The organism is Streptomyces sp. NPDC088733 (assembly GCF_044751185.1).
In the GTDB taxonomy this organism is placed as follows: domain Bacteria; phylum Actinomycetota; class Actinomycetes; order Streptomycetales; family Streptomycetaceae; genus Actinacidiphila.
The window spans coordinates 1-88,918 of the sequence record NZ_JBIVLH010000032.1 but is presented as its reverse complement, the minus strand read 5'-3'; the positions used below and the strand labels follow the sequence as shown (position 1 = coordinate 88,918).

Annotated in this window: 85 protein-coding genes, 1 tRNA gene and 1 pseudogene; 23 read left to right on the top strand and 64 right to left on the bottom strand. The window is 71.8% G+C overall.

Going from position 1 to position 88,918, the window contains the following annotated elements; translation table 11 throughout:
• Positions 1-355: 355 nt before the first annotated feature.
• A pseudogene (locus ACIP64_RS37240) lies at positions 356-708 on the top strand (site-specific integrase); the annotation flags it as partial.
• Between the two features lie 160 nt (positions 709-868).
• Here ACIP64_RS37240 and ACIP64_RS37235 read toward each other — a convergent pair.
• Positions 869-950: transfer RNA gene (locus ACIP64_RS37235), tRNA-Tyr, on the bottom strand.
• A gap of 187 nt (positions 951-1,137) precedes the next feature.
• Here ACIP64_RS37235 and ACIP64_RS37230 point away from each other — a divergent pair.
• From ACIP64_RS37230 to ACIP64_RS37215, 4 genes are all read left to right on the top strand, one after another.
• Positions 1,138-1,626 (top strand): YajQ family cyclic di-GMP-binding protein, encoded by a 489-nt coding sequence (locus tag ACIP64_RS37230; protein ID WP_401596061.1) that lies wholly within the window; start codon positions 1,138-1,140, stop codon positions 1,624-1,626.
• Positions 1,627-1,878: 252 nt separating this feature from the next.
• The gene (locus ACIP64_RS37225; protein ID WP_401596059.1) at positions 1,879-3,198 is read left to right on the top strand and encodes a radical SAM protein; all 1,320 of its coding nucleotides are present in this window, start codon (positions 1,879-1,881) and stop codon (positions 3,196-3,198) included.
• Between the two features lies 1 nt (position 3,199).
• Positions 3,200-3,652, top strand: coding sequence for a flavodoxin family protein (locus ACIP64_RS37220; RefSeq protein ID WP_401596057.1), 453 nt, complete (start codon positions 3,200-3,202; stop codon positions 3,650-3,652).
• 88 nt (positions 3,653-3,740) lie between these two features.
• Positions 3,741-5,123: an FAD-binding oxidoreductase gene (locus tag ACIP64_RS37215; protein ID WP_401596054.1), complete on the top strand. Its 1,383-nt coding sequence runs from the start codon at positions 3,741-3,743 to the stop codon at positions 5,121-5,123.
• Positions 5,124-5,139: 16 nt separating this feature from the next.
• Here the strand turns inward: ACIP64_RS37215 and ACIP64_RS37210 are convergent, their stop codons facing one another.
• The 12 genes from ACIP64_RS37210 to ACIP64_RS37155 form a co-directional block, all read right to left on the bottom strand.
• Positions 5,140-5,526: a YccF domain-containing protein gene (locus ACIP64_RS37210; RefSeq protein ID WP_401596051.1), complete on the bottom strand. Its 387-nt coding sequence runs from the start codon at positions 5,524-5,526 to the stop codon at positions 5,140-5,142.
• Between the two features lie 57 nt (positions 5,527-5,583).
• The gene (gene htpX / locus ACIP64_RS37205; protein WP_401596078.1) at positions 5,584-6,444 is read right to left on the bottom strand and encodes a zinc metalloprotease HtpX; all 861 of its coding nucleotides are present in this window, start codon (positions 6,442-6,444) and stop codon (positions 5,584-5,586) included.
• 119 nt (positions 6,445-6,563) lie between these two features.
• Entirely contained in the window at positions 6,564-8,063 is a 1,500-nt protein-coding gene (locus tag ACIP64_RS37200; protein ID WP_401596048.1) for an NADH-quinone oxidoreductase subunit N, read from the bottom strand.
• The gene (locus tag ACIP64_RS37195; protein ID WP_401596045.1) at positions 8,063-9,628 is read right to left on the bottom strand and encodes a NuoM family protein; all 1,566 of its coding nucleotides are present in this window, start codon (positions 9,626-9,628) and stop codon (positions 8,063-8,065) included. The genes ACIP64_RS37200 and ACIP64_RS37195 overlap by 1 nt, the downstream gene beginning before the upstream one ends.
• A gap of 3 nt (positions 9,629-9,631) precedes the next feature.
• A complete protein-coding gene (locus ACIP64_RS37190; RefSeq protein ID WP_401596043.1) occupies positions 9,632-11,635 on the bottom strand; it encodes an NADH-quinone oxidoreductase subunit L in 2,004 nt (667 codons plus the stop codon).
• Positions 11,632-12,012 (bottom strand): NADH-quinone oxidoreductase subunit NuoK, encoded by a 381-nt coding sequence (gene nuoK, locus ACIP64_RS37185; protein WP_389254158.1) that lies wholly within the window; start codon positions 12,010-12,012, stop codon positions 11,632-11,634. The genes ACIP64_RS37190 and nuoK (ACIP64_RS37185) overlap by 4 nt, the downstream gene beginning before the upstream one ends.
• Positions 12,012-12,584, bottom strand: a complete 573-nt coding sequence (locus ACIP64_RS37180) for an NADH-quinone oxidoreductase subunit J (RefSeq protein ID WP_401596039.1) — start codon at positions 12,582-12,584, stop codon at positions 12,012-12,014. The genes nuoK (ACIP64_RS37185) and ACIP64_RS37180 overlap by 1 nt, the downstream gene beginning before the upstream one ends.
• Positions 12,581-13,126 (bottom strand): NuoI/complex I 23 kDa subunit family protein, encoded by a 546-nt coding sequence (locus ACIP64_RS37175; RefSeq protein WP_401596037.1) that lies wholly within the window; start codon positions 13,124-13,126, stop codon positions 12,581-12,583. The genes ACIP64_RS37180 and ACIP64_RS37175 overlap by 4 nt, the downstream gene beginning before the upstream one ends.
• Positions 13,126-14,088 carry an NADH-quinone oxidoreductase subunit NuoH gene (gene nuoH, locus ACIP64_RS37170; protein ID WP_401596034.1) on the bottom strand — a complete coding sequence of 321 codons (963 nt, stop codon included), beginning with the start codon at positions 14,086-14,088 and terminating at the stop codon, positions 13,126-13,128. Before nuoH (ACIP64_RS37170) ends, ACIP64_RS37175 begins: the two co-directional genes overlap by 1 nt.
• Positions 14,085-15,143 carry an NADH-quinone oxidoreductase subunit C gene (locus ACIP64_RS37165; protein WP_401596031.1) on the bottom strand — a complete coding sequence of 353 codons (1,059 nt, stop codon included), beginning with the start codon at positions 15,141-15,143 and terminating at the stop codon, positions 14,085-14,087. The genes nuoH (ACIP64_RS37170) and ACIP64_RS37165 overlap by 4 nt, the downstream gene beginning before the upstream one ends.
• Positions 15,140-15,745, bottom strand: coding sequence for an NADH-quinone oxidoreductase subunit B (locus tag ACIP64_RS37160; protein WP_401596029.1), 606 nt, complete (start codon positions 15,743-15,745; stop codon positions 15,140-15,142). Before ACIP64_RS37160 ends, ACIP64_RS37165 begins: the two co-directional genes overlap by 4 nt.
• Positions 15,736-16,104: an NADH-quinone oxidoreductase subunit A gene (locus ACIP64_RS37155; RefSeq protein ID WP_319658426.1), complete on the bottom strand. Its 369-nt coding sequence runs from the start codon at positions 16,102-16,104 to the stop codon at positions 15,736-15,738. The genes ACIP64_RS37160 and ACIP64_RS37155 overlap by 10 nt, the downstream gene beginning before the upstream one ends.
• 200 nt (positions 16,105-16,304) lie before the next feature.
• Between ACIP64_RS37155 and ACIP64_RS37150 the strand changes: the two genes are divergently transcribed.
• The 5 genes from ACIP64_RS37150 to ACIP64_RS37130 all read left to right on the top strand — a co-directional run bounded on the left by ACIP64_RS37150 (position 16,305) and on the right by ACIP64_RS37130 (position 22,950).
• Positions 16,305-17,465, top strand: a complete 1,161-nt coding sequence (locus ACIP64_RS37150) for a sensor histidine kinase (protein ID WP_401596025.1) — start codon at positions 16,305-16,307, stop codon at positions 17,463-17,465.
• Between the two features lie 162 nt (positions 17,466-17,627).
• A complete protein-coding gene (locus tag ACIP64_RS37145; RefSeq protein WP_401596075.1) occupies positions 17,628-18,947 on the top strand; it encodes a sensor histidine kinase in 1,320 nt (439 codons plus the stop codon).
• Between the two features lie 122 nt (positions 18,948-19,069).
• Positions 19,070-19,729, top strand: a complete 660-nt coding sequence (locus tag ACIP64_RS37140; RefSeq protein WP_360902967.1) for a response regulator transcription factor — start codon at positions 19,070-19,072, stop codon at positions 19,727-19,729.
• 208 nt (positions 19,730-19,937) lie between these two features.
• Entirely contained in the window at positions 19,938-21,863 is a 1,926-nt protein-coding gene (locus tag ACIP64_RS37135) for a 2-oxoacid:acceptor oxidoreductase subunit alpha (protein WP_401596022.1), read from the top strand.
• Positions 21,856-22,950, top strand: coding sequence for a 2-oxoacid:ferredoxin oxidoreductase subunit beta (locus tag ACIP64_RS37130; RefSeq protein WP_401596020.1), 1,095 nt, complete (start codon positions 21,856-21,858; stop codon positions 22,948-22,950). The genes ACIP64_RS37135 and ACIP64_RS37130 overlap by 8 nt, the downstream gene beginning before the upstream one ends.
• Before the next feature lie 40 nt (positions 22,951-22,990).
• On the opposite strand, the gene ACIP64_RS37125 is transcribed toward ACIP64_RS37130, so the two are convergent.
• Positions 22,991-23,383 carry a winged helix-turn-helix transcriptional regulator gene (locus ACIP64_RS37125; RefSeq protein WP_401596017.1) on the bottom strand — a complete coding sequence of 131 codons (393 nt, stop codon included), beginning with the start codon at positions 23,381-23,383 and terminating at the stop codon, positions 22,991-22,993.
• A gap of 106 nt (positions 23,384-23,489) precedes the next feature.
• Between ACIP64_RS37125 and ACIP64_RS37120 the strand changes: the two genes are divergently transcribed.
• The 4 genes from ACIP64_RS37120 to ACIP64_RS37105 all read left to right on the top strand — a co-directional run bounded on the left by ACIP64_RS37120 (position 23,490) and on the right by ACIP64_RS37105 (position 26,773).
• Positions 23,490-24,347 carry an SDR family oxidoreductase gene (locus ACIP64_RS37120; RefSeq protein ID WP_401596014.1) on the top strand — a complete coding sequence of 286 codons (858 nt, stop codon included), beginning with the start codon at positions 23,490-23,492 and terminating at the stop codon, positions 24,345-24,347.
• 209 nt (positions 24,348-24,556) lie between these two features.
• Complete coding sequence (gene rarD, locus ACIP64_RS37115; RefSeq protein ID WP_401596011.1) at positions 24,557-25,501, top strand: EamA family transporter RarD; 945 nt, start codon at positions 24,557-24,559, stop codon at positions 25,499-25,501.
• Between the two features lie 126 nt (positions 25,502-25,627).
• On the top strand, positions 25,628-26,077 hold the full coding sequence (locus ACIP64_RS37110; protein ID WP_401596008.1) for a VOC family protein: 450 nt from the start codon (positions 25,628-25,630) through the stop codon (positions 26,075-26,077).
• A gap of 138 nt (positions 26,078-26,215) precedes the next feature.
• Positions 26,216-26,773, top strand: a complete 558-nt coding sequence (locus ACIP64_RS37105; RefSeq protein WP_401596006.1) for a flavodoxin family protein — start codon at positions 26,216-26,218, stop codon at positions 26,771-26,773.
• Positions 26,774-26,794: 21 nt separating this feature from the next.
• On the opposite strand, the gene ACIP64_RS37100 is transcribed toward ACIP64_RS37105, so the two are convergent.
• The 20 genes from ACIP64_RS37100 to ACIP64_RS37005 all read right to left on the bottom strand — a co-directional run bounded on the left by ACIP64_RS37100 (position 26,795) and on the right by ACIP64_RS37005 (position 50,400).
• Positions 26,795-27,667, bottom strand: coding sequence for an ABC transporter permease (locus tag ACIP64_RS37100; protein WP_401596004.1), 873 nt, complete (start codon positions 27,665-27,667; stop codon positions 26,795-26,797).
• Positions 27,654-28,619, bottom strand: a complete 966-nt coding sequence (locus tag ACIP64_RS37095) for an ABC transporter ATP-binding protein (protein ID WP_401596001.1) — start codon at positions 28,617-28,619, stop codon at positions 27,654-27,656. Before ACIP64_RS37095 ends, ACIP64_RS37100 begins: the two co-directional genes overlap by 14 nt.
• A 64-nt stretch (positions 28,620-28,683) precedes the next feature.
• Positions 28,684-29,934, bottom strand: a complete 1,251-nt coding sequence (locus tag ACIP64_RS37090; protein ID WP_401595999.1) for an outer membrane lipoprotein carrier protein LolA — start codon at positions 29,932-29,934, stop codon at positions 28,684-28,686.
• A 248-nt stretch (positions 29,935-30,182) separates the two neighbouring features.
• Positions 30,183-31,169: a polyprenyl synthetase family protein gene (locus ACIP64_RS37085; RefSeq protein ID WP_401596071.1), complete on the bottom strand. Its 987-nt coding sequence runs from the start codon at positions 31,167-31,169 to the stop codon at positions 30,183-30,185.
• 502 nt (positions 31,170-31,671) lie between these two features.
• Positions 31,672-32,880 (bottom strand): NAD(P)-binding domain-containing protein, encoded by a 1,209-nt coding sequence (locus ACIP64_RS37080; protein ID WP_401595997.1) that lies wholly within the window; start codon positions 32,878-32,880, stop codon positions 31,672-31,674.
• A complete protein-coding gene (locus tag ACIP64_RS37075) occupies positions 32,877-34,082 on the bottom strand; it encodes an ATP-grasp domain-containing protein (RefSeq protein WP_401595995.1) in 1,206 nt (401 codons plus the stop codon). The genes ACIP64_RS37080 and ACIP64_RS37075 overlap by 4 nt, the downstream gene beginning before the upstream one ends.
• Before the next feature lie 350 nt (positions 34,083-34,432).
• Positions 34,433-36,085, bottom strand: a complete 1,653-nt coding sequence (gene nuoN, locus ACIP64_RS37070; protein ID WP_401595993.1) for an NADH-quinone oxidoreductase subunit NuoN — start codon at positions 36,083-36,085, stop codon at positions 34,433-34,435.
• On the bottom strand, positions 36,082-37,677 hold the full coding sequence (locus ACIP64_RS37065; protein ID WP_401595991.1) for an NADH-quinone oxidoreductase subunit M: 1,596 nt from the start codon (positions 37,675-37,677) through the stop codon (positions 36,082-36,084). Before ACIP64_RS37065 ends, nuoN begins: the two co-directional genes overlap by 4 nt.
• Before the next feature lie 82 nt (positions 37,678-37,759).
• Positions 37,760-39,658: an NADH-quinone oxidoreductase subunit L gene (nuoL, locus tag ACIP64_RS37060; RefSeq protein WP_401595989.1), complete on the bottom strand. Its 1,899-nt coding sequence runs from the start codon at positions 39,656-39,658 to the stop codon at positions 37,760-37,762.
• 12 nt (positions 39,659-39,670) lie between these two features.
• Positions 39,671-39,970: an NADH-quinone oxidoreductase subunit NuoK gene (gene nuoK, locus ACIP64_RS37055; protein WP_319658407.1), complete on the bottom strand. Its 300-nt coding sequence runs from the start codon at positions 39,968-39,970 to the stop codon at positions 39,671-39,673.
• A complete protein-coding gene (locus ACIP64_RS37050; RefSeq protein WP_401595987.1) occupies positions 39,967-40,773 on the bottom strand; it encodes an NADH-quinone oxidoreductase subunit J in 807 nt (268 codons plus the stop codon). The genes nuoK (ACIP64_RS37055) and ACIP64_RS37050 overlap by 4 nt, the downstream gene beginning before the upstream one ends.
• A complete protein-coding gene (gene nuoI, locus ACIP64_RS37045) occupies positions 40,770-41,408 on the bottom strand; it encodes an NADH-quinone oxidoreductase subunit NuoI (RefSeq protein ID WP_401595984.1) in 639 nt (212 codons plus the stop codon). The genes ACIP64_RS37050 and nuoI overlap by 4 nt, the downstream gene beginning before the upstream one ends.
• Positions 41,401-42,699, bottom strand: a complete 1,299-nt coding sequence (gene nuoH, locus ACIP64_RS37040) for an NADH-quinone oxidoreductase subunit NuoH (RefSeq protein ID WP_401596069.1) — start codon at positions 42,697-42,699, stop codon at positions 41,401-41,403. The genes nuoI and nuoH (ACIP64_RS37040) overlap by 8 nt, the downstream gene beginning before the upstream one ends.
• A 26-nt stretch (positions 42,700-42,725) precedes the next feature.
• Complete coding sequence (locus tag ACIP64_RS37035) at positions 42,726-45,209, bottom strand: NADH-quinone oxidoreductase subunit G (protein ID WP_401595981.1); 2,484 nt, start codon at positions 45,207-45,209, stop codon at positions 42,726-42,728.
• Positions 45,206-46,537 (bottom strand): NADH-quinone oxidoreductase subunit NuoF, encoded by a 1,332-nt coding sequence (gene nuoF, locus ACIP64_RS37030; protein ID WP_360902979.1) that lies wholly within the window; start codon positions 46,535-46,537, stop codon positions 45,206-45,208. The genes ACIP64_RS37035 and nuoF overlap by 4 nt, the downstream gene beginning before the upstream one ends.
• Positions 46,538-46,539: 2 nt before the next feature.
• Positions 46,540-47,367 (bottom strand): NADH-quinone oxidoreductase subunit NuoE, encoded by an 828-nt coding sequence (nuoE, locus tag ACIP64_RS37025; RefSeq protein WP_401596067.1) that lies wholly within the window; start codon positions 47,365-47,367, stop codon positions 46,540-46,542.
• Between the two features lie 26 nt (positions 47,368-47,393).
• On the bottom strand, positions 47,394-48,740 hold the full coding sequence (locus ACIP64_RS37020; RefSeq protein ID WP_360902801.1) for an NADH-quinone oxidoreductase subunit D: 1,347 nt from the start codon (positions 48,738-48,740) through the stop codon (positions 47,394-47,396).
• Positions 48,737-49,474 (bottom strand): NADH-quinone oxidoreductase subunit C, encoded by a 738-nt coding sequence (locus ACIP64_RS37015; RefSeq protein ID WP_401595979.1) that lies wholly within the window; start codon positions 49,472-49,474, stop codon positions 48,737-48,739. The genes ACIP64_RS37020 and ACIP64_RS37015 overlap by 4 nt, the downstream gene beginning before the upstream one ends.
• Entirely contained in the window at positions 49,471-50,025 is a 555-nt protein-coding gene (locus tag ACIP64_RS37010; RefSeq protein WP_319658399.1) for an NADH-quinone oxidoreductase subunit B family protein, read from the bottom strand. Before ACIP64_RS37010 ends, ACIP64_RS37015 begins: the two co-directional genes overlap by 4 nt.
• Positions 50,026-50,040: 15 nt before the next feature.
• Positions 50,041-50,400, bottom strand: coding sequence for an NADH-quinone oxidoreductase subunit A (locus tag ACIP64_RS37005; protein ID WP_360902808.1), 360 nt, complete (start codon positions 50,398-50,400; stop codon positions 50,041-50,043).
• A gap of 555 nt (positions 50,401-50,955) precedes the next feature.
• Here ACIP64_RS37005 and ACIP64_RS37000 point away from each other — a divergent pair.
• Positions 50,956-51,771 (top strand): C40 family peptidase, encoded by an 816-nt coding sequence (locus tag ACIP64_RS37000; RefSeq protein ID WP_401595975.1) that lies wholly within the window; start codon positions 50,956-50,958, stop codon positions 51,769-51,771.
• A 164-nt stretch (positions 51,772-51,935) separates the two neighbouring features.
• Here ACIP64_RS37000 and ACIP64_RS36995 read toward each other — a convergent pair whose 3' ends face one another.
• From ACIP64_RS36995 to ACIP64_RS36950, 10 genes are all read right to left on the bottom strand, one after another.
• Positions 51,936-52,232 carry a hypothetical protein gene (locus ACIP64_RS36995; protein ID WP_401595973.1) on the bottom strand — a complete coding sequence of 99 codons (297 nt, stop codon included), beginning with the start codon at positions 52,230-52,232 and terminating at the stop codon, positions 51,936-51,938.
• A gap of 136 nt (positions 52,233-52,368) precedes the next feature.
• Positions 52,369-52,731, bottom strand: a complete 363-nt coding sequence (locus tag ACIP64_RS36990; protein WP_401595971.1) for a DUF4180 domain-containing protein — start codon at positions 52,729-52,731, stop codon at positions 52,369-52,371.
• A complete protein-coding gene (locus tag ACIP64_RS36985) occupies positions 52,728-53,183 on the bottom strand; it encodes a helix-turn-helix domain-containing protein (protein WP_401595969.1) in 456 nt (151 codons plus the stop codon). Before ACIP64_RS36985 ends, ACIP64_RS36990 begins: the two co-directional genes overlap by 4 nt.
• A gap of 132 nt (positions 53,184-53,315) precedes the next feature.
• Positions 53,316-54,608 carry a geranylgeranyl reductase family protein gene (locus ACIP64_RS36980; RefSeq protein WP_360902823.1) on the bottom strand — a complete coding sequence of 431 codons (1,293 nt, stop codon included), beginning with the start codon at positions 54,606-54,608 and terminating at the stop codon, positions 53,316-53,318.
• Positions 54,609-54,670: 62 nt separating this feature from the next.
• A complete protein-coding gene (locus ACIP64_RS36975) occupies positions 54,671-55,360 on the bottom strand; it encodes a demethylmenaquinone methyltransferase (RefSeq protein WP_401595966.1) in 690 nt (229 codons plus the stop codon).
• A 55-nt stretch (positions 55,361-55,415) separates the two neighbouring features.
• Positions 55,416-56,471, bottom strand: coding sequence for a calcium-binding protein (locus ACIP64_RS36970; RefSeq protein ID WP_401595964.1), 1,056 nt, complete (start codon positions 56,469-56,471; stop codon positions 55,416-55,418).
• A gap of 62 nt (positions 56,472-56,533) precedes the next feature.
• Positions 56,534-56,938, bottom strand: a complete 405-nt coding sequence (locus tag ACIP64_RS36965) for a hypothetical protein (RefSeq protein ID WP_401595962.1) — start codon at positions 56,936-56,938, stop codon at positions 56,534-56,536.
• A gap of 19 nt (positions 56,939-56,957) precedes the next feature.
• Positions 56,958-58,157 carry a cyclic dehypoxanthinyl futalosine synthase gene (mqnC, locus tag ACIP64_RS36960; RefSeq protein WP_401595960.1) on the bottom strand — a complete coding sequence of 400 codons (1,200 nt, stop codon included), beginning with the start codon at positions 58,155-58,157 and terminating at the stop codon, positions 56,958-56,960.
• Between the two features lie 53 nt (positions 58,158-58,210).
• Positions 58,211-59,863, bottom strand: a complete 1,653-nt coding sequence (locus ACIP64_RS36955; RefSeq protein WP_401595958.1) for a protein kinase — start codon at positions 59,861-59,863, stop codon at positions 58,211-58,213.
• Positions 59,864-59,947: 84 nt separating this feature from the next.
• Positions 59,948-60,808: a menaquinone biosynthetic enzyme MqnA/MqnD family protein gene (locus tag ACIP64_RS36950; protein ID WP_401595956.1), complete on the bottom strand. Its 861-nt coding sequence runs from the start codon at positions 60,806-60,808 to the stop codon at positions 59,948-59,950.
• 309 nt (positions 60,809-61,117) lie between these two features.
• Here ACIP64_RS36950 and ACIP64_RS36945 point away from each other — a divergent pair, with 309 nt between their 5' ends.
• On the top strand, positions 61,118-61,321 hold the full coding sequence (locus ACIP64_RS36945; protein WP_018558781.1) for a cold-shock protein: 204 nt from the start codon (positions 61,118-61,120) through the stop codon (positions 61,319-61,321).
• A 185-nt stretch (positions 61,322-61,506) separates the two neighbouring features.
• Here ACIP64_RS36945 and ACIP64_RS36940 read toward each other — a convergent pair whose 3' ends face one another.
• The 5 genes from ACIP64_RS36940 to ACIP64_RS36920 form a co-directional block, all read right to left on the bottom strand.
• On the bottom strand, positions 61,507-61,803 hold the full coding sequence (locus ACIP64_RS36940) for a DUF4229 domain-containing protein (protein WP_401596065.1): 297 nt from the start codon (positions 61,801-61,803) through the stop codon (positions 61,507-61,509).
• A 113-nt stretch (positions 61,804-61,916) separates the two neighbouring features.
• Positions 61,917-62,435, bottom strand: a complete 519-nt coding sequence (locus tag ACIP64_RS36935; protein WP_401595952.1) for a GNAT family N-acetyltransferase — start codon at positions 62,433-62,435, stop codon at positions 61,917-61,919.
• A 124-nt stretch (positions 62,436-62,559) separates the two neighbouring features.
• Positions 62,560-63,723, bottom strand: a complete 1,164-nt coding sequence (gene mqnE, locus ACIP64_RS36930; protein WP_401595950.1) for an aminofutalosine synthase MqnE — start codon at positions 63,721-63,723, stop codon at positions 62,560-62,562.
• A gap of 68 nt (positions 63,724-63,791) precedes the next feature.
• A complete protein-coding gene (locus tag ACIP64_RS36925) occupies positions 63,792-64,247 on the bottom strand; it encodes an Lrp/AsnC family transcriptional regulator (protein WP_360902850.1) in 456 nt (151 codons plus the stop codon).
• Between the two features lie 97 nt (positions 64,248-64,344).
• Complete coding sequence (locus ACIP64_RS36920; RefSeq protein ID WP_401595947.1) at positions 64,345-65,079, bottom strand: UbiX family flavin prenyltransferase; 735 nt, start codon at positions 65,077-65,079, stop codon at positions 64,345-64,347.
• A 103-nt stretch (positions 65,080-65,182) separates the two neighbouring features.
• Here ACIP64_RS36920 and ACIP64_RS36915 point away from each other — a divergent pair, with 103 nt between their 5' ends.
• The 3 genes from ACIP64_RS36915 (at position 65,183) to ACIP64_RS36905 (ending at position 67,740) form a co-directional block, all read left to right on the top strand.
• Positions 65,183-66,256 (top strand): hypothetical protein, encoded by a 1,074-nt coding sequence (locus ACIP64_RS36915; RefSeq protein WP_401595945.1) that lies wholly within the window; start codon positions 65,183-65,185, stop codon positions 66,254-66,256.
• Positions 66,257-66,468: 212 nt separating this feature from the next.
• Positions 66,469-67,005 carry a rhomboid family intramembrane serine protease gene (locus tag ACIP64_RS36910; protein WP_401596063.1) on the top strand — a complete coding sequence of 179 codons (537 nt, stop codon included), beginning with the start codon at positions 66,469-66,471 and terminating at the stop codon, positions 67,003-67,005.
• 45 nt (positions 67,006-67,050) lie between these two features.
• Positions 67,051-67,740, top strand: coding sequence for a DUF4870 domain-containing protein (locus ACIP64_RS36905; RefSeq protein ID WP_401595943.1), 690 nt, complete (start codon positions 67,051-67,053; stop codon positions 67,738-67,740).
• 40 nt (positions 67,741-67,780) lie between these two features.
• Here ACIP64_RS36905 and mqnP read toward each other — a convergent pair whose 3' ends face one another.
• Together mqnP and ACIP64_RS36895 are read right to left on the bottom strand one after the other, a co-directional pair.
• A complete protein-coding gene (mqnP, locus tag ACIP64_RS36900; RefSeq protein WP_401595940.1) occupies positions 67,781-68,704 on the bottom strand; it encodes a menaquinone biosynthesis prenyltransferase MqnP in 924 nt (307 codons plus the stop codon).
• A complete protein-coding gene (locus ACIP64_RS36895) occupies positions 68,701-70,152 on the bottom strand; it encodes a menaquinone biosynthesis decarboxylase (RefSeq protein WP_401595938.1) in 1,452 nt (483 codons plus the stop codon). The genes mqnP and ACIP64_RS36895 overlap by 4 nt, the downstream gene beginning before the upstream one ends.
• Before the next feature lie 88 nt (positions 70,153-70,240).
• Here ACIP64_RS36895 and ACIP64_RS36890 point away from each other — a divergent pair, with 88 nt between their 5' ends.
• From ACIP64_RS36890 to ACIP64_RS36880, 3 genes are read left to right on the top strand one after another with little or no spacing between them, the layout of a single operon-like run.
• Complete coding sequence (locus tag ACIP64_RS36890) at positions 70,241-70,654, top strand: PLD nuclease N-terminal domain-containing protein (RefSeq protein WP_401595935.1); 414 nt, start codon at positions 70,241-70,243, stop codon at positions 70,652-70,654.
• A gap of 22 nt (positions 70,655-70,676) precedes the next feature.
• On the top strand, positions 70,677-71,123 hold the full coding sequence (locus tag ACIP64_RS36885) for a nucleoside deaminase (RefSeq protein WP_401595933.1): 447 nt from the start codon (positions 70,677-70,679) through the stop codon (positions 71,121-71,123).
• Positions 71,120-72,073: an isopenicillin N synthase family dioxygenase gene (locus tag ACIP64_RS36880; RefSeq protein ID WP_401595931.1), complete on the top strand. Its 954-nt coding sequence runs from the start codon at positions 71,120-71,122 to the stop codon at positions 72,071-72,073. Before ACIP64_RS36885 ends, ACIP64_RS36880 begins: the two co-directional genes overlap by 4 nt.
• A 17-nt stretch (positions 72,074-72,090) precedes the next feature.
• Here ACIP64_RS36880 and ccsB read toward each other — a convergent pair whose 3' ends face one another.
• The 8 genes from ccsB to hemL all read right to left on the bottom strand — a co-directional run bounded on the left by ccsB (position 72,091) and on the right by hemL (position 80,563).
• Positions 72,091-73,170, bottom strand: coding sequence for a c-type cytochrome biogenesis protein CcsB (gene ccsB, locus ACIP64_RS36875; protein WP_401595929.1), 1,080 nt, complete (start codon positions 73,168-73,170; stop codon positions 72,091-72,093).
• Positions 73,167-74,963 carry a cytochrome c biogenesis protein ResB gene (locus tag ACIP64_RS36870; protein ID WP_401595926.1) on the bottom strand — a complete coding sequence of 599 codons (1,797 nt, stop codon included), beginning with the start codon at positions 74,961-74,963 and terminating at the stop codon, positions 73,167-73,169. Before ACIP64_RS36870 ends, ccsB begins: the two co-directional genes overlap by 4 nt.
• 3 nt (positions 74,964-74,966) lie before the next feature.
• On the bottom strand, positions 74,967-75,725 hold the full coding sequence (locus ACIP64_RS36865; protein WP_401595923.1) for a cytochrome c biogenesis CcdA family protein: 759 nt from the start codon (positions 75,723-75,725) through the stop codon (positions 74,967-74,969).
• A 1-nt stretch (position 75,726) separates the two neighbouring features.
• On the bottom strand, positions 75,727-76,341 hold the full coding sequence (locus ACIP64_RS36860; protein WP_401595920.1) for a TlpA family protein disulfide reductase: 615 nt from the start codon (positions 76,339-76,341) through the stop codon (positions 75,727-75,729).
• 87 nt (positions 76,342-76,428) lie between these two features.
• Complete coding sequence (locus tag ACIP64_RS36855; RefSeq protein ID WP_401595918.1) at positions 76,429-77,001, bottom strand: type 1 glutamine amidotransferase domain-containing protein; 573 nt, start codon at positions 76,999-77,001, stop codon at positions 76,429-76,431.
• 50 nt (positions 77,002-77,051) lie between these two features.
• The gene (locus tag ACIP64_RS36850; protein ID WP_401595915.1) at positions 77,052-78,374 is read right to left on the bottom strand and encodes a hypothetical protein; all 1,323 of its coding nucleotides are present in this window, start codon (positions 78,372-78,374) and stop codon (positions 77,052-77,054) included.
• A gap of 204 nt (positions 78,375-78,578) precedes the next feature.
• On the bottom strand, positions 78,579-79,253 hold the full coding sequence (locus ACIP64_RS36845; protein ID WP_401595913.1) for a histidine phosphatase family protein: 675 nt from the start codon (positions 79,251-79,253) through the stop codon (positions 78,579-78,581).
• Positions 79,250-80,563, bottom strand: a complete 1,314-nt coding sequence (gene hemL / locus ACIP64_RS36840; protein ID WP_401595910.1) for a glutamate-1-semialdehyde 2,1-aminomutase — start codon at positions 80,561-80,563, stop codon at positions 79,250-79,252. The genes ACIP64_RS36845 and hemL overlap by 4 nt, the downstream gene beginning before the upstream one ends.
• A 106-nt stretch (positions 80,564-80,669) precedes the next feature.
• Between hemL and ACIP64_RS36835 the strand changes: the two genes are divergently transcribed.
• Positions 80,670-81,251, top strand: coding sequence for a hypothetical protein (locus ACIP64_RS36835; RefSeq protein ID WP_401595907.1), 582 nt, complete (start codon positions 80,670-80,672; stop codon positions 81,249-81,251).
• A 65-nt stretch (positions 81,252-81,316) separates the two neighbouring features.
• Here the strand turns inward: ACIP64_RS36835 and ACIP64_RS36830 are convergent, their stop codons facing one another.
• The 5 genes from ACIP64_RS36830 to ACIP64_RS36810 all read right to left on the bottom strand — a co-directional run bounded on the left by ACIP64_RS36830 (position 81,317) and on the right by ACIP64_RS36810 (position 88,139).
• Positions 81,317-81,937: a hypothetical protein gene (locus ACIP64_RS36830; RefSeq protein WP_401595904.1), complete on the bottom strand. Its 621-nt coding sequence runs from the start codon at positions 81,935-81,937 to the stop codon at positions 81,317-81,319.
• Between the two features lie 204 nt (positions 81,938-82,141).
• Positions 82,142-82,300, bottom strand: coding sequence for a hypothetical protein (locus ACIP64_RS36825; protein ID WP_401595901.1), 159 nt, complete (start codon positions 82,298-82,300; stop codon positions 82,142-82,144).
• Positions 82,301-82,576: 276 nt separating this feature from the next.
• Entirely contained in the window at positions 82,577-82,855 is a 279-nt protein-coding gene (locus ACIP64_RS36820; protein WP_401595898.1) for a glutaredoxin domain-containing protein, read from the bottom strand.
• On the bottom strand, positions 82,852-84,216 hold the full coding sequence (locus ACIP64_RS36815; RefSeq protein ID WP_401595895.1) for a M1 family metallopeptidase: 1,365 nt from the start codon (positions 84,214-84,216) through the stop codon (positions 82,852-82,854). Before ACIP64_RS36815 ends, ACIP64_RS36820 begins: the two co-directional genes overlap by 4 nt.
• Entirely contained in the window at positions 84,213-88,139 is a 3,927-nt protein-coding gene (locus tag ACIP64_RS36810) for a Pls/PosA family non-ribosomal peptide synthetase (protein WP_401595892.1), read from the bottom strand. The genes ACIP64_RS36815 and ACIP64_RS36810 overlap by 4 nt, the downstream gene beginning before the upstream one ends.
• Between the last annotated feature and the right edge of the window lie 779 nt (positions 88,140-88,918).

Genomic DNA, 88,918 nt, shown 5'->3' with positions numbered 1-88,918 from the left:
GCACCCCGATCGAGTACGAGCTACTCTCCGCACAAGACACCGTCCCCGCCGCCAGTTAGCCACCGCAGCTGGAACCCAAACTGTGGGGCAGGTCATCTCAACCTGTCACCCGAACCTGCAGCAGGCCCGTTCGGAGCGTCAGTGGTGAAGTTGTGGCGGGCCAAGTCGTCATGGACCGGCGGGCCGGCCTTCTTGGTCCCTCCGCGCTTCTTGCCGAACACGCTCCACCACTGGTTGTCCCGGCAGATCCGCCATGCGGTCCTGTCGGCCATCGTGGCCCCTGAGCTGCGGGCTTCGTCGGCCAGGAAGCGGTAGCCGAACTCGGGATCCCCGAGGTGGGCGTCGAACGAGCCTGGTCGAGATACTGCGCGAGCACCTGGAGACGTACGGCACGACCCCGACGGCCGCCTGTTCCGGGCCGCCCGGGGCGGCTTGGTTCAGGAGAGCGGGTACGGGGAGGTCTGGGCGCGGGCCCGCAAGGCGGCGCTCACGGAAGAACAGCAGACGTCGGCGCCGGCCGCTCGCCCCTACGACTTGCGGCACGCGTGCGTGTCCCTGTGGCTCAACTCCGGGGTGGACCCGATGGAGGTAGCGCGGCGCGCCGGCCACACCGTCGCCGTACTGCTGAAGGTCTACGCGAAGTGTCTCGACGGGGCGACGACGATGGCGAACGCCCGGATCGACAGGGCACTGGAGAAATGGGGGTGATCGGAATCTCCGTCCCACACATGTCCCACAAGAGCTGGTCAGCACGCGGAATCGAGTGAGACAGAACGGGGCATACCCCACATCTGGGGCAGCCTGCCGTTCGCGCACGAAGAAGGCCCGTGGACAGCATTTCTGCTGGTCACGGGCCCTTCATTTCCTGTGGCGGCGCCAGGATTCGAACCTGGGTAGGCTAAGCCGACGGATTTACAGTCCGCTCCCATTGGCCACTCGGGCACACCGCCTGGGAAGTGTCTCCAGGGGCCGTTGTGCGTGGTCCCCGTGGCGACGTCGTAAACAATACCCGATGCCCGGGGGTGCTCCGCCACCCTATTGATCAGCGCCTCCGGCGGGTCGGATGGCTAGGCTTGCGGGAGCGGCCCGGTGGCGGGTCGCGGACCTGACGGATCAGAGCCAAGGAGCCAACAGAAGATGGCCGACTCCAGTTTCGACATCGTCTCGAAGGTCGAGCGGCAGGAGGTCGACAACGCCCTCAACCAGGCCGCGAAGGAGATCTCGCAGCGCTACGACTTCAAGAACGTCGGCGCTTCGATCGGGTGGTCCGGGGACAAGATCGCGATGCAGGCCAACTCGGAGGAGAGGGTCAAGGCGATCCTCGACGTCTTCGAGACCAAGCTGGTCAAGCGCGGGATCTCGCTGAAGGCGCTGGACGCGGGCGAGCCCCAGCTGTCCGGCAAGGAGTACAAGATCTTCGCGTCCATCGAGGAGGGCATCTCCCAGGACAACGCGAAGAAGGTCGCCAAGATCATCCGCGATGAGGGGCCGAAGGGCGTCAAGGCGCAGGTGCAGGGCGACGAGCTGCGGGTGAGCTCGAAGAGCCGGGACGACCTGCAGGAGGTCATCGCGCTGCTCAAGGGCAAGGACCTGGACTTCGCCCTGCAGTTCGTGAACTACCGCTGACCGCGGGCACGCCGAGGTCCCGGCCGGAGGAGGCGGCCGGGACCTTTGTCGTAGGCCGATGGGTCCGCGGGGGCGCCGGGCACGCCGGCGCGGATGGGTTTGAGTGGGTTTCACCACGAACCTGACACCGGGTGAACGGGAGGGGCCCCCATCGGAAACGCCCCGGCATGCGTAGGGTCTTTCGTTGAAGGTCTCCTCGGGCCCACCCCCCATGTGGGACCCGGGCAGTCGTCTCGAGGATGGAGCCGGGCAATGCAGAACCGCACCGCTGTGGTGGAAGACCTGATGGGCCGCTTCCCGCACGTGCCACGCGAAGCGGTCATCAAGGAGGACCTGCTGCGCGGCGGGATCGCGTTCGACGATTCCGCGCTGAGCGGTGGCGACGACGGCGACGTGAAACCGAAGTCGTACTTCATCTTCTCCTTCGACCACCGCACGCTGCCGGAGCTGGGCGCCGCCGCGCTGAACCGCCCGCCCGAGGAGATCGTGCTCACCGGCGGCCCGTACGACCTGCGCCGCACGGTGGTGTCGGTGCGCGTCAACCCGGCGTCGCCGTACCGTGTGCAGGCCGGGGGCCGCGGGGTGCTCGGGCTGTACCTGGACGGGGTGCGCATCGCGGACGTGGGCCTGCCGCCGATGCCGGACTACTACCGGCACACCCTGGAGAACGGGAAGTCGGTGATGGAGGTCGCGCCGACGATCCAGTGGGGCTATCTCGTCTATCTGACGGTGTTCCGCGTCTGCCAGTACTTCGGCGTCAAGCAGGAGTGCCAGTACTGCGACATCAACCACAACTGGCGCCAGCACAAGGCGGCCGGCCGTCCCTACACGGGCGTGAAGCCGGTCGAGGAGGTGCTGGAGGCGCTGGAGATCATCGACAAGTACGACACGGCGAAGACCTCCACGGCGTACACCCTCACCGGTGGCGCGATCACCGGCAAGGTGGCGGGGCGCGACGAGGCCGACTTCTACGGGCACTACGCCAAGGCGATCGAGGAGCGCTTCCCCGGCCGCTGGATCGGCAAGGTCGTCGCCCAGGCGCTGCCCAAGGAGGACGTGCAGCGCTTCAAGGACTACGGCGTGCAGATCTACCACCCCAACTACGAGGTGTGGGACCGGCGGCTGTTCGAGCTGTACTGCCCCGGCAAGGAGCAGCACGTCGGCCGTGACGAGTGGCACCGCCGCATCCTGGACTCCGCCGAGATCTTCGGCCCGCGCAATGTGATCCCGAACTTCGTGGCGGGTGTGGAGATGGCCGAGCCGTTCGGCTTCACCAGTGTCGGCGAGGCGATCGACTCCACCGCCGAGGGGCTGCGCTTCTTCATGTCGCGGGGCATCACGCCGCGCTTCACCACATGGTGCCCCGAGCCGACGACGCCGCTCGGCAAGGCCAACCCGGAGGGTGCGCCGCTGGAGTACCACATCCGGCTGCTGGACGTGTACCGCGCGACGCTGGAGGAGTTCGGGCTGTCCTCGCCGCCCGGGTACGGTCCGGCGGGCCCGGGCAACGCCGTGTTCTCCGTCAGCTCCTTCATGGACAGCATTCCCGCCGCGCCGGCCGTGGTCGGCTGAGGTGGCCACGCTCCTGATCGTCCATCACACGCCCTCGCCGAATCTGCAGGCGATGTTCGAGGCGGTCGTCTCGGGGGCCACGACGGACGAGATCGAGGGCGTGGACGTCGTGCGGCGGCCGGCGCTGTCCGCGACGGCCTCCGACGTGCTGGCGGCGGACGGCTACCTGCTGGGCACGACCGCGAACCTCGGCTACATGTCGGGGGCGCTGAAGCACTTCTTCGACCAGGTCTACTACCCGTGCCTGGACGCCACGCGCGGACGTCCCTTCGGGTACTGGGTGCACGGCGGGAGCGACGTCACGGGCACCGTGCGCGGGATCCGGTCGATCACCACGGGCCTGGGGTGGGAGCAGGCGGCCGCGGAGGTCACGGTCACCGGTGAGCCCTCCAAGGCCGATCTGGAGGCCTGCTGGGAGCTCGGGGCGACGCTGGCGGCAGGGCTGTCCGGCTAGGCCCGCTCGCCCCTCGGGGGCGGCCTGCGGCCCGACGTGCCCCGGCCGTACCCCCGTCCTACCGTGGAGGAGGAGAGAGGGGCACTCCATGGCACCCCGGGTACTCGACGACACGGCACTGGACGCGCTGCGTTCCGGCTTCGGCGGCGAGGTCGTCACTCCGGGCGACCCGGTGTACGACGAGAGCCGCACCGTCTTCAACGCGATGATCGACCGGCGTCCGGCGGTCGTCGCGCTCTGCGAGTCGGCCGAGGACGTGGCGTCGGCGCTCCGCTTCGCCGGGGAGCGCGACCTGGAGGTCGCGGTCCGCGGTGGCGGGCACAGTGTCGCCGGCAACGCCCTGAACGACGGCGGTCTCGTGGTCGACCTGCGCCGGATGCACGCGGTGGTGGTCGATCCCCGGGCGCGTACGGCGCGGGTCGGGGGCGGCGCCCTGATGACCCATCTGGACCGCGCGGCCCAGCCGTACGACCTGGCCACGACCGGCGGCCGGGTGTCGACGACCGGGGTGGGCGGTTTCGCCCTGGGCGGCGGTTCGGGATGGCTGGAGCGCCGGTTCGGGCTCGCCTGCGACAGCCTGGAGGAGGTCGAACTCGTCACCGCCGACGGCACCATGGTGCGCGCCGCACAGGACGAGAACCCCGAGCTGTTCTGGGCTCTGCATGGTGGCGGCGGCAACTTCGGTGTCGCCACCTCCCTGACCTTGCGGCTGCACCAGGTGCCGCGGATGACCGCCGCCCTGCTGCTGTGGCCGTCGGCGACGGGTCCCGAAGTGCTGTGTGCCTACCGGGACTTCATGGAGTCGGCGCCGCCCGAGGTCGGCGGGGCCGTGCTCTATGTGACGGCCCCGCCGGAGGACTTCGTTCCGCCGCACATGGCGGGCACTTTGGTGGCCGCCACCTTGGTGACGTACATCGGCCAGGAGGAACCGGCGCGGGAGCTGATCGCGCCGCTGCTGGCCCTCTCCCCCGAGGGCAGCGCGATCGCCGAGCTTCCGTACGCGGAGTTGCAGTGCCTGCTGGACGCCCCTGCGGGCTACCGCAACTACTGGTCCGCGGAGTACCTCTCCGCGCTGCCCGACGAGGCCGTGGAGCGCTTCTGCGCCCGCTCCCGGGCGATGGTGGTCCCCTCCCCCTCGCAGCAGGCCCTCTTCCCCGGCGGCGGTGCCATGGCGCACGGCCCGGACGACTACCCGCTGCCCTGGCGCCGTGCCGCCTGGGTCGCCCATCCCTTCGGCATGTGGGAGAGTCCCGCGGACGACGGCCGCGGCCGGCAGTGGGCCCACGACGTGCGCGAGGACATGAAGCCGTGGTCCATCGGCGCGGTCTACCTCAACTTCATCGGCGACGAGGGGGAGGGCCGGGTCATCGCCGGGTTCGGCGCGCACAATCTGAGCCGCCTCGCCCGGGTCAAGACCGAGTACGACCCGGGCAACGTCTTCCGGCTCAACCACAACATCGAGCCGGGCTGAGCCCTCCCCCGGGGCGCTACTCCTCGACGGGGACGATCTCGCGGCCGAGCGGCAGCAGGGAGATCGGCACCATCTTGAAGTTGGCGATGCCGAAGGGGATGCCGATGATCGTCAGGCAGAAGCCGACGCCCGCGACGATGTGACCGATGGCGAGCCAGATGCCCGCGAAGATCAGCCAGATGATGTTGCCGAGCGTCGAGGCGACGCCGGCGTCCGGGCGCTGCACCGTGGTGCGGCCGAACGGCCACAGCACGTAGTTGGCGATCCGCAGGGAGGCGATGCCCCACGGGATCGTGATGATGAAGATGAACATCAGCAGGCCCAGCAGGGCGTAGCCGATGGCCATCCACAGCCCCCAGATGATCAGCCACAGGACGTTGAGGATGAGGTTGATCGTCTTCATGCTGTCAGCCTCCCACGGGAGCGCGGGCACGGCCCGCGCGGGTTCGGTGGCCGGCGCTCAGCGGCGGGGGCCGGCCATCTCCTCCAGCCGGGCGATGCGCTCGGCCATCGGGGGGTGGGTCGAGAAGAGCTTGGACGCGTCGCCCGGGCGGAACGGGTTGGCGATCATCAGGTGGCTGGTGGTCTCCAGCCGCGGCTCGGGGCGCAGCGGCAGGCGCTTGGTGCCCGCGTCCAGCTTGCGCAGGGCGGAGGCCAGGGCCAACGGGTCACCGGTGAGGCGGGCGCCGGAGGCGTCGGCCTCGTACTCGCGGGAGCGGCTGACGGCGAGCTGGATCAGGGACGCGGCCAGCGGGCCCAGGATCATCAGGAGCAGCATGCCGAGCAGGCCGGGGCCCTCGTCGTCGTCGGAGCGGCCGATGGGGATCAGCCAGGCGAAGTTGACCAGGAACATCACGACGGAGGCCAGGGCGCCGGCGACCGAGGAGATGAGGATGTCGCGGTTGTAGACGTGGCTGAGCTCGTGGCCGATGACGCCCCGCAGCTCGCGCTCGTCCAGGATGCGCAGGATGCCTTCGGTGCAGCACACGGCGGCATTGCGCGGGTTGCGGCCGGTGGCGAAGGCGTTGGGTGCCTCGGTCGGCGAGATGTAGAGCCGGGGCATCGGCTGCCGTGCGGCGGTGGAGAGCTCGCGGACCATCCGGTAGAGCGCCGGGGCCTCGAACTCGCTCACCGGCCGCGCGCGCATCGCCTTCAGGGCGAGCTTGTCGCTGTTCCAGTAGGCGTACGCATTGGTGCCGAGCGCGATGACCAGCGCGACGATCAGTCCCGTACGCCCGAAGAAACTGCCGATGATCAGGATGAGTGCCGACAGTCCGCCGAGGAGCGCGGCGGTCTTCAGCCCGTTGTGCCGGCGGTGCACGGTCACCCTCCAAGATGTGCAGCAGGAAGACGTTTTCTCCGTTTTCCTAGGAGAACCTCCTGCAAGGGCCAACGCCACCGGGGGGACGTTAGTTCCCTTGTGCGCTTTTCACAGAGCGCTCAGAGCAGCGTGCTCGAAGCGAAGCGCAGGACGAGCTGCGGCGCGCCCGACAGGGCGATGCCGACGACGGCGGTGAGCGCGATGGCGGCCGTCAGGGGCGCGGGCGTACGGGTGCGCTCGGCGGCCGGGGCCTCCGCACGGGTGAAGAGCACGGCCGTCCAGCGCAGGTAGTACACCAGGGCGATGACGACGTTGACGGCCATGACGGCGGCCAGCCAGCCCAGGCCCGCGTCGACCGCGGAGGAGAAGACGGCGACCTTGGCGAAGAGGCCGATGACGCCCGGCGGCAGGCCGGCCAGGCAGAGCAGGAAGAAGGCCATGGCGAGCGCCGCGAACGGCTGGCGGGCGTACAGGCCGCGGTAGTCGGTGAGCCGGTTGCCGGGCGCGGTGCGGCCGACGAGGGCGGCGACGGCGAAGGCGCCCAGGTTCACGGCGCCGTACATCAGCGCGTACGCCAGGGTGATGCCGACCTGGCGCTGCGGGTCGGCGTACGCGGCGGCGGCGATCGGCACCAGGAGGTAGCCCGCCTGGCCGATCGAGGACCAGGCCAGCAGGCGTACCGCGCTGCGCGACTGGCCGGGGCGCTGACGCAGGGCGGCGACATTGCCGACGGTCATGGTGAGCGCGGCCAGCACCGCAATGGCGGGGCCCCACACGTGCGCGTACGGCTCGAAGGCGACGACCGTCACCAGGATGAGGCCGGAGAAGCCGGCCGCCTTGCCGACGACGGAGAGGTAGCCCGCGACGGGCAGCGGGGCGCCGGTGTAGGTGTCGGGCACCCAGAAGTGGAAGGGGGCGACGGCGAGCTTGAAGGCGAAGCCGACGACGGTGAGCGCGGCGCCTGCGGCGGCGAGGGTGTCCAGGCGGGGATCGACCGTGTCCAGGCCCCGGGCGACGGCCGACAGGTGCAGGGTGCCGGTGGCGGCGTAGACGAAGCTGACGCCCAGCAGGGTGACCGCCGTCGCGGCGACGGAGGTGAGGAAGAACTTCAGGGCCGCCTCGCCCGACAGCCGGTCGCCGCGGCGCAGGCCGACCAGGGCGAAGGACGGCAGCGTGGTGACCTCCAGCGCGATGACCAGGGTCGCCAGGTCGCGGGAGGCGGGCAGCAGGGCGGCACCGGCGGCCGAGGACAGCAGCAGGAACCAGAACTCGCCGGCCGGCATCCGCTCCATCAGGTGCACGGAGAGCAGGGCGGCGACCAGTGCCCCGGCCAGCACCAGCAGCTGGATTACCAGCGTGAAGTGGTCGGCGACGTAGGAGCACTCGCGGGGGCTGCCGACGAGGCAGAACGTGGTGCGGTCGCCGTCCAGCAGCGGCAGCAGGCCGAGCCCGGCCAGGACGAGACCTCCGGCGGTGATCCAGGCGAGCGCCTGCTTGCGGCCCTCGGGGAGGAACAGGTCGGTCACGAGGACGGCCAGCGCGGCCGCCGCGACGATCGTGGGCGGCGCGATCGCCGCCCAGTCGACGGACTGGATGACGGAGGTGGCGAGGGGGCTCATCAGCTGCCTCCGAGCAGGGAGCGCACGGCCGGGTCGGTCAGGCCGAGCAGGACGGCGGGCCACAGGCCGGCCAGGACGGTGAGGGCGACCAGCGGGGTCCATGCGGCGAACTCGTAGCCCCGGACGTCGGCGAGGGCCGGCGCGCCGGTGACGGTGTCGCGGTCGCCCATGCAGACGCGGCGCACGACGACCAGGAGGTACGCGGCGGTCAGCAGGGTGCCGAACGCGGCGATCGCGGTGAACGTCAGGTACGCGCCCCGGTCCAGGCCCGCGGCGGGCTTGAAGGAGCCGAACATGGCCAGCATCTCGCCCCAGAAGCCGGCTAGGCCCGGCAGGCCGAGGGAGGCGACGGCGGCGAAGGCCAGAAGGCCGCCCATCCGGGGGGCGCGGCCGTACAGCGCGGCGCCGGTCCGGCCTGCGAGGCCGTCCAGGTCGGTCGTGCCGTAGCGGTCCTTCAGCGCGCCGACCAGGAAGAAGAGCAGGCCCGTGATCAGGCCGTGCGCGATGTTGGCGAAGAGCGCGCCGTTGACGCCGGTCGGGGTCAGCGTGGCGATGCCCAGCAGGACGAAGCCCATGTGGCCGACGGAGCTGTACGCGATCAGGCGCTTGAGGTCGCCGCCGGAGCCGCTGCGGGCCAGCGCCAGGCACGCCAGCGATCCGTAGATGATGCCGACGACGGCGAAGGCGGCCAGGTAGGGCGCGAAGGTCCGCATGCCGTCGGGGGCGACCGGCAGGAGGATGCGCACGAAACCGTAGGTGCCCATCTTCAGCAGGACGCCGGCCAGCAGCACGGAGCCGACGGTGGGGGCCGCGGTGTGCGCGTCGGGGAGCCAGCTGTGCAGGGGCCACATCGGGGCCTTCACGGCGAGGCCGATGCCGATGGCGAGGACGGCGATCAGTTGCGTGGAGTGACTGAGCGGTGACGTGTTGTCAGTGGCGAGTGCCACCATGTCGAATGTGCCGGCCTTCACCCCGATGAGGAGCAGGCCGAGCAGCATGACCACGGAACCGAGCAGCGTGTAGAGGATGAAGCGCAGGGCGGACTTCTCCCGGTTCTCGCCGCCCCAGCGGGCGATGAGGAAGTACATCGGGATCAGGACCGTCTCGAAGGCCAGGAAGAAGAGCACCAGGTCGAGCACGGCGAAGGTCGCCAGCGTGCCCGACTCCAGCAGGAGCAGGAGCGCGACGAACGCCTTCGGGGAGGGGCCCGCGGGCATCTTGAAGTAGCTGTAGAGCGCGCAGAGGAAGGTCAGCAGCGCGGTCAGGACGAGGAGGGGGAGGCTGATGCCGTCCACACCGAGGTGGAGGTGGATGCCGAGCGCCGGGATCCAGTTGATGTCGGTGGTGGCCTGCATCGTCGCCGGCCTGCCGTGGTCGAAGCCGGCGGCCAGGACGACGGTGAGGGCGAGCACGAGACCGGTGACGGTCACACCGTGGCGCAGCACGGCCTGGTCGGGGCTCTTGCCCTTCAGGCCGGGCGGGGGCGGCAGCAGGGCGCCGACGGCGCCGAGCAGCGGCAGGACGACGACGGCCGCGAGGACGTACTGGAGGACGGTGTCGTTCACGGCTCACGCTCCGACGGCGACGAGGACGGCGAGGATCACGGAGCCGGCCAGCAGCACGCTGACATAGGTCTGCACATTGCCCGTCTGGGCGCGGCGCACGGCCGCGCCGAGCAGCCGGGGCAGGCCGCCCGCGCCGCGCACGTACGTCTCCACGACCTCCCGGTCGAGGAAGCGCACCAGGCCCGCCGCGGCCAGCGTCGGGCGGACGAACAGCGCCGAGTAGACGGCGTCGAGGTGGAAGCCGCGCGAGGCGGGGCCGAAGAGCGGGCCGAGCAGCAGGCGTCCGGGGTCGGCGGGGTCGTGCGCGGCGGCGACGTCCCCGTAGACCTGCTCGTGCGTCTGCAGTGCGGCGGCCTCGGTGAGGGCGGGCTCCGCCTCGGCCGCCTCGGCGGTCACGACCGCGCCGAGCGGTGCGCGGCGGCGGGCGGACATCGCCTGCCAGGCGCCATAGGTGGCGATCACTCCGACGAGGGAGAGGCCGACGCCGAGGATCGAGGTCACGAGGGTGGGGGCGAGTTCACGTCCGTCGAACCAGGCGGGCAGGTCGAGGAGGGAGGGCACCAGGGAGACAGCGCCGAAGGCGAGGGTGGGGACCGCCAGCACCCACAGCACGGCGTTCATCACGGCCGGTTCCTTGGCGTGGGCCTCGGGGGCGGCGGGCCCGTGGCCGCGGAAGGCGAGCAGGAAGAGCCGGGTGGCGTAGCCCGCGGTCAGTACGGCGGTGACCAGGGCGGCGACCAGGACCAGCCAGCCGACCGCCGCCGGGACGCCCTCGGCGTGACCGGAGGAGGCGTGCTCGGCGGCGCGCAGCACGGACTCCTTGGAGAAGAAGCCGGAGAAGGGAGGGATCGCGGCCAGGGCCGCCAGGGCGATGCCCATGGTCCACATGGCGTCGGGGGCGCGCTTGGCGACGTCGCCCATGCGGGACATGGCGGCGAGCGAGTTGGTGCCGGCGGCGTGGATGACCACGCCCGCGGCGAGGAAGAGCAGGGCCTTGAAGGCGCCGTGCGACAGGAGGTGGAAGACGGCGGCGCCGCGGTCGCCGACGGCCAGGGCGCCGGCCATGTAGCCGAGCTGGCCGATCGTGGAGTACGCCAGGACGCGCTTGATGTCGTCCTGGGCGAACGCCGCGAGCCCCGAGCCGACCATGGTGACGGCGGCCATCGCCCCGAGTACCGCGAGCACCGCGGCGGACGCCTCGAAGACCGGCAGCAGCCGGGCGACGAGGTAGATGCCGGCGGCGACCATGGTGGCGGCGTGGATCAGCGCGGACACCGGCGTCGGGCCGGCCATGGCGTCCGGCAGCCAGGTGTGCAGCGGGAACTGCGCGGACTTGCCCGCCACACCGGCGAGCAGCAGCAGGCCGATCACGGTCGGGTGGCCGAGTCCGCCGTGGGTCGCCGCGGTGAGGATGCCGTTGATCCGGAACGTCCCGGCGTCGGCGGCCAGCGCGAAGACGCCGATCAGGAAGGGGACGTCGCCGAGCTTGGTGATCAGGAACGCCTTGAGGGAGGCGGCGCGGGCGACCTCGGTCTCCCAGTAGTGGCCGACCAGGAAGTACGAGCAGATGCCCATGATCTCCCAGCCCACCAGCAGCACCATCAGGTCGCCGGTGTAGACGACCAGGAACATGGCGGCGGTGAAGAGGGAGACCAGCGCGGAGTAGGAGGCGTAGCGCGGGTCGTCGCGCAGGTAGGCCGTCGAGTACAGCTGGACGCAGGTCGCGACGAGGCCGACGAGCACGGCGATCAGCACCGAGAAGCCGTCGAGGTGCAGGGCGAGGTCGATGGGGACCGAACCGGTCGGCGTCAGCCGGGTGGCCGCGTCGGTGGCCGCGCCGCTGCCCTGGCGCGTGGCGACGATCACGGCGAGCACGAAGGCGGTCGCCGTCGGCAGGACGGCCAGCGGCCGGACGAAACCGGGCGCGGTACGGCCGAGCAGCAGGGCGCCGGCGGCGCCGAGGAAGGGAAGCAGGGGGACGAGGACGGCGAGGGTCGTCAGGGTCACGCGGCGGCCTCGGCGTTCTTCTCGGGCGTCTCGGGTGCGGCGGTGGACACGCCCCCATCGTCCTCGCCGTCCCCTGCGGCGAGTTCGGTGAGCCGGTCGATGTCCGAGGTGCCCCGGTTGCGGTACACGAGCAGGACGATGGCGAGCCCGATGCCGATCTCGGCGGCGGCGATGACGATCACGAAGAGCGTCAGCGCCTGCCCCGCGTGCAGGGTGTCGCGCAGCCACACGTCGAAGGCGACCAGATTGAGGTTGACCGCGTTCAGCATCAGCTCGACCGACATCAGGACGAGGATCGCGTTGCGCCGGGCGAGGACGCCGTACAGGCCGACGGAGAACAGGAGGACGGCCAGGACCGCGGGATAGGCGAGATGCATCAGCGCTCCCCGGGCTGCTGACGGGACGGCTTGCGGGACAGCACGACGGCGCCGACGAGCGCGGCCAGCAGAAGCACGGACAGCGCCTCGAACGGCAGCACCCAGTGCCGGAAGAGGATCTGGCCGGTGACCTTGGTGGAGCCCTGCACTCCGCGGTCCACGTCGATCCAGGTGGCCCGGAAGGCGTCGACGACCAGCCACACCAAGGTGCCCGCGGACGCGATGCCGACGGTCAGCGCGGCGATCCGGTTGCCCGAGTCGGCGTCGGGCGAGGCGCCGGTGGGCGCCTTGGTGAGCATCAGGCCGAACAGGACCAGGACGACGACGGAGCCGACGTAGATCAGCACCTGCACCCAGGCGATGAACTCGGCGGTGAGCAGGAGGTATTCGACGGCGACGCCGCCGAGCGCGACGACCAGCCACAGGGCGGCGTGCACCAGGTGCTTGGTGGTGACGCTCACCACCGCCGCGGCGAGCGTGGCGATGCCGACGAGCACAAAGACGATCTCGACGCCCGTCGGGGACAGGAAGCCCGGGTGGGCCCCGGCGGCGAGGTTCTCACGGAGGTTCACGCGTCGCCCTCCGCCTGCTCGGCGGCGGCCGCGGCCTTCTCGGCGGCCTTGCGCGCCGCGCCGAGCTCCTTGGGCTCCTCGGCGGCGGGGTCGAGCGGTGGCGGGGCGGGCACGGTCCACATCCAGTCGCGCAACTTGTCGCGCTCGTGGGTGAGGTCGAGGATGTCGGTCTCCGCGTACTCGAACTCCGGCGACCAGAACAGCGCGTCGAAGGGGCACACCTCGATGCAGATGCCGCAGTACATGCAGAGCGAGAAGTCGATGGCGAAGCGGTCGAGCACATTGCGGCTGCGCTCGCGGCCGCCGGGCACGGCGGCCGGCATCGTCTCCTTGTGGGAGTCGATGTAGATGCACCAGTCGGGGCACTCGCGCGCGCACAGCATGCAGACCGTGCAGTTCTCCTCGAACAGCGCGATCACGCCGCGGCTGCGCGGCGGGAGTTCGGGCTGCGCCTCCGGGTACTGCGCGGTGTGCGAGCGCCGCGTCATCGTGCGGAGGGTGACGGCCAGGCCCTTGGCGAGGCCGGTACCGGGGATGCCCATCAGGAGATCACCACCTTCACCACGCCGGTGAGCGCGATCTGGGCGAGGGCGAGCGGGATGAGGAAGGTCCAGGCGAAGCGCTGCAACTGGTCCTCGCGCATGCGGGGGTAGGTGACCCGCAGCCAGATGACGACGAAGGCCAGCAGTCCGGTCTTGACCAGCGTCCACAACCAGCCGAGGCTGCCGGACCACGGGCCGTGCCAGCCGCCCAGGAAGAGGACGGCGGTCAGCCCGCACAGCACGACGATGCCCGCGTACTCGGCGAGCAGGAACAGGGCGAAGCGCAGGCCCGTGTACTCCGTGTACGCCCCGAAGATGATCTCCGAGTCGGCCACCGGCATGTCGAACGGCGGCCGCTGGAGCTCCGCCAGGCCCGCGGTGAAGAAGACGACGGCGCCGATGAGCTGCCACGGCGTCCACCACCACTGGTACGCCTCCACGATGCCGGGCAGCGAGAGCGTCCCGGCGGCCATCGCGACGGACGCGGCGGCCAGCAGCATCGGCAGCTCGTACGACATCAGCTGCGCGGCGGTCCGCAGGCCGCCGAGCAGGGAGAACTTGTTGGCCGAGGCCCAGCCCGCCATGAGCGAGCCGAGCACGCCGACGCCCATCACGGCCAGCACGAAGAACAGGCCCGCGTCGATGGTCTGGCCCACGAGGCCGTTCGGCCCGAGCGGGATCGCGGCGAGCACGAGGAGGTAGGGCAGCAGCGCGACGGCCGGCGCCATCTGGAAGACCTTGCGGTCGGCGTCGGCCGGGACCACGTCCTCCTTCTGCGCGAACTTCACGCCGTCGGCGACGAGTTGCGCCCAGCCGTGGAACCCGCCCGCGTACATCGGGCCGAGCCGGCCCTGCATGTGGGCCATCACCTTGTGCTCGGTCTGGCCGACGACGAGAGGCAGCACAAGGAAGACGACGAGGACGGCGAGCAGCCGGAGGATCACGTCGAGTGCGTCGCTCACGGGGTGCCGCCTCCTTCTGCGTCGTCCTGGCCGGGGCTGCCGGCGGTGCCGGGCTGCCCGTTCGCATCGGGCTGCCCTTCCGCGGCCGGCGAGTCCGCGGGGGGCTCGGCCGCCGCGGGTTCCTGCGGGGCCGCTTCCGGCGCCGGGACCGTGGTGGGCGTGTCACGGGGGACGTCCCAGGGGGCGTCCGGGGTGCGCTTGCGGGGCGTCGCGGGGGGCTCGGCGGCAGGAGCCGCGGGCGCCTCCGGGGTCCCGGCGGCGCCGGTCCGGCTGACGGGGCCGTCGTCCGCAGAGCGGGTGCGGCGCGGGGGCGCGGCCGGGGCCGCGGCGCCCTGGCTCGTGGAGCCCTCGCTGACGCTGCGGGTGCGCCGCGCGGGGCGCTCGGCCGGAGCGGCCGCACCGGCCGCACCGGCGCCGGCGGCCCGCGGGGTACGGGCGGGCCGGGCAGGGGCGGGCGGGAGCTGGCCCTTCAGCGGACCCCAGTCGTTGGGGTCGGGCACGCCCGGGGGCAGCATCTGGCGGCGCTTGGGCCCGCCGTGCGCCGCTCCCGCCGAGGGCTCCCCCGGCTCCTTCGCTCCCGGCCAGGCCTTGGCGACGCGCGCCGCCAGCACGAAGTCCTTGCGCAGCGGGTGCCCCTCGAATCCGTCGGGCAGCAGCAGCGGCGCCAGGTGCGGGTGGCCGGTGAAGCCGATCCCGAACATCTCGTGGGTCTCGCGCTCGTGCCAGGCGGCGCCCGCCCAGACCTCGGTGGCGGTCGGCAGCACCGGCGCCTCGTGCGGGACGGTGGTGCGGATCAGCAGCCGCCGCACCGATCCGGGCGACGGCGCCACGACATGGGCGCAGACCCGGAAGCCGGTGCCGGGCTCGTCGACCGCGCTGAGCCAGTCGAAGAAGGTGCAGCCGAGCACGGAGCGGGCGGCCCGCAGGGCGCCGGTCCAGGCTCCGGCGGGCACGTCCACGGTGAGCAGGCCGTACGTCTCCTCCGCCGTGGCCTCCGGGCCGAAGACCTCGGCGACGGCGGCCGGGTCGGGCAGCCGGTCGAAGGGGGTGGTCACTGCGCGGCCTCCCCGGGCGGCGGCGGTGCCTGCACCAGGCCGCTGCGCAGCGCGCGGGCGGAGGGCTGCGGGGTGCCGCCCTCGCCGTACCGCTCGCCCAGCGACTCGCGGGCGATCTTCTCCTGGAGCTTGAGGATGCCCTGGAGCAGCGCCTCGGGCCGCGGCGGGCAGCCGGGCACGTAGACGTCGACGGGGATGATCTGGTCGACGCCCTTGGTGACGGCGTACGAGTCCCAGTAGGGCCCGCCGCAGTTGGAGCAGGCTCCAAAGGAGATGACGTACTTCGGTTCGGGCATCTGCTCGTACAGCCGCTTGACGGCGGGCGCCATCTTGTCGGTCACCGTGCCCGACACGATCATGAGGTCGGCCTGGCGCGGGCCGGGCGCGAAGGGGATCACGCCGAGCCGGATGAAGTCGTGCCGGGCCATGGAGGCGGCGATGAACTCGATGGCGCAGCAGGCGAGGCCGAAGTTGAAGACCCACAGGCTGTAGCGGCGGCCCCAGTTGAGGACCACCTTCATGGGTTCGGGTGCGAGGCGGGCCAGTGTGCCGAGCCGGCGCGGCTCGGGCAGGTACTGGGGCTCGGGGGTGGTCACGTCCATTCCAGGACCCCCTTCTTCCATGCGTAGAGCAGGCCGACGGCGAGGAAGCCGAGGAAGACGAACATCTCCACCAGCGTCGTGCCGCCGTACCCCGGGGCCGCGTAGACCGTCGCCCACGGGAAGAGGAAGACCGCGTCGACCGCGAAGATCACGTACAGGAAGGAGTAGACGTAGTAGCGGATCTGGGTGTGCGCCCAGCCCTCGCCGACCGGGTCGACGCCGCACTCGTACGTGAGCATCTTCTCCTGCGTGGGCACGACCGGCCGCAGCAGACGGCCGGCCCCGAAGGCCACGGCCACGAAGAGCACCCCGAGCACCGCGACCAGGCCGACGACCGAGTAGCCGTGGAAGTAGTCCACGTCCGTCCGCCCCTCGTCTCTCGTCGTTCACGCGTTGTCCAGCGATCCCGGTGGATCTTTAGACGATCTGTACGAACGGAGTCTAGGCCCTGCCCCAGGCGCCGCAGGCACCCCTCCAGGACGGGGTGCGGATAACCCCACCTTGTCCCGCGGGCGCACCCCATGGCGGCAACCCCCCGCCCACCGGCAGGCTTGGCGCCATGACCACCAACTCCCAGCGCGGGGACACCCCGCTCCCGCCGGCGCGGCTGGCCTTCGACCCGGCGACGTGGAAGGAGATCGCGTACCTCCTGACGAATCTGGCGGTCGACATCGCGGGCTTCGTCTACGTCGTCGTCGTGCTGTCCCTGGGTATCGGCCTGTCGGTCACGGTGGTCGGCCTGCCGCTGCTGGCGCTGGGCCTGGCCGGCTGCCGGCTGCTGGGGTGGCTGGAGCGGATCCGGGCGCGCGGGCTGCTCGGGGTGGCGGTGGACGAGCCGCGCCGGCTGCGGCCGGGGCGGATGGGCTTCTTCCCATGGCTGTGGACGTCGCTGAAGGACCCGGTGGCGTGGCGGCACGCGCTGTACTTCCTCGCCCGGCTGCCGTGGGGCATCGCGACCTTCGCCATCACGTTGACCTCGCTGTTCGTGGCGTGGCCTGTGCTGCCGTTCATCGCGCGGGGGCTGGCGAACGCGGACCGGGCGATGGTGCGCGGGCTGCTGTCGCCCTCGGACGAGCTGGAGCGCCGTATCGCCGAGCTGGAGTCGGACCGGGGCACCGTGGTGGACACCGCCGCCGCCGACCTGCGGCGCATCGAGCGCGACCTGCACGACGGCGCGCAGGCCCGCCTGGTGGCCCTGGCCATGGACCTGGGCCTGGCCAAGGAGAAGCTGCTGGAGGACCCGGAGGCCGCCGCCAGGATGGTCGGCGACGCCCACGGAGAGGTGAAGCTCGCCCTCCAGGAACTGCGCGACCTGGCCCGCGGCATCCACCCGGCGGTCCTCACCGACCGCGGCCTGGACGCGGCCCTGTCCTCGGTGGCCGCACGCTGCACCGTGCCCGTGCAGGTGAGCGTGGACCTGCAGGCCCGCCCGGCGCCCGCCATCGAGGGCATCGCCTACTTCACCGTCTCCGAACTGCTCCAGAACATCAGCAAGCACAGTGGTGCGGAGCGTGCCGCGGTGGAGCTGTGGCGGTCCGACGGACGCCTGATGATCCAGGTGCGGGACAACGGCAGGGGCGGGGCGAGCACGGCGAGCGGCAGCGGTCTGGCCGGGCTCGCCGAGCGGCTGGGCTCCGTGGACGGCCTGCTGGTCGTCGACTCCCCTCAGGGCGGCCCCACGACGGTGACCGCCGAGCTGCCCTGGCGCGACCGCGGCTGACCGCGGGACCGGTGGCGCCCCCAGGGCCGGGGTGGGGTTTTCCCCAGGTGGAAGAGGCCGATCGGCACCATGGGGCGGGCGGTCCCGGGCGGCGAGGCTGGAAGCGTGCACAGAACAGTGGCACGAGGGCACCACAGGCACAGGGAGAGGAACGACGTGACCATGGCATACGGTTTCCCGGAGCCGCGAGAGCACCAGCACCGGCTGCCCGCGGCGCTGCGAGCGCCGATCGAGGCGCGCACCTGGCGTGAGCTCCTGTATCTGCTGCTCAACCTGCCGATGGGGATCATCGGCTTCGTCTTCGCCGTGACCATGCTGTCCCTGGGCGCCGGTCTGCTGGTGACCTTCCTGGGCCTGCCGGTCCTCGCGGTGGCGCTGGCCGGGTGCCGCGGCCTCGGCGTGGTGGAGCGCGAGCGGGCCCGCAAGTGCCTGCACCTGGACGTGGCCGAGCCGGCGTGGCCGCGGCGGAAGCCCGGGCAGGGCTTCCTGGCGTGGCTGGGCGGCCAGCTCAGCAACGGCACGTCCTGGCGGCACGTCCTCTACTGCTTCGTGCACTTCCCGTGGGGTGTCTTCACCTTCTCCGTGGCGATCTCCTTCTTCACCTACGGGTGGGGCATGCTCACCTACCCGCTGTGGCGGTGGGTCTTCCCGGCGTACACCGACCAGCCGGGCCTGCAGCTGTACGGGGACGGGCACGGCCGCGGCTGGTACCTGGACTCCCCCTTCGAGCTGGCGGCCACCTCCGCGGTGGGGCTGCTGCTGGTGCTGGTCACGCCGTGGCTGATCCGCGGCATGGCGTACGTCGACCGGGGGCTGGTCTCCGGGTTGCTCGGCCCGTCCCGGCTGGCGAGCCGGGTCACGGAGCTGGAGAGCGACCGCGGGGTGGTCGTGGACACCGCCGCCGCGGACCTGCGGCGCATCGAGCGCGACCTGCACGACGGCGCGCAGGCCCGCCTGGTGGCCCTGGCCATGGACCTGGGCCTGGCCAAGGAGAAGCTGCTGGAGGACCCGGAGGCCGCCGCGACCATGGTCGAGGAGGCGCACGGCGAGGTGAAGCTCGCCCTCCAGGAGCTGCGCGACCTGGCCCGCGGCATCCACCCGGCGGTCCTCACCGACCGCGGCCTGGACGCGGCCCTGTCCTCGGTGGCCGCACGCTGCACCGTGCCCGTGCAGGTGAGCGTGGACCTGCCGGCCCGCCCGGTCCCGGCGATCGAGGGCATCGCCTACTTCACCGTCTCCGAACTGCTCCAGAACATCAGCAAGCACAGTGGTGCCTCGCGGGCGAGCGTCGACCTGTGGCGCTCCGGCGACCGGCTGATGATCCACGTCGTCGACAACGGCAGGGGCGGGGCGAGCACGGCGAAGGGCAGCGGTCTGGCCGGGCTCGCCGAGCGGCTGGGCGCGGTGGACGGTGTGCTGGCGGTGGACTCCCCGGCCGGCGGCCCGACGACCGTCGCGGCGGAACTGCCCTGGCGCACCTGAGCGACGAACCGGCCCCCCGCCCTCCCCGGCGCGGCAAGGCCGTGTGCCTTCCGCCGGAAACTGGGATGCTGGGGAGGGACACGTCGACGTCGACATGGGGGCCGTAAGTCGTGGAGGACAGAGTGCGCGTGGTCATCGCCGAGGACTCGGTGCTGCTGCGGGAGGGGCTGACCCGGCTGCTCACCGACCGGGGGCACGACGTGGTGGCGGGAGTGGGCGACGCCGAGGCGTTGCTGAAGGTGATCGCGGAGCTCGCGGCGGAGGACGCCCTGCCCGATGTCGTCGTCGCCGACGTGCGGATGCCCCCCACGCACACCGACGAGGGCGTGCGCGCGGCGGTGCGCCTGCGCCGCGACCACCCGGGGCTGGGTGTGCTCGTCCTGTCGCAGTACGTGGAGGAGCAGTACGCCACCGAGCTCCTGGCGGGCAGCAGCCGCGGTGTCGGCTACCTGCTCAAGGACCGGGTGGCCGATGTCCGGGAGTTCGTCGACGCCGTGGTCCGGGTGGCCGGGGGCGGCACCGCGCTGGACCCCGAGGTGGTGGCCCAGCTGCTGGGCCGCAGCCGCAAGCAGGACGTGCTGACGGGGCTGACGCCGCGCGAGCGCGAGGTCCTGGGGCTGATGGCGGAGGGGCGGACGAACTCGGCGATCGCCAAGCAGCTCGTGGTGAGCGACGGCGCGGTGGAGAAGCACGTCAGCAACATCTTCCTGAAGCTGGGGCTGGCGCCCAGCGTCGGGGACCACCGGCGTGTGCTGGCCGTGCTGACGTACCTGAACTCGTAGCCTCTGACATATTGTCAGATTTGGTCGCGGGCCTGCGGAACTGCGGGGAGGACGACAGGCGTCCACGGGCGTGGGGCTTCGTGTCCCACGCGGGTCCCACCCTGTGGGAACACCCGGGAAGGCGACCCTTACCCACGTACGATGGCCCCGTGGGACAAAAGGTCGCGGCCCCGGCCGTGTGCCGCCGCCTCGAAGGAGGTCCGATTCAGTGACCAGCCAGGTCAGCAGCGCGTCAGGCACCGATCAGCCCGTTCTGGGCGAGCAGCGGAAACCGGCCAAGGAGACCAGGAAACTCGACCGGGTCGTCATCCGTTTCGCAGGGGACTCCGGCGACGGCATGCAGCTCACGGGAGATCGGTTCACCTCGGAAACGGCGTCGTTCGGCAACGATCTGTCGACGCTGCCGAACTTCCCCGCCGAGATCCGGGCGCCGGCAGGCACCCTGCCGGGCGTCTCGAGTTTCCAGCTGCACTTCGCCGACCACGACATCCTCACCCCGGGTGACGCCCCCAACGTCCTGGTCGCGATGAACCCGGCGGCGCTGAAGGCGAACATCGGCGATCTGCCGCGCGGTGCCGAGATCATCGTCAACACCGACGAATTCACCACCCGTGCGATGACGAAGGTCGGCTACGCCGCCTCCCCCCTGGAGGACGACTCGCTGTCGGCCTACGCGGTCCACCCGGTGCCGCTGACCACCCTCACGGTGGAGGCGCTCAAGGACTTCCCGCTCAGCCGCAAGGAGGCGGAGCGCAGCAAGAACATGTTCGCGCTCGGGCTGCTCTCCTGGATGTACCACCGGCCCACCGAGGGCACCGAGGACTTCCTGCGCAAGAAGTTCGCGAAGAAGCCCGAGCTCGCGGAGGCGAACGTGACCGCCTTCCGCGCGGGCTGGAACTTCGGCGAGACCACCGAGGACTTCGCCGTCAGCTACGAGGTGGCCCCGGCGCAGCAGGCCTTCCCGGCGGGCACCTACCGCAACATCTCGGGGAACCTGGCGCTGTCCTACGGCCTGGTCGCCGCGAGCCGCCAGGCTGACCTGCCGCTGTTCCTGGGCTCGTACCCGATCACCCCGGCCTCGGACATCCTGCACGAGCTGAGCAAGCACAAGAACTTCGGCGTGCGCACCTTCCAGGCGGAGGACGAGATCGCCGGCATCGGCGCGGCGCTCGGCGCGGCCTTCGGCGGCTCGCTGGCCGTCACCACGACGTCCGGCCCCGGCGTGGCCCTGAAGTCGGAGACGATCGGCCTCGCGGTGTCGCTGGAACTGCCGCTGCTGGTGATCGACATCCAGCGCGGGGGTCCCTCGACGGGCCTGCCGACCAAGACCGAGCAGGCCGACCTGCTGCAGGCGATGTACGGCCGCAACGGCGAGGCCCCGGTGCCCATCGTGGCGCCCAGCACTCCCGGCGACTGCTTCGACGCCGCCATGGAGGCGGCCAGGATCGCGCTCACCTACCGGACGCCGGTGCTGCTGCTCTCCGACGGCTACCTGGCCAACGGCTCCGAGCCGTGGCGCGTGCCCGAGCTGGACGAACTGCCGGATCTGCGGGTGCAGTTCGCCACCACCCCCAACCATGTGGCCGAGGACGGCACCGAGGAGTTCTGGCCCTACCAGCGCGACCCGGAAACCCTGGCCCGCCCCTGGGCGGTGCCGGGCACACCGGGGCTGGAGCACCGGATCGGCGGCATCGAGAAGCAGGACGGCACGGGCCACATCTCGTACGACCCGGCCAACCACGACCACATGGTGCGCACCCGGCAGGCCAAGATCGACGGCATCAAGGTGCCGGACGTGACCGTGGACGACCCCGGTGGCGCCGCGCGCACCCTGGTCGTCGGCTGGGGCTCGACCTACGGGCCGATCACGGCGGCCGTACGGCGCATCAGGGGCGCAGGGGGCGCGGTGGCCCAGGCCCATCTGCGCCATCTGAACCCCTTCCCGGGGAATCTCGGAGAGGTTCTGAAGCGTTACGACAAGGTGGTGGTGCCGGAGATGAACCTCGGCCAGCTCGCCCACCTGCTGCGGGCGAAGTACCTGGTCGACGCCCGCTCCCACACCCAGGTCACCGGCCTGCCGTTCAAGGCCGAGCAGCTCGCTGCCGCCATCCAGGAGGAGAGCGCAGATGTCTGAGGCTCCAGCCGTCGACCATCCGGGACCGGGGGCGCCGGCGCAGTCAGCGCTGTCGCTGGTGCCCAAGTCCGACACCAAGCAGTCCATGAAGGACTTCAAGTCGGACCAGGAAGTGCGCTGGTGCCCCGGGTGCGGCGACTACGCGATCCTCGCCGCCGTACAGGGCTTCATGCCCGAACTGGGCCTGGCCAGGGAGAACATCGTCTTCGTCTCCGGGATCGGCTGCTCCTCCCGCTTCCCGTACTACATGAACACCTACGGGATGCACTCCATCCACGGCCGCGCCCCGGCCATCGCGACCGGGCTCGCCGCCTCGCGGCGCGACCTGTCGGTGTGGGTCGTCACCGGTGACGGCGACGGGCTGTCGATCGGCGGCAACCACCTGATCCACGCGCTGCGGCGCAATGTGAACCTGAAGATCCTGCTCTTCAACAACCGGATCTACGGCCTCACCAAGGGGCAGTACAGCCCGACGTCCGAGCTCGGGAAGATCACCAAGTCGACGCCGATGGGCTCGCTGGACGCGCCCTTCAACCCGGTGTCGCTGGCGCTCGGCGCGGAGGCCTCCTTCGTCGCCCGCACCATCGACTCGGACCGCAAGCACCTCACGGGCGTGCTGCGCGAGGCGGCGGCGCACCCGGGCACCGCGATCGTGGAGATCTACCAGAACTGCAACATCTTCAACGACGGCGCCTTCGAGGCGCTCAAGGACCGGGCCACGGCCGAGGAGGCGGTGATCCGGCTGGAGCACGGTCAGCCGGTGCGCTTCGGCGCCGGGGGCGCCAAGGGCGTCGTGCGCGACAGGGCCACCGGGGACCTGAAGGTGGTCGAGGTGACCGAGGCCAATGAGGGCGACCTCCTGGTGCACGACGCGCACGCGGCCTCGCCCACCACCGCCTTCGCCCTGTCCCGGCTCGCGGACCCCGACACACTGCACCACACGCCGATCGGCGTGCTCCGCAGCGTTGTCAGGCCGGTCTACGACGACCTGATGTCGGAGCAACTGGAACGGTCCGTCGAGCAGCGGGGCAAGGGCGACCTGTCCTCGCTGCTGGCCGGCGGCGACACCTGGACGGTCGTCGGCTGACACGCCGTCCCCGCTCCACTCCGGGGCCCGGGCCTGTCGATCAGGCCCGGGCCCCGTCGTATGCCTCGCGGGCCACCGCGACCTGCTCGGTGCGGCTCTCCGCCCACCGGGCCAGCCCCCACACCTGTTCGGCGGCCTCCTGGCCGAGCGGGGTGAGCGTGTACTCGACGCGCGGCGGGATCACCGGGTACGCCTCGCGGTGCACGAAGCCGTCGCGCTCCAGGGTCTGAAGGGTCTGCGCGAGCATCTTCTCGCTGACGCCCCCGACCGTGCGCCGCAGCTCGCTGAAGCGCCGGGTGCCGTCGATCAGCGCGGCCAGCACGAGGACGCCCCACCTGCTGGTGACGTGCTCCAGGATCACGCGCGAGGGGCAGGTGCGGGCATTCACGTCCGGCGTCCCCACTACGGCTGCGAGCTCTTCCCTTACGTCCATGCCACTACCTTACCCAGAAGTGGGTACTTTCGCTGAGTTAGTACCCCACCTAGGGTGAGCTTCGCATTCGCACGCAATGAACCCGCCCGACTGGAGTGAACCCCTCATGAGCATCGTCGTCACCGGAGCCACCGGACACCTGGGCCGTCTCGTCATCGACGAGCTGCTGGCCGAGGTCCCGGCCGACGGGGTCGTCGCCGTCGTGCGCGACACGGAGAAGGCCTCGGACATCGCCGCGCGCGGCGTGGAGCTGCGGGTCGCCGACTACAGCGCCCCCGCCACCCTCAAGGGCGCCTTCCAGGAGGGCGACGTCGTCCTGCTGATCTCCGGCAGCGAGGTCGGGCAGCGGGTCGCGCAGCACACCGCCGTGATCGACGCCGCCAAGGAGGCGGGCGTCGCGCGCCTGGTCTACACCGGCATCCTGGGCGGCCCGGCCGCCGACTTCACGCTCGGCGACGAGCACAAGGCCACCGAGCGGGTGCTGCTCGACTCCGGGCTGACGTACACCCTGCTGCGCAACGGCTGGTACACCGAGAACTACACCGCCCAGATCCCCGTCCAGCTGGAGCACGGCGTCTTCGGCAGCGCGGGCGAGGGCCGGCTGGGCACCGCGCCGCGCCGCGACTTCGCCGCCGCGGCGGCCGCGGTCCTGACCGGCGAGGGCCACGAGAACCAGGCCTACGAGCTCAGCGGCGACCACGCCTGGACGCTCGCGGAGTACGCGGCCGAGCTGTCCCGGCAGTCCGGCCGGACGGTCGCCTACACCGACCTGCCGGAGGCGGCGTTCGCGGAGGTCCTCGTCGGCGCCGGCCTGCCCGCCCCCGTCGCCGCGATCTACGCCGACTGCGACGCGCACGGCATCGCCCTCGGCCTGCTGGAGGGCGGCAGCGGCGACCTGAGCCGGCTGATCGGCCGCCCGACCACTCCGCTGGCGGACACCGTCGCGGAGGCGCTCAAGGGCTGACGGAGGGCTGAACCGGCGGTACCGGCGGGCCCCGCGGCGGCTTCCCCTCCGGCCGCGGGGCCCACGCCCCGTAGGCACCACCGGCACCACCGGCACCCGCACCGGCACGACATCTGCCTGTCATGACCGTCATGCGATACGCAGATGACGAATGAAGTCCCCCCGCGCTACCTTCGCAACAGTCGGACGGCGCCCAGGGGAGGAATCGAGTGAGTGAACAGCGCGCGGGACTGCTGTACGGATTCGCCGCCTACGGCCTGTGGGGACTCTTCCCGCTCTACTGGCCGCTCCTGGAACCCGCGGGCGCGGGCGAGATCCTCGCCCACCGCATGGTCTGGTCGCTGGCCGTCGTCTCACTGATCCTGCTCGCGACGCGCCGCTGGGCCTGGATACCCGAACTGCTGCGCCAACCGCGCAAACTCGCCCTGCTCGCCCTGGCGGCGGCGGTCATCTCCGTCAACTGGGGCCTGTACATCTGGGGCGTCAACAGCGGCCACGTCGTCGAGACCTCGCTCGGCTACTTCATCAACCCCCTGGTCACCATCGGGCTCGGCGTCGTGGTGCTGCACGAGCGGCTGCGGCCGGCGCAGTGGGCCGCGGTGGGCATCGGCGCCGCGGCCGTGCTGGTGCTGGCCATCGGCTACGGCCGGCTGCCGTGGATCGCGCTGACACTGGCCTGCTCCTTCGCCACGTACGGCTTCGTGAAGAAGAAGGTGGGCATGGGCGGCCTGGAGTCGCTGGCCGCCGAGACCGCCATGCAGTTCGTGCCCGCGATGGGCTTCCTCCTCTGGCTGGGCAACCGGGGCGAGGCCACCTTCGGCTCGCACGGGGCGGGCCACGCCTCCCTGCTGGCGCTCTGCGGGATCGTGACCGCCGTGCCGCTGATCCTCTTCGGCGCGTCCGCGATCCGCATCCCGCTGAGCATGATCGGCCTCCTGCAGTACCTCGCTCCGGTCTTCCAGTTCCTGCTCGGCCTGCTCTGGTTCCACGAGGAGATGCCGCCCGAGCGCTGGGCGGGCTTCGCCCTCGTGTGGCTGGCCCTCGCCCTGCTCACCTGGGACGCGCTGCGCAACGCCCGCCGGGGGCGGATCGCGCTGCGCGACACTGCCGTACCGGCCGACGAGGCCGCGCCGCGCGGGGCGGTCGCGAGCTGAGCCGCACCGCCGCCGCATCGCCGGTAGCGGTGCACAACACCTTCGGGTGAATGAGGGTCCGGTCCCATTGCGCGCCCCGACGGGGAACCCATACAACTGGTTCCACATCGAACAGGGGAGCGAATCATGGCGGTGCACTGGAAGCTCGTGATCGACGCGGCGGACCCGCACGGGCAGGCCGCTTTCTGGGCGGCGGCGCTCGAGTACGAGAACGAGGACCACAGCGCGCTCATCGAGCGGCTGCTGGGGATCGGCGCGGTGACGCCGGAGCTCCTGGCCGAGACCGGCGGCCGGAAGGCCTGGCGCGATCTCGCGGCGGTGCGCCACCCCGAGGACCCGTACGAGGAGGAGAGCGGCACGGGCCGGGGGCGGCGCATCCTCTTCCAGCGCGTGCCCGAGGCCAAGACGGCGAAGAACCGGCTGCACCTCGACCTGCACCCCGGGCCGGACCGCAGGGACGCGGAGGTCGTGCGGCTGGAGGGGCTGGGAGCGACCGTGCTGCGGCGGATAAAGGAGCCCTCCGGGGAGTGGGTCACGATGGCCGACCCGGAGGGCAACGAGTTCGACGTCGCGTAACGGGCGACCGAGCGGCCGGGCGGCCGGCGCGGTCCCGGGCGGACGGACGGCGTGAGCAGCCCGCCTTGACGACGGGACGGCCGCAATGGAAAAGTCTTCATGCGTACGCAATTTATGCACGCGCAAGGAGATGACGGGTTGTCGGAGACAGAGCGCACGTTCCTGTTCCTGGTGGGCAGCACTCGCGCCGAGGGGAACACCGAGACGCTGGCGCGGCGGGCCGCCGAGCAACTGCCTGCCTCGGTGGACCGGCGGTGGATGCACCTGAGGGATCTGCCGCTCCCGCTCTTCGAGGACCACCGGCACGACGGGGACGGGAGCTACCCGGCGCCGACCGGGCACGCCGCGGAACTGCTCGACGCCACCTTGCGCGCGACGGACCTGGTGATCGTGTCACCGCTGCACTGGTACACCGTGTCGACCAGCGTCAAGCTCTATCTCGACCACTGGTCGGGCTGGATGCGCGTACCGGGCCTGGACTTCCTGGAGCGGATGCGCGGCAAGACCCTGTGGTCGGTGACCGTGCACGGCGGTCAGGACCCGGCGACGGCGGCGCCCCTGGTGGGCACGCTGCGCCACACCGCCGCGTACGCGGGGATGCGCTGGGGCGGAGCGCTGCTCGGCAACGGGACGCGACCGGGGGACGTGCTGCGGGACACCGCGGCGCTGAGCCGGGCGAAATCCTTCTTCGCGTGACGCCCCGGGCCGTCCGCCGCGTCAGGCGGTGACGTCGCGGGCGGCGAAACGGGCCCAGGCCGCGGAGCCGAACACCGCGACGTACAGGGCCTGGAGCTCGAAGTTGCGGCGGAGGTCGTCCCAGTAGACCGGGTCGCGGACGAGGTCGGCGAAGCTCAGCCAGTAGTGCGGGAAGAGGTAGGGCTGGATCGTGTGCAGCTGGGGGATCGTATCCACGATCTGCACGGTGATCAGCAGACCGACGGTGGTCGCCATGGCGGCGATGCCGCTGCTGGTGAGCGTGGAGATGAACAGGCCGAGGGCCGCGATCCCCGTGAGCGAGGCGGCTACGGCGAGGGCGACCAGCAGCGCGCGCAGCAGGCCCTCGGAGAAGGAGATGCTGGTGCCGGACAGCAGCGTCACATCGCCGAGGGGGAACAGCAGCGCGCCGGTGATCAGCGCCGAGGCCGCCACGACAAGGGTCGCCAGCAGGCAGAAGGCGAGAACGGAGGCGTATTTGGACAACAGGAGCCGGGTGCGCCCGGCCGGGGCGACCAGCAGGTAGCGCAGGGTGCCCGCATTGGCCTCGCCGGCGATGGCGTCGCCCGCGACGACCCCGATCGCCATCGGGAGGAAGAAGGGCAGTGTCGCCGCGAGTGAGGTGAAGACCAGGAACAGGCCGTTGTTGGTGATCAGCGCGATGAAGGCGGGGCCGCCGCCTCCGCCGCCCGCGCTGCCGCCGTCGCCGGTCTCGATCTTCACCGCGATGCCGATCAGGACCGGTACCCCGGCGAGGACCGCCAGCAGCGCGAGGGTGCGCCAGCGGCGCAGCACGGTGACCAGCTCGTTGCGGAGCAGCCCGAGCGACCACAGCGGCCGCCCCGCGGGCCCGGTGGCGGTGTCAGCCTGCGACATCGAATCCCTCTCCGGTCAGGGCGACGAACGCGTCCTCCAGTGAGGCGCGTTCGACGCCGAAGCCGCGTACCCGTACGCCGGCCCCGACGAGTGCCGCGTTGAGGTCGGCGAGATCCGGCAGCGCTGCCGGGTCGGCCGGCAGGTCGCCGGTGACCCGTTCACCGTCGGCGGCCAGGCCGGTCACGCCCTGCTCCTTCAGGACGCGTACGGCGTCGGCGGGGTCGGGCGTGCTGACCACCAGCCGGCCGCCGGAGGACAGTGCCTCGACCGGGCCCTGGGTGAGCAGCCGGCCGCGGGACATCACGGCGGCGTGCGTGCAGACCTGTTCGATCTCGTCGAGGAGATGGGAGGAGAGGAAGACCGTGGTGCCGTCCGCCGCCAGTTCGCGGACCAGCGCCCTGATCTCCCGCATGCCCTGCGGGTCCAGGCCGTTGGTCGGTTCGTCCAGCACCAGCAGCTCGCGCGGCCGCAGCAGGGCCGAGGCCAGTCCGAGCCGCTGCTTCATGCCGAGCGAGTACGCGCGTGCCTTCTTGCCCGCCGCCGCGGACAGCCCGACGCGTTCGAGCGCCTCGCCGACCCGGGCCTTGCGGGTGCGCGGGTCGGCGGTCGGGTCGGCGGAGTCAAAGCGCAGCAGGTTGTCCCGGCCGGACAGGAAGCCGTACAGGGCGGGGCCCTCGATCAGCGCGCCGACCCGGGGCAGCACGCCGCGCACGGCGCGGGGCATGGGCTCGCCCAGGACCCGCGCCGTGCCGGAGGTCGGCTCGATGAGACCCATCAGCATGCGGATGGTGGTCGTCTTACCGGAGCCGTTGGGCCCCAGGAAGCCGAACACACTGCCCCGCGGAACGGTCAGGTCGAGTCCGTCGACGGCGAGTTGCCCGCCGCGGTACCGCTTGGTGAGGCCGCTCGTGGAGATCGCTTCCTCACGGGCGTCGGCGGACGGCTCCCCCATCGGCGCTCCCTTTCTCGCTGACCTGCTCGTGCCCCGTCGCGTCGGCCCGTCGGCCGCAAGGGCCCTACCGGGCCCCGGCGTTGGCGGCCCTGATCAGGGCGTCCTGGTTCACGGTGCCCACGTAGACCTTGCCGCTGTCGGTGATCAGGGCGTTGACCAGGCGGGTGCCGACGACCGTGCCGGTGCCGAAGTCGCCCTTGACGTCCTTGCCGAAGGAGCCGAGCAGCGACGGGCCCCCGAGGTCCTGGCCCTCGGCCTTGCCGGGGCCCTGGTTCAGGGCGTCCTTCGGCAGCTGGAGCTCGGCGATCGAGTCCCAGCCCTTGCCGAGCACGCCGATGCCGTCGAGCCCGGAGAGCTCACCGGGCGCCGGGTGGGTGCCGTGCGCGCCGTCCGCGGCGTGCTCGCCCGCCTTCTCCGTCGTCACCTTGGCGCCCTTGGGCGGGGTGAACTCGAAGGTGGCGGCCGAGGGCTTGGCGAAGTCCACCTTGGTGAAGGCGACATCGACGATGGCCTTGCCGCCGCCGTGGGGGGCCAGCGTGAACTTCAGGGGCACGCCGGTCGCGGAGTCGACGGCGATCCGGACGGAGCCGACCGTCGAGTCCTTGGCCTTGGGCGTGACCACGAGCTGGTAGGCGCTGCGGCCCGCGACACGCGCCGTGCCGTCCACCGACACGGTGGTGGTGCCGTCCACCGCGTCGAGGAGCTGCTTGGCCGCCTGCTGCAGGCTCGTGGGCCAGCCCTCGGGCAGCTTGTGCTCGCCCTTGTCCTTGGCGGCGCCGGACTCCTGCGGCACATCGGTCAGGTGGTAGGCGGAGTTGGTGGCGCTGTCGTAGGCCCAGACCTCGTCACCGTTGTGGATGAGGCTGTACTCGGCGGCGTCCTCCACGATGGAGACCTTCTGCCGGGCGGGACCGTCGGCCGCGATGTGCAGCGTGTGGGAGCCGGCGAGGAGCTGCGTCAGCTGCTCCTCGGGTGCGGCGGAGGAAGAAGGGTCCCCACCGCGGCTCTCGTCCCGTCCACCGCCGCCGAAGAGGCCGGACGGGCCGCCGGATCCGGACAGGAAGGACGGGAGCCCGAAATCGGTCGTGATCCGGACGGAGCCGGAGACCGTTTGGGTGTCCGAGGCCGCGATCTTGGCGATCAGCTCCTCGGCGGTGATCTTCGGCAGCTCCGGGCTGCCCGCGCTGGCCAGCGCCGGTACGAGCCCTATGGTGGCCGCGGCGGCACCGGCCGCCAGGACCGGAACCGCGTAACGTATCGCCTTGGTCCGGCGCCGGCGGTCCCGGTCGTCGTCCATGGGCTGAGTCGGTGCCATTACGTCCCTACCTCCGTTGTCAACGGCGGGTTGTCGTCAGCGTCGCACTCGGTCGCACTCGTCCACCTATTGGGCCATTGTCACCCGATCCGCCGTGTGGTGGGTGCTTCCCATCCCATCAATCCGGCCGGCCGGGCACATCACCCGGCGGGATCAACTCGGCGTACACCTCTGGGAGGAGGCCCCTGAGGGCGGCTCAGGGCGCGGTGCGCGGACCTCGCGTCCGGACGGGGAGGGACGGGCGCCGGTCAGCCCGCGCGGTGCACCACCGCGTCGCAGAGCCCCTCCAGGGCCTGCTTGGCGGCGCAGTCCGGCAGCGGGGCCAGCAGCGCCCGCGCCTCGTCCGCGTACCGGACGGTGTCCCGCCGGGCCTGCTGCAGTGCGGGGTGGGCCCGCATCAGGGCGAGCGCCTCGGCGTGCCGGAGGTCGTCCGTGAGGTCCCCGTCGAGCAGTTCGCACAGCCGGCGGTCGTCGGACGGCGCGTAGCCGCCGGCGTTGGCCACGGCCGCACGCAGGTGCAGCACCGGCAGGGTCGCCACGCCCTCGCGCAGGTCCGTGCCCGGGGTCTTGCCGGACTCGTGCGAGTCGCTGGCGATGTCCAGGACGTCGTCGGCGAGCTGGAAGGCGGTACCGACCCGCTCCCCGTACTGGGTGAGGATGTCGACGACCGCCTCGCCGGCGCCCGACATCATCGCGCCGAAGCGGCAGGAGACGGCGATCAGGGAGCTGGTCTTGCCGGCGATGACTTCCAGGTAGTGCTCGATGGGGTCCCGCCCGTCGCGCGGGCCGACGGTCTCCAGAATCTGCCCGGTGACCAGCCGCTCGAAGGCCTCGGCCTGGATGCGTACGGCCTCCGGCCCGAGGTCGGCCAGTATGTGGGAGGCCTTGGAGAAGAGGAAGTCGCCGGTGAGTACGGCAACCGAGTTGTCCCAGCGGGCGTTGGCGCTCGGCACGCCGCGCCGCACCGCGGCCTCGTCCATCACGTCGTCGTGGTAGAGCGTCGCCAAGTGGGTCAGCTCGACCACCACGGCCGCCGGCACGATCTTGGGCGCGTGCGGGTCACCGAACTGCGCGGCCAGCATCGCCAGCAGCGGCCGGAACCGCTTTCCGCCGGCATGCACCAAATGCCGCGCCGCCTCTGTGATGAAGGGCACATCGCTCTTCGTCGCCTCGAGGATGCCTTCCTCCACGGCCGACAGCCCGGCCCGGACATCGGCCTCGAGTACCTCGTCCATAACGCTCAGCCCGAAGGGCCCGACGACGGTCGTCACCTGGGATTCTCCTGTCGCTGAGATCACTTCTGCGGCGTGTGGCGTGGCGCAGCACTACACCGGCAGCGTAACCGGTCCCCTCTCGATCACTGCGGGGGCATGGCCCCCTCGGGCCACTACAGCCGGTTTTGCCCGGCTGTTCGGGTCGCCCGGCCCCGGAGGGCGGCCCTCGCCGGTGCCCGGTCCCGGCCTCGGAACGCCGGCCGGCGCCTCCCGGCGGCATCTGCCACCGCTCTCCCGCCTTCCCCGGCACGGCGCTGCGCATGCGTGGTCACCGGTGCGCCCCGGAGCCGCGGGGAGGCCCGACGCCGGACGGGCGGGCACACTGGGCCACCCGGATGACCGGAGGGCGGCAGCGGGCGTCCTGGTGCGCCCTGGCAGGCACGTACGCGGGGGCGGCCGCACCCGGAACGACGGCGGGCCGGGTCAGGAGTCCTGACCCGGCCCGCCGCGCGGAGAACGCCGATCAGCGCCCGTGCGCCGCCGTCACCGCCCGGGCCAGTCGCGGTGATGCCCACTCCGTGCCGCACACGAAGCGCAGCACCGGCCCGAAGGTGGCCGCCGCGGGCAGCCCCGTGAAGTAGAGCCCCGGCACCGAGGAGCCGAAGTCGGCGCCCAGCCGCGGGGACCCGCCCGTGCGGGCCAGCGCGGCACGCAGCTCAGGGGCGAGGAAGTCGAGGGCGTCCAGGTCCACGCGGTAGCCGGTGGCGGCGATGACGTGGTCGGCCGCGAACTCGGCGGCGCGTCCGCCGGGCGCCGCGGTGGACAGCACGACCTTGCCCTCGCCGTCCAGGCGGGCGCTGCGCAGCGCGTGCCCCTCGCTGACCGCGACCTTCCCCTCGAAGCGCTCGCGCAGCCACCACGCCCCGAGCGGCCCCAGTACGCGCCGCACCAGGTACAGCCGCAGCGACGCGGGCAGCGGGCGGAAGTACTGGGCGTGGTACGAGAAGGCGTACAGCGACCAGGCCCGCCCGAAGGGCGACTCGGGCCGCAGCCGCGGCTGGCGGTCCGGCGGGTCGCCGAAGCCGACCGCGCGCCGTCCGCGGGCCAGCAGGCGCACGGTCGCACCCGCCTCCGCCAGCAGGGCCGCGCTCTCCAGCGCGGACTGGCCGGCGCCGACGACGGTCACCTCACGTCCGGCGAACCGGGCGAGGTCGGTGTGCTGGGAGCTGTGCGAGACCGGCCCGGTGGCCGAGGGCCCGTCCGGCGCCAGGCCGCGCAGCAGGTCGGGGGTGTGGGCGAAGCCGAGCAGACCGCTGGCGACGACGACGGCCCGCGCCTGGAACTGCTCCCCGGAGTCCAGCTTGAGGTCGAAGCCGCCGCCGGGCCGCCGGTCGACGGAGACCACGCGCACCTGCTCCAGGTCCGGGACCAGCTGCTGCTGGAACCACTGCCCGTACCGGACGAAGGTCTCGGAGGGAATCAGGTCCCAGTCGGTGACCAGCGGCCGCTCCCCCATCTCCCGGCCGAAGTCGGCCAGGGTGAACCCCTTGCGGCCGGTGGAGATGTTGGAGGCGGGCGGCGTGGACTTGAGGACCATGCCGGCCGGCATGTTCTCCCGCCAGCTGACCATCGGATCACCGAAGGTGCGTACGGGCACACCGCGTTCACGCAGGTGGGAGGCGATGGACAGGCCGTACGGCCCGGCTCCGATCACGGCTACGGGCGTCGTCATGAGGGGTCCTTTCGCAGCGCGGTTCGACGTCGTGACCGGTACATCTGGATCAGGTGCCGCGCGCCCGGGCGGACGAAGCGGGCGAGCATGGTGACGAAGGGCTTGAGGTCGTCGGAGGCCAGCCATGCCAGCTCCGTGCCGCTGGCGCGGGCGGGTGCGTGGGGTGTGGTGTAGCCGCTGCGCCGGTAGGCGAGCAGCGCGGGCAGGTCGATGTTCTCCACGACGAAGCGGCGGCCCTCCAGCTGGCCGGCGCGCGGGATCTCGCGGCCGGTGAGGTCCAGGTGCTGGGCCCGGACGACATCGATCCCGGCCGCGGACTCGAAGAGCCGGAACTGGGCGCCCATGCGCGGGTTGAAGTCGAGCAGTTTGTAGCGGCCGTCGCGGCGGTCGTAGCGCCAGTCCAGGTCGGCGATCCCCTGGAAGCCGACGCTCTTGCAGAACTGGGCCGCCAGCGCGGCGAGTTCGGGGTTGGCGACGACATAGGCGCAGGCGGTCATCCCCGCGTGCGGTGGCCAGGAACGGACCTTGACCCCGGTGAACAGCACCGGTTCGCCCGCGCCGAAGTACGCGTGCACGATCCAGTCCTCGGCCTCCTCGCGCGGCAGGTACTCCTGGAGGATGACGCCGGGCTTCGGCCCCCAGCCGCGGGCCAGTTCCAGCAGCTGCCGCGGGCCCTCGATCCGGGTCGTGCCGGGTACGGCGGGTGCTCGCCGCCGTACGAAGGCCTCCCGGTTCTTGGCGACGACGGGGAAGCGCGCGGTGGCCGCGAACTTCTCCACGTCCTCGTAGGAGTCCGGGAAGGACGCCTGCGGCGACGGCACGCCGTACTGGACGCAGAGTTCGTGCAGCCCCTGCTTGCTCGCCAGCCGGCGCGACAGCCGCGGGTCCTCGGTGCGCGGGAACAGGAAGAACTCGGCGAGTTCGTCGGCGTGCTCGGCGATGAGCACGGCCGCCTCCTCGTCGGTCGGTAACAGCACCGTCGGGCGCCCGATCCGGCGGCCGATGCGGCGTAAGCCCTCCACCAGCCGTTCCGCGGGCTCCAGTCCGGTGGTCGGCCAGACGAATCGGTCGCGCAGGTACCGCGAGGCGGCGGCAGGAGTCCGCCGGTCCTCGGTGATGGCGTACATGGGGACGCCGAGCCTCCCCAGACTCCGGATCGCTCCCACCCCGCCGTGGTGCAGCGGATAGTTGCCGATTTTCACGATCAATCCGGGCACGGCAGGATCGATCGCGAACGCGGACCTCACCACGTAATCCCCCCAATGATCACGGTTTCATCGGCCCACCCCGACCGTGACCTGAAAGGAAGCTAAGCCCGAATTGACCGCGTCGGCAAGACTTTTCCGGACATTGCGAACTCTTTAGGCAACGCCCGGCGGTCCGCTCGGCGCCGCTCCGCCGCAGGTCACAGGGGTGCCGCGCGGACCGGCCCGGAGGGGCGCGCGGAGGCCCGCCGCGCTCCCGGCGGTGCCCGGGGCCCCGCGGACGCCGAAGCGCCCCGGAGCCTGCCGGGCTCCGGGGCGCTTCGGGACGGTACGGGACCGTACGGGGGTCAGCGGATGAAGGTGCCCGCCTGGTTGGCCAGATCCAGGAAGTACTGGGGTGCCACACCCAGGACCACCGTGACGGCGACGCCGATGGCGATCGCGGTCGACGTGAGCGGCGAGGGCACCGCGACCGAGGGGCCGTCCGCCTTGGGCTCGCTGAAGAACATCAGCACGATCACGCGGATGTAGAAGAAGGCCGCGATCGCCGACGACAGGACACCCACGATCACCAGCGGCACCGCGCCGCCCTGCGCGGCGGCCTTGAAGACCGCGAACTTCCCCGCGAATCCCGAGGTCAGCGGGATGCCCGCGAAGGCCAGCAGGAAGACCGCGAAGACCGCGGCGACCAGCGGGGAGCGCCGCCCCAGGCCCGCCCAGCGCGACAGGTGCGTGGCCTCGCCGCCCGCGTCGCGCACCAGCGTGACGACCGCGAAGGCGCCCAGCGTGACGAACGAGTAGGCCGCCAGGTAGAAGAGCACCGACGAGACGCCCTCCTGCGAGGTGGAGATGACGCCGGCGAGGATGAAGCCGGCGTGGGCGATGGAGGAGTACGCCAGCAGGCGCTTCACGTCCGTCTGGGTGACGGCCACGATCGCGCCGACCAGCATCGTGAGGATCGCGACGCCCCACAGCACCGGCCGCCAGTCCCAGCGCAGTTCGGGCAGGACGACGTACAGCAGCCGCAGGAGCGCGCCGAAGGCGGCGACCTTGGTGGCCGCCGCCATGAAGCCGGTGACCGGGGTCGGGGCGCCCTCGTAGACGTCCGGCGTCCACATGTGGAAGGGCACGGCACCGACCTTGAACAGCAGGCCCATGCCGACGAGCGCGGAGCCGATCAGCAGCAGCGCGTCGTTGCCGGAGGAGCCGGCGAGCGCCGGGGTGAGCTTGGCGGTGCCGTCCACGACCGAGGCGATGCCGGAGTACGAGACGGTGCCCGCGTAGCCGTACAGCAGGGCGATGCCGAACAGCAGGAAGGCGGAGGAGAAGGCGCCCAGCAGGAAGTACTTGACCGCGGCCTCCTGCGACATCAGGCGCCGGCGCCGCGCCAGGGCGCAGAGCAGGTACAGCGGCAGGGAGAAGACCTCCAGCGCCACGAAGAGCGTCAGCAGGTCGTTGGCGGCCGGGAAGACCAGCATGCCGCCGACGGCGAACAGCAGCAGCGGGAAGACCTCGGTGGTGGTGAAGCCCGCCCGGACGGCGTCCTTCTCCTGGTCGCTGCCGGGTACGGCGGAGCCCTGCGCGGCGAAGGAGTCCACGTGCCGGCCGTGCGCCTTGGGGTCGAGGCGGCGCTCGGCGAAGGTGAACACCCCGACCAGGCCCACGAGCAGGATGGTGCCCTGGAGGAAGAGCGCGGGACCGTCGACGGCGACGGCGCCCATGGCGGCGATGTGCGCCTTCGTGGTCGCGTAGCCGCCCGCCGCGAGGGCCACGACCGCGGCGAAGGCGGCGGCCATGCCGATGACGGCGAGCCCGACCTGGGCGGTGTAGCGCGCCCGGCGGGGCAGGAAGGCCTCGACGACGATGCCGAGCACGGCGGCGCCGAAGACGATCAGCACCGGCGCCAGCTGGGCGTACTCGATCTTCGGCGCGGTGATCTTGTCGGCGGCGAGCGGGGCCGCCGTTGTCCACAGGCTGTGGACAGCAACTGTGCTGCTCACTTGGAGGCCTCCAGCGCCGGCTTGGGGTCGGTCTTGTGCACGTCGGACAGCGTCTGCTGGACCGCCGGGTTGACGATGTCGGTCACCGGCTTGGGGTAGACGCCCAGGAAGACCAGCAGCAGGATCAGCGGGGCCACGACGGCGATCTCGCGGACCTTGAGGTCGGGCATGCCCTCGACCTCGGCCTTCACCGGGCCGGTCATCGTGCGCTGGTAGAGCACCAGGACGTACAGCGCGGCCAGCACGATGCCGACGGTGGCGATGATGCCGAGCGCCGGGTAGCGGCTGAACGTGCCCACCAGGACGAGGAATTCGCTGACGAAGGGCGCGAGCCCCGGCAGCGAGAGGGTGGCCAGACCGCCGATCAGGAAGGTGCCGGCCAGGACCGGGGCCACCTTCTGCACCCCGCCGTAGGCGGAGATGAGCCGGGAGCCGCGGCGCGAGATGAGGAAGCCCGCGACCAGCATCAGCGCGGCGGTGGAGATGCCGTGGTTGACCATGTAGAGCGTCGACCCGCTCTGGCCCTGGGTGGTCATCGCGAAGATGCCGAGGACGATGAAGCCGAAGTGCGAGATCGACGCGTAGGCGACCAGCCGCTTGATGTCCCGCTGGCCGATGGCGAGCAGGGCACCGTAGATGATGCTGATCACCGCCAGCACCAGGATCACCGGCGTCGCCCACCTGCTGGCCTCCGGGAAGAGCTGGAGGCAGAAGCGGAGCATCGCGAAGGTGCCGACCTTGTCGACGACCGCGGTGATGAGCACGGCGACCGGCGCCGTGGACTCCCCCATCGCGTTGGGCAGCCAGGTGTGCAGCGGCCACAGCGGGGCCTTGACGGCGAAGGCGAAGAAGAAGCCGAGGAACAGGGCGCGTTCGGCGGTCGCCGACATGTCCAGCTTGCCCGCCGCCCGCGCGTTGAGGATCTCCTGGAGGGAGAAGGTGCCCTGGCCGAGCTGGTCGGCGGTGACCGCGTACAGCCCGATGACGGCGGCGAGCATGATGAGTCCGCCGACCAGGTTGTAGAGCAGGAACTTCACGGCCGCGTACGAGCGCTGGCGGGCCGCCTCCTCCTCGCCGTGCTCGTGGGCACGGTCCCCGAAGCCGCCGATGAGGAAGTACATCGGGATGAGCATGGCCTCGAAGAAGATGTAGAAGAGGAAGACGTCGGTGGCCTCGAAGGAGATGATCACCATCGCCTCGACCAGCAGGATCAGCGCGAAGAAGCCCTGCGTCGGCCGCCAGCGGCGGTTGGGGTTCTTCTCCTCCAGCGGGTCGGCGTCGTGCCAGCCGGCCGCGATGACGAACGGGATGAGCAGCGCGGTGAGCCCGATGAGCGCGACCGCGATGCCGTCGACGCCCAGTTCGTAGCGGACGCCGAAGCTGGCGATCCAGGGGTGCGACTCGGTCAGCTGGTAGCGCGCGCCGCCCGGCTCGAACCGGGCGACAACGAGCGCGGCGAGCACGAACGTGGCCAGGGACACGCCCAGCGCGAGCCACTTCGCGGCCCCTCGCCGGGCCGCCGGGACGGCGGCCGTGGCGATCGCCCCGAGCGCCGGGAGCCCGGCGGTCACGGTGAGCAGGGGGAAGGACATCAGACAACACCCCTCATGAGCGGGAGCCGCTGGGCGGCCGGGAGGACGGGTACGGCTGCCGTGCCGGGCCGGTGGAGCCGCATCACGCCACCCCCCGCATCAGCAGCGTCGCCGCCACCAGCACCGCGGTGCCGGCCAGCATCGACACGGCGTAGCTGCGCACATAGCCGTTCTGGAGACGGCGCATCCGGCCGGAGAGGCCGCCGACGGCGGCCGCCGTGCCGTTCACGACGCCGTCCACACCCTTGTGGTCGACGTAGACCAGGCCGCGGGTGAGGTACTCGCCGGGCAGGACCAGGGCGACATGGTTGAAGTCGTCCTGGAGCAGGTCGCGCCGGGCGGCGCGGGTGAGCAGGTTGCCGCGCGGGGCGACGGCCGGGACCGGGCGGCGCCCGTACACGGCCCAGGCGAGGGCGACGCCGAGCACCATGACCGCCATCGTGGCGCCGGTGACCGCGCCCGCGCCGATCGGCGGGTGGCCCTCCTCGTGACCGGTGACGGGTTCCAGCCACTTCACGAAGGACTCGTTCCAGCTGAACAGCCCGCCGGCGAAGACCGAGCCGAAGGCCAGGACGATCATGGGGATGGTCATCGACTTCGGCGACTCGTGCGGGTGCGGCTCGTGGCCGTCCGCGTCGGGCTGCCAGCGCTTCTCGCCGAAGAAGGTCATCAGCATCACGCGGGTCATGTAGAACGCGGTGATCGCCGCGCCCAGCAGGGCCGCGCCGCCGAGGATCCAGCCCTCGGTGCCGCCCTTGGCGAAGGCGGCCTCGATGATCTTGTCCTTGGAGAAGAAGCCGGACAGTCCCGGGAAGCCGATGATGGCGAGGTAGCCGAGGCCGAAGGTGACGAAGGTGATCGGCATGTACTTCCGCAGGGCGCCGTACTTGCGCATGTCCACCTCGTCGTTCATGCCGTGCATGACCGATCCGGCGCCGAGGAAGAGCCCCGCCTTGAAGAAGCCGTGGGTGACCAGGTGCATGATCGCGAAGACGTAGCCGATCGGGCCGAGGCCCGCGGCCAGCACCATGTAGCCGATCTGCGACATCGTCGAGCCGGCCAGCGCCTTCTTGATGTCGTCCTTCGCGCAACCGACGATCGCACCGAAGAGCAGCGTGACCGCGCCGACCGTGACCACGGCCACCTGGGCGGTGGGCGCGGCGTCGAAGATCACGCCGGAGCGGGTGATCAGGTAGACGCCCGCGGTCACCATGGTCGCCGCGTGGATCAGGGCCGAGACCGGGGTCGGGCCCTCCATCGCGTCGCCGAGCCAGGACTGGAGCGGGACCTGGGCCGACTTGCCGCAGGCGGCGAGCAGCAGCATCAGGCCGATGCCGGTGAGGATGCCCTGGCCCGCCTTGTCCACCTGGCCGAAGAGCGGCTCGAAGGAGAAGGTGCCGAAGGTGGTGAACATCAGCATGATCGCGATGGACAGGCCGACGTCACCGACGCGGTTGACGATGAACGCCTTCTTGGCCGCCGTCGCCGCGCTGGGCTTGTGCTGCCAGAAGCCGATCAGCAGGTACGAGGCCAGGCCCACGCCCTCCCAGCCGACGTACAGCAGCAGGTAGTTGTCGGCGAGGACCAGCAGGAGCATCGCCGCGAGGAAGAGGTTGAGGTAGCCGAAGAAGCGGCGGCGCCGCTCGTCGTGCTCCATGTAGCCGATCGAGTAGATGTGGATCAGCGTGCCCACACCCGTGATCAGCAGCGCGAAGGTCATCGACAGCTGGTCGAGCTGGAAGGCGACGTCGGCGTGGAAGCCGCCGACCGAGATCCAGGTGAAGGCGGTCGAGTGCAGCGCGCGCTGCTCGCCGCTGCGGCCGAGCATGTCGAAGAAGAGCACCGCCGCGACGGCGAAGGAGCCGGCCGCGAGCACGGTGCCGATCCAGTGGCCCGTACGGTCCAGCCTCCGGCCGGCGGTGAGCAGCACACCGGCGCCCAGCAGCGGCAGGAGGACGAGCCATCCGATCAAGTAGTCCACTGTCGCTACCCCTTAGAGCTTCATCAGGCTGGCGTCGTCGACCGAGGCCGAGTGGCGGGAGCGGAAGATCGTCACGATGATCGCGAGTCCCACGACCACCTCCGCGGCGGCGACGACCATCGTGAAGAAGGCGATGATCTGGCCGTCGAGGTTGCCGTGCATACGGGAGAAGGTGACAAACGCCAGGTTGGAGGCGTTCAGCATCAGCTCGATGCACATGAAGACGATGATCGCGTTGCGCCGGATCAGCACCCCGGCCGCGCCGATGGTGAACAGCAGCGCCGCCAGGTACAGGTAGTTGACCGGGTTCACTTCGACGCCTCCTCAGTGCGCTGCTCCAGCTCGGCGACCTTGGCGACCGCCTCGGCGGAGATGTCGCGGTACTGGCCGCGGGCGCGCAGCGTCGGGCTGACGCTGAGCTCCGAGACCGTGCCGTCCGGCAGCAGGCCGGGGACGTCGACCGCGTTGTTGCGGGCGTAGACGCCCGGCGCGGGGAGCGGGGGGAGCTGCTTGCCCTCGCGCACCCGCTGCTCGGCCAGTTCGCGCTGGGTGGCGCGGGCCTCGGTGCGCTCGCGGTGGGTGAGGACCATCGCGCCGACGGCCGCGGTGATCAGCAGCGCGCCGGTGATCTCGAAGGCCCACACGTACTTGGTGAAGATCAGCGAGGCCAGTCCCTCGACGTTGCCGCCGGCGTTGGCCTGGCCGAGCCCGGTGAACTGCTTGAGCGAGGCGCTCGCGATGCCCGCGATCAGCAGGACGCCGAAGCCGATACCGGCCGCGGCGGCGAGCCAGCGCTGCCCCTTCAGCGTCTCCTTGAGCGAGTCGGCGGCGGTGATGCCGACCAGCATGACGACGAAGAGGAAGAGCATCATGATCGCGCCGGTGTAGACGACGATCTGGACGACGCCGAGGAAGTAGGCGCCCTGGGCCAGATAGAAGACCGCCAGGACGATCATCGTCCCGGCGAGCGACAGTGCGCTGTGCACGGCCTTCTTCATCAGCACGGTCGCCAGTGCGCCGAGCACCGCGACAGTGCCCAGCACCCAGAACTGGACCGCCTCCCCGGTGGAGGTGGTGTACGCCGCCGCGGTGGTCAGCGTGCTCAGCCCGTTCATGCCTCGCCTCCGGTTCCGGCGGGAGTGGTACCGCCCGTCGCGGGAACGTCCACGGCCGGCTCGCCCTGGACCGTCTCGTCGGGCTTCTCGCCCTTGGAGACCGCGACCTGCCGGACGGTGCCGGGGGCCGCGTGCGTGACCGCGCCGCGGTAGTAGTCGCCCTCGTCCATGCCGGGGAAGATCGAGTGCGGTGCCTCGACCATGCCCTCGTCCAGGCCGGCGAGCAGCTGCTCCTTGGTGAAGATCAGCGACTCGCGGCTGCTGTCGGCGAGTTCGTACTCGTTGGTCATCGTCAGCGCCCGTGTCGGGCAGGCCTCGATGCACAGCCCGCACAGGATGCAGCGGGCGTAGTTGATCTGGTAGACGCGGCCGTAGCGCTCGCCCGGCGAGTAGCGCTCCTCGTCGGTGTTGTCGGCGCCCTCCACGTAGATCGCGTCGGCCGGACAGGCCCATGCGCACAGCTCGCAGCCGACGCACTTCTCCAGCCCGTCCGGGTGCCGGTTGAGCTGGTGGCGGCCGTGGAACCGCGGCGCGGTCGGCTTCTTCTCCTCGGGGTACTGCTCGGTCAGCCGCTTCTTGAACATGGCCTTGAAGGTCACGCCGAAGCCCGCGACCGGGCCCAGGAACTCAGGCATCGTCGGCCTCCTTGCCTACGAGTTGACGCTCCGCACGGGACGGCCGCCGCGGGACGGGCGGCAGCTCCTGGCCGGGCAGCGGCGGCACGGGGTACCCGCTCGCCATGGGGTCGAACTGCTCGGGCGGCCCCGCCGCGGCGGCCGCCTCCTTCTCCTTCTCGCCGCGGTCCCGCAGGACGTCGAAGGCGAGGGAGACCAGGAGCAGCAGGACGACGGCTCCGCCGACGTAGAGCACGATCGACTGGAAGTCGTAGTTCGCGTTGCGCAGTGCCCGGACGGTGGCGACGAGCATCAGCCACACCACGGAGACCGGGATGAGCACCTTCCAGCCCAGCTTCATCAGCTGGTCGTAGCGCACGCGGGGCAGCGTGCCGCGCAGCCAGATGAAGAGGAAGAGCAGCAACTGGACCTTGACCACGAACCACAGCAGCGGCCACCAGCCGTGGTTGGCGCCCTCCCAGAAGGTGCTGATCGGCCACGGGGCCCGCCAGCCGCCCAGGAAGAGCGTGGTCGCGACCGCCGAGACGGTCACCATGTTCACGTACTCGGCGAGCATGAAGAGCGCGAACTTGATCGAGGAGTACTCGGTGTTGAAGCCGCCGACCAGGTCGCCCTCGGACTCGGGCATGTCGAAGGGGGCCCGGTTGGTCTCGCCGATCATCGTGCCGATGTAGATGATGAAGGAGACCGGCAGCAGCACGATGTACCAGCGGTCGTGCTGCTGGGCGACGATCTGCGAGGTCGACATCGAGCCGGAGTAGAGGAACACCGAGGCGAAGGCGACGCCCATCGCGATCTCGTACGAGATCATCTGCGCGCAGGAGCGCAGGCCTCCGAGCAGCGGGTACGTCGAACCGGACGACCAGCCGGCCAGCACGATGCCGTAGATGCCGACGGACGCGGTGGCCAGGATGAACAGGATGCCGATCGGCAGGTCGGTGAGCTGCATCGGCGTGCGGGTGCCGAAGATCGAGACCTCGTTGTCGGCAGGCCCGAAGGGGATCACCGCGATCGCCATGAAGGCCGGGATGGCCGCGACGATCGGGGCCAGCACGTAGACGACCGCGTCGGCCTTCTTGACGATCAGGTCTTCCTTGAGCATCAGCTTCACGCCGTCGGCGAGCGACTGGAGCATGCCCCAGGGGCCGTGCCGGTTGGGGCCGATGCGCAGCTGCATCCAGGCGACGACCTTGCGCTCCCACACGATGGAGAACAGCACGGTCAGCATCAGGAACGCGAAGCAGAAGACCGCCTTGATCGCGATCAGCCACCACGGGTCCCGCCCGAACATGGACAGGTCCTCGACGGACAGGGTCGTCACTGGGCCACCTCCTTCGTGGGCGCGGCCACCGTGACGACCTGGCCGGGCAGGGCGCCGGTGTCCGAGGCGAGACCGCCGCCCACGGAGTTCAGCGGCAGCCACACGACGCGGTCGGGCATCTCGGTCACCTGGAGCGGGAGCCGTACGGCGCCCGCGGGGCCGGAGATCTCGGCCTCGGCGCCGTCGGTGAGGCCGATCTCCTCCGCCGTGGCCGCCGACAGGCGGGCGACCGCCGGGTGGCGGGTGCCGGCGAGGGCGTCGTCGCCCTGCTGGAGCAGGCCCTGGTCGAGCAGCAGCCGGTGGCCGGCGAGAACGGCCTCGCCGACGCCCGGCTTGGGGATCGGGCGGCCGGTCTCGCGCGGCGCGGCGGCCCGCGGACCGTCCACCGGGGCGAGCCGGGTGAGTTCCGCGCGCGCCGCCTTCACATCGGCGAGGCCGAGGGGGACGTCGAGCGCGTCGGCCAGCATCGTCAGCACCCGGGCGTCCGGGAACTGGTGGCGCTGGACCTGCTGGGCGGGCTTGATCGCGGTCTCGAACGGGCGTGCCCTGCCTTCCCAGTTGAGGAAGGTGCCGGCCTTCTCGGCGACCGCGGCCACCGGCAGGACGACGTCCGCCCGCCCGGTGACCTCGCTCGGCCGCTGCTCCAGGCTGACCACGAAGCCGACCGCGTCCAGGGCCGCGCGGGCCATGGCCGGGTCGGGCAGGTCGGCGACCTCCACGCCGCCCACGAGCAGCGCGCCGAGTTCGCCGGCCGCCGCCGCCTCCAGGATCGCGGTGGTGTCGCGGCCGAAGCGGGACGGGAGCGTGGCCACGCCCCAGACCGAGGCGACCTCGTCGCGGGCGCGGGGGTCCGCGACCGGGCGGCCGCCGGGCAGCAGCCCCGGCAGGGCGCCGGCCTCGACCGCGCCGCGCTCACCGGCCCGGCGCGGGATCCACGCCAGGCGGGCGCCGGTGGCACCGGCCAGCCGGAGCACCGCGGTCAGCGCGCCGGGCACGGCCGCCAGCCGCTCGCCGACCAGGACGACCGCGCCCTCGGCGCGCAGCGCCTCGTGCGCCGCGCGGCCGTTGGCGTCCAGGCCGACGCCGCCGGCGAGCGCGTCCAGCCACTCGGTCTCGGTGCCGGGCGCGGCGGGCAGCAGCGTGCCGCCGGCCTTGCCCAGTCCGCGGGTGGCGAAGGGCGCGAGCGCGAAGGTCTTCTGCCCGTGCTTGCGCCAGGCCTTGCGCAGCCGCAGGAAGACGCCGGGCGCCTCCTCCTCGGCCTCCAGCCCGGCCAGCAGCACCGCGGGGGCGCTCTCCAGCAGGCGGTAGGTGACGCCGTCGCCCGACAGGTCCCGTCCGCGGCCCGCCACGGCGGCGGCCAGGAAGTCGGCCTCCTCGGCGGAGTGCGCGCGGGCCCGGAAGTCGACGTCGTTGGTGTCCAGGGCGACGCGGGCGAACTTGGCGTACGCGTACGCGTCCTCGACGGTGAGCCGGCCGCCGGGCAGTACGCCGGTGCGGCCGCCGGCCGCGGCGAGCCCGCGGGCCGCCGCCTCCAGCGCCTCGGGCCAGCTCGCCGGCTCCAGTTCACCGCTGTCGGCGTTGCGCACCAGCGGCGTGGTCAGCCGCTCGGGGCGCTGCGCGTAGCGGAAGCCGAAGCGGCCCTTGTCGCAGATCCACTCCTCATTGACCTCGGGGTCGTCCTGCGCGAGCCGCCGCATGACCTTGCCGCGCCGGTGGTCGGTGCGGGTGGCGCAGCCCCCGGCGCAGTGCTCGCACACGCTCGGCGAGGACACCAGGTCGAAGGGGCGGGAGCGGAAGCGGTAGGCCGCCGAGGTCAGCGCGCCGACCGGGCAGATCTGGATGGTGTTGCCGGAGAAGTACGACTGGAAGGGGTCGCCCTCCCCCGTGCCGACCTGCTCCAGCGCCCCGCGCTCCAGCAGTTCGATCATCGGGTCGCCCGCGACCTGCTCGGAGAAGCGGGTGCAGCGCGCGCACAGCACGCACCGCTCGCGGTCCAGCAGGATCTGGGTGGAGATCGGCATGGGCTTGGCGTAGGTCCGCTTGCGTCCCTCGAAGCGGGTGTCGGCCTGGCCGGCGGACATCGCCTGGTTCTGCAGCGGGCACTCGCCGCCCTTGTCGCAGACGGGGCAGTCCAGCGGGTGGTTGATGAGCAGCAGCTCCATCACCCCGCGCTGGGCCTTCTCCGCGACACCGGAGGTGAGCTGGGTCCGCACGACCATTCCGTCGGTGCAGGTGATCGTGCAGGACGCCATGGGCTTGCGCTGGCCCTCGACCTCGACGATGCACTGCCGGCAGGCGCCGACCGGGTCCAGGAGCGGGTGGTCGCAGAAGCGCGGGATCTCGATCCCGATCAGTTCGGCGGCCCGGATCACCAGCGTGCCCTTGGGCACGGACAGTTCGACGCCGTCGATGGTGACGGACACCAGGTCCTCGGGCGGCACCGCTGCCTCTCCGGAAGCGGCGTTCGTGGTGACGGTCACGCGTTCACCTCCAGGTGAGACTTGTCGGCCCAGACCGTGGACCTGGACGGGTCGAAGGGGCAGCCGCGGCCCTCCAGGTGCTCCACGTACTCGTCGCGGAAGTACTTGAGGGAGGAGAAGATCGGGCTGGCCGCTCCGTCGCCGAGGGCGCAGAAGGACTTGCCGTTGATGTTGTCCGCGATGTCGGCGAGCTTGTCGAGGTCCGCCAGGCTCCCCTTGCCCGCCTCGATGTCCCGCAGCAACTGGACGAGCCAGTACGTGCCCTCGCGGCAGGGGGTGCACTTGCCGCAGGACTCGTGGGCGTAGAACTCGGTCCAGCGGGTGACGGCGCGCACCACGCAGGTGGTCTCGTCGAAGCACTGCAGCGCCTTGGTGCCGAGCATCGAGCCGGCGGCGCCGACGCCCTCGTAGTCCAGCGGGACGTCGAGGTGCTCGTCGGTGAACATCGGGGTCGAAGAGCCGCCCGGCGTCCAGAACTTGAGCTTGTGGCCCGGGCGCATGCCGCCGCTGAGGCTGAGCAGCTGGCGCAGGGTCACCCCGAGCGGGGCCTCGTACTGGCCGGGGTTGGCGACGTGGCCGCTGAGCGAGTACAGCGTGAAGCCCGGGGACTTCTCGCTGCCCATGGAGCGGAACCACTCCTTGCCCTTGTGCAGGATCGCCGGCACCGAGGCGATGGACTCCACGTTGTTGACCACCGTCGGGCAGGCGTACAGGCCCTCGACCGCCGGGAAGGGCGGCCGCAGCCGGGGCTGGCCGCGCCGGCCCTCCAGCGAGTCGAGCAGCGCCGTCTCCTCGCCGCAGATGTACGCGCCGGCTCCGGCGTGCACGGTCAGCTCCAGGTCGAAGCCGCTGCCGAGGATGTTCTTGCCGAGGTAGCCCGCCTCGTACGCCTCGGCGACCGCGTGGTGCAGCCGCCGCAGCACGGGGACGACCTCGCCGCGCAGGTAGATGAAGGCGTGGTTGGAGCGGATCGCGTGGCAGGCGATCACCATGCCCTCGATCAGCGAGTGCGGGTTGGCGAAGAGCAGCGGGATGTCCTTGCAGGTGCCCGGCTCCGACTCGTCGGCGTTGACGACGAGGTAGTGCGGCTTGCCGTCGCCCTGCGGGATGAACTGCCACTTCATCCCGGTGGGGAAGCCGGCGCCGCCGCGGCCGCGCAGACCCGCGTCCTTGACGAAGGCGATCACGTCGTCCGGGGGCATCGCGAGCGCCTTGCGCAGGCCCTCGTAGCCCTCGTGCCGGCGGTACGTGCCGAGTGTCCAGGACTGCGGGTCGTCCCAGAAGGCCGACAGAACGGGTGCGAGCACCTTCTCCGCCGAGTCAACCATCGTCACTGCTCCCCCTCGCCTTCGTTCGTGCGCTGCTCGGTGACGGGCCCGGCGGGGTGGTCCGGGTCGGAGACCGCGGACTCCTGCGGGGCGTCGTGGGAGCTGGTGTGCGCCGGCGGCACCTCGTCGCGCGGCGGGGCGGAGGTCTGCCGCGGCACGCCGCCGCCGGACCCCGGCAGGGCCTCGCCGCGGGAGAGCCGCAGCCCGGCCAGCGAGGCCGGGCCGGCGCCGCCGCTCGCCTCGACTGCGCCGGGGCGCTCGTCGGGGAACCCGGCGAGGATCCGGGACGTCTCCTTGTACGTGCACAACGGAGCGCCCCGGGTGGGCTCGACGGTCCGGCCGGCCCTCAGGTCGTCGACGAGCCGCTTGGCCGACTGCGGGTCCTGGTTGTCGAAGAACTCCCAGTTGACCATCACTACGGGGGCGAAGTCGCAGGCCGCGTTGCACTCGATGTGCTCCAGCGTGACCTTGCCGTCCTCGGTGGTGCCGCCGTTCTCGACGCCGAGGTGCTCCTTGAGCTCCTCGAAGATCGCGTCCCCGCCGAGCACCGCGCACAGGGTGTTGGTGCAGACCCCGACCTGGTACTCGCCGGACGGCGCCCGGCGGTACATGGTGTAGAAGGTCGACACCGCCGTCACCTCGGCCGTGGTCAGCCCGAGCATCTCGGCGCAGAAGCGGACCCCGGTACGGGAGACATGGCTCTCCTCCGCCTGCACCAGGTGCAGCAGCGGAAGCAGGGCGCTGCGGCTGCTGGGGTAGCGCGCGATGATCTCGCGCGCGTCCGTCTCCAGGCGCTGCCGTACGTCGGCCGGGTAGTCCGGCGCGGGCATCGCGGGGATGCCGAGTGATACCTCAGTCACCGGTCGACGCCTCCCATCACGGGGTCGATGGACGCCACCGCGACGATGACGTCGGCGACCTGGCCGCCCTCGCACATCGCCGCCATGGTCTGCAGATTGGTGAAGGACGGGTCCCGGAAGTGGACGCGGAAGGGGCGGGTGCCCCCGTCGCTGACCACGTGGACCCCGAGTTCGCCCTTGGACGACTCGACGGCGACGTACGCCTGGCCGGGCGGCACCCGGAAGCCCTCGGTCACCAGCTTGAAGTGGTGGATCAGGGCCTCCATGGAGGTGCCCATGATCTTCTTGATGTGGTCCAGCGAGTTGCCGAGCCCGTCCGGGCCGAGCGCCAGCTGCGCGGGCCAGGCGATCTTCTTGTCGGCGACCATGACCGGGCCGGGCTGCAGCCGGTCCAGGCACTGCTCGACGATCTTCAGCGACTCGCGCATCTCGTCCAGGCGGATGAGGAAGCGGCCGTAGGAGTCGCACGTGTCGACGGTCGGGACCTCGAACTCGTAGTTCTCGTAACCGCAGTACGGCTGCGACTTGCGCAGGTCGTGCGGCAGGCCCGTGGAGCGCAGGATCGGGCCGGTGGCGCCGAGCGCCATGCAGCCGGCCAGGTCCAGGTAGCCCACGTCCTGCATCCGGGCCTTGAAGATCGGGTTGCCGGTGGCGAGCTTGTCGTACTCGGGGAGGTTCTTGCGGAACTTCTTCACGAACTCGCGGATCTGGTCCACGGCGCCGGGCGGCAGGTCCTGGGCGAGGCCGCCGGGGCGGATGTACGCGTGGTTCATCCGCAGGCCGGTGATCAGCTCGTAGATGTCCAGGATCATCTCGCGGTCGCGGAAACCGTAGATCATGATCGTGGTGGCGCCGAGCTCCATGCCGCCGGTGGCGATGGCCACCAGGTGCGAGGAGATGCGGTTCAGCTCCATCAGCATCACGCGGATGACGGAGGCCCGGTCGGGGACCTCCTCGGTGACGCCGAGCAGCTTCTCCACCGCCAGGCAGTACGCCGTCTCGTTGAAGAACGGCGTCAGGTAGTCCATGCGCGTCACGAACGTGGACCCCTGGGTCCAGGTCCGGAACTCCATGTTCTTCTCGATGCCGGTGTGCAGGTAGCCGATGCCGCAGCGGGCCTCGGTGACCGTCTCGCCGTCGATCTCCAGGATCAGCCGGAGCACTCCGTGGGTGGACGGGTGCTGCGGACCCATGTTGACGACGATGCGCTCGTCGTCGGCCTTGCCGACGGTCTCGGACAGTTCGTCCCAGTCGCCGCCGGTGACGGTGAAGACCCGGCCCTCGGTGGTGTCCCGCTCCGCGGCCTGCCGGGGTGCGGCGTGCGATGTGCCGTGCGTGCTCACGAGTACGACCTCCGCTGGTCCGGAGCCGGGATCTGGGCGCCCTTGTACTCGACGGGGATGCCGCCGAGGGGGTAGTCCTTGCGCTGCGGATGGCCCTGCCAGTCGTCCGGCATCATGATCCGCATCAGGGCGGGGTGGCCGTCGAAGACGATGCCGAAGAAGTCGTACGTCTCGCGCTCGTGCCAGTCGTTGGTCGGGTAGACCTCGACCAGCGACGGCACGTGCCGGTCGGCGTCGGAGACGCTCACCTCCAGCCGGATCAGCCGGTTGTGGGTGATCGAGCGCAGGTGGTAGACGGCGTGCAGCTCGCGGCCCTTGTCCTCGGGGAAGTGGACGCCGCTCACCCCGGTGCAGAGCTCGAAGCGCAGCGCGGGGTCGTCGCGCAGCGTCCGGGCGATCAGGAGCAGGTGCTCGCGCGCGACGTGGAAGGTGATCTCGCCGCGGTCGACGACGACCTTCTCGATCGCGTTGGCGGGGACGAGGCCCTGCTCCTCCAGGGCGCCCTCCAGCTCGTCGGCGACCTCGTCGAACCAGCCGCCGTAGGGCCGGTTGGAGGCTCCCGGCAGGCGCACGGTGCGCACCAGCCGGCCGTACCCGGAGGTGTCGCCGCCGTTGTTGGCGCCGAACATGCCGTGCTGGACGCGGATCGCCTCGCCGTGGTCCCCGCGCTGACCGGGCAGACCGCTCGCCTGCGCGTCCTTGTCCGGGTTCGGGGTGTCCGGGGAATCCGTCATCGGAGAAGCCCCTTCATCTCAATCGTCGGCAGCGCCTTCAGCGCCGCCTCCTCCGCCTCGCGCGCGGCCTGTTCCTGGTTCACGCCGAGCTTGCTGTGCTGGATCTTGTGGTGGAGCTTGAGAATGGCGTCCATCAGCATTTCGGGACGGGGCGGACATCCGGGAAGATAAATGTCAACAGGCACCACATGGTCAACACCCTGCACAATTGCGTAGTTGTTGAACATTCCGCCGCTGGATGCGCAGACGCCCATGGAGATGACCCACTTGGGGTTGGGCATCTGGTCGTAGACCTGGCGCAGGACGGGCGCCATCTTCTGGCTCACCCGGCCGGCCACGATCATCAGGTCCGCCTGCCGCGGGGAACCGCGGAAGACCTCCATCCCGAATCGGGCCAGGTCGTACCGCCCGGCACCGGTGGTCATCATCTCGATGGCGCAGCAGGCCAGACCGAAGGTGGCGGGGAAGACCGACGCCTTCCGCACCCATCCCGCGGCGGTCTCGACCGACGTCAGCAGGAATCCGCTCGGCAGCTTCTCTTCAATACCCATGGCTTTTCTCCGCCCCTAGTCCCATTCCAGACCGCCGCGACGCCAGACGTAGGCGTACGCGACGAAGACGGTGAGCACGAAGAGGAGCATCTCGACGAGCCCGAAGATCCCCAGGGAGTCGAACGAGACAGCCCAGGGGTAGAGGAAGACGATCTCGATGTCGAAGACGATGAAAAGCATCGCCGTCAGGTAGTACTTGATCGGGAAACGGCCACCACCGGCCGGATGCGGAGTCGGCTCAATGCCGCACTCATACGCCTCCAATTTAGCCCTGTTGTACCGTTTTGGGCCGATAATTGAGGCCATGACCACGGAGAAGATCGCGAAGCCGGCCGCGAGGCCGCCCAGCACGAGGATGGGCGCGTAGGCATTCACGTCCCCGCTCCTTCCAGTCGACGGTGACTGATGACGGACCGTGCCCGGGCATATGCGCCACGCCACCTAGATCCTCTCTATGTGAGGCAGTTCACAAGCCCGAACTGCCCGCATCTTATGCCTCCTGGTCTGTGATCTGCGACACGGGGTTCCCACTGGACTTTGTGATCTACACCACCCGGCCGAGGGTGACCGTTCCGGATGAGGCGTGATCTTCTCACGCAGGTATCTCTAATGATCACCAGAAGTCATATTTGCTCGCGTTATCGCTGGCCAGAGGGGGTGGCCCACTATCAGGCCATCGCGGCTCAAAGCAAATTGGAGCTCCCCCGGACCTCGTGATAGCGCACCGCCGCCCGTCCGGGTGAGCCTGGAAAGTCCGTGCTGACGACCGCCGGAGCCACGTGAACGCGCGCACGAGGAAATGGACTTGGATATCCGATTCATCCCGAAAAAGGAAGATCAAAAAAGGGACAATAGCACTGGGGTGGCGCCAACTGTGGCGCATCACACTTTTGTTGAACGGAACCGATTCCGCCTGATACCCAAGAGCGCATGCCCCTTCAGATCTCGCATATACGCCGCCGGCGACGCGCCACGCAGAGCACCAACTGGGTGCGCCGCGCTGGAGTCGCCGGCGGCGTCATCGGAACGCTCGCCCTCACTGGAATGTCCGCCCCGGCGAACGCCGAACCGACGGCCGCCGACCCGGCGACCACCGGAAGCATCCCGGTCATCCCCGCCCTCTCCACCGAGGCGGCCGCCGCGCAGGCCGCCGCCGCCCTCGACGAGACCGTCGTCGAGCAGCAACTGGACGCGGCCCGCGACGAGGCCCGCCACCAGGCGATGAAGGCCGCCGCCAAGAAGAAGGCCGCCGCCGACGCCCGCAGGGCCGCCACCGCCAAGGCCGCCGAGGCCCGGGAGTCCGCCACGGCGTCCCGCTCGGCCGGGCGCACCGCGCTGGCCACGTCCGCCTCCGCGCCCTCGGCCCAGTCGGTGTCGACGTCGGCCGCGAGCGGCAGCGTCGCTTCTGTGCTCAGCTTCCTCAAGGCACAGGTCGGCAAGGCCTACGTGTACGGCGCCACGGGCCCCAGCGCGTACGACTGCTCCGGCCTCACCCAGGCCGCTTTCCGGACCATCGGCGTCGAGCTGCCGCGCACCTCCCAGGCCCAGTCGACCGTCGGCACCCCGGTCCCCGTGAGCGAGGTCCAGCCGGGCGACCTGCTGTTCTGGGGCGGCGTCGGCTCCGCCTACCACGTCGCCGTCTACGTCGGCGACGGCCAGTACCTGGACGCGGCCAACCCCAGCAAGGGTGTCGTCATCCAGCAGATGGCCTATTACATGCCCACCTCCGCCGTCCGCGTGGCCTGATCCCGCGACCCCGTCCCCACGGGTCGGCAGGTCCGCGGTGCCGTACCGCGCGGCGCCCGCGCTCGTGAAGGCGCTCACGCGCCCGTACGAGGCCGAGCCCGGCCCCGCCGCAGTGGCGGTGGGCCGGGCTCGGGAAGAGGCGGTTACGGGGGCGTGAACGGGGGTCAGCGGCGCACGCAGACCTTGTGGGCCGGGTGCCAGACCCGCTCCCAGCGCAGGGAGCCGTGGGACGAACCGGCGTGTCCGCCGCGGCGGTCGCGGTCGTCCCGGCCGCCGTGGTCGCCGTGGTCGTTGCGGCCCGAGGCGTGGCGGAACGTCCAGTACCCCTTGTGCCAGGTGCAGTGGAGCCTCTTGCCGTGCCCCGAGGGGGCGGCGGAGGCGGCGGTGGTAGCGATCATCCCGCCGCCCGCAAGCAGAACAGTGACGGCGGCGGTGACAAGGGACTTCGTGAAGAGGTTCATGATGCGCCTTCCTCCCGTTGACGGTGTCCCCGGTGGGGTGTGCAAAAGTATGGGCACACCATCGCGAATGACGCATTTCGGGCTTGCACCCCCAACGCCCCCTCGCCACAGGTGACATCGATGTCAGACGTCCCCGTCAACCCGCCAACCGGGCGTCGAGTTCTGCCAGATCGGACACGAACCACACCTGGTTGCCCCGGTTGGACTCGCGCACCAGGTCGCGCAGCGCCGTACTGGCCCCGGTGCGGGCGGAGATGTCGCCGACGACCACCAGCCGCAGCCGGTAGTTGACGAACTTCTGCAGGATCTCGCCGGCCACCCCGGTCCGCAGCGCGAAGAAGCGCTCGTCGAACCGGGAGGCGGGCACGGCCACCACCTCCGCGCGGGAGAAGGCGGCGCCGATCAGGTCGAGCGCGTCCTGCGGGCCGGCGATGCCGGGGCCGTCCTCGCCGACGACCAGCACGGGCACCCCGGCGCGTTCGGTCACCACGTCAGTCACTGCGGCCCGCCTTCGGGATCGCCTTGGAACATGCCGTTCTCCGCTCCGAGAATGCCGTCGATGGTGGCGAGGACGTCCGCCGTGGGGGCGAGTCCGCCCAGGACGACCACTTTGAGCCGGGCCCGCGGCCCGTCGTGCACGGTCTGGATGCGCAACGGCTCCGCGTCGTCGCGCGGCATCCGGGCCCCGGCGGAGAGCAGGGTGGTCAGGCGGTCGGCGGCCGCCGCCCCGATGCCCTCGAGTTCGACGATGGCGGAGACCTCGGCCCGCCGGGGAGGCGGTGCGGGGGCCGGCCGGCCGGTGAGCGCGTCGAGGCCGGCGGCGGCGACGCGGTACTGCTTGCCGATGCGCACGGCCTTCAGCCGCCCGTCGCGGATGTAGCCGCGCACGGTCCGCACATGCAGTCCGAGCCGCTCGGCCACCTGCTCCACCGAGTACCAATCCTGCTCCATATTTACGCATCCTACCCTTCATACGTAAAGAAAGGGAAGGTTGAGTGCATCACCGTTGTGGAGTGAGGGGCAGCAAAAAAGAAGCGTGGCCGCCCCGAGGAGGGCGGCCACGCCGGGTTCAGCGGGGCGGTGTCACGACCGCGGGGCCACCTTCGACAGGCCGTTGATGACGCGGTCCATCGCGTCGCCGCCGGTCGGGTCGGTGAGGTTCGCCAGCAGCTTGAGCGTGAAGCGCATCAGCACCGGGTGGCTGAGTCCGCGCTGCGACGCCAGCTTCATCACCTTCGGGTTGCCGATCAGCTTCACGAAGGCGCGGCCGAGCGTGTAGTAGCCGCCGTAGGTGTCCTTCAGGATGCGCGGGTAGTGGTGCAGCGCCAGCTCCCGCTGCGCCGCGGTGCCGCGGGCGTGCGCCTGGACGATGACGTCGGCGGCGATCCGGCCGGATTCCATCGCGTAGGCGATGCCCTCGCCGTTGAACGGGTTGACCAGGCCGCCCGCGTCGCCGACCAGCAGCAGTCCGCGGGTGTAGTGCGGCTGGCGGTTGAAGGCCATGGGGAGCGCGGCGCCGCGGATGGGGCCGGTCATGTTCTCGGGGGTGTAGCCCCAGTCCTCCGGCATGGACGCGCACCAGGCCTTGAGGATCTCGCGCCAGTCCAGCTCCTTGAAGGAGGCGGAGGTGTTGAGCACACCGAGGCCGACGTTGGACGTCCCGTCGCCCATGCCGAAGATCCAGCCGTAGCCGGGCAGCATGCGGGGGTCGCCGGGAACGCGCCGGTCCCACAGCTCCAGCCAGGACTCCAGGTAGTCGTCGTCGTGGCGGGGCGAGGTGAAGTACGTGCGGACCGCGACGCCCATCGGACGGTCCTCGCGGCGGTGCAGGCCCATCCCCAGCGAGAGCCGGGTGGAGTTGCCGTCGGCGGCCACGACCAGCGGGGCGTGGAAGGTGACCGGGGTCTTCTCCTCGCCGAGCTTCGCCTCGACACCGATGATGCGGCCGGTGCGCTCGTCGCGGATCGGACCGGAGACGTTGCAGCGCTCGTACAGCCGCGCGCCGGCCTTCTCGGCCTGGCGGGCCAGCACTTCGTCGAAGTCCTCGCGCTTGCGGACGAGTCCGTAGTCGGGGAAGGAGGCCAGGTCCGGCCAGTCGAGCTGGAGGCGGACGCCGCCGCCGATGATGCGCAGGCCCTTGTTGCGCAGCCAGCCCGCCTCTTCGGAGACGTCGATGCCCATCGCGACGAGCTGCTTGGTCGCCCGCGGCGTGAGACCGTCGCCGCACACCTTCTCGCGGGGGAACGCGGTCTTCTCCAGCAGCAGCACGTCCAGACCGGACTTCGCCAGGTAGTACGCGGTCGTCGAACCGGCGGGACCGGCCCCGACGACGATCACATCGGCACTGCGCTCGGAGGCGACGGTCGTGTCAGTCACGGTCGGGGTCTCCCGTCGGTGTGGGGAAGGGGCGTGGAGAGTCTATGAGGCGGTGCCCCGGGTCAGCGCACCGCCCGGTGCAGTGCGACGATCCCGGCGGACAGGTTGCGCCACGCGACCCGCTGCCAGCCGGCCTTCTGCAGCCGTGCGGCCAGCGCGGGCTGGTCGGGCCAGGAGCGGATCGACTCGGCGAGGTACACGTACGCGTCGGGGTTGCTGCTGACCGCGCGGGCCACCGGCGGCAGCGCCCGCATCAGGTACTCGGTGTAGACGGTGCGGAACGGCGCCCACGTGGGGTGGCTGAACTCGCAGATGACCACACGCCCGCCGGGCCGGGTGACGCGCAGCATCTCGCGCAGCGCCGCGTCGGTGTCGTGGACGTTGCGCAGCGCGAAGGAGATGGTGACGGCGTCGAAGACCCCGTCGGCGAACGGCAGTCGCGTCGCGTCGCCCGCGGTGAGCGGCAGCGAGGGGTGGCGGCGCTTGCCCTCGCGCAGCATGCCGAGCGAGAAGTCGCAGGGCACGACGTCCGCACCGGCCTGCACGAAGGGGAGCGAGGAGGTGCCCGTGCCGGCGCCGAGGTCCAGCACCCGCTCGCCGGGGCGCACGTCCAGGGCCTGCGCGACGGTCCTGCGCCAGCGCCGGTCCTGCCCGAGCGAGAGCACGTCGTTGGTCAGGTCGTAGTTGGCCGCGACGTCGTCGAACATCGCGGCGACTTCGTGCGGCTGCTTGTCCAGGGAGGCTCGGGTCACGCCCCCATTGTTCACCCGGCGGTCCCGGGTCCCGCGCAGGGGCCCGGGCGAGCGGTCACGGGATGCCGGGTGAGGTCTCGCACCGCTCGGCGCGGTCGCGGGTGCCGGCCTCGCCGTCGCACAGGTCGCGGTCCGCGCCGCCGTCGATCCGGTCGTCGCCCGGGCCCGCGCGGACTACGTCGTCGCCGGGACCGGCCACGAGCAGGTCGCGGCCGCCGGCCGTGCCGTTGCTCGCGGCGCGGGCCACGTCGGTGTTGTCCCCGAAGATCGTGTCACGGCCGCGGTGCCCGGTGATCACGTCGTTGCCGGCCGTGGTGACGTGGTCGCCGGAGTTGTCCCCGATCAGGGTCTCGTCGGCCGCGCCGCCGATGATCCGGTCGTCCCCGGAACCCGCCGCGGTGCGGCCCCGGCTGACGGAGTAGTTGTCGCCGACGGCCGCGAACCCGCCGTCCGCGCCGAGGTCGAGGAGGTCGTCGCCGCCGCTGCCGACGGCGTTGAGGAGGGCGAAGCTGTCGCCGACCAGGCGGTCGGCGCCGGCCCCGCCCTTGAGGACGTCGTCGCCCGCTCCGAAGGCGTTGCCGGTGTCGGCGGCGGAGTCGCCGGTCATCAGGTCGTCGCCGGGACCGCCGTCCATGCGGTCGTCGCCGCCGCCGAACGCGTCGCCCGCGGTGGCGCTGTTGTCGCCCGCGGCGCGGTCGTCGCCCTCCCCCAGGATCAGCAGGTCGTCGCCCTGGCCGACGGCGTCGCCGCGGTCGATGAAGAGATCGCCGGCCGCCAGGTCGTCGCCGGCGCCGGTGGCGATGCTGTCGTTCCCGGGGCCGCCGCTGACCCGGTCGTTCCCGGCGAGGGAGCAGATGCGGTCGTCGCCGCCCCCGCCGTCGATGCGGTCGGGCCCGGCGGAGCCGACGATGACGTCGTCGCCGGGGGTGCCCTGGATGCCGCCGGAGCCGGTGATCGTCGGCACGCGGCCGAAGCAGAGCGACGCCCCCGCGGAGGGCACCTCGCCGATGGCGGTCGCGGGGAGCGCCACGAGGGCGATCGCCGTGAGCACGGCGACCACCGGGGCCGCGAGGCCGCCGGGGAGGGCACGGGGAACGGATATGTCCGGCATGACCGGAACCTAAGCGACGGGCTGTCAGCCGGCCACCGGTGCACGGCGGCCGGGTGACCGGCTCACGCCCTGCGGTACAGCAGCCGTCCCCCGACGACCGTGGCCAGGCAGGCGCCGCTCCCGTCGACGACAGCGAAGTCCGCCCGGGCCCCCGGGGCCGGCTCCGGTGCCCGGCGCGCGGGCAGCAGGCCGCTGCGGTCCAGCGCGGACCGCAGCGCGGGGTCGTCGGGAACGGTCGCCACGGCCGTGACGCCGCTGCTGAGCAGGGCGTGCACCCGCTCGCGCGGACTGGGTGCGGCGGGCAGCTCGCCCTGGTGGGTCAGCCCGGGCCGCAGCGTGCCGGGCCAGGACCGGACCCGGGCGCCGGGACGGCTCGCGCGCAGGTGGTCGACCGGGCCGGCGGCGGCGATGGTGCCGCCGTCGACCATCAGGGCCGCGCCGTCCGCGCCCGCGTGGATCGTCAGCATCGCGGACCGCGGGCGCCGGTCAGGAGGTGCTGATGAGCTTGAGCTCGGGGTGCGCCGTGCCGCCCTCGATGGCGGTCGACGACAGGTGGGAGACCACGTGGTCGTCGACCGGGTCGTTCGCCGGGTCGTCGTGGACCACCAGGTGCTCGTAGGTGGTGGCGCGCTGGGCGGGCACCCGGCCCGCGGCGCGGATCAGGTGGATCAGCTCCATGCGGTTGGAGCGGTGCTTGGCCCCGGCCGAGGAGACGACGTTCTCCTCCAGCATCACCGAACCGAGGTCGTCGGCGCCGTAGTGCAGCGACAGCTGGCCGACCTCCTTGCCGGTGGTGAGCCAGGAGCCCTGGATGTGGGCGACGTTGTCCAGGAAGAGCCGCGCTACGGCGATGATCCGCAGGTACTCGAAGAGCGTGGCCTGCGTGCGGCCCTTCAAGTGGTTGTTCTCGGGCTGGTACGTGTACGGGATGAAGGCGCGGAAGCCGCCCGTACGGTCCTGGACGTCGCGGATCATCCGCAGGTGCTCGATGCGCTCGGCGTTGGTCTCGCCGGTGCCCATGAGCATCGTGGAGGTGGACTCCACGCCCAGGTTGTGCGCGGTCTCCATGATCTCCAGCCAGCGCTCGCCGCTCTCCTTCAGGGGGGCGATCACCTTGCGCGGCCGCGCCGGCAGCAGTTCGGCACCGGCGCCCGCGAAGGAGTCGAGGCCCGCCGCGTGGATGCGGGTGATGGCCTCCTCCACCGGCACCTCGGAGATCCGGGCCATGTGCTCGACCTCGGAGGCCCCCAGGGAGTGGATGACCAGCTGGGGGTAGGCCTGCTTGATCGCGCTGAAGTGCTTCTCGTAGTACTCGACGCCGAAGTCCGGGTGGTGGCCGCCCTGGAACATGATCTGGGTGCCGCCGAGTTCGACGGTCTCCGCGCAGCGGCGCAGGATGTCGTCCAGGTCGCGGGTCCAGCCCTTGGCGGTGTCCTTGGGCGCGGCGTAGAAGGCGCAGAACTTGCAGGCCGTCACGCACACGTTGGTGTAGTTGATGTTGCGCTCGATGATGTACGTCGCGATGTGCTCGACGCCCACGTAGCGGCGGCGGCGCACCGCGTCCGCGGCGGCGCCCAGTGCGTGCAGGGGTGCGGAGCGGTAGAGGTCGAGCGCCTCCTCGGGGGTGATGCGGCCACCGTCGGCGGCACGGTCGAGGACGGATTGCAGATCGGCGTTCTCGCTCACCGGGCATCCCTTCCGAGGGGTTGTGACGGACTGGCTCAGCCTACGCCAGGGCGTCAGCCGCCCTGTTTGGCGAGGTCGCCCTCGGGGTTCCCGGCCAGGGAGTCGCCCGACCGGTAGTGCAGCGAGCCGTCGTCGTTGAGAGTGAAGCGCTCGTCGGCCGAACCGTCCGAACAGACCCCGGGATGCGGGTTGGTGCCGCCGCTGGTGTCCAGGACGATCCACCGCTCGGTGGCCGTGGCGAGCTTCCACTGGCCGCTGCAGTCGTAGGTCTCCCCGAGCAGCGACAGCACGCTCTTGTCGCGTCCCACCACCGCGCCGACCTTGCCCTCGGTGATCGTGATCTCGAAGGTGCCGGGCAGACCGTGGGCGGTGACCGTGTCGCCCTTCCACGTGCCGGCGAAGGCCGCGGGCAGCGCCGCCAGCCGCGGCGCGGAGGGGGTCGCGGCGCCGCGCGAGGGTGTCGCGGGCGCCGAGTCGGTGGACCGGGAGGACGTCGGATCGCCGCCGCCCTTGCCCTGGTCGTCGCCCCCGCCCCGGTGCAGCACGAGCCCGAGCGTCACCGCCGCCGCGACCAGCACGGCGCCCGCGCCCGCCAGCGACACCGCGCGTCGGGCACCGCCGCGGGGCACGGCGGGAGGGGCGGCCGGCGGCGGCGTGGCGGCGAACGCGGACGGCACCGCGTCCTGCGGCTGCCCGGTCAGCGACGGCGGCGGGCCGAAAGTGCCGTACGAGCCGTACAGCGAGCCGGTGCCGGCCGTGTCAACGCCGGGAGTTGCCGCACCGCCTCCGAGCGCGCCCGGCGGCGGTGTCGGCTCCAGGTCCAGCAGCTCGACCGCCTGGCGGCCGAGCCCCTCTGTCAGCGCCGCGGGCAGCCAGCCGCCGCGCACCAGGGACGCGGCCCCGCCGTCCGGCGCGAGCAGCTCGGCGAGCCGGCGGGGGGTGGGGCGCTCCGCGGGGTCCTTGGCCAGGCAGGACTCGGCGACCCGGCGCAGTCCCGCGGGCATGCCGTCGAACTCGGGCTCCTCGTGGGCGACCTTGTACAGCAGCACGGCCGCGCTGTCGCCGGCGAACGGTCCCTGCCCGGTCGCGGCGTAGACGATCACCGCGCCGAGCGCGAAGATGTCGGCGGCGGGCCCGGTCGGCCGGCCGGTGACCTGCTCGGGGGCCATGTAGCCGGGCGAGCCGACGACCACGCCCTTGCTGGTGAGCGCCGCGGTGGCGTCCATGGCCCGGGCGATGCCGAAGTCGATCAGTACCGGGCCGTCCAGTGACAGCAGCACGTTGGACGGCTTGATGTCGCGGTGCACCAGGCCCCGCCCGTGCACCTGCTCCAGCGCCTCGGCGAGCCCGGCGGCCAGCGCCCGTACGCCGTTCTCGGGCAGCGGCCCGAAGGTCTTCACGGCGTCGGACAGCGCCGGGCCCGCGACGTAGCGGGTGGCCACCCAGGGCACCGGCGAGTCGGTGTCCGCGTCGAGCACCGGGGCGCTCCACGTGCCGCCGACCCGGCGCGCCGCCTCCACCTCGCGCTCGAAGCGGGTGCGGAACTCCGGGTCGTCGGCGAGCTCCGAGCGCACCACCTTCACGGCCACGGTGCGGCCGCCCGGGCTGCGTCCGAGGTAGACCCGGCCCATGCCGCCGGCCCCGAGCCGGCCGAGCAGGCGGTAGGGACCGATCGCCGTGGGGTCGTTCGCCTGTAGCGGTTGCATCTGCGCGCCTCTCGCGGTGCGGAAGGTCGAAGAACAACGGGAGTTCCCCGCATACGCCGGGCAACCTACGGGAAGCCCGTGAAATCAGAGAAGGTGTACCCGTGCCCGGGGCGGGAACCCCACGCGGCGGGCGAACTCGGCGATCCCGGTCAACTGGTCCTGTCCGAGGGAGAAGTCCAGCGTGGTGAAGTAGCGCTGCAGCGTGTCCGCGTCGAAGGACTCCCAGCGGGCGGCCTGTTCGGCGACCTTCTCCACCTCCTCCATGCTCAGGTCGCGGGAGGCGAGGAAGGCCCGGTGCACCTCGTGCACGGCCTCGGGGTGGGCGGCCAGGTAGTCGCGGCGGGCGGCCCACACGGCGAAGACGAAGGGCAGCCCGGTCCACTCCTTCCACATCAGGCCGAGGTCGTGCACCTCCAGGCCCAGCCGCGGCGCGTCGTGCAGCGAGGCGCGCAGCGCGGCGTCGCCGATCAGCACGGCGGCCTGCGCCTCCTGCATCATCAGCGACAGGTCCGGCGGGCACGTGTAGTAGTCGGGCGCGACCTTGTACTGCTCGGCGAGCAGCAGCTCCGCGAGTCGTACGGACGTACGGCTGGTGGAGCCGAGGGCGACCCGGGCGCCGTCCAGGCTGCCCAGCGGGACCTGGCTCACGATGACGCAGGACATGACCGGGCCGTCGCAGCCGACGGCGATGTCCGGGAGGGCGACGAGCTCGTCGGAGTGGCGCAGGTACTCCATGAGCGTGATCGGGCCCACGTCGAGGTCGCCGGAGACGAGCTGGGCGCTCAGCTTCTCGGGGGTGTCCTTGGTGAGCTCCAGGTCCAGCAGGGCACCCGTTCGGGCCAACCCCCAGTAAAGAGGGACGCAATTCAGGAACTGGATGTGCCCGACGCGAGGCCGGGTCCGGCGCTCACCACCGGCGGAGGGAAGAGGCGCAGCTTTGTCCACATCAGGAGGCTAGACCCCCGCTCCGGTGATCTTTCGGCGGGGCCCTTCGGCGGTGTCGTCCCGGGCACCGTCCAGAGGCCAGGGGTTCACCGTGCGTTCGCTCTTTAGGCGGTCCGGGTGAATGGGGATCTTGCCGCTCTTCCCCGGTGAGGATGCTCCGTGCTACTGTCGTCGCAAGTTGCAGTTTGGTTTCCCTTGCAGTACAAAGCCTGCGGAGCATGTGACCGCGGGCTTTTGTAGTTTTCAGACTTCTTGCGGTTAGCAGGGCAGGTTCTGGAGCAGGGCAACCCTTTGGCCCAAGGAGGGCTTATGGCTACCGGAACCGTCAAGTGGTTCAACGCCGAGAAGGGCTTCGGCTTCATCGCCCAGGACGGCGGCGGCCCCGATGTCTTCGTCCACTACTCCGCGATCAACGCCAGCGGCTTCCGCTCGCTGGAGGAGAACCAGGCGGTGACCTTCGACGTCACCCAGGGTCCGAAGGGCCCGCAGGCGGAGAACGTCGTCCCCGCCTAATTGCGGAGACAGCGTGTAGTAGTACCCGATAAGCAGTACCCAAGGAGCCCCGCACAGCGTGCGGGGCTCCTGCCTTTTCCCCGGTGCGGGACGGCCGGATTACTCCGTGAATGCGGCCGGGAACACCGCGCAGCGGTGCCGGCGGAACCTGCCGCGGCCGGCGACCGGGTAGCCGGCCCCCGGGTTCAGCCCCGGGTCGCCGCGCGCGAGGCGTCGTCCGCCTCGTCCTCCTGGGCGGCACTGGCGGCGAGGTTGGCCCGGGTGCGCTCCACACGGGCCGAGACCTGCACGGAGGCCTGCTCGCGCAGACCGCGCAGCACGACGAAGCTGAGCGGCGCGCTGATCACCAGCGCGAGCAGCATGACCCACAGCAGGTTGGAGTCGCCGAGCCCGGCCGGCAGGACGTGGACGTAGACCAGACCCCAGATGACGAGGAAGCAGGCCGCGAAGAGGCCAAGGCGCATCAGGGAGTAGCGCAGCATGGGACTCGGCTTCCAGCTCACGGCGATGCCACTTCCTTCGGTGTGTTCGGCGGTCCGGCCCACGGGACGTACCGGACGTACTCGCCCACCAGTGAAGCACGGGGCCGCGACGCTCAGAGCAGCGGGAGCCACATCGTGATTTCGTCCCGGTCGTCACCTGCGGCGATGCGGATCGCCCCGGGCGTCCTGCCGACCTCCTTGTAGCCGACGGAGGCGTAGAAGCGGTCCAGGCCCATGCCGCTGCGGCAGGTGAGCCGCAGCCCCTCCAGGCCCAGCTCGCGCGCCGCGCGCTCGGCCTCCCGCAGCAGGTCCGCGCCGTGCCCGCGCCCCTGGTGGGCGGGGTCGACCATGACGGTGTAGAGCCAGGCCCAATGCCCCATCAGGCGGTGGGTGTTGAGGGTCAGGAAGGCCGTCGCGGCCAGGCGCCCGTCCTCGAATCCGGCGATCAGATGCGCCCGGCCCCCGGATATCGCCTCGCAGCGGCCCTCCGCCTGCGGGGCCACGTCCGCGGCGGTGACGGGGGCCACGAAGCCGACGGCGCCGCCGGCGTTGGTGACGTCCGTCCAGAGGGTGACGAGCTGGCTCCGCAGGTCGGCGGTGAGCTCGGGGTCGAGGGTGAAGCGCAGTGCCATGGCGCAACTTTAGGGACGCCCACTGACGGGCCCTGAAGGCGGTCCGGACTCCGGGCGACATTCACGTGAAGCGCGGGCCCGGGGTCGCCGGGGCCCGCGCTCCACGTGCGGTGCACGGTACGGGTCAGAAGCGCATCGGCTGCGGCGCCTCGCGGCGCGCGGCGTCCGGGCCCGGGTACTCGCGGATGATCTCGTAGCGCGTGTTGCGCTCGACCGGGCGGAAGCCCGCGTCCGTGATGAGCTCCAGCAGGTCGTCACGGGTGAGCTTGTTGGGCGTGCCGTAGTTGTCGGCGTCGTGGGTGATCTTGTACTCGACGACCGAGCCGTCCATGTCGTCCGCGCCGTGCTGGAGCGCCAGCTGCGCGGTCTGGACGCCGTGCATGACCCAGAAGACCTTCACGTGCGGGACGTTGTCGAAGAGCAGCCGGGAGACCGCGAAGGTCTTCAGCGCGTCGGCGCCGGAGGCCATGGTGGTGCGGGCCTGGAGGGTGTTGCGGACCTTGCCGTCCTTGAGGTCGACGAAGTCGTGCTGGTAGCGCAGCGGGATGAAGACCTGGAAGCCGCCGGTCTCGTCCTGGAGCTCGCGCAGGCGCAGCACGTGGTCCACCCGGTGCCGGGGCTCCTCGACGTGCCCGTACAGCATGGTGCACGGGGTCTTCAGACCCTTCTCGTGCGCCAGGCGGTGGATGCGCGACCAGTCCTCCCAGTGGGTGCGGTGGTCGACGATGTGCTGCCGCACCTCCCAGTCGAAGATCTCGGCGCCGCCGCCGGTCAGCGACTCCAGGCCGGCCTCGATCAGCTCGTCCAGGATCTCGCTCGCGCTCAGCCCGGAGATCGTCTCGAAGTGGTGGATCTCGGTGGCGGTGAACGCCTTGAGGGAGACGTTCGGCAGCGCCTCCTTGAGCGCCTTGAGCGAGCGCGGGTAGTAGCGCCACGGGAGCGTGGGGTGCAGGCCGTTGACGATGTGGAGCTCGGTGAGGTTCTCCCCCTCCATCTCCTTCGCCAGCCGCACGGCCTCCTCGATGCGCATCGTGTACGCGTCCTTCTCCCCCGGCTTGCGCTGGAAGGAGCAGTAGGCGCAGGAGGCCGTGCACACGTTGGTCATGTTGAGGTGGCGGTTGACGTTGAAGTGGACGACGTCGCCGTTCTTCACCGTCCGCACGTGGTGGGCGAGGCCGCCCAGCCAGGCGAGGTCGTCGGACGCGTAGAGGGCGATGCCGTCCTCACGGGTCAGCCGCTCACCCGCGTAGACCTTCTCCTCCAGCTCCCGCTTGAGCCCAGCGTCCATGCCTCGCCTCGCCTCCACACCTTCCTCGACCGGCCGTCGGCCGGCGGACAACCCGCTCGACCTTACGCCTACACGGACTCGGGCAGCTCCCCGACCCGGTTCTCCCACTTGGTGGACAGCACGATGGTGGTGCGGGTGCGGGCGACGCCCTTGGTGCCGGACAGCCGGCGGATGGTGTGCTCCAGGCCGTCCACGTCGGGGACGCGGACCTTGAGCATGTAGGAGTCGTCGCCGGCGATGAACCAGCAGTCCTCGATCTCGTCGAGATCGCGCAGCCGCGTGGCGACGTCCTCGTGGTCGGCGGCGTCGCTCAGCTGCAGACCGACCAGGGCCGTGACGCCGAGGCCGAGCGCGGCGGGGTGGATGGTGGCCCGGTAGCCGGTGATCACGCCGGCCTGCTCCAGGCGGTTGATCCGGTCGGTGACGCTGGGGCCGGACAGGCCCACCAGCCGGCCCAGCTCGGCGTACGAGGCCCGGCCGTTCTCACGGAGGGCCTGAATGAGCTGCCTGTCCACCGCGTCCATCAGACTGGACCCCTTCATTCGTGCCGTGATTGCGCTGTCGGGACAAGAATCTAAGGCATCAGCGGGCATGTGCCTTGCGCATCGAGCGGCAGGGGCCTCATCCGCCGTCATCCGCCTCAGCAGTCCCGGCAGGCCCGGGGAACCCGGTGGTCCCAGCAGTCCCGGCGGCCGCCCGCGCGGCCCCCAGCTCGCCCTCCCAGCGGTGGTAGAGCTTGTGCGGCACCCCGGCGGCGTCCAGCACCCGGCCGGCCACGAAGTCGACGAGGTCCTGGATGTGCCGGGCGCCCGCGTAGAACGCCGGCGACGCGGGAAGCACCACGGCACCCGCCTCGTCCAGGGCGACCAGGTGCCGGAGGGTCTGCCCGCCGAGCGGTGTCTCCCGTACGGCCACCACCAGCGGCCGCCGCTCCTTCAGGGTGACACTCGCGGCGCGCTGGAGCAGGTCCTTGGAGAGTCCCAGCGCGACCCCGGCCACGCAGGCGGTGCTCGCCGGGACGATCAGCATGCCCTTGACGGGGTACGAGCCCGAACTCGGCCCGGCCGCCAGATCCCCGGCGGCCCAGTGGCGCACCCGGGTGACGTCGGCCGTGAAGCGGTCCGGGGTGCCGTCGGCGCCGCGGGCCAGCCAGCGGGACAGGTCCTCGCGCCAGTGGCCGTCACGGAAGGGCGCCCCGGTCTCGTCCAGCACCGTGAGGCGGGCGGCCCGGCTGACCACCAGGTCGACGGCCTCGCCCGCGTGCAGCAGCGCCCGGATCACGGCGGCCGCGTACGGCGTCCCGGAGGCCCCGGAGACCCCGACCACCCAGGGCGTCCCGCGCCCGCGCTCGTCCATGGGGCGAGCCTATCCGGCCCCTCGTACAACCTTCCGCCCAGCTCATGCGTCAATGAGGTGTTCATGTAACAACCAAGGGGTTGGGGAGAGAACCATCATCGCCATGCGGAAGGGCATCGCCGCCGCCGGCTGCGCCGCCTTCGTACTCACCACCGCCGCCGCGTGCGGCACCACCACGAGCCTGAGCGCCGGCGCCAAGGTCCAGCAGGCGCTGGACGGGCTCGGCGAGCAGAAGTCCGTCACGCTGTCCGTGGGCTTCGACGGGAACCAGCAGCAGATCTGGACCGCGCTCAAGGGCTCGGACGGCTTCACCCAGGACTACGCGAAACTGCTCGCCGATTTCGACGTCTCGATGTCCGTGAGCGCCGACAAGCCGCTCAAGGACATCAAGGACACCAAGACCGACCCCGCCTCGGTCGCGCTGCGGGTCTCGCTCGGCCAGGGCAAGGACCTGCTGGAGGTCCGCAGCCTGGCGGGGAAGCAGGTCTACCTCCGCGCCGACCTGCGCCAGTTCCTGACGCTCGCCGACGGTCTCGCCACCAAGGAGGACAAGGCCGATCTGCAGCAGTTCCGGCAGATGCTCGACGCGGCCGACAAGCTGCCCTCCTCGCTGAAGTCCGTGAAGGACGCGGTCGGCGGCAAGTGGGTCTCCGTCGACGTCAAGTCCTTCGAGGAGTTCTCCAAGAGCATGGCCAAGGAGGGCGGTTCGCCGCTGCCGGACACCTCGGCCCTGGACCCCAAGACGGCGGAGCAGGTCACCAAGGCGCTGCGCGAGGCCGTCGAGCACAACGCGAAGTTCACCGACGCCGGCAGCAAGGACGGCGCCGACCACGTCAAGGTGACCCTGCCGGCCGGGAAGACGGCCGACGCCCTCGCCGAGGCGCTCAAGCCCGTGGCGGACCAGCTGCCGGACGGGTTCTCGACCGCCGACCTGCAGTCGGTGCCGGACAAGGACGTCAGCGTCGACGTGGCCGTCAAGGACGGGGCCCTGTCGGGGATCACCCTGGACCTCGACCAGTTCGACACCGGCAACGAGATCCAGGGCGCGCTGCCGCTGACCGTCGGCTTCGCGCCCGACGCGCAGCCCGTCGCCGCCCCGGCCGGCGCCACCCCGCTCAACCCCCAGGACATCATGGGCGCCGTGATGCAGCTCATGGCGGGCGGAATGGCCGCGTAAGGCGCGGAACCGCCACGTACGCCCAAGTCGTTGTCTACCGTGGAAAGTCCGGGGGGACACCCGGACGGACGCACGGACGGTGGACCACCACGAGGGGGGATCCTGTGGCGTACGAACCCATCGCCGGCCACGACGCCGGTGACGCCCGGCACGGCGCCCGCAGCGGCGCCGTGCCGGGCCCGGGCGTCCGGGCCCGTACGGCCGGTGCGCTCATGCTCGGCTGGGTGGGCCTGCTCTGGCTGATCGAGTCGGTCGACGCCATGACCGGCCACGCGCTCGACACCTTCGGCATCGTGCCGCGCGAGGCAGGGGAGTTGCGGGACATCGTCCCGGCGGCCTTCATCCACTTCGGCTTCGACCACGTCGCCGCCAACAGCCTGCCGCTGCTGGTGCTGGGGTTCCTGGCGGCGCTGCGCGGCACCCGCCGCTTCCTGAGCGTGGCCTTTGTGATCATCCTGTGCAGCGGCCTGGGGGTCTGGCTGGTCGCGCCGCCGCACACCAACACCGCGGGCGCCTCGGGGCTGGTCTTCGGCCTCTTCGGCTATCTGCTGGTGCGCGGCTTCGTGGACCGGCGGCTGATCGACATCGCGGTCGGCCTGGTCGTCGCGGTGCTGTACGGCTCCATCCTGTGGGGGGTTCTGCCCACCGCGCAGGGGGTGTCCTGGCAGGGCCATCTCTTCGGCCTGGCGGGCGGGGTGGCCGCGGCGTTCCTGTTCCGTGACCGCCCCGTCGACGGGCTGATCCGGTGAGGCCGTAGGATCCCGGACAACACGATCACGGGGGGGCGGTCGCGCATGACCGATTTCAGCAAGCACGAGAGCACACCGCCGCAGGACATGGCACCTCAGGGCCCGCCTCAAGGGCCGCCGCAGGGACCCCCGCAGGGCCCGCCGCCGCCCGGACCCGGCCCGTACGCCGCCCCCGGGGCCGGTCCGTTCCCCCCGCCGCCCCCGCCGTACGGACACCCCGGGCAGCCCGGCGGCCCGGGCCCCGGCTGGGCGGGCGCCCCGGGTTATCCGCCGCCGTTCCCGCAGCCGCCGATGCGGCCGCCGACCGGGCCGGCGATGTGGGCGCACCTGAGCGCCCTGATCACGGTCCTCGTGGGCTCCAGCATCTGCTGCCTCGGCTGGGCGCTGGGCTGGATCCCGCCGCTGATCATCCGCAACAACGAGCAGAACAAGTACGACCCGTTCATCCGCCACCACTCCGCGCAGGCGATGAACTTCGGCATCACCGCCGCCATGACCGTCCTGCTGGGCGGCGTGGGCTACGGCCTCGGCATCGGCGGCGCGATCTGGCACGGCGAGGACAACGGCCCGATCGTCCTGGCCATCGTCGGCTTCGGCCTGCTCGCGCTGTGCGCGCTCCACATGCTGCTCGGGATCATCTTCTGCGCCATCGCCGCCACCAAGGCCAACAGCGGCCAGTGGTGGCGCTATCCGCGGCTCGTCGCGCTGCCGTTCGTCAAGTCCGAGCAGGGCTGAGCGAAAGCTCGCCGGCCCGGGGGCCGGGGGCGGGCGGCGCTCAGACGCCGAGCCCCCGGACCATCAGGTCGAGCAGCGCGCACACGAACAGCGCCATGCCGATGAAGCCGTTGACCGTGAAGAAGGCGCGGTTGAGCCGGCTGAGGTCGCCCGGCTTGACGATGCTGTGCTCGTAGACGAACGCGCCGCCGACGATCAGCATGCCGATCCACCAGAAGGCACCGGCGCCCACGGCCAGTCCGTACCAGACGAGCAGCACGGTGGTCACCACGTGGCTGACGCGCGCGCCGTACAGCGCGCCGTCGATGCCGAAGCGGGCGGGCACGGAACGCACGCCGTGGGCGCGGTCGGCGGCGACGTCCTGGCAGGCGAAGATCAGGTCGAAACCGCCGATCCACACACCGACCGCGAGACCGAGGATCACCGCGTCCCACGACCAGGTCCCGCTGACCGCGAGCCAGGCACCCACCGGGCCCATGGCCTGGGCGAGTCCGAGGATCGCGTGCGGGTAGTCGGTGAACCGCTTGCCGTACGGGTAGACCACCATCGGCACCACCGCGACCGGCGCGAGCGCCAGGCAGAGCGGGTTGAGCAGGGCGGCCGCGCCGAGGAACAACGCCACGGCGATCAGCGCGCCGGTCCACGCCGAGCGCACCGAGACGGCGCCGGTGACCAGTTCACGCCCGGCCGTGCGCGGATTGCGGGCGTCGATCTCGCGGTCGATGATCCGGTTGCAGGCCATCGCGAAGGTGCGCAGGCCCACCATGGCGACCGTGATCAGGAAGAGCTGCCACCAGTGCACGCTCCGGTCCTCGGCGAACATCGCGCTGAGCGCGGCGATGTAGGCGAAGGGCAGCGCGAAGACCGAGTGCTCGATCAGCACCAGCCGCAGGAACGCGCGGACTTTGCCGTCGGGCCGGGGCGAGGGGCCGAAAAGGTCCGGGGTCGCGGATTCCGCGCTCACAGGTTGTACTCCTTCCAGCGGCGGTCGACCTTCGCGGCGGTCTCCGGGTCGGAGACCACCATCTCGGGCCAGCCGCCGTCGCGGGTGTAGCCCTCCTCGGGCAGCTTCCGGGTCGCGTCGATGCCCGCCTTGCCGCCCCAGAACTGCTGGTAGGAGGCGTGGTCGAGATGGTCCACGGGTCCCTCGACGACCGACAGGTCGCGGGCGTAGTCGGTGTTGCCCAGCGCCCGCCAGGCGACCTCGTGCAGGTCGTGCACGTCGCAGTCGGCGTCGACCACGACGATCAGCTTGGTCAGCGACATCATGTGGGCGCCCCAGACGGCGTGCATCACCTTCTGGGCGTGCTTGGGGTACTTCTTGTCGATCGAGACGATCGCGCAGTTGTGGAAGCCGCCGGCCTCGGGCAGGTGGTAGTCCACGATGTCCGGCACGATGATCTTCAGCAGCGGCAGGAAGAACCGCTCGGTGGCCCGGCCCAGCGGGCCGTCCTCGGTCGGCGGCCGGCCGACGACGATGGACTGCAGCAGCGGGCGCTTGCGCATCGTCACGCAGTCGATGGTCAGCGCCGGGAAGGGCTCCTGCGGGGTGTAGAAGCCGGTGTGGTCGCCGAACGGCCCCTCGGGCAGCGTCTTCCCGGGCTCCAGCCAGCCCTCCAGCACCACCTCGGCATGGGCGGGGACCTGGAGCGGCACCGTCTTGCAGTCGACCATCTCCACCCGCTTGCCCCCGACGAAGCCCGCGAAAAGGTACTCGTCGATGTCGCCGGGGAGCGGGGCGGTGGAGGCGTACGTCACGGCCGGCGGGCAGCCGAAGGCGATGGCGACCGGCAGCCGCTCGCCGCGCCGCAGGGCCACCTGGTAGTGGTTGCGGCTGTCCTTGTGGATCTGCCAGTGCATGCCGATGGTGCGGCGGTCGTGGCGCTGGAGCCGGTACAGGCCGAGGTTGCGCACCCCGGTCTCGGGGTCCTTGGTGTGCGTCAGGCCCAGGTTGAAGAAGGAGCCGCCGTCCTCGGGCCAGGTGAACAGCGCGGGCAGCGCGTCGAGGTCCACGTCGTCGCCGGTGAGGACGACCTCCTGGACGGGCGCGTCCTTCACCTTCCTCGGCGGGACGTGGGTCATCCCGGCGAGCTTGCCGAAGGCCTCGCGCACCCCGACGAATCCGTGCGGCAGTTCCGGCTTGAGCAGCCCGGCGATGCGGTCGCCGATGTCGGCGTAGGACGTCAGGCCCAGCGACTTCAGCAGCCGCCGGTCGGTGCCGTACACGTTCATCGCCAGGGGCATCGAGGAGCCCTTGACGTTCTCGAACAGCAGCGCCGGGCCGCCCGCCTTGTTCACGCGGTCGACGATCTCCCCGACCTCCAGGTACGGGTCGACCTCGGCGGTGACGCGCTTGAGGTCGCCGTCCTTCTCCAGGGCCCTCAGCAGCGAGCGAAGATCGTCGTAAGCCATGCTGTCCAGTATCCGGTACGCACTACTCTTGACCCGTCACCGGGGCCCTGTCATGCCCCGCCGTCGCTGCCTGGGGGGCACTTCCGCGATGATCCGGCTTCTTCCGTTCCTGCTGGTGCTGGCGTTGATGATCTACGCCTTCATCGACTGCCTCAACACTCCCGAGGAGCAGGTCCGCGGTCTCCCCAAGGTCGTGTGGCTCATCATCATCCTGCTCTTCGGCGAGATCCTGGTCGGCCCGATCGTCTGGCTGGTCGCGGGCAGGCACCGCGGCGCGCCGGCCGGCGGCAGCACGCCCGCGGAGTGGCACCGCAACCATCGCACGCAGTGGGTCGCCCCCGACGACAACCCGCAGTTCCTGCACTCGCTCCGCGAGGAGAACAAGCGCGACGAGCAGCTGCTGAAGAGTTGGGAGGCCGACCTGCGCCGCCGCGAGGAGGAACTGCGGCGCCGCGAGAGCGGTTCCGGCGGCACGCAGGACGAAACACCGCCCCGCGGCTGATCCCTGCGGGACACTGGCCGTCATGGACACCGCACAGGCGATGCTCACGACGGCCGTCGCCGAGGCCCGCGCGGGCCTCGCGGAGGGCGGCATCCCCATCGGCGCGGCCCTCTATGCCGCGGACGGCAGCACGGTCCTGGGCCGCGGCCACAACCGCCGCGTCCAGGACGGCGACCCGTCGGCGCACGGCGAGACGGCCGCCTTCCGCGCGGCCGGCCGGCAGCGCACCTACCGCGGCACGACGATGGTGACCACGCTGTCGCCGTGCTGGTACTGCAGCGGCCTGGTGCGGCAGTTCGGGATCTCCCGGGTGGTCATCGGCGAGGCCCGCACCTTCCGGGGCGGCCACGACTGGCTGGCGGAGCACGGGGTGGAGATCGTGCTGCTGGACGACCCGGAGTGCGTGGCGATGATGACGGACTTCATCGGGGCCCGCCCGGACCTGTGGAACGAGGACATCGGCGCATGATCCCCACCATCGACCTCGGCCCCTGGCTCTCCGGCGACGCCGCCGCCCGGGCCCGCGTCGCCACCACCGTCGACGAAGCCCTGTGCGCGGCGGGCTTCCTGCTGGTCACCGGGCACGGGGTCGATCCGGGCCTGCGCGCGGCGATCCGGGAGGCCGCCCGCCGCTTCTTCCTGCTGCCCACCGACGCCAAGCAGCCGTACGCGGTGCGGGTCGGCGGCCGCGGCTGGCTGGGCCCGGGCGCGGAGGCCAATGCCTCCGCGGAGGGCACGCCCACCCCGCCGGACCTGAAGGAATCCTGGTCGTTCGCGGCCGAGCGACCCACCGGCGATCCGGCCGTGGACGCCGAGTGGTTCCTGCCCAACGTCTGGCCGTCCCAGGTGCCCGGGCTGCGGCCGCTGGTGACGGAGTACATCGCGCGGATGCGCGAGCTGTCGGACCGCCTGCTGGAACTGCTCGCCGCCGCGCTGGGCGTGGCGCCGGACTTCTTCACCCGGCACACGGGACATCCCACCTGGGGCCTGAACCTCAACTGGTACCCCGGCACCGAGGTCGTCGGGGAGCCCGCGCCGGGCCAGTTCCGGATCGGCCCGCACACCGACTTCGGCACCGTCACCGTGCTCGACCGCCAGCAGGGCAAGGGCGGCCTCCAGGTCCACACCGATGCCGGCGGCTGGCAGGACGCCCCCTGGCACCCGGACGCGTTCACCGTCAACATCGGCGATCTGATGGCCCGCTGGACCGGCGACCGCTGGCGCTCCGGACGGCACCAGGTGCTGCCCCCGCCGGCCGACGCGCCGGCGGAGGAGCTGATGTCGCTGGTCTGGTTCTTCGAGTGCGACCCGGGCACCCGCGTCGTGCCGCTGCCCGCGCCCGTCGGCCGGGTCGCGTACGAGCCGGTGGACTCGCACACGTACCTGAGGGCCAAGCTGGACGCGATCAGCGTGGACTGAGTGATCCCCGCGCGGGCTCAGACGCCCGCGTAGGAGTGCTTGCCGGTGATGAAGATGTTCACGCCGTAGTAGTTGAACAGGAAGCACGCGAAGGCGAGCAGCGCCAGGTAGGCGGCCTTGCGGCCCTTCCAGCCGGCGGTGGCGCGGGCGTGCAGGTAGCAGGCGTAGACGACCCAGGTGATGAAGGACCAGGTCTCCTTGGGGTCCCAGCCCCAGTAGCGGCCCCAGGCCGCCTCGGCCCAGATCGCGCCCGCGATGATCGTGAACGTCCACAGCGGGAAGACCATGGCGTTGACCCGGTACGCGAACTTGTCCAGGCTCGCGGCGGCCGGCAGGCGGTACATGATGCCCGCCCAGGTGCCCTCGGCCTTGCCCGACGCGGCGAGGGCGGTCTCGTAGTGGTCGCGGAGGAGGTAGAGCAGCGTGGCGACCGCGCCCAGGTAGAACACCGCTCCGGAGATGATCGCGCAGGAGACGTGGATCCACAGCCAGTACGAGTGCAGGGCGGGAACCAGCTGGTCGCTGTCGGTGTAGAGGACGGAGACGGCAAGACCCAGGTCGAGCAGGACCGTCGTGGTCAGGATGAGCCCGATCCAGCGGACCTTCTTGCCCAGGGCGAGCAGCACGAGGTACGCGGTGACCGCGACGGCGCCGAAGGTCGTCGAGAACTCGTACATGTTGCCCCACGGCGCGCGCTGCACCGAGACCGCGCGGGCGACGACACTGCCCACGTGCATCGCCCAGGCCAGCGCGGTGAGGGAGATCGCCATCCGGCCGTAGGTGTCCCCCTGCCGGTCGCCGCCGGCGGCGCCGGGTCCGTCCGCGAAGCCCCGGTCGCTGCTGGAGGCACGGGTGACGACCGTGGGCCGCTGCAGGGTGGCGGTGCCGCCGCCCTTGACGGTGACGGTCACCGCGGGCCGGTCCGCGGCGGGTTCGGCGGCGAGCGCGGCGGAGGTCCTGGCGACCTTGCTGCGGCTGCCGAAGACCCACTCCGCGATGTAGGCGAGGAAGGCCAGCGTGTAGACCGCCATCGCCGAGTAGATCAGGTAGTTGCTGATATGGGCGACGTTCTCGTTGACCGCGGCAGCACTGGTCACGCGCGCGCTCCTTCGTCATCGGGCAGGGGGTGTTCTGAGGATTCCGGGTCCGCCGCGGGCAGCAGCGGTGCCGTGGACGTGAGGTCTGCGGCGAGGTCGCCGAGTTCTTCGGCGATCCGCACCGACTCGCTGCGGCCGAGACCGGCGAGCTCGACGACGGTGGTACCGTCCGCGCCGCGCACCGCCCGCACCCACACGCGGCGGCGCTGGATGAACAGCGAACCGGCCAGGCCGAGGATCGCGGACACCGCGCTCACCAGCGCCCAGCCGTTGCCGACCTGGTGGGAGACCTGGAAGCTGGCCCAGGTCTTGACGCCGTCGAAGGTGAGGGTGCCGTCGCCGTTCGGCAGGGTCAGCGTGTCGCCCTGCTTCATGGCCTTGCGGAGGATCTCTCCGCCGGCGTCCTTGAACTGCTTCATGTTGGCCGTGTCGAGCTGGTACACGTTCTGCGGAAGGCCGGCGTCCACGCCCAGGTCGCCGTAGTAGGCGGTGAGGACGAGCGCGGGGTAGTCCAGGGCGGGGAACGTGGAGTGCGGTCCCTGCGTGGCGTTGAGCCCGAAGGTCGGGGTGAACAGGCCGCTGAAGCCGTACTGGATCCGCTTGTCCGCGTGGTTGCGGGCGTCCATCACCTTGATCACGCCGGACGAGGTGAGGTTGCCGTCCTGCGGCAGGAAGGGCACCGGGCCCTCGAAGACCACATTGCCCTTGCCGTCCCGGACGGTGACCGAGGGCGCGTAGCCGTGGCCGATGAGGTAGACCTTCGAGCCGCCGATCTCCAGCGGCTTGTTGACCTCGATCGCCGACGGTGTCCGCTTGCCGTCCGCGCTCGTCCAGTAGTGGATGTGGGCGCGGAAGGTGCGCGGGGTGCCCTTCTCGGGACCGGAGCGGGCGTACGAGGCGGTGAAGCCGTCCAGCTTGAAGCCGAAGCTCGCCAGGTCGTCGGCGTTGTAGAAGGTGCCGGGCTTGAAGTCGTCGTACTGGGTGAGGGTGTTGTTGAAGCCGTCGCCCTCGACGATCAGCTTTCCTCCCTCGGCCTTGAACAGGCCGCCCACCGCGAAGGCGATCAACAGGCCGAACAGGGCCACGTGGAAGAGCAGGTTGCCCGCCTCGCGCAGATAGCCCTTCTCGGAGGCGACCGCTGAATCGGCCGTACGGGTCCGGAAGCGGCGGCCGCGCAGCACCCGCCGTGCCGCTTCGAGCACCTCGTCCGGTTCGGCCGCGGTGCGCCAGGTCGCGTACGCCGGGAGCCGGGTGAGGTTGCGCGGCGGCAGCGGCGGCTTGGCGCGCAGCTGGCCGACGAACTGCCAGCTGCGCGGCACGATGCAGCCGGCGAGCGAGACGAAGAGCAGGATGTAGATCGCCGAGAACCACACCGAGCTGTAGACGTGGAACAGGCCGAGCTTCTCGTACAGGGGCGCCACCGTGGTGTGCGCGTCCTTGAAGTCCTGCGCCTTGACCGCGTCGACGCTGGTCTGCGGGACCAGGGAACCGGGGATCGCGGCCAGCGACAGCAGGAAGAGCAGCACCAGCGCGACCCGCATCGAGGTCAGCTGCCGCCACATCCAGCGCAGCCAGCCCCACACCTCGCGGACGGTCCAGGCGAGCCCGCCGGTGAAGCCGGGCCTGCGCACGCCGCCGAAGGAGCCGGGCACGATCTCGCCCAGGTCCTCCACCGGCGCGGTCGACAGCTGGGCGCCGGCGGCCCCCAGGTCGGCGCCCGTGTCCGCGTCCGGGCCCGCTTCGGCCTCCGCGGGGCGGCCCGGGGCCGCCGTCTCGCTGTTCTTGGAGCTCATGGATCAGATCCCTGGGGTGAAGCCGGTCGTCCAGATCTGCATCTGGTACACGATGTGGTCCCACACGCCGGTGACGAGCAGGACGCCGACGGCGACGAGCATGCCACCGCCGATCCGCATCACCCACACATAGTGGCGCTTGACCCAGCCGAAGGCCCCGAGGGCGCGGCGGAAGGCGAGGGCCGCCGCTATGAACGGCAGCCCGAGACCGAGGCAGTAGACGGCGGTGAGCAGGGCGCCGCGGCCGGCGCTGGCCTCGTTGAACGCGAGCGCGTTGACGGCGGCGAGCGTCGGGCCGATGCAGGGGGTCCAGCCGATACCGAAGAGCACACCGAGCAGCGGTGCTCCCGCCAGACCCATCGTCGGCCTGCGGTGGAAGCGGAACTCGCGCTGGGTGATGCCGCCGACCAGGCCCATGAAGGCCAGTCCGAGGACGATGGTGAGCGCGCCGAGCACCTTGGTGATGACCGTCTTGTGCTCCTGCAGCGTCCAGCCGAAGTTGCCGAACAGCGCGCCGCCGGAGACGAAGACGGCGGTGAAGCCGATGACGAACAGCGAGGCCCCGGCGAGCATCCGCCCGCGCCGCGCCTCGGCGAGGTCGGTGCCGGTGACGCCGGTCACGTACGACAGGTAGCCGGGCACCAGCGGCAGTACGCAGGGGGAGAAGAAGGAGACCAGTCCCCCGAGCAGCGCGACCGGCACGGCGGCGAGCAGAGCGCCGTTGAGCACGGTCTGGTTGGCGGCGACAGCGAGTGTGCTCACGTCACTTCTCCGCGACCACCGGGTCGAGTGCCTTGTGCAGTTCGCCCGCGCTCAGCTCCTTGAGGGCGCGCACCGCGATCTTCCCCTGCCGGTCCAGGATCAGGGTGGATGGAATGGCCTGCGGGTTGAGGCTGCCCTTGGGGAAGCGCAGCAGGAGGTCGCCGGCGGGGTCGTACAGGCTCGGGAAGGGGATGCCGAACTCGTTCTCGAACGCCTTGGCCTGCGCGGTCTGCAGGTCCCGGGTGTTGATGCCGACGAACTCCACGCCTTGGGGCTTGGTCTGCTTCGCGACCTCGGCCAGGTGCGGCGCCTCGGCCCGGCAGGGCGGGCACCAGGAACCCCAGACGTTGACGACGACGACCTTGCCCTTGTAGTCGGCGAGGCTGAGCTGAGCGCCGTCGACGGTCTTGCCGCTCAGTTCGGGGGCGGCCGTCCGGTGCCCCTGCGCGATCGTGGTGATCTCGCCGGTGCCGCCGACGTAGTTGCTGCCGCCGGCGCCGTTGGAGGAGGCCGAGGAGGTCGAGCAGGCCGTGACGGCCAGCGCGAACGCAGCCGCGCCGGCCAGCGCAGCGGTGGTGCGGAGCAAGCGGCGTCGGAGGGCGCGCGTAGGACTCATGTGAAAAGTTTCGCATGTGGTCCCGAGCGATCTTGCGCACCCCCGACACCTTTGCCGAAAGCGGCGAATGCCCCGTATAAACGGCGCCTAATCGCGGTCCGGGGCCCGTCCGGCGAACGCCGCGGTGAACGCCTCCTCGAAGGCCTTGAGGTCGTCGGGCCTGCGGCTGGTCACCAGGACGTTCGGGCCGGTGGGGTCGACCACGACCTCCTGGTCGAGCCAGGTGCCGCCCGCGTTGGTGATGTCCGTGCACAGGCTGGGCCACGAGGTGAGGGTGCGTCCGCGCACCGCGCCGGCCTCGATCAGCAGCCACGGCGCGTGGCAGATCGCGGCGACCGGGCGGCCCTCGTCGAAGAAGTCCTTGGCGAAGCGGACGGCGTCGGGGTCCAGGCGCAGCTGGTCGGGGTTCGCGACCCCGCCGGGGAGCACGAGGCCGTCGAAGTCCACCGAGGCCACCTCTTCGAGGGTGTCGTCCACGGGGAAGGTGCCGGCCTTGTCCAGGTGGTCGAAGGCCTGGACGGTGCCGTGTTCGCGGGAGACGAGCCGCGGGGTGCCGCCGGCCTCCCGCACGGCCCGCCACGGGCTGGTCAGTTCGATCTGCTCGACGCCCTCGGCGGCGACGAGGAAGGCGATCTTCCTGCCCTGCAGCGGTGCGGTCATGGGGTCCCCTTCGGTGCCTGGTCGCGGGTCAGGAGCCGTTCGCCGACGGTTCAGGAGAGGATCGGGGCGGTCCCGGCGGGCGGGAACGCCCCGTTCCGGGGATCGCCTTCCCCGAGCGGATCGGGCGAAACAGACCCCGCGCCGCGGGTGGGGATACGTTCCTGCGCCAGAAACCGCCGCCAGCCGCCGGGAGGCGGCAGGCCCGGCCCGAGGGTGCGCAGCTTCGCCAGCACCGCCGGGTCCTGCACGTCCAGCCAGTCCGCGAACTGCCGGAAGGACACCATGCGGACCTCGTCGTGATCGGCGATCCGCCGCAGCGCGTCCTCCACGGCGTCCATGTAGATGCCGCCGTTCCACCGCTCGAAGTGGTTGCCGATGAACAGCGGCGCCCGGTTGGTCTCGTACGCGCGCAGGAAGCCGGAGAGGTAGGCGTCCCGCGCCTGCCGTTCCCACTCGGGGTAGTTGGCGGGATTGCCGCGGGTGGAGTTCGCCGACTGGTTGGCGAGCATGTTGTAGTCCATCGACAGGACCTCGAAGGAGTGCCCCGGGAAGGGCACCGACTGCAACGGCAGGTTCCACATCCCCAGCAGCCTGCCCGGCCACATCTGGAGGCCGCCCGGGGCGCTCGCGTCGTACCGCCAGCCGAGCCGCGCGGCGGTGGGCAGCAGCCCGCCGCGGCCGAGCAGACAGGGGGTGCGGCCGCCGGTCAGCTCCCTGCGGTAGTCGAAGGGCAGGGCGGGCAGGTCGTCGAAGCCGGTGTTGGTGCGCCAGTTCTCCACGAAGGAGACCGCCTGCTCGATCTCGCTGCGCCAGTCCGCCGGGGTCCAGCGGCCCACCGAGCCGGAGCCGGCGCAGAAGTGGCCGTTGAAGTGCGTGCCGATCTCGTGCCCCTCCAGCCAGGCCAGCCGCACCTGTTCCAGGGTGGCGCGCACGTGCGTGTCGGAGAGGTAGCCGATGGCGGAGGCCCCGACGGGGTTGTTCGGCGGCCGGTACAGGTGCTTCCTGGACTCCGGGAGCAGGTAGATCCCCGAGAGGAAGAACGTCATCTTCGCGCCGTGGTCGTCGGCGACCTTCCGGAAGCGCGAGAAGAGCCCGTCGTCGAGTTCGCCGGCGCCGTCCCAGGAGAACACCACGAACTGCGGGGGCCGCTGCCCCGGCTCCAGCCGGTCGGGAACCGGCTGGTGCGGCTGCGGGCCGGTGTCGGAAGTGGAACCGTCGCCGATGGGATGGGCGCTGTACGCCGTGCCGGTCGGCCCCGTCCCCCCGCCGGGCGCGCGGCGGCTCCGGGTGTGATCCCTGCCACACCCCGCCAGGCCCGCGGCGGCGGCACCGGCCGCCAGGCCCAGCACTCCACGTCGGCTGATCTCCCGCATTCCGCCCCAATCCCGTGCGCGCAGCGGCCTCCTCGCACTCGTGCCATGGCGAGGGGGCGGGCTCCTCCGTCGCGCGGTGGATTCACCGGGAAAGCGGAGTGATTCGGCCACGGTGGCGGTGCGCGGGTCGCGCTCCGGACGGGACGGACGGCGGGCGCTCGGGACGGCGGGCGGCCGGGGGCACCGGCCGCCCGCCGAGGGGGCTCAGGCCCCGAAGCCCTTGCTGCCGCCCTTGACCGGCTTCGCGCCGGCCAGCAGGTGGGCCGGGACGAGATCGCGGGCGGGTTCGGTGTACCCGACGGAGACGATCTTGTCGTCCTCGTAGGTGAACGTGGTCAGACTGGCCAGGGTGCACTGCCGCTTGCGCGGGTCGTGCCACAGCCGGCGCCGCTCCACGGCACTGCGCACGGTCCAGATCGGCAGCTGGTGGCTGACGCAGACCGCCTCGTGGCCGCGCGCGGCGTCGCGGGCGGCCTCCAGCGCGCTCGTCATCCGCACGACCTGGTCGACGTACGGCTCGCCCCAGCTCGGCCGGAACGGGTTGACCAGGAGCTTCCAGTTCGACGGGCGCCGCAGGGCACCGTCGCCCACGCCGAAGGTCTTGCCCTGGAAGGCGTTGTCCGCCTCGATGAGGCGCTCGTCGCGCGCGACGTCCAGACCGAGCACGGAGGCGATGGGCGCCGCCGTCTCCTGGGCACGCTCCAGCGGGGAGGCCACCACATAGGTGATGTCCCGCCCCGACAGGTGCTCCGCGACCCGGTCGGCCATCTTCCGCCCCAGGTCGGACAGGTGGTAGCCGGGCAGGCGCCCGTAGAGGACTCCGCTGGGGTTCTCCACCTCGCCGTGCCGCATCAGGTGGACGACCGTGATCTCGCTCATGCGGCGGCCTCCGCGGCGGCGCGGGCGGCGGCCGGCAGGGCGGCGGCGATCCGCTCGACGGCGGCGTCGTCGTGCGCCGCCGAGACGAACCAGGACTCGAAGGCCGAGGGCGGCAGGTAGACACCCTGCGCCAGCATCGAGTGGAAGAAGGCGGTGAAGCGGTGCGACTCCTGCCGCTTCGCCCCGTCGTAGTCGGTCACGCGACCCTCCGTGAAGAACACGGAGAACATGTTGCCCGCGGTCTGCAGGCTGTGCACGACGCCCTCCTTGGACAGCGCCTCGCTCACCAGGCCGGACACCTCGGCGGCGACCCGGTCCACGGTCGCGTACGCGGCGGCGTCCAGCAGCCGCAGCTGCGCCAGGCCCGCGGCGGTGGCCACCGGGTTCCCCGACAGGGTGCCCGCCTGGTAGACCGGGCCGGCCGGGGCCAGGTGCGCCATGACGTCGGCACGGCCACCGAAGGCCGCGGCGGGGAAGCCGCCGCCCATGACCTTGCCGAAGGTCATCAGGTCGGGGCGGACGCCGTCGATGCCGTACCAGCCGGCCCTCGACACACGGAAGCCGGTCATGACCTCGTCGGAGATGAAGAGCGCGCCGTTCTCCCGGCACAGGTCCGCGAGCCCCTGGTTGAAGCCCTCCGCCGGGGGCACGACGCCCATGTTGCCCGGCGAGGCCTCGGTGATCACGCAGGCGATCTCACCGGGGTGCGCGGCGAAGGCGGCCCGCACCTGGTCGAGGTCGTTGTAGGGCAGCACCAGGGTGTCGCCGGCCTGCGCGCCCGTCACGCCCGGCGTGTCCGGCAACCCGAAAGTGGCAACGCCGGAACCCGCGGCGGCCAGCAGCGCGTCCACATGACCGTGGTAGCACCCCGCGAACTTGATCACCTTGGCCCGGCCGGTGAATCCCCGTGCCAGGCGGATCGCCGACATGGTGGCCTCGGTGCCGGACGACACCAGCCGCACCTGCTCGACCGGCGCGACCCGCGCGACGATCTCCTCGGCGAGTTCCACCTCGCCCTCACCGGGGGTGCCGAAGGAGGTACCGCGGGCGACCGCGGCCTGCACGGCGGCGATCACGTCGGGGTGCGCGTGGCCGAGAATCATCGGTCCCCACGAGCACACGAGATCCACATATTCGCGGCCGTCCGCGTCCTTGAGGTAGGGACCGGAACCGGACACCATGAATCGGGGCGTACCGCCCACGGCGCGAAAGGCGCGAACCGGGCTGTTCACCCCACCAGGGGTCACGGCGGCTGCTCGATCGAACAAGGTCTGAGAAACTGGCGCGTCGTAGGCGTACGGATAGCTCACAAGCACATGCTCTCAAATGCCGGGCGTTGCGCGATGAGGTATCGACCGTGCATCTGAGACGATGATCGGGTTGCGCGGTTGGGTCTGCGGATGGTCGGGTAGTGGAATGCAGCGCGGTGGCGAACGCGGTGGCGATCTGGACGACGGGGGCGACGACCCCGATCCCGAGCACGCCCGTACCACCGGCCGGCAACGCCGGCCGTCAACAGAGCGCGACAAGGCCGTTGAGAAACGCGGGAGCAGGGGTGGCCGAGTGGGGGTGACCTACAAGTACTTCGGCGCACCCGACGGTGCAACCGCCGCGCGGGTCCCCATCTCCATGCGTCCGGAGGAGCTTGGCGGCGACGAACTGGGCCAGGGCATGTACACCAAGGTCAAGCCGGAGACCATGGCCGCCATGGTGCTCACCGGTATCGAGGGCATACCCCCGGCCAAGGTCCCGCCGCTGGAACTCGTCGTCCTGCACCCCGACTACGCCGTCGTCAAGCTGCCCGTCTCCGTCGTGGAGCCGCTGCGCAAGGCCGACGAGGAGGCCCTCGGCGCCGCCGCGTTCATCTGGTCCACCGTCCCCGACCGGCGCGGTCCGCGGGACGCCTTCATGATCTACAAGATGCTCCACGAGTGGCAGGACTTCGCCCAGCGCTGCCACGAGAGCGGGCACCAGCTGTACTGCCTCGTCTGGCCCTGAGCCCCCGGATACGCGAAAGGCCCGGCCGACGTCGCTACGACGTCGGCCGGGCCTTCGCGCGTGGGTCAGTTGGCGGGGGTGGACTCCACCGGAGCCGGGGCGGGCGCCTCGGCGGGGGCCGCCGGAGCGGCGGGGGCGGCAGCCTCGACCGGAGCGGCGGGGGCGGCAGCCTCGACGGGGGCCGGAGCCGCGACCGGCGCGGGCGCCTCGACGGGAGCCGCGGGGGCGGCGACCGGGGCCGGGGCCTCGGCCGGAACCGCCGGCGCGGCCACGGGAGCCGCCGGGGCCGCAACGGGCGCGGCAGGCACGGCGGGAGCCACGGCGGCGGCAGCCGCAGCGGCGGCCGCTGCGGCGGCGGCCTCCTCGACGGCCTTGGCCTCGGCGGCCTCCTCGGCCTCGATCTCCGCGGTGTGCTTGGCCACGAACGCCTCGCCCAGGACCTCGCTGGCCTCCTTGAGGTGGTCGAGCTCCACCTCGCCGTTCTCGGCGACGTGGCCCTCCAGGGCCTCGAACATCCTCTCCACCGGCTCGTGCGAGCCGCCGAGGCGCTGCTCGGCGTAGACCGCGACGCCCAGCTTCAGGAAGAGCTCGGCCGTGCGGCGGTTGACGGTGAAGTCGTGGATGGCGTCACCGCCCGCGTCAAAGCCCTTCTCGATGACCTCGAATGCCTTCTTGATGAGACTCACGCTGTGCTCCCCTGCACGTGCCTGTCGGCCGACTGCCTGACTGTGACCTGATCTGACCTGTACTGACCCGAACTGCGCAGTGCTGTAAGGCAACTGACCGAACGGGCCGGTCCGCGCCGACCCTATGGCAGTTCCCCGGCCGATGGGCAGTCGCCCCGGTCCCAATCCGTCCCCGGTGCGGAGGCCTTGACGGGGCGCCGGACGTCACGCCCGGTGCGACGCCGCCGCGCACTGCTCCCGCGTGATCGCCGAGCCCCGTACCGGCTGCCCGTGCGCGGGCGCCGTCGCCGTACGCTCGAAGGCCATGCCGAGCTCGGCCATGACGCGGGCGGAGGCGTGGCGGTCGACATGGCAGATGCTCACGAGCCGGTCCGGCCCGACCCCGGCGAAGGCGAACTCCGTTGCCGACGGGCGGCTTCGGTCGCGCGACCGCGGCCCCGGCGGGCCCGTCCCCGGACGGACCCCGGGCAGGAAGGCCGGCACCGTTAGCACGGCCCGGCCCTGCCCTGCCCGCGAGTTCATCCGCGCCGCGGACCTCGACTTCCGGGTACGGGCCGAGCCGGCCCCGAGGAAGCGCATGACCTCCGGATCCGCGTCCTGTCCCGCCGTGCCCGCAGGCGAAGCCCCGGCGTCAGCCGTTCACTGCGGTCGCGCGGCGTGCGTCCGCACAGCGTCGCGCAGTTGGCGCGGGGAGGGGTTGACCATGGCGCGGCCGGCGACGGTCACCGTGGGCACGGTCTCGTTGCCGCCGGCGACGGAGCGGACGAAGGCCGCGCCGTCCGGGTCCCGCCAGATGTTGACCTTGGAGTGGCGCAGCCGGGTCACGAACAAGTAGAGCCGCAGCCGCATGCAGTAGGGGCAGCCGGGCCGCCAGTACACGACGACCCCGTCGTCGCCGTGCGTTTCCGCTCCGGTCATGCTTCCCCGCTCGCCAGGCGTGGCAGCCGCGTACCGTGCAGCCACGGTTGGAACACCAGCGCGTCCAGGTCGCGGTCGCTGTGCCGGTGGGCCAGTGCGATGAACTGGTCGGTGGTCACGCTGCCATGGCGGTGCGTCCTGGTCCAGTCCTGTGCCAGCGCGAAGAAGGCGGCGTCGCCCATGGCGGTGCGCAGCGCGTGCAGGGTGAGCGCGCCGCGCTTGTACACCCGGTCGTCGAACATGCGCCGTACGCCGGGGTCGGACAGGCGCAGGTCCTGCGGCAGGGAGGCGAGCCGGGCGTGCGTGCGGGCGGCGTGGCGGGCGGCGGGTATGCCGCCGGAGACCTCCGACCAGAGCCACTCGGCATAGGCGGCGAAGCCCTCGTTGAGCCAGATGTGCTGCCAGTCGGCGATGCTGACGCTGTTGCCGAACCACTGGTGGGCGAGCTCGTGGGCGACGAGGCGCTCGAAGCCGCGCCGGCCGTCGACGTGGTTGCGGCCGAAGATGGACAGCGCCTGCGCCTCGACGGGGACGTCGAGCTCCTCGTCGACCACCACGACCGCGTACTCGGCGAACGGGTAGGGACCGAACATCCCCGTGAAGGCCCTCATCATCTCCGGCTGCCGGCCGAAGTCGTGGCCGAAGTCCGCCACCAGCGCCGCGGGGACGGCGGCGGGCTGCGGCACCTCGCCGCCGATGTGGTCGATCAGCTCGTACGCGCCGATCTGGACGGTCGCCAGGTACGTCGGCATCGGCTCGGCCTGCTCGTACACCCAGGTCGTGCTCGAGGCGCCGACCCGGTACGACTCCAGGCTGCCGTTGGCCACGACCGCGTACGCCGACGGCGCGGCCACCGTGATCCGGTAGCTGGCCTTGTCGCCGAGGTGGTCGTTGCAGGGGAACCAGGAGGGCGCGCCGATCGGCTGGCTGGCGACGAGGGCGCCGTCCTCCAGCTGCTCCCAGCCGAGGTCGCCCCAGTCGCGGGTGCGCACCGGCCGGGGGTTGCCGACGTAGCGGACCTCGATCTCGAACGGGCCGGCCGGCAGCGTCTTCAGCGGCTTGATCCGCAGCTTGCCCGCCCGGTGGCTGTAGCGGCAGGGCCGGCCGTCGACGAGGACCCGGTCCAGTCGGAACGGGCCGAGGTCGAGGCTCAGCCCGGACAGCGCGCGGGTGGCGACCGCCGAGATCCGCGCGCGGCCCGACAGCCGGTTGGCCGCCGGGCGGTAGTCGAGCTCGAGGTCGTAGTGGGCGACCTGGTAGCCGCCGTTGCCGTGCTCGGGGAAGTAGGAGTCGGCGGACACGTCCGCCCCCGGCGTGGCGGGGACGCCCTCCCCGCCACGCACGCGCTTGCCGTTGCTCACCCTCTGCGGGCCCCCTCTGTGTGCCAGGCGGAGATCGGGTTGCCCAGCCACCGGGTGTCCTCGGGAACGCTCTCCCCGCGCATGACCAGCGAGGCCGGGCCGATCGTGGTGCGCGCGCCGACGGTCGCCCCGGGCAGCACGATGCCGTGCGGGCCGAGCGTGGCGCCCGGCTCCAGGACGACCTCGTCCATGCGCATGATCCGATCGTGGAACAGGTGCGTCTGCACGACGCAGCCGCGGTTGACGGTGGCGCCGTCACCGACCCTGACCAGGTCGGCCTCCGGCAGCCAGTACGTCTCGCACCATACGCCCCGCCCGATCCCGGCCCCCATGGTCCGCAGCCACAGGCTCATCAGCGGGGTGCCGCCGAGCGCGCCGACCGCCCACGGCACGGCCAGCACCTCGACGAAGGTGTCGGCCAGTTCGTTGCGCCAGACGAACGAGCTCCACAGCGGCCGCTCGACCGCCCGGAACCGCCCGACCAGCAGCCACTTCGCCTCGATGGCCACCGCGCACGCCACCGCGCCCGCGGCGGTCAGCAGCAGCCCTCCGGCGAGCAGCGCCACCACGACGCCGAACCGGCTCGCCAGCACGGCGTACCCGGCCAGCAGCAGCACGGCCAGCGCGGCCGCGCACATCAGCGGGACGACGCGGCACAGCTCGACGGCCCCGCGGGCGATCACCAGGTGCCGGGGCGGCGCGAAGGTGCGGCTCTGGTCGGCGGCCTCGGGGGTGCGCGGCAGCTTCATCGGCGGCATGCCGAGGTAGGAGCTGCCCGCCTTGGCGCCCTTGGGGGTCGACGAGAGCACACCGACCAGGCCGTTCTTGGGCACCGAGCGGCCGGGGGCGGTCATGCCGGAGTTGCCGAGGAAGGCCCGCTTGCCGATCCGGGCACCGGCGATGCGCATCCAGCCGCCGCCCAGCTCGTAGGAGCCGACCATGGTGTCGTCGGCCAGGAAGGCGCCGTCGCCGACGGTGGTCATCGAGGGCAGCGCGAGCACGGTCGAGGCCTCGACGCGGCTGCCGACCTTCATGCCCAGCGCCCGCAGCCACACGGGCGTGAACAGGCTCGCGTAGAACGGGAACAGGTGCCCGCGGGCCATGTCCATGAGGCGTTCGGTCGCCCACGCCTGCCAGGCGACCCGGCTGTGCACGGGGTGGTGCCCCTCGCGCAGCCCGAGGCCGAGCAGCCGTACGCCGCCCAGCACCAGCAGCGCGTACGTCAGCAGCCAGGCGAGCGTGGCGAGCGGCACGGCGGAGAGCGCGGCGCCCAGGGAGGCGTGCCCGGCACCGCGCAGGAAGGCGGCGAGGACGAGCACGGCGGGGACCGCGGCCGCGGTCGGCAGCAGACCGAGCGCGAACGAGGCCAGCTCGTAGGCGAGCGCCCAGCGCCGCCTGCGCGGCGGCCGGCTGTCGGGCCAGCGGTGGGACGCCTTGCCGCTGCGGGTCGCGGGCACGCCCGCCCAGCGCTGCCCGGCGGGGACGGCGCCCTTCACTCCGGAGCCCGGCGCGATCTCGGCGCGCTTGCCGACCCGGGCCCCGGGGAAGAGCGTGGAGCGCGAGCCCACGGTGGCCCCGGCACCGATCCGGATCTTGCCGATGTGCAGCAGGTCGCCGTCCACCCAGTGGCCGGCGAGATCCACCTCGGGTTCGACGGCGCTGCCCCGGCCGAGCTTGAGCAGGCCGGTCAGCGGCGGCAGGGAGTGCAGGTCGGCGCCGTCGCCGATGCGGGCGCCCAGGGCCCGCGCGTAGTGGGTCAGCCAGGCGCCGGTCAGCTGGGTGGCGCCGCTGAAGTGGGCGAGGCGTTCCGCCGTCCACAGCCGCAGGTGCACGCCTCCGCCGCGGGGGTACGTTCCCGGGCGCACGCCGCGCAGCAGCAGCCGGGCGCCGCCCGCGGAGATCGCCAGGCGGCCCGCCGGGCTGATGAGCAGCGCCCACCCGGCGGCGATCCCCCACCAGGACACCGCGGGCACGCCGATGGGGGCGCCGAGCAGCGTCAGCACGTTGCCGACGGCGGCGGCCACCACACCCCAGCGCAGTCCGGCCACGGTGAGCAGCGGCAGCATCAGGGCGAGCTGCACGGCGGCCGCGCGCCGGGGCACCGGCGCGATGGTGCGCGCCGCGGTGCGGCGGGCGTCGGCCTCGTCCAGCCGGGCGGCGAGACCGGCGAGCGTGGGGTTCTGGTAGATGTCGCTGACCGAGGCGCTGGGGACGCGGCTGCGCAGCTGCGAGACCAGCCGGGCGGCGGTGAGGCTGCCGCCGCCGAGCGCGAAGAAGTCCGCGTCGGGGCCGGTGGCGGGCGCGCCGAGGATCTCGCCCCACTGCTCGGCGAGCCAGGTCTCGGTCGCGGTGAGGTCGCCGGGCAGCGCCGCCGCGGCGTCGAGCGCGGGCAGCGGCCAGGGCAGCGCGTCGCGGTCGACCTTGCCGGAGGTGCGGGTCGGCAGCGTGTCGACGACGGCGATCAGCGGCACGAGGGCGGCGGGCAGCGCCTCGCGCAGCCGGGCCAGCGCGTCCGTCTGGTCGAAGGCGTCGGTGCCGGCGACGTAGCCGACGAGGATCTGGTTGCCGGCCCGGGTGGTGCGGACGGCGGCCGCGGCGCCCGCGACCTCGGGCAGCGCCTGGAGCGCGGCATCGATCTCGCCGAGTTCGATGCGGCGGCCGCCGAGCTTGATCTGCTCGTCGGCGCGGCCCATGAAGAGCAGGCCCTCGGGCTCGGCGCGGACCAGGTCGCCGCTGCGGTAGGCGCGCTCCCAGTTCAGGGAGGGCAGGGGGGCGTACTTCTCGGCGTCCTTGGCCGCGTCCAGGTAGCGGGCCAGGCCGACGCCGCCGATGACCAGTTCGCCGGTGGCGCCCATGGGCAGCGGCACGCCGGCGGTGTCCACCACGGCCAGTTCCCAGCCGTCCAGCGGCAGCCCGATGCGGACCGGGCCCTCGCCGGTGAGCTGGGCGGCGCAGGCGACGACGGTGGCCTCGGTGGGGCCGTAGGTGTTCCACACCTCGCGGCCCTCGACGGCCATGCGCTCGGCGAGCTCGGGCGGGCAGGCCTCGCCGCCGAAGATCAGCAGGCGGACGTCGTCCAGGGCCTCGATGGGCCACAGGGCGGCCAGCGTCGGCACGGTGGAGACCACGGTGATGCCCTGCTCGACCAGCCAGGGGCCGAGGTCCAGCCCGGTACGGACGAGGGAGCGCGGCGCGGGCACCAGGCAGGCGCCGTGCCGCCACGCCAGCCACATCTCCTCGCAGGAGGCGTCGAAGGCCACCGACAGGCCGGCCAGCACCCGGTCGCCGGGCCCCAGCGGCTCCTCGGTGAGGAAGAGCCGGGCCTCGGCGTCGACGAAGGCGGCGGCGGAGCGGTGGGTGACGGCGACGCCCTTGGGCTTGCCGGTGGAGCCGGAGGTGAAGATGATCCACGCGTCGTCGCCGGGCCCGGGGCGGCGGCCCGGTTCGCCGCGGGGCGCGGCGTGCGGGGTGACCGTGCGGTGCTCGCCGATGACGGCGCAGACGCCGGCCTCGGAGAAGACCAGCTCGGCGCGCTCGTCGGGGTCCTCGGCGTCGACGGGCACGTAGGCGGCGCCCGCGGCCAGGACGGCGAGGATCGACACGTACAGGTCGACGGTGCCCGAGGGAACACGGACGCCGACCCGGTCGCCGGCGCCGATCCCGGCGTCGGCCAGGCGGCGGCGCAGCCGCTCGGTCTCGGCGGCCAGCGCGCGGTAGCTCAGCGCGGTGGTGCCGTCGTCGACGGCGGCCGCGGCGGGGTGCGCGCGGGCCGTGGCGGCCAGGATGTCCAGCAGGGTGCGCTCCGCGGCGGCGTCGCCGGCGCGGAAGAGCGCCGGTACGGGCTCGTCCGGCGCGGCGTCGGCGCCGTGGAGGGCGTCGTCCAGCAGGGGCAGCTGCGGGAGCGGTGAGTCGACGAGTGTCACGCGTGGCTCCCCGGCTCGGGCGAACCGGACACCGGTGGTGCGGCGAAGCACGCTCCAAACAGGTCGATCCGGTCACTCATGGCCGTGAACCGACGCATGTCAAACCCTCCAAAAGCTCAGGACCACTGCGGTGCCGGCAACACCTCGACCGGCCGGCCGGGGACTGCGCTGTCCCCGCTCGCGGGCTACTCCCGCGACTGGCATACGCCTGGCACATCCCCGTTCCGCTCCCGTCCGTTCCGGACGGCGACGGGCCCTTTCACCTGGCGTCACAAATAGCGAACAGCGAGTTTACCTGCTGTTAATCCGCACGGCTCGCCGAAACGGGCGCCAAGTGGCTGGTCTCACAACCGGCCGTCAGCCGGCGACACTCGGTCAACCCCTCCTTTCCGCAGGCGACACGACGGTCCCGACGCCGTTCACCCGTCCTTCCCCGGCGGTTGGGCCGGGGCCCGCGATCCGCCCGTAGCGTCCGGGCGACGCTGCCCAACGGCCGAGAGCGGGATCACCATGTGCGACACACACCACAGACCGGACGGACCTCAGTTCGGCGCGAGCCGCCGTTCCGTCCTCGTCGGCGCGGGGCTGGCGGGCGCCGCCGTCGCGGGGGGGGGGGGCGGCCCCCCCCCCGCCGGGGCCCCCCCCCCCCCCCCCCCCCCCCCCCCCCCCCGGGCGGGGCGCCCCCCCCCCCCCCCCCCCCCCCCCGGGGGGGGGGGGGCCCCCCGAAAAGCCAGGGCCGCGACGGCAGGCCCGTCGTGCGTCGGCGGGAACCGCCGTCA

What these genes read in the sequence shown, in the direction of transcription:
- ACIP64_RS37230 (WP_401596061.1), top strand. Translation starts at nt 1,138, where the DNA reads ATGGCCGACTCCAGTTTCGACATCGTCTCGAAGGTCGAGCGGCAGGAG.
- ACIP64_RS37225 (WP_401596059.1), top strand. Translation starts at nt 1,879, where the DNA reads ATGCAGAACCGCACCGCTGTGGTGGAAGACCTGATGGGCCGCTTCCCG.
- ACIP64_RS37215 (WP_401596054.1), top strand. Translation starts at nt 3,741, where the DNA reads ATGGCACCCCGGGTACTCGACGACACGGCACTGGACGCGCTGCGTTCC.
- ACIP64_RS37210 (WP_401596051.1), bottom strand. Translation starts at nt 5,526, where the DNA reads ATGAAGACGATCAACCTCATCCTCAACGTCCTGTGGCTGATCATCTGG.
- ACIP64_RS37200 (WP_401596048.1), bottom strand. Translation starts at nt 8,063, where the DNA reads ATGAGCCCCCTCGCCACCTCCGTCATCCAGTCCGTCGACTGGGCGGCG.
- nuoK (WP_389254158.1), bottom strand. Translation starts at nt 12,012, where the DNA reads ATGCATCTCGCCTATCCCGCGGTCCTGGCCGTCCTCCTGTTCTCCGTC.
- ACIP64_RS37175 (WP_401596037.1), bottom strand. Translation starts at nt 13,126, where the DNA reads ATGGGCATCCCCGGTACCGGCCTCGCCAAGGGCCTGGCCGTCACCCTC.
- ACIP64_RS37160 (WP_401596029.1), bottom strand. Translation starts at nt 15,745, where the DNA reads ATGGACGTGACCACCCCCGAGCCCCAGTACCTGCCCGAGCCGCGCCGG.
- ACIP64_RS37150 (WP_401596025.1), top strand. Translation starts at nt 16,305, where the DNA reads ATGACCACCAACTCCCAGCGCGGGGACACCCCGCTCCCGCCGGCGCGG.
- ACIP64_RS37145 (WP_401596075.1), top strand. Translation starts at nt 17,628, where the DNA reads ATGGCATACGGTTTCCCGGAGCCGCGAGAGCACCAGCACCGGCTGCCC.
- ACIP64_RS37130 (WP_401596020.1), top strand. Translation starts at nt 21,856, where the DNA reads ATGTCTGAGGCTCCAGCCGTCGACCATCCGGGACCGGGGGCGCCGGCG.
- ACIP64_RS37125 (WP_401596017.1), bottom strand. Translation starts at nt 23,383, where the DNA reads ATGGACGTAAGGGAAGAGCTCGCAGCCGTAGTGGGGACGCCGGACGTG.
- ACIP64_RS37120 (WP_401596014.1), top strand. Translation starts at nt 23,490, where the DNA reads ATGAGCATCGTCGTCACCGGAGCCACCGGACACCTGGGCCGTCTCGTC.
- ACIP64_RS37110 (WP_401596008.1), top strand. Translation starts at nt 25,628, where the DNA reads ATGGCGGTGCACTGGAAGCTCGTGATCGACGCGGCGGACCCGCACGGG.
- ACIP64_RS37100 (WP_401596004.1), bottom strand. Translation starts at nt 27,667, where the DNA reads ATGTCGCAGGCTGACACCGCCACCGGGCCCGCGGGGCGGCCGCTGTGG.
- ACIP64_RS37095 (WP_401596001.1), bottom strand. Translation starts at nt 28,619, where the DNA reads ATGGGGGAGCCGTCCGCCGACGCCCGTGAGGAAGCGATCTCCACGAGC.
- ACIP64_RS37090 (WP_401595999.1), bottom strand. Translation starts at nt 29,934, where the DNA reads ATGGCACCGACTCAGCCCATGGACGACGACCGGGACCGCCGGCGCCGG.
- ACIP64_RS37085 (WP_401596071.1), bottom strand. Translation starts at nt 31,169, where the DNA reads ATGGACGAGGTACTCGAGGCCGATGTCCGGGCCGGGCTGTCGGCCGTG.
- ACIP64_RS37080 (WP_401595997.1), bottom strand. Translation starts at nt 32,880, where the DNA reads ATGACGACGCCCGTAGCCGTGATCGGAGCCGGGCCGTACGGCCTGTCC.
- ACIP64_RS37065 (WP_401595991.1), bottom strand. Translation starts at nt 37,677, where the DNA reads ATGTCCTTCCCCCTGCTCACCGTGACCGCCGGGCTCCCGGCGCTCGGG.
- ACIP64_RS37050 (WP_401595987.1), bottom strand. Translation starts at nt 40,773, where the DNA reads ATGAACGGGCTGAGCACGCTGACCACCGCGGCGGCGTACACCACCTCC.
- nuoI (WP_401595984.1), bottom strand. Translation starts at nt 41,408, where the DNA reads ATGCCTGAGTTCCTGGGCCCGGTCGCGGGCTTCGGCGTGACCTTCAAG.
- nuoH (WP_401596069.1), bottom strand. Translation starts at nt 42,699, where the DNA reads ATGTTCGGGCGGGACCCGTGGTGGCTGATCGCGATCAAGGCGGTCTTC.
- nuoF (WP_360902979.1), bottom strand. Translation starts at nt 46,537, where the DNA reads ATGGTTGACTCGGCGGAGAAGGTGCTCGCACCCGTTCTGTCGGCCTTC.
- nuoE (WP_401596067.1), bottom strand. Translation starts at nt 47,367, where the DNA reads ATGCCCGCGCCGGACTACCCGGCCGACGTACGGCAGCGCCTGGAGACG.
- ACIP64_RS37015 (WP_401595979.1), bottom strand. Translation starts at nt 49,474, where the DNA reads ATGACGGATTCCCCGGACACCCCGAACCCGGACAAGGACGCGCAGGCG.
- ACIP64_RS37010 (WP_319658399.1), bottom strand. Translation starts at nt 50,025, where the DNA reads ATGGGTATTGAAGAGAAGCTGCCGAGCGGATTCCTGCTGACGTCGGTC.
- ACIP64_RS37000 (WP_401595975.1), top strand. Translation starts at nt 50,956, where the DNA reads ATGCCCCTTCAGATCTCGCATATACGCCGCCGGCGACGCGCCACGCAG.
- ACIP64_RS36995 (WP_401595973.1), bottom strand. Translation starts at nt 52,232, where the DNA reads ATGAACCTCTTCACGAAGTCCCTTGTCACCGCCGCCGTCACTGTTCTG.
- ACIP64_RS36985 (WP_401595969.1), bottom strand. Translation starts at nt 53,183, where the DNA reads ATGGAGCAGGATTGGTACTCGGTGGAGCAGGTGGCCGAGCGGCTCGGA.
- ACIP64_RS36970 (WP_401595964.1), bottom strand. Translation starts at nt 56,471, where the DNA reads ATGCCGGACATATCCGTTCCCCGTGCCCTCCCCGGCGGCCTCGCGGCC.
- ACIP64_RS36965 (WP_401595962.1), bottom strand. Translation starts at nt 56,938, where the DNA reads ATGCTGACGATCCACGCGGGCGCGGACGGCGCGGCCCTGATGGTCGAC.
- ACIP64_RS36955 (WP_401595958.1), bottom strand. Translation starts at nt 59,863, where the DNA reads ATGCAACCGCTACAGGCGAACGACCCCACGGCGATCGGTCCCTACCGC.
- ACIP64_RS36945 (WP_018558781.1), top strand. Translation starts at nt 61,118, where the DNA reads ATGGCTACCGGAACCGTCAAGTGGTTCAACGCCGAGAAGGGCTTCGGC.
- ACIP64_RS36940 (WP_401596065.1), bottom strand. Translation starts at nt 61,803, where the DNA reads ATGCTGCGCTACTCCCTGATGCGCCTTGGCCTCTTCGCGGCCTGCTTC.
- ACIP64_RS36935 (WP_401595952.1), bottom strand. Translation starts at nt 62,435, where the DNA reads ATGGCACTGCGCTTCACCCTCGACCCCGAGCTCACCGCCGACCTGCGG.
- mqnE (WP_401595950.1), bottom strand. Translation starts at nt 63,723, where the DNA reads ATGGACGCTGGGCTCAAGCGGGAGCTGGAGGAGAAGGTCTACGCGGGT.
- ACIP64_RS36925 (WP_360902850.1), bottom strand. Translation starts at nt 64,247, where the DNA reads ATGGACGCGGTGGACAGGCAGCTCATTCAGGCCCTCCGTGAGAACGGC.
- ACIP64_RS36920 (WP_401595947.1), bottom strand. Translation starts at nt 65,079, where the DNA reads ATGGACGAGCGCGGGCGCGGGACGCCCTGGGTGGTCGGGGTCTCCGGG.
- ACIP64_RS36915 (WP_401595945.1), top strand. Translation starts at nt 65,183, where the DNA reads ATGCGGAAGGGCATCGCCGCCGCCGGCTGCGCCGCCTTCGTACTCACC.
- ACIP64_RS36910 (WP_401596063.1), top strand. Translation starts at nt 66,469, where the DNA reads ATGCTCGGCTGGGTGGGCCTGCTCTGGCTGATCGAGTCGGTCGACGCC.
- ACIP64_RS36905 (WP_401595943.1), top strand. Translation starts at nt 67,051, where the DNA reads ATGACCGATTTCAGCAAGCACGAGAGCACACCGCCGCAGGACATGGCA.
- ACIP64_RS36895 (WP_401595938.1), bottom strand. Translation starts at nt 70,152, where the DNA reads ATGGCTTACGACGATCTTCGCTCGCTGCTGAGGGCCCTGGAGAAGGAC.
- ACIP64_RS36890 (WP_401595935.1), top strand. Translation starts at nt 70,241, where the DNA reads ATGATCCGGCTTCTTCCGTTCCTGCTGGTGCTGGCGTTGATGATCTAC.
- ACIP64_RS36885 (WP_401595933.1), top strand. Translation starts at nt 70,677, where the DNA reads ATGGACACCGCACAGGCGATGCTCACGACGGCCGTCGCCGAGGCCCGC.
- ACIP64_RS36880 (WP_401595931.1), top strand. Translation starts at nt 71,120, where the DNA reads ATGATCCCCACCATCGACCTCGGCCCCTGGCTCTCCGGCGACGCCGCC.
- ACIP64_RS36870 (WP_401595926.1), bottom strand. Translation starts at nt 74,963, where the DNA reads ATGAGCTCCAAGAACAGCGAGACGGCGGCCCCGGGCCGCCCCGCGGAG.
- ACIP64_RS36860 (WP_401595920.1), bottom strand. Translation starts at nt 76,341, where the DNA reads ATGAGTCCTACGCGCGCCCTCCGACGCCGCTTGCTCCGCACCACCGCT.
- ACIP64_RS36855 (WP_401595918.1), bottom strand. Translation starts at nt 77,001, where the DNA reads ATGACCGCACCGCTGCAGGGCAGGAAGATCGCCTTCCTCGTCGCCGCC.
- ACIP64_RS36850 (WP_401595915.1), bottom strand. Translation starts at nt 78,374, where the DNA reads ATGCGGGAGATCAGCCGACGTGGAGTGCTGGGCCTGGCGGCCGGTGCC.
- ACIP64_RS36845 (WP_401595913.1), bottom strand. Translation starts at nt 79,253, where the DNA reads ATGAGCGAGATCACGGTCGTCCACCTGATGCGGCACGGCGAGGTGGAG.
- ACIP64_RS36835 (WP_401595907.1), top strand. Translation starts at nt 80,670, where the DNA reads ATGCAGCGCGGTGGCGAACGCGGTGGCGATCTGGACGACGGGGGCGAC.
- ACIP64_RS36820 (WP_401595898.1), bottom strand. Translation starts at nt 82,855, where the DNA reads ATGACCGGAGCGGAAACGCACGGCGACGACGGGGTCGTCGTGTACTGG.